This window comes from Lentibacter sp., from assembly GCF_965658795.1.
Classification (GTDB): domain Bacteria; phylum Pseudomonadota; class Alphaproteobacteria; order Rhodobacterales; family Rhodobacteraceae; genus Lentibacter.
Genome location: NZ_CBFHTG010000002.1, coordinates 1 through 110,712, shown reverse-complemented (window position 1 = coordinate 110,712; position 110,712 = coordinate 1). Strand labels below are relative to the sequence as shown.

The 110,712-nt window shown below is 57.1% G+C and carries 103 protein-coding genes, 1 tRNA gene and 2 riboswitches; of the genes, 57 read left to right on the top strand and 47 right to left on the bottom strand.

The features are described 5' to 3' along the window. Positions 1-73: 73 nt before the first annotated feature. Positions 74-1,105, bottom strand: coding sequence for a tryptophan--tRNA ligase (gene trpS, locus ACTG3X_RS01955; RefSeq protein WP_439109545.1), 1,032 nt, complete (start codon positions 1,103-1,105; stop codon positions 74-76). A 75-nt stretch (positions 1,106-1,180) separates the two neighbouring features. Here trpS and ACTG3X_RS01950 point away from each other — a divergent pair, with 75 nt between their 5' ends. Beyond that, positions 1,181-1,867, top strand: coding sequence for a rhomboid family intramembrane serine protease (locus ACTG3X_RS01950; protein ID WP_439109544.1), 687 nt, complete (start codon positions 1,181-1,183; stop codon positions 1,865-1,867). Here ACTG3X_RS01950 and murJ read toward each other — a convergent pair. From murJ to ACTG3X_RS01935, 3 genes are all read right to left on the bottom strand, one after another. Beyond that, on the bottom strand, positions 1,842-3,383 hold the full coding sequence (gene murJ, locus ACTG3X_RS01945) for a murein biosynthesis integral membrane protein MurJ (RefSeq protein WP_439109543.1): 1,542 nt from the start codon (positions 3,381-3,383) through the stop codon (positions 1,842-1,844). The genes ACTG3X_RS01950 and murJ overlap by 26 nt on opposite strands. Positions 3,384-3,498: 115 nt before the next feature. Further along, a complete protein-coding gene (locus ACTG3X_RS01940) occupies positions 3,499-6,309 on the bottom strand; it encodes a [protein-PII] uridylyltransferase (RefSeq protein ID WP_439109542.1) in 2,811 nt (936 codons plus the stop codon). After that, on the bottom strand, positions 6,272-7,450 hold the full coding sequence (locus ACTG3X_RS01935; RefSeq protein WP_439109541.1) for a penicillin-binding protein activator: 1,179 nt from the start codon (positions 7,448-7,450) through the stop codon (positions 6,272-6,274). Before ACTG3X_RS01935 ends, ACTG3X_RS01940 begins: the two co-directional genes overlap by 38 nt. A gap of 111 nt (positions 7,451-7,561) precedes the next feature. Here ACTG3X_RS01935 and rsmI point away from each other — a divergent pair, with 111 nt between their 5' ends. The 4 genes from rsmI (at position 7,562) to ACTG3X_RS01915 (ending at position 10,754) form a co-directional block, all read left to right on the top strand. Next, a complete protein-coding gene (gene rsmI, locus ACTG3X_RS01930; protein ID WP_439109540.1) occupies positions 7,562-8,419 on the top strand; it encodes a 16S rRNA (cytidine(1402)-2'-O)-methyltransferase in 858 nt (285 codons plus the stop codon). A gap of 21 nt (positions 8,420-8,440) precedes the next feature. Further along, a complete protein-coding gene (locus ACTG3X_RS01925) occupies positions 8,441-8,848 on the top strand; it encodes a YraN family protein (RefSeq protein WP_439109539.1) in 408 nt (135 codons plus the stop codon). Positions 8,849-8,910: 62 nt separating this feature from the next. After that, the gene (gshB, locus tag ACTG3X_RS01920; RefSeq protein WP_439109538.1) at positions 8,911-9,846 is read left to right on the top strand and encodes a glutathione synthase; all 936 of its coding nucleotides are present in this window, start codon (positions 8,911-8,913) and stop codon (positions 9,844-9,846) included. Further along, on the top strand, positions 9,843-10,754 hold the full coding sequence (locus ACTG3X_RS01915) for an alpha/beta hydrolase fold domain-containing protein (protein WP_439109537.1): 912 nt from the start codon (positions 9,843-9,845) through the stop codon (positions 10,752-10,754). The genes gshB and ACTG3X_RS01915 overlap by 4 nt, the downstream gene beginning before the upstream one ends. On the opposite strand, the gene ACTG3X_RS01910 is transcribed toward ACTG3X_RS01915, so the two are convergent. Together ACTG3X_RS01910 and ACTG3X_RS01905 are read right to left on the bottom strand one after the other, a co-directional pair. Then, on the bottom strand, positions 10,720-12,234 hold the full coding sequence (locus ACTG3X_RS01910) for a YifB family Mg chelatase-like AAA ATPase (protein ID WP_439109536.1): 1,515 nt from the start codon (positions 12,232-12,234) through the stop codon (positions 10,720-10,722). The genes ACTG3X_RS01915 and ACTG3X_RS01910 overlap by 35 nt on opposite strands. Before the next feature lie 63 nt (positions 12,235-12,297). Further along, a complete protein-coding gene (locus ACTG3X_RS01905; RefSeq protein WP_439109535.1) occupies positions 12,298-12,999 on the bottom strand; it encodes a glutathione S-transferase family protein in 702 nt (233 codons plus the stop codon). 151 nt (positions 13,000-13,150) lie between these two features. On the opposite strand from ACTG3X_RS01905, the gene coaBC reads away from it, so the two are divergent. From coaBC to ACTG3X_RS01885, 4 genes are all read left to right on the top strand, one after another. After that, positions 13,151-14,344: a bifunctional phosphopantothenoylcysteine decarboxylase/phosphopantothenate--cysteine ligase CoaBC gene (coaBC, locus tag ACTG3X_RS01900; RefSeq protein WP_439109534.1), complete on the top strand. Its 1,194-nt coding sequence runs from the start codon at positions 13,151-13,153 to the stop codon at positions 14,342-14,344. A gap of 55 nt (positions 14,345-14,399) precedes the next feature. After that, positions 14,400-14,837, top strand: a complete 438-nt coding sequence (gene dut / locus ACTG3X_RS01895; protein ID WP_439109677.1) for a dUTP diphosphatase — start codon at positions 14,400-14,402, stop codon at positions 14,835-14,837. Beyond that, positions 14,837-15,847 (top strand): HesA/MoeB/ThiF family protein, encoded by a 1,011-nt coding sequence (locus tag ACTG3X_RS01890; protein WP_439109533.1) that lies wholly within the window; start codon positions 14,837-14,839, stop codon positions 15,845-15,847. The genes dut and ACTG3X_RS01890 overlap by 1 nt, the downstream gene beginning before the upstream one ends. An 80-nt stretch (positions 15,848-15,927) precedes the next feature. Beyond that, positions 15,928-17,943, top strand: coding sequence for a M3 family metallopeptidase (locus ACTG3X_RS01885; protein WP_439109532.1), 2,016 nt, complete (start codon positions 15,928-15,930; stop codon positions 17,941-17,943). Between the two features lie 53 nt (positions 17,944-17,996). On the opposite strand, the gene ACTG3X_RS01880 is transcribed toward ACTG3X_RS01885, so the two are convergent. From ACTG3X_RS01880 to ACTG3X_RS01870, 3 genes are all read right to left on the bottom strand, one after another. Then, entirely contained in the window at positions 17,997-19,490 is a 1,494-nt protein-coding gene (locus tag ACTG3X_RS01880) for a phosphomannomutase/phosphoglucomutase (RefSeq protein ID WP_439109531.1), read from the bottom strand. A 66-nt stretch (positions 19,491-19,556) separates the two neighbouring features. Next, the gene (locus ACTG3X_RS01875) at positions 19,557-21,194 is read right to left on the bottom strand and encodes a capsule biosynthesis protein (RefSeq protein WP_439109530.1); all 1,638 of its coding nucleotides are present in this window, start codon (positions 21,192-21,194) and stop codon (positions 19,557-19,559) included. Further along, positions 21,172-21,831 (bottom strand): ABC transporter ATP-binding protein, encoded by a 660-nt coding sequence (locus ACTG3X_RS01870; protein ID WP_439109529.1) that lies wholly within the window; start codon positions 21,829-21,831, stop codon positions 21,172-21,174. The genes ACTG3X_RS01875 and ACTG3X_RS01870 overlap by 23 nt, the downstream gene beginning before the upstream one ends. Before the next feature lie 233 nt (positions 21,832-22,064). Here ACTG3X_RS01870 and ACTG3X_RS01865 point away from each other — a divergent pair, with 233 nt between their 5' ends. Together ACTG3X_RS01865 and ACTG3X_RS01860 are read left to right on the top strand one after the other, a co-directional pair. Continuing rightward, on the top strand, positions 22,065-22,646 hold the full coding sequence (locus ACTG3X_RS01865) for a uracil-DNA glycosylase family protein (protein WP_439109528.1): 582 nt from the start codon (positions 22,065-22,067) through the stop codon (positions 22,644-22,646). Next, on the top strand, positions 22,643-23,437 hold the full coding sequence (locus tag ACTG3X_RS01860; RefSeq protein WP_439109527.1) for an SseB family protein: 795 nt from the start codon (positions 22,643-22,645) through the stop codon (positions 23,435-23,437). The genes ACTG3X_RS01865 and ACTG3X_RS01860 overlap by 4 nt, the downstream gene beginning before the upstream one ends. Here the strand turns inward: ACTG3X_RS01860 and ACTG3X_RS01855 are convergent. After that, on the bottom strand, positions 23,434-23,832 hold the full coding sequence (locus ACTG3X_RS01855; protein WP_439109526.1) for a hypothetical protein: 399 nt from the start codon (positions 23,830-23,832) through the stop codon (positions 23,434-23,436). The two genes, ACTG3X_RS01860 and ACTG3X_RS01855, sit on opposite strands and share 4 nt — an antisense overlap. 9 nt (positions 23,833-23,841) lie before the next feature. Next, positions 23,842-24,873, bottom strand: a complete 1,032-nt coding sequence (locus tag ACTG3X_RS01850; RefSeq protein WP_439109525.1) for an alkane 1-monooxygenase — start codon at positions 24,871-24,873, stop codon at positions 23,842-23,844. 171 nt (positions 24,874-25,044) lie between these two features. Between ACTG3X_RS01850 and ACTG3X_RS01845 the strand changes: the two genes are divergently transcribed. Both ACTG3X_RS01845 and ACTG3X_RS01840 read left to right on the top strand, forming a co-directional pair. Beyond that, the gene (locus ACTG3X_RS01845; RefSeq protein WP_439109524.1) at positions 25,045-26,730 is read left to right on the top strand and encodes an NAD(P)H-dependent oxidoreductase subunit E; all 1,686 of its coding nucleotides are present in this window, start codon (positions 25,045-25,047) and stop codon (positions 26,728-26,730) included. Then, on the top strand, positions 26,730-27,413 hold the full coding sequence (locus ACTG3X_RS01840; RefSeq protein ID WP_439109523.1) for a lysoplasmalogenase family protein: 684 nt from the start codon (positions 26,730-26,732) through the stop codon (positions 27,411-27,413). Before ACTG3X_RS01845 ends, ACTG3X_RS01840 begins: the two co-directional genes overlap by 1 nt. Here the strand turns inward: ACTG3X_RS01840 and ACTG3X_RS01835 are convergent. Then, a complete protein-coding gene (locus tag ACTG3X_RS01835; RefSeq protein WP_439109522.1) occupies positions 27,410-28,300 on the bottom strand; it encodes a lytic transglycosylase domain-containing protein in 891 nt (296 codons plus the stop codon). The genes ACTG3X_RS01840 and ACTG3X_RS01835 overlap by 4 nt on opposite strands. A gap of 131 nt (positions 28,301-28,431) precedes the next feature. Here ACTG3X_RS01835 and ftsY point away from each other — a divergent pair, with 131 nt between their 5' ends. The 7 genes from ftsY (at position 28,432) to ACTG3X_RS01800 (ending at position 35,800) form a co-directional block, all read left to right on the top strand. Continuing rightward, a complete protein-coding gene (ftsY, locus tag ACTG3X_RS01830) occupies positions 28,432-29,673 on the top strand; it encodes a signal recognition particle-docking protein FtsY (RefSeq protein WP_439109521.1) in 1,242 nt (413 codons plus the stop codon). Between the two features lie 66 nt (positions 29,674-29,739). After that, complete coding sequence (locus ACTG3X_RS01825) at positions 29,740-30,642, top strand: EamA family transporter (protein WP_439109520.1); 903 nt, start codon at positions 29,740-29,742, stop codon at positions 30,640-30,642. A gap of 8 nt (positions 30,643-30,650) precedes the next feature. After that, positions 30,651-31,259, top strand: a complete 609-nt coding sequence (locus tag ACTG3X_RS01820) for an inner membrane-spanning protein YciB (RefSeq protein ID WP_439109519.1) — start codon at positions 30,651-30,653, stop codon at positions 31,257-31,259. Between the two features lie 24 nt (positions 31,260-31,283). Beyond that, a riboswitch (SAM riboswitch) is annotated at positions 31,284-31,360 on the top strand. 43 nt (positions 31,361-31,403) lie between these two features. Beyond that, complete coding sequence (locus tag ACTG3X_RS01815; protein ID WP_439109518.1) at positions 31,404-32,585, top strand: aminotransferase class V-fold PLP-dependent enzyme; 1,182 nt, start codon at positions 31,404-31,406, stop codon at positions 32,583-32,585. A gap of 183 nt (positions 32,586-32,768) precedes the next feature. Continuing rightward, positions 32,769-33,869 carry a GTP cyclohydrolase FolE2 gene (gene folE2 / locus ACTG3X_RS01810; RefSeq protein WP_439109517.1) on the top strand — a complete coding sequence of 367 codons (1,101 nt, stop codon included), beginning with the start codon at positions 32,769-32,771 and terminating at the stop codon, positions 33,867-33,869. Positions 33,870-33,981: 112 nt separating this feature from the next. Next, positions 33,982-34,212: a DUF1127 domain-containing protein gene (locus ACTG3X_RS01805; RefSeq protein ID WP_439109516.1), complete on the top strand. Its 231-nt coding sequence runs from the start codon at positions 33,982-33,984 to the stop codon at positions 34,210-34,212. Positions 34,213-34,351: 139 nt separating this feature from the next. Then, positions 34,352-35,800, top strand: a complete 1,449-nt coding sequence (locus ACTG3X_RS01800) for a TrkH family potassium uptake protein (protein WP_439109515.1) — start codon at positions 34,352-34,354, stop codon at positions 35,798-35,800. Between the two features lie 51 nt (positions 35,801-35,851). Here ACTG3X_RS01800 and ACTG3X_RS01795 read toward each other — a convergent pair whose 3' ends face one another. Continuing rightward, positions 35,852-37,627, bottom strand: a complete 1,776-nt coding sequence (locus ACTG3X_RS01795; protein ID WP_439109514.1) for a serine protease — start codon at positions 37,625-37,627, stop codon at positions 35,852-35,854. A gap of 215 nt (positions 37,628-37,842) precedes the next feature. Between ACTG3X_RS01795 and ACTG3X_RS01790 the strand changes: the two genes are divergently transcribed. The 8 genes from ACTG3X_RS01790 (at position 37,843) to glmM (ending at position 48,196) form a co-directional block, all read left to right on the top strand. Then, complete coding sequence (locus tag ACTG3X_RS01790) at positions 37,843-38,772, top strand: glycine--tRNA ligase subunit alpha (protein ID WP_439109513.1); 930 nt, start codon at positions 37,843-37,845, stop codon at positions 38,770-38,772. Next, a complete protein-coding gene (locus ACTG3X_RS01785) occupies positions 38,769-39,287 on the top strand; it encodes a DUF6446 family protein (protein ID WP_439109512.1) in 519 nt (172 codons plus the stop codon). Before ACTG3X_RS01790 ends, ACTG3X_RS01785 begins: the two co-directional genes overlap by 4 nt. An 18-nt stretch (positions 39,288-39,305) precedes the next feature. Further along, complete coding sequence (gene glyS, locus ACTG3X_RS01780) at positions 39,306-41,399, top strand: glycine--tRNA ligase subunit beta (protein ID WP_439109511.1); 2,094 nt, start codon at positions 39,306-39,308, stop codon at positions 41,397-41,399. A 170-nt stretch (positions 41,400-41,569) separates the two neighbouring features. Continuing rightward, positions 41,570-43,978: a pyruvate, phosphate dikinase gene (gene ppdK, locus ACTG3X_RS01775; RefSeq protein ID WP_439109510.1), complete on the top strand. Its 2,409-nt coding sequence runs from the start codon at positions 41,570-41,572 to the stop codon at positions 43,976-43,978. A gap of 169 nt (positions 43,979-44,147) precedes the next feature. After that, the gene (locus tag ACTG3X_RS01770; protein WP_439109509.1) at positions 44,148-44,780 is read left to right on the top strand and encodes a cell wall hydrolase; all 633 of its coding nucleotides are present in this window, start codon (positions 44,148-44,150) and stop codon (positions 44,778-44,780) included. Between the two features lie 99 nt (positions 44,781-44,879). Further along, on the top strand, positions 44,880-45,803 hold the full coding sequence (locus ACTG3X_RS01765) for a dihydroneopterin aldolase (RefSeq protein WP_439109508.1): 924 nt from the start codon (positions 44,880-44,882) through the stop codon (positions 45,801-45,803). 36 nt (positions 45,804-45,839) lie between these two features. Beyond that, positions 45,840-46,853 carry a dihydropteroate synthase gene (folP, locus tag ACTG3X_RS01760; protein WP_439109507.1) on the top strand — a complete coding sequence of 338 codons (1,014 nt, stop codon included), beginning with the start codon at positions 45,840-45,842 and terminating at the stop codon, positions 46,851-46,853. After that, a complete protein-coding gene (glmM, locus tag ACTG3X_RS01755; RefSeq protein ID WP_439109506.1) occupies positions 46,853-48,196 on the top strand; it encodes a phosphoglucosamine mutase in 1,344 nt (447 codons plus the stop codon). Before folP ends, glmM begins: the two co-directional genes overlap by 1 nt. On the opposite strand, the gene ACTG3X_RS01750 is transcribed toward glmM, so the two are convergent. Beyond that, positions 48,193-49,107 carry a DMT family transporter gene (locus ACTG3X_RS01750; protein ID WP_439109505.1) on the bottom strand — a complete coding sequence of 305 codons (915 nt, stop codon included), beginning with the start codon at positions 49,105-49,107 and terminating at the stop codon, positions 48,193-48,195. The genes glmM and ACTG3X_RS01750 overlap by 4 nt on opposite strands. Before the next feature lie 125 nt (positions 49,108-49,232). Continuing rightward, on the bottom strand, positions 49,233-50,255 hold the full coding sequence (ilvC, locus tag ACTG3X_RS01745) for a ketol-acid reductoisomerase (protein ID WP_439109504.1): 1,023 nt from the start codon (positions 50,253-50,255) through the stop codon (positions 49,233-49,235). Positions 50,256-50,386: 131 nt separating this feature from the next. Between ilvC and ACTG3X_RS01740 the strand changes: the two genes are divergently transcribed. The 3 genes from ACTG3X_RS01740 to ACTG3X_RS01730 all read left to right on the top strand — a co-directional run bounded on the left by ACTG3X_RS01740 (position 50,387) and on the right by ACTG3X_RS01730 (position 52,492). Then, the gene (locus ACTG3X_RS01740; RefSeq protein ID WP_439109503.1) at positions 50,387-50,842 is read left to right on the top strand and encodes an Lrp/AsnC family transcriptional regulator; all 456 of its coding nucleotides are present in this window, start codon (positions 50,387-50,389) and stop codon (positions 50,840-50,842) included. Beyond that, a complete protein-coding gene (locus ACTG3X_RS01735) occupies positions 50,839-51,294 on the top strand; it encodes an Lrp/AsnC family transcriptional regulator (protein WP_439109502.1) in 456 nt (151 codons plus the stop codon). Before ACTG3X_RS01740 ends, ACTG3X_RS01735 begins: the two co-directional genes overlap by 4 nt. Before the next feature lie 73 nt (positions 51,295-51,367). After that, positions 51,368-52,492 carry an aminotransferase class V-fold PLP-dependent enzyme gene (locus ACTG3X_RS01730; RefSeq protein ID WP_439109501.1) on the top strand — a complete coding sequence of 375 codons (1,125 nt, stop codon included), beginning with the start codon at positions 51,368-51,370 and terminating at the stop codon, positions 52,490-52,492. Here the strand turns inward: ACTG3X_RS01730 and ACTG3X_RS01725 are convergent. Both ACTG3X_RS01725 and ACTG3X_RS01720 read right to left on the bottom strand, forming a co-directional pair. Next, a complete protein-coding gene (locus ACTG3X_RS01725; RefSeq protein WP_439109500.1) occupies positions 52,489-53,691 on the bottom strand; it encodes a UbiH/UbiF family hydroxylase in 1,203 nt (400 codons plus the stop codon). The two genes, ACTG3X_RS01730 and ACTG3X_RS01725, sit on opposite strands and share 4 nt — an antisense overlap. Before the next feature lie 343 nt (positions 53,692-54,034). Next, the gene (locus tag ACTG3X_RS01720; protein WP_439109499.1) at positions 54,035-54,679 is read right to left on the bottom strand and encodes a pyrimidine 5'-nucleotidase; all 645 of its coding nucleotides are present in this window, start codon (positions 54,677-54,679) and stop codon (positions 54,035-54,037) included. A gap of 97 nt (positions 54,680-54,776) precedes the next feature. Between ACTG3X_RS01720 and ACTG3X_RS01715 the strand changes: the two genes are divergently transcribed. After that, entirely contained in the window at positions 54,777-55,424 is a 648-nt protein-coding gene (locus ACTG3X_RS01715; RefSeq protein ID WP_439109498.1) for a GntR family transcriptional regulator, read from the top strand. On the opposite strand, the gene ACTG3X_RS01710 is transcribed toward ACTG3X_RS01715, so the two are convergent. Both ACTG3X_RS01710 and carA read right to left on the bottom strand, forming a co-directional pair. Then, positions 55,371-57,284: a glycosyltransferase family 2 protein gene (locus ACTG3X_RS01710; RefSeq protein WP_439109497.1), complete on the bottom strand. Its 1,914-nt coding sequence runs from the start codon at positions 57,282-57,284 to the stop codon at positions 55,371-55,373. The genes ACTG3X_RS01715 and ACTG3X_RS01710 overlap by 54 nt on opposite strands. Before the next feature lie 107 nt (positions 57,285-57,391). Then, positions 57,392-58,546: a glutamine-hydrolyzing carbamoyl-phosphate synthase small subunit gene (gene carA / locus ACTG3X_RS01705; RefSeq protein WP_439109496.1), complete on the bottom strand. Its 1,155-nt coding sequence runs from the start codon at positions 58,544-58,546 to the stop codon at positions 57,392-57,394. Positions 58,547-58,690: 144 nt separating this feature from the next. Between carA and ACTG3X_RS01700 the strand changes: the two genes are divergently transcribed. Continuing rightward, complete coding sequence (locus tag ACTG3X_RS01700) at positions 58,691-59,149, top strand: GatB/YqeY domain-containing protein (RefSeq protein WP_439109495.1); 459 nt, start codon at positions 58,691-58,693, stop codon at positions 59,147-59,149. 163 nt (positions 59,150-59,312) lie between these two features. Then, positions 59,313-61,601 (top strand): glycosyl hydrolase family 28-related protein, encoded by a 2,289-nt coding sequence (locus tag ACTG3X_RS01695; RefSeq protein WP_439109494.1) that lies wholly within the window; start codon positions 59,313-59,315, stop codon positions 61,599-61,601. 41 nt (positions 61,602-61,642) lie between these two features. On the opposite strand, the gene ACTG3X_RS01690 is transcribed toward ACTG3X_RS01695, so the two are convergent. Next, the gene (locus tag ACTG3X_RS01690) at positions 61,643-62,296 is read right to left on the bottom strand and encodes a hypothetical protein (protein WP_439109493.1); all 654 of its coding nucleotides are present in this window, start codon (positions 62,294-62,296) and stop codon (positions 61,643-61,645) included. A 111-nt stretch (positions 62,297-62,407) separates the two neighbouring features. On the opposite strand from ACTG3X_RS01690, the gene ACTG3X_RS01685 reads away from it, so the two are divergent. Continuing rightward, entirely contained in the window at positions 62,408-62,704 is a 297-nt protein-coding gene (locus tag ACTG3X_RS01685) for a zf-TFIIB domain-containing protein (RefSeq protein WP_439109492.1), read from the top strand. A 190-nt stretch (positions 62,705-62,894) separates the two neighbouring features. Further along, positions 62,895-63,479 carry a rhodanese-like domain-containing protein gene (locus tag ACTG3X_RS01680; RefSeq protein ID WP_439109491.1) on the top strand — a complete coding sequence of 195 codons (585 nt, stop codon included), beginning with the start codon at positions 62,895-62,897 and terminating at the stop codon, positions 63,477-63,479. 115 nt (positions 63,480-63,594) lie between these two features. On the opposite strand, the gene uvrB is transcribed toward ACTG3X_RS01680, so the two are convergent. Continuing rightward, positions 63,595-65,787, bottom strand: coding sequence for an excinuclease ABC subunit UvrB (gene uvrB, locus ACTG3X_RS01675; RefSeq protein ID WP_439109490.1), 2,193 nt, complete (start codon positions 65,785-65,787; stop codon positions 63,595-63,597). Between the two features lie 179 nt (positions 65,788-65,966). Between uvrB and ACTG3X_RS01670 the strand changes: the two genes are divergently transcribed. Both ACTG3X_RS01670 and ACTG3X_RS01665 read left to right on the top strand, forming a co-directional pair. Continuing rightward, positions 65,967-66,278 carry an ETC complex I subunit gene (locus tag ACTG3X_RS01670; RefSeq protein ID WP_439109489.1) on the top strand — a complete coding sequence of 104 codons (312 nt, stop codon included), beginning with the start codon at positions 65,967-65,969 and terminating at the stop codon, positions 66,276-66,278. 123 nt (positions 66,279-66,401) lie between these two features. Next, positions 66,402-66,478 (top strand) — tRNA-Arg (locus ACTG3X_RS01665). A gap of 19 nt (positions 66,479-66,497) precedes the next feature. Here ACTG3X_RS01665 and ACTG3X_RS01660 read toward each other — a convergent pair. From ACTG3X_RS01660 to irr, 8 genes are all read right to left on the bottom strand, one after another. Further along, positions 66,498-66,830, bottom strand: a complete 333-nt coding sequence (locus ACTG3X_RS01660) for a metalloregulator ArsR/SmtB family transcription factor (RefSeq protein ID WP_439109488.1) — start codon at positions 66,828-66,830, stop codon at positions 66,498-66,500. 54 nt (positions 66,831-66,884) lie between these two features. Then, on the bottom strand, positions 66,885-68,117 hold the full coding sequence (locus tag ACTG3X_RS01655) for a mandelate racemase/muconate lactonizing enzyme family protein (RefSeq protein ID WP_439109487.1): 1,233 nt from the start codon (positions 68,115-68,117) through the stop codon (positions 66,885-66,887). A gap of 58 nt (positions 68,118-68,175) precedes the next feature. Beyond that, entirely contained in the window at positions 68,176-69,177 is a 1,002-nt protein-coding gene (locus ACTG3X_RS01650) for a TauD/TfdA family dioxygenase (RefSeq protein WP_439109486.1), read from the bottom strand. Between the two features lie 19 nt (positions 69,178-69,196). After that, complete coding sequence (locus ACTG3X_RS01645; protein ID WP_439109485.1) at positions 69,197-70,279, bottom strand: Zn-dependent alcohol dehydrogenase; 1,083 nt, start codon at positions 70,277-70,279, stop codon at positions 69,197-69,199. Between the two features lie 68 nt (positions 70,280-70,347). Then, positions 70,348-71,568: a TCR/Tet family MFS transporter gene (locus ACTG3X_RS01640; protein ID WP_439109484.1), complete on the bottom strand. Its 1,221-nt coding sequence runs from the start codon at positions 71,566-71,568 to the stop codon at positions 70,348-70,350. A 131-nt stretch (positions 71,569-71,699) separates the two neighbouring features. Next, positions 71,700-72,302, bottom strand: a complete 603-nt coding sequence (locus ACTG3X_RS01635) for a superoxide dismutase (RefSeq protein ID WP_439109483.1) — start codon at positions 72,300-72,302, stop codon at positions 71,700-71,702. 240 nt (positions 72,303-72,542) lie between these two features. After that, positions 72,543-73,532: an NADPH:quinone reductase gene (locus ACTG3X_RS01630; RefSeq protein ID WP_439109482.1), complete on the bottom strand. Its 990-nt coding sequence runs from the start codon at positions 73,530-73,532 to the stop codon at positions 72,543-72,545. Between the two features lie 63 nt (positions 73,533-73,595). After that, a complete protein-coding gene (irr, locus tag ACTG3X_RS01625) occupies positions 73,596-74,024 on the bottom strand; it encodes a Fur family transcriptional regulator Irr (protein WP_439109481.1) in 429 nt (142 codons plus the stop codon). A 210-nt stretch (positions 74,025-74,234) separates the two neighbouring features. Here irr and fabA point away from each other — a divergent pair, with 210 nt between their 5' ends. The 3 genes from fabA (at position 74,235) to ACTG3X_RS01610 (ending at position 76,918) form a co-directional block, all read left to right on the top strand. Then, entirely contained in the window at positions 74,235-74,744 is a 510-nt protein-coding gene (fabA, locus tag ACTG3X_RS01620) for a bifunctional 3-hydroxydecanoyl-ACP dehydratase/trans-2-decenoyl-ACP isomerase (protein WP_439109480.1), read from the top strand. Between the two features lie 151 nt (positions 74,745-74,895). Further along, the gene (gene fabB / locus ACTG3X_RS01615) at positions 74,896-76,125 is read left to right on the top strand and encodes a beta-ketoacyl-ACP synthase I (RefSeq protein WP_439109479.1); all 1,230 of its coding nucleotides are present in this window, start codon (positions 74,896-74,898) and stop codon (positions 76,123-76,125) included. A 4-nt stretch (positions 76,126-76,129) separates the two neighbouring features. Continuing rightward, on the top strand, positions 76,130-76,918 hold the full coding sequence (locus ACTG3X_RS01610; RefSeq protein ID WP_439109478.1) for an enoyl-ACP reductase FabI: 789 nt from the start codon (positions 76,130-76,132) through the stop codon (positions 76,916-76,918). A 380-nt stretch (positions 76,919-77,298) separates the two neighbouring features. Here the strand turns inward: ACTG3X_RS01610 and trmB are convergent, their stop codons facing one another. The 5 genes from trmB to ybeY form a co-directional block, all read right to left on the bottom strand. Continuing rightward, positions 77,299-78,021 (bottom strand): tRNA (guanine(46)-N(7))-methyltransferase TrmB, encoded by a 723-nt coding sequence (gene trmB, locus ACTG3X_RS01605; RefSeq protein ID WP_439109477.1) that lies wholly within the window; start codon positions 78,019-78,021, stop codon positions 77,299-77,301. Between the two features lie 120 nt (positions 78,022-78,141). Further along, positions 78,142-79,323 carry a methionine adenosyltransferase gene (gene metK, locus ACTG3X_RS01600; RefSeq protein ID WP_439109476.1) on the bottom strand — a complete coding sequence of 394 codons (1,182 nt, stop codon included), beginning with the start codon at positions 79,321-79,323 and terminating at the stop codon, positions 78,142-78,144. A 5-nt stretch (positions 79,324-79,328) separates the two neighbouring features. Continuing rightward, positions 79,329-79,377: riboswitch (SAM-SAH riboswitch) on the bottom strand. A gap of 46 nt (positions 79,378-79,423) precedes the next feature. After that, on the bottom strand, positions 79,424-80,953 hold the full coding sequence (gene lnt, locus ACTG3X_RS01595) for an apolipoprotein N-acyltransferase (RefSeq protein WP_439109475.1): 1,530 nt from the start codon (positions 80,951-80,953) through the stop codon (positions 79,424-79,426). Further along, on the bottom strand, positions 80,937-81,920 hold the full coding sequence (locus ACTG3X_RS01590) for a hemolysin family protein (RefSeq protein WP_439109474.1): 984 nt from the start codon (positions 81,918-81,920) through the stop codon (positions 80,937-80,939). The genes lnt and ACTG3X_RS01590 overlap by 17 nt, the downstream gene beginning before the upstream one ends. 36 nt (positions 81,921-81,956) lie before the next feature. Next, positions 81,957-82,460, bottom strand: coding sequence for an rRNA maturation RNase YbeY (ybeY, locus tag ACTG3X_RS01585; RefSeq protein ID WP_439109473.1), 504 nt, complete (start codon positions 82,458-82,460; stop codon positions 81,957-81,959). Positions 82,461-82,576: 116 nt separating this feature from the next. On the opposite strand from ybeY, the gene ACTG3X_RS01580 reads away from it, so the two are divergent. Then, positions 82,577-83,395 carry a hypothetical protein gene (locus tag ACTG3X_RS01580; RefSeq protein WP_439109472.1) on the top strand — a complete coding sequence of 273 codons (819 nt, stop codon included), beginning with the start codon at positions 82,577-82,579 and terminating at the stop codon, positions 83,393-83,395. Next, positions 83,395-84,048: a Fe2+-dependent dioxygenase gene (locus ACTG3X_RS01575; protein WP_439109471.1), complete on the top strand. Its 654-nt coding sequence runs from the start codon at positions 83,395-83,397 to the stop codon at positions 84,046-84,048. The genes ACTG3X_RS01580 and ACTG3X_RS01575 overlap by 1 nt, the downstream gene beginning before the upstream one ends. Before the next feature lie 73 nt (positions 84,049-84,121). Here the strand turns inward: ACTG3X_RS01575 and ACTG3X_RS01570 are convergent, their stop codons facing one another. From ACTG3X_RS01570 to miaB, 4 genes are all read right to left on the bottom strand, one after another. After that, positions 84,122-85,153 (bottom strand): PhoH family protein, encoded by a 1,032-nt coding sequence (locus ACTG3X_RS01570; protein WP_439109676.1) that lies wholly within the window; start codon positions 85,151-85,153, stop codon positions 84,122-84,124. Between the two features lie 138 nt (positions 85,154-85,291). Beyond that, positions 85,292-85,639: a hypothetical protein gene (locus ACTG3X_RS01565; protein ID WP_439109470.1), complete on the bottom strand. Its 348-nt coding sequence runs from the start codon at positions 85,637-85,639 to the stop codon at positions 85,292-85,294. Positions 85,640-85,653: 14 nt separating this feature from the next. Next, a complete protein-coding gene (locus ACTG3X_RS01560) occupies positions 85,654-86,160 on the bottom strand; it encodes an OmpA family protein (protein ID WP_439109675.1) in 507 nt (168 codons plus the stop codon). Between the two features lie 293 nt (positions 86,161-86,453). Then, positions 86,454-87,776 carry a tRNA (N6-isopentenyl adenosine(37)-C2)-methylthiotransferase MiaB gene (miaB, locus tag ACTG3X_RS01555; protein WP_439109468.1) on the bottom strand — a complete coding sequence of 441 codons (1,323 nt, stop codon included), beginning with the start codon at positions 87,774-87,776 and terminating at the stop codon, positions 86,454-86,456. Between the two features lie 102 nt (positions 87,777-87,878). Between miaB and ACTG3X_RS01550 the strand changes: the two genes are divergently transcribed. From ACTG3X_RS01550 to ACTG3X_RS01535, 4 genes are all read left to right on the top strand, one after another. Then, positions 87,879-88,760, top strand: a complete 882-nt coding sequence (locus ACTG3X_RS01550; protein WP_439109467.1) for a hypothetical protein — start codon at positions 87,879-87,881, stop codon at positions 88,758-88,760. A 70-nt stretch (positions 88,761-88,830) separates the two neighbouring features. After that, positions 88,831-90,177 carry a 3-phosphoshikimate 1-carboxyvinyltransferase gene (aroA, locus tag ACTG3X_RS01545; protein WP_439109466.1) on the top strand — a complete coding sequence of 449 codons (1,347 nt, stop codon included), beginning with the start codon at positions 88,831-88,833 and terminating at the stop codon, positions 90,175-90,177. A 2-nt stretch (positions 90,178-90,179) separates the two neighbouring features. Next, positions 90,180-90,788 (top strand): (d)CMP kinase, encoded by a 609-nt coding sequence (locus ACTG3X_RS01540; RefSeq protein WP_439109465.1) that lies wholly within the window; start codon positions 90,180-90,182, stop codon positions 90,786-90,788. Continuing rightward, positions 90,785-91,783, top strand: coding sequence for an aldo/keto reductase (locus tag ACTG3X_RS01535; protein ID WP_439109464.1), 999 nt, complete (start codon positions 90,785-90,787; stop codon positions 91,781-91,783). The genes ACTG3X_RS01540 and ACTG3X_RS01535 overlap by 4 nt, the downstream gene beginning before the upstream one ends. A gap of 20 nt (positions 91,784-91,803) precedes the next feature. Here the strand turns inward: ACTG3X_RS01535 and ACTG3X_RS01530 are convergent, their stop codons facing one another. Both ACTG3X_RS01530 and ACTG3X_RS01525 read right to left on the bottom strand, forming a co-directional pair. Then, positions 91,804-92,664 carry a polysaccharide deacetylase family protein gene (locus ACTG3X_RS01530; protein ID WP_439109463.1) on the bottom strand — a complete coding sequence of 287 codons (861 nt, stop codon included), beginning with the start codon at positions 92,662-92,664 and terminating at the stop codon, positions 91,804-91,806. After that, a complete protein-coding gene (locus ACTG3X_RS01525; protein WP_439109462.1) occupies positions 92,661-94,454 on the bottom strand; it encodes a carbamoyltransferase family protein in 1,794 nt (597 codons plus the stop codon). The genes ACTG3X_RS01530 and ACTG3X_RS01525 overlap by 4 nt, the downstream gene beginning before the upstream one ends. Before the next feature lie 266 nt (positions 94,455-94,720). Here ACTG3X_RS01525 and rpsA point away from each other — a divergent pair, with 266 nt between their 5' ends. From rpsA to trpB, 6 genes are all read left to right on the top strand, one after another. Continuing rightward, entirely contained in the window at positions 94,721-96,412 is a 1,692-nt protein-coding gene (gene rpsA, locus ACTG3X_RS01520) for a 30S ribosomal protein S1 (RefSeq protein ID WP_439109461.1), read from the top strand. 285 nt (positions 96,413-96,697) lie between these two features. Next, complete coding sequence (gene ihfB, locus ACTG3X_RS01515; RefSeq protein ID WP_439109460.1) at positions 96,698-96,979, top strand: integration host factor subunit beta; 282 nt, start codon at positions 96,698-96,700, stop codon at positions 96,977-96,979. A 3-nt stretch (positions 96,980-96,982) separates the two neighbouring features. Further along, complete coding sequence (locus tag ACTG3X_RS01510; RefSeq protein ID WP_439109459.1) at positions 96,983-97,339, top strand: LapA family protein; 357 nt, start codon at positions 96,983-96,985, stop codon at positions 97,337-97,339. Positions 97,340-97,408: 69 nt separating this feature from the next. Next, positions 97,409-98,050, top strand: a complete 642-nt coding sequence (locus ACTG3X_RS01505; protein WP_439109458.1) for a phosphoribosylanthranilate isomerase — start codon at positions 97,409-97,411, stop codon at positions 98,048-98,050. After that, positions 98,047-98,919: an alpha/beta hydrolase family esterase gene (locus ACTG3X_RS01500; protein WP_439109457.1), complete on the top strand. Its 873-nt coding sequence runs from the start codon at positions 98,047-98,049 to the stop codon at positions 98,917-98,919. Before ACTG3X_RS01505 ends, ACTG3X_RS01500 begins: the two co-directional genes overlap by 4 nt. Positions 98,920-99,000: 81 nt before the next feature. Beyond that, a complete protein-coding gene (gene trpB / locus ACTG3X_RS01495; RefSeq protein ID WP_439109456.1) occupies positions 99,001-100,251 on the top strand; it encodes a tryptophan synthase subunit beta in 1,251 nt (416 codons plus the stop codon). Between the two features lie 106 nt (positions 100,252-100,357). On the opposite strand, the gene ACTG3X_RS01490 is transcribed toward trpB, so the two are convergent. Genes ACTG3X_RS01490 through pth form a run of 3 tightly spaced genes read right to left on the bottom strand, consistent with a single transcriptional unit; the run spans position 100,358 to position 102,633 of the window. After that, complete coding sequence (locus ACTG3X_RS01490; protein WP_439109455.1) at positions 100,358-100,729, bottom strand: DUF2237 family protein; 372 nt, start codon at positions 100,727-100,729, stop codon at positions 100,358-100,360. Next, complete coding sequence (locus ACTG3X_RS01485; RefSeq protein WP_439109454.1) at positions 100,726-101,892, bottom strand: serine hydrolase domain-containing protein; 1,167 nt, start codon at positions 101,890-101,892, stop codon at positions 100,726-100,728. Before ACTG3X_RS01485 ends, ACTG3X_RS01490 begins: the two co-directional genes overlap by 4 nt. A gap of 60 nt (positions 101,893-101,952) precedes the next feature. After that, on the bottom strand, positions 101,953-102,633 hold the full coding sequence (gene pth, locus ACTG3X_RS01480; protein ID WP_439109453.1) for an aminoacyl-tRNA hydrolase: 681 nt from the start codon (positions 102,631-102,633) through the stop codon (positions 101,953-101,955). A gap of 77 nt (positions 102,634-102,710) precedes the next feature. Here pth and ACTG3X_RS01475 point away from each other — a divergent pair, with 77 nt between their 5' ends. After that, a complete protein-coding gene (locus ACTG3X_RS01475; RefSeq protein WP_439109452.1) occupies positions 102,711-103,385 on the top strand; it encodes an FkbM family methyltransferase in 675 nt (224 codons plus the stop codon). Positions 103,386-103,447: 62 nt separating this feature from the next. Here ACTG3X_RS01475 and ACTG3X_RS01470 read toward each other — a convergent pair whose 3' ends face one another. From ACTG3X_RS01470 to ACTG3X_RS01460, 3 genes are all read right to left on the bottom strand, one after another. Further along, complete coding sequence (locus ACTG3X_RS01470) at positions 103,448-104,086, bottom strand: 50S ribosomal protein L25/general stress protein Ctc (RefSeq protein WP_439109451.1); 639 nt, start codon at positions 104,084-104,086, stop codon at positions 103,448-103,450. A gap of 108 nt (positions 104,087-104,194) precedes the next feature. Further along, positions 104,195-104,815, bottom strand: a complete 621-nt coding sequence (locus ACTG3X_RS01465; RefSeq protein ID WP_439109450.1) for a hypothetical protein — start codon at positions 104,813-104,815, stop codon at positions 104,195-104,197. A 115-nt stretch (positions 104,816-104,930) separates the two neighbouring features. Further along, positions 104,931-106,097, bottom strand: coding sequence for an alpha-hydroxy acid oxidase (locus ACTG3X_RS01460; protein WP_439109449.1), 1,167 nt, complete (start codon positions 106,095-106,097; stop codon positions 104,931-104,933). A gap of 133 nt (positions 106,098-106,230) precedes the next feature. Here ACTG3X_RS01460 and ACTG3X_RS01455 point away from each other — a divergent pair, with 133 nt between their 5' ends. Together ACTG3X_RS01455 and ACTG3X_RS01450 are read left to right on the top strand one after the other, a co-directional pair. Continuing rightward, complete coding sequence (locus ACTG3X_RS01455; protein ID WP_439109448.1) at positions 106,231-106,779, top strand: heme NO-binding domain-containing protein; 549 nt, start codon at positions 106,231-106,233, stop codon at positions 106,777-106,779. A gap of 17 nt (positions 106,780-106,796) precedes the next feature. After that, complete coding sequence (locus ACTG3X_RS01450) at positions 106,797-108,158, top strand: response regulator (protein ID WP_439109447.1); 1,362 nt, start codon at positions 106,797-106,799, stop codon at positions 108,156-108,158. A 9-nt stretch (positions 108,159-108,167) separates the two neighbouring features. Here ACTG3X_RS01450 and trpA read toward each other — a convergent pair whose 3' ends face one another. Then, positions 108,168-108,959 (bottom strand): tryptophan synthase subunit alpha, encoded by a 792-nt coding sequence (gene trpA, locus ACTG3X_RS01445; protein ID WP_439109446.1) that lies wholly within the window; start codon positions 108,957-108,959, stop codon positions 108,168-108,170. A 114-nt stretch (positions 108,960-109,073) separates the two neighbouring features. On the opposite strand from trpA, the gene ACTG3X_RS01440 reads away from it, so the two are divergent. Continuing rightward, positions 109,074-110,642, top strand: a complete 1,569-nt coding sequence (locus ACTG3X_RS01440) for a sulfatase-like hydrolase/transferase (protein ID WP_439109445.1) — start codon at positions 109,074-109,076, stop codon at positions 110,640-110,642. The last annotated feature ends 70 nt before the right edge of the window (positions 110,643-110,712 follow it).

Sequence of the window (110,712 nt, the reverse complement as noted above, 5' to 3'; positions counted from 1 at the left end):
TCCTTGGGCGAAACCTATGTCGAGCTTTCAGGAGGGTAAAGGGCTAACAGCTCTGCCCGCTGCGCAAGAGCTGTTAGCGCACCATGCCGACAATATCATAGGTCTTTTCAAGGATGGGCGCGGCTATCTCGCGTGCGGCCCCTGCACCTTGGCGCAAGAGGGCGTCGATCTCGTCCTGGTTTTGCATCAGTCGCGCCATCTCGCCTGAAATGGGCGCAAGCTTTGCAACCGCCAGCTCCGCGAGCATCGGTTTGAACTCCGAAAAGGCCCGCCCGCCGGCCTCGGCGAGGACCTGCTCCACGGTCATATCGGCCAGACCTGCGTAGATGTTGACAAGGTTGCGTGCCTCGGCACGGCCCTCAAGCCCTTCAACCTCTGAAGGCAGCGCGTCAGGGTCGGTCTTGGCTTTGCGAATTTTCTTGGCGATTGTGTCTGCATCATCGGTCATGTTGATGCGGCTTGCATCAGAAGGGTCAGACTTTGACATCTTCTTTGAGCCGTCGCGCAAGCTCATCACGCGTGTGCCAGCGCCCTCAATGACAGGCTCTGTGACCGGGAAGAAATCAACACCGAAGTCGTTGTTGAATTTGATCGCGATATCGCGCGTCAGTTCCAGATGCTGCTTCTGGTCTTCGCCCACGGGCACATGGGTTGCGTGATAAACAAGGATATCGGCCGCCATAAGGGACGGGTAGGCAAAGAGGCCAAGCGAGGCGTTCTGAGAGTTCTTGCCTGCTTTGTCTTTCCATTGGGTCATGCGCTGCATCCAGCCCATGCGGGCGGTGCAGTTGAAGATCCAGCCAAGCTGCGCATGCTCTGCCACCTGGGACTGGTTGAAGAGGATTGATTTGGCAGGGTCAATTCCAGAGGCGATGAAGCCAGCCGCCAGCTCGCGGGTTTGGCGGCGCAGCGCTTCAGGGTCTTGCCAGACGGTGATGGCGTGGAGATCGACCATGCAATAGATCGTCTCGTAGTCTTCTTCCTGCATCTGCACAAAGCGTTTGATTGCGCCGAGGTAGTTGCCAAGCGTCAGCCCGCCTGAGGGCTGGATGCCTGAGAAAACACGTTTTTTGAACGCGGCGTTCGGGGCAATCGTGTCACTCATGATCGTTCTCCGTCTGGAAGTCTGTGTTGGGCTGGCTTACTCATGGGGCCAAGCAACGTCAAGCAGAGGCCCACCATGCGCGCGCAAAGCCCCGTAAATGATATCTCACCCGTGGTTGTGGGGCTTTTTGGCCTCATGCTGGCTTTGGAGGGCGTGTTTGCCGCTGCCGAGGCCGGGCTTGTCGGCGGGCGCTTAGGGATTGGCTGGCGGGTGGCTGCGATCGAGGATTATGGCGTTTTTGGCAGCTTGGTACAGCTGATGTGGGAGCGGGGGGCTTGGCCGCCCGAGCATCTTCTGCGGTTTGTAACCTACCCGTTCTTGCACGCGAGCTTCACCCATATGATTTTTGCCGCCGCGATCATGTTGGCTTTGGGAAAGTATGTCGGCGACAGGTTCCGCTGGTGGGCGGTTCTGGTCGTCTTCTTTTCAGCCTCTATCCTCGGGGCTTTGGCTTGGGGCTTGTTGAAGGCAGATGCTGGGGTGCTGATCGGGGGCTATCCTGCGGCTTATGGCCTGATTGGGGCGTTCACCTATATTCTTTGGGTGCAGCTGCGCGTGCTGGGCGAGCCACAGCTGCGTGCGTTCCAGCTGATCGGCTTTCTGATGTTGATCAGGCTTGTTCTGGGCCTGCTGTTTGGCTCAGACGGTGTCTGGATTGCGGAAATCGTGGGTTTTGCCACGGGTTTTCTGGTGTCGTTTCTTGTGAGCCCCGGCGGGTTTCATCGTTTGCGCATGGCTATCCGCGGCGCAGGGCAGTCTTGAACTCAGCAAGGCGAAACGCGCCAAAGAGTTGCCCGAGGCCGAAGTAGGCAAAGATGCTGATACTGACGAGCAACCCAAGAGCAAGGTAGCGCCAGCCCCCAGCTACAAACAGGGGCGATAGCGCCAGATTGGTGCCCCATAGCACCACGCCCATCGCGACAGAGGCAAAGATGATCCGCCAGATGCGCTTTCTGAAGCGCTGGTCAAGCCGCGTGACCTCGCCAAACTGACGCGCGCCAAAGCCAAGCTGCGCCACCATGATCCATGCGGCAAGGGTGGCTGCAACGGCGGGGGCAAGCCAGCCGATATAGGGCTTGAGGCCAAAGGCCAGAGCCGCGTTCACGGCCATGGCCAGAAGGGCGTAGCGAAAGGGGCTTTTGGTATCTTCGCGCGCAAAGAAAAGTGGCTGAAGCGTCTTTTGCAAAACGAAGGCAGGCAGGCCGAGGCCGTAAATGCTGACGGCAAGCGCGGTTGCAGCCGCGTCATCGCCGCTAAAGTTACCGCGCTCAAACAACACCGACACAAGCGGCAGCGGGATCACCAGCAGCGCAACGGCTGAGGGCAGGGTAAGCGCAAGCGACAGTTCCGATGCGCGGGAATATGCATTTTGCGCGCCTGTGTCATCGCCCGCTTTGAGGCGGCGGGAGAGGTCTGGCAACAGCACGATGCCAACAGCAATACCAACCACGCCAAGCGGCAACTGATACAGCCGATCAGCGGCATAGAGCCAGCTCACAGCCTTTTCGTAATCGGATGCGACAAGCTGGCCCACCACAAGGTTGATCTGGACAACACCCATCGCCAGCGAGGCGGGCACGGCGATGCGCAAGAGCTTGCCCATCTCGGGGCTGGGGCGCGGCAACTGGGGCACAATGCGCAGCCCCGCACGGCGCGTTGCGATGTAGACCAGAGCAAGCTGCGCGACGCCTGCAAACGGGATCATCCAGACAAGCGCACGCGCTACATTGCCACCTGTTTGGGCCGCAAAAAGCATAGCAAGGGTGAGCAAAATATTGAGCAGAACAGGCGCAGCAGCAGCGGCGGCAAAGCGGCCTGTGGCGTTGAGCACGCCAGAAAAGAGCGCCGCCAGCGAGATGAAGAAAATATAAGGAAAGACGACACGGCCAAACTCTGTGGCCATGTCAAAGCGCTCATCGCCAGCAAAGCCTTCGGCGGTGGCCCAGACAAGTGCAGGCATAAAGACAAGCGCCAGCCCCGTAAGAGCCAGCACAGCCATGCTCAGCCAGCTTAGTGCGGCCGAGGCAAAGCCTTCGGCATCTTCACCGGCCTCAAGCTTCTTTGAAAACATCGGGACGAAAGCCGCATTGAACGCGCCTTCGGCAAAAAAGCGTCGGAACATGTTGGGCAAGCGGAAGGCCACAACAAAAGCATCCATGACAGCGCCCGGCCCGATGTAGGAGGAGATCAGGATATCGCGCACAAAACCCATAATGCGGCTCATGAGCGTCCAGAAGCCGACTGTGAAGATACCTGTAACGAGGCGAATTTGTTTCATGGGCTGTCTTTTGCTGTTTGACGCTGGTGTAGACGATTAGAGCCGATCAAGAAAGATCAGGTTTTCGACTGGGTGTCCAAGCCTATGTGCCGGGTGGTTTGCCTTGCCGCAGCCCTCAGGAGCGCGCGCGTTCAGCCCCTTCGGATATGGCTGCGCGCAGTTTGTTTTCCAGCGTTTTCTGTTTGCTCTCGGTGTAAAACTTGAGGCCAAACATGTCTTTCACATAGAAGGTATCGACAACCTGCTCACCATATGTCGCGATGACAGCTGAGGCGATGTAGACATTGGTGTTGGCCAGCGTATGCGTCAGGTCATAGAGCAGGCCGGGTCTGTCGCGGGTGTCCACCTCGATGATGGTGTAAATCTCGGAGCCTTCGTTATCAAAGGTGATGGACGTGGGCACACGAAACGCGCGCTCGCGTTTCTTGAGTTTGTCACGCGGCTGTATCGCGTCACCTGTGATCACCTCGCCTGCCAAAGTCCGCTCGATCATCTTGCGTAAGCGGGGTAGGCGGCTGGCCTCAAAGGGGCTGCCCTCGGAGTCCTGAACCCAGAACGCGGCGGTGGCGTAGCCGTCTTTTGAGGTGAAGGTGCGCGCATCGACGATATTGGCACCAACCAAAGCCAGTGCGCCGCACATACGGCTGAAAATACCGGGGTGGTCGGCCATGACAAAGCAAACGCGCGTCGCGTCGCGGTCTTCATCCGGGTGCAGATCAATCCGGATTTCAGCGTCGCCAATCCCGCGCAGCAGATGCGCAAACACAACATGAGCCGTAATGTGCAGCCCTTGCCAGTAGGGCGGGTAGTGGCGCGCTGTTTCGGCCTTGATGTCCTTTTTGCTCCAGTCGGCCAGCTCGCCGCGCAGTGCCTTTTTGGACTCTGCTCCGCGATTTTCGCGGTTGAGCGCCTCCATGCCTTCTTCCAGCGCGTGGCGTGTCTGGCGGTAAAGCGCGCGGATGAGAGCCGCTTTCCAGTTGTTCCATGTGTCAGGGCCAACACCGCGAATATCACAGACGGTCAGCACCGTAAGCAGGTCGAGCCGCTTGACGGTTTGCACGGCTTTGGCAAAGTCGCGCACTGTGCGGGGGTCTGCAATATCGCGCTTTTGGGCCATGTCTGACATGAGCAAATGATAGCGCACCAGCCATTCGACTGTGTCACAATCATTGCGGCTGAGGCCGAGGCGCGGTGCGATCTTGCGGCTGATCTGTGCGCCAAGAACGGAGTGGTCCTGATCGCGGCCTTTGCCGATATCGTGCAGAAGCATGGCAACCATAAGTATCTTGCGGTCAACACCTTCGCGCAGAATTTCGGTTGAGATCGGCAGCTCTTCTTCAAGCTCCAGCCGCTCGATACGCGAGAAATGCGAGATCACCTGAATGGTGTGCTCATCCACTGTGTAAGAGTGGTACATGTTAAACTGCATCATCGCGACGATGGGTTCAAATTCGGGGATAAAGGCCGCGAGGACACCCAACTCGTTCATACGCCGCAGGGCGCGCTCGGGGTTGCCATGCTTGAGGAGCAAATCCAGAAAAATGCGCTGTGCTTCGCGGTTCTCGCGAAAAGGCTCATCGATCAGGTTGAGATTGGCGGTCACCAGTCGCATCGCGTCGGGGTGGATCAGCATGCCCGTGCGCAAACCTTCTTCAAACACACGCAAAAGATTGAGCGGGTCGGACAGAAACGTATCTTCATCCGAAATCGCGAGCCGACCGTGGATCACCTCGTAGCCAGCTTTTACCTTGGGCTTGCGCGAGAAAATCCGCTGCAAAAGTGGTTCTGACTTGGCGTGTATTGCTTCCAGTTTGGATAGAAAGATGCGTGTGAGGTCGCCCACCCGCGTCGCATTGCGGAAGTAGTCTTGCATGAAGTGCTCAACGGCGCGGCGGCCAGAGCGGTCTTGGTATCCCATGCGCTCTGCCACTTCGACCTGCAAATCAAACGTCAGCTGCTCGTTGGGGCGGCCTGTAACAAGGTGCAGATGGCAGCGCACGGCCCACAAGAAATTTTCGGCTTCCTGAAAACGCTCGTATTCTTCGGGGCGAAAAACGTTGAGGCGCACAAGTTCTTCAATGCTCTCTACATGGTGCACATATTTTGCGATCCAGTAGAGCGATTGAAGGTCGCGAAGGCCGCCTTTGCCTTCTTTGACATTTGGTTCGACCATGTAGCGCTCGCCCTGGCGCTCGTGGCGTTCGTCACGCTCGGTGAGCTTGGCTGTGACAAACTCTGTTTCTGTTCCCTTGAACAGATCTTGTTCAAGCCGCGTTGCCAGCTCTGTGGCAACAGGTTTTGCCCCGATGAGAAAGCGCTGCTCCAGAAGGGCGGTCCGAATGGTGAAGTCTTCCCCGCCAAGACTGAGGCACTCGGGGATGCTGCGGCTGGCGTGGCCAACTTTCAGCCGCAAATCCCACAAAAGGTAGAGCATGGACTCGATCACGCGCTCAGCGCGCGGTGTGATGGCTTTGGACGTCAGAAAGAGAAGGTCTACATCCGATTGCGGCGCCATTTCGCCACGCCCGTAGCCTCCCACCGCCAATAGCGCGATGTCTTCGCCGCGGGCACCGGTTTTGACAGGGTGCAAAACATTTGCAGCCAAATGGTATGCGGCAATCACAAGGCAATCAGCGAGCCAGCAATAGGCGCGCCTTGTGGGCCGTGCGCTCAAAGGTTCTGCGCGAAAGGCTGTTTCAATCTCTGTCATGCCTTGCTTGCGCAGGCCAAGCAAAAGTACGGTTGCCTCTTTGCGCAGCTCGGGCTCTTCAAAGCCTTTAGACACCAATGTCCTTAGGTCTGACTGAAGCGCGGACACATCCAGAATCTGCCCCGCAGGGCAGATCAGGTCGGCGGGTGGGTGTGGAAGCGCAAAATCCAATTTGGTCTCAGAACCCTGCGCCGCCAAACGCCCGTGGCGCGGCATCGATGATCACGACTTTTTTGTCCTGAATTTGAGCAATGGCGAGGCCGCGCTCGTTTGTGCCGTCCGCCCGGAAACGGAAAATGCCGTTGGAGCCCTGAAAGCCTGCGCTTTGGGTGATGGAAGCCCTTGAAAGTGCGTCACGTTTGCCTGTGCTGGCCAGAGCGCCCACGGCTGCGATCCCATCGTAAGCCAAGGCGGCGAGGGGGTGAGGCTGTGCGCCATTGGCCGCAGCATAGCGCGCCGCAAACTCTGCTGATTTGGCAGGATTAGGAATCGCAAACCAGCCGCCCTCAAGGCCGGGCAGTTGCAATGTTTGCGCCGGAATGTCCCAACGCGACAGGCCGATAAACTGCGTGGTGGCGTTGCTGATGCCGACATCAGGCAGCATCTGTGCATAAAACGGCAGGGCAGCATCTGAGGTTGATGTCAGAAAGACTGCATTCGCTTGGCCTGCAGCCTGAGCCGCTTTTATGCGCTGCACAGCGCTGATCACGCCCTGCTGTGACCGCTCGTATACAACTGTCCCTGCCAGAGTGGCTCCATTGCGCGCAATCGCCTGGCTGATGGCCGCTTTGCCAAGCTGGCCGCCGATTTCTTCGTCATGGACGATCAGGATACGGTCTTTGCCTGTCTTTTTGGCATAAGCCGTGAGGCGATCTGCTGTGTTGTTGAAGGTTGACCCCAGCAAAAACAGGTTGCCGCCTGCCACTGTCGCATTGTTTGAAAACGCCAGAACATTGACGCCATCTGGCGCCACGGCCACGGCGGCTGCGTTTGCAGATTCAGCGCGCAGAGGGCCAAGGATTATTTGGGCGCCGTCTGCCACAGCTTGCTTTGCGGCTATGGCTGCGCGTGCAGAGTCACCTGCCGTGGAGTAGACACGCAGGTCGATCTCTACACCCTGCAAGTCGCCAACGGCCAAGCGTGCTGCGTTCTCAAGCGAATCGGATACAATGCTGTCGCCCTCAATTTCGCTTCCACGTGGCAACAAAAGGGCGACGCGTACGGTCTCGCCGGCGTTGATGTTGCCCGAATTGACATCTGCGAGCGAAATGGGTTGGCAGGCTGCCAGCCACAATAGGCTCAAAACAGCGACAAATTTTGTGAATGGCTTTTGGAGGGTGCTCAAAACAGCAAACATATATTACTTCTTTCTCAATGAGGCCGCGGGCTCTACAACGGCAATTCGTCTGCCCGCCCATGCCATTGGGTTCGAGGTCAATCATAAACGTCAAGGCGCGAGGGTCTAGAGGTGAATCATCAAGAAGGCACACTTGCGCCCATGCTCTACCTGCTGGCGACGCCCTTGGGCACAGCCCGCGACATTACACTGCGCACACTTGATGTCTTGGCAAGTGCGGATGTCTTGGCAGCCGAGGACACCCGTACGCTCAAAAAGCTGATGGAAATCCACGGCATACCGCTCAAAGACCGCCCCGTGATCGCCTATCACGATCACAATGGAGACCGTGCCCGCCCAAAGCTGCTCAAGGCTTTGGCCGCTGGGCAATCGGTCGCCTATGCGTCTGAGGCGGGAACTCCGATGATCGCTGATCCCGGGTATCATCTGGTGCGTGAAGTTCAGGCGGCAGGCTTCGGTGTTACGTCACTGCCGGGGCCATCTGCCGTAATCACCGCGCTGACGCTGGGGGGCTTGCCCACCGATATCTTCACCTTCGCAGGCTTTTTGCCCAATGCAAAATCGGCTCGCCGCAAGGCCTTGAAGACCTTTGAGGCGACGCAAGGCACGCTTGTGTTTTACGAATCTCCCAAGCGCATTGCCGCCATGATCGCCGATGCCGCCGAAGTCTTGGGGGGTGAGCGCGAAGGGCGGATTTGCCGAGAGCTGACCAAAAAGTTTGAAGAGGTGCTGCACGGCACGTTGGATGAGCTGACAGCACAGCTGGCAGAGCGGAGCCTGAAGGGCGAGATTGTTGTGTTGATCGGCAAAGGCGCAGAAAAAGAGGTGAGCCGGGATGTGCTGGTGTCAGGGCTTGAAGCGCTGCTGCCCGAGATGAGCTTGCGCGATGCTGCTGACAAGTTGGCTCAAGAAACCGGTGTTAAGCGCCGCGAAATTTATCAAATCGGGCTGGAACTGCAAAAGTCTTAAGCTTTTGTTAGGCTTGATGTGGTGAACAAAGCTATGTTTGCCAAAACGACTACTTCACCCTCCGAGCGCGCGCGCAAGCGCGGCGCGACAGCCTACCACGCGGGATTGGCCGCCGAACATATCGCACAGCGGCGCTATGAGCAGGCGGGCTACACCCTTTTACAGCAGCGCTGGCGGGGCAAGGCAGGCGAGATTGATCTGATCTTTTCCAAAAACAACGAGACAGTCTTTGTGGAAGTGAAGCGCGCACGCGACTTTGCACAAGCTGTCGAGCGCATTGGGCCAGCACAGATGATGCGCATTGCCTCTGCGGCAGAAGAGTATGCAGCCGTCCTACCCGACGGGCGGCTGAGCCTTATGCGGATCGATGTGGCCGTGGTGAATGGCACGGGGGCTTGTCATATTGTGAAAAACGCTTTTGGCGCTTGAGCCATTGAACCCTGCTGCGTTCTCGGCCATTTATGAAGCAACTTCTGCAATAAGGCCGCATTATGAAAATTGCTTTCCAAATGGACCCGATCGGGCCAATCAACATCAACGCTGATAGCAGCTTTCGGATCGCTGAAGAGGCGCAAGCGCGCGGGCATGAGCTGTTTTATTACACACCCGAGCGCCTGAGCTATCGCGAGGGGCGCGTTCTTGCCCGTGGGTGGCCCCTGACCGTGCGCCGCGAAGAGGGCAACCACTACACGCTTGGAGACGAAACCGAGGTTGATCTGTCGACATTCGATGTGGTCTGGCTGCGCCAGGATCCGCCGTTTGATATGTTTTATATCACAACAACGCATCTTCTCGACCGCATTCACCCCGACACGCTGGTCGTGAATGACCCGTTCTGGGTTCGCAACTATCCTGAGAAACTGCTTGTTCTCGATTTCCCTGATCTCACACCGCCGACCATGGTGACACGTGATCTGGAAGATCTGAAGGCCTTTAAGGCCGCGCATAAAGACGTGATCTTGAAGCCGCTCTACGGCAACGGCGGCGCAGGTGTCTTCCGCCTCACAGCGGAAGACCGCAACCTTGCATCGTTGCATGAGCTGTTCTCGGCCAACAGCCGCGAGCCACTGATTATGCAGAAATTCCTGCCTGATGTGTCCAATGGCGACAAGCGGGTCATTTTGGTTGATGGCGCGCCTGTGGGCGCGATCAACCGTGTGCCAGCGGCGGGCGAAACACGCTCCAATATGCATGTGGGCGGGCGGCCGGAAAAAGTTGGCCTGACCGAGCGCGACCTTGAAATCTGTGCGCGCATCGGCCCGCTCCTGAAGGAAAAAGGGCAGGTTTTTGTCGGGATTGATGTGATCGGTGACTATCTCACCGAGATCAACGTGACCTCACCAACCGGTATTCAGGAGCTTGAGCGCTTTGATGGTGTGAACATCGCGGCCAAAATCTGGGAAGCGATCGAAGCCAAACGCGCATGAGCTGGCAGCTGCGCGTGATGGGGGCCGTTGTGCGCCCCCTCCTGCGCAGGCTGACAGGCCGTGTGACCGCGCCAGAGGTGGTGCGCAGGCATTTGGATCGCGCTGCGAGATTGATTTTCCGCACCCCAGAGGGGGCCGTTTTTTCCAAGACATCCTATTGTGGCTTGCCTGCGCTTTGGGTGTCGAGTGGCCCTGTCACAAGCGCAGGTGTTTTGCTTTATATTCATGGTGGTGGCTATATTGCGGGGACGCCGCACACCCACAAGCGCATGGTCGCGCGGCTGTGCCGGATGAGTGGGGCGAGAGCCTTTCTTCCCGCGTATCGCCTCGCACCGGAGCATCCCATTCCTGCGGCGCTGGAAGATGTGAGGCGCGCTTGGCAGCATCTGCTTGGATTGGGCTATGCGCCTGAACAGATCGTTCTGGGTGGCGACAGTGCGGGGGGCGGGCTGGCGCTGGCTTTGCTGGCAGACCTTTGTGACGCGCAGACGCCACCAGCAGGGCTTTTCGCGTGGTCGCCTTTTACCGACCAGACATTCTCTGGCGCGTCCATGCAGGAAAATAGCACGCAAGATCACTTCTTTGCCGCCGATCGTGCGCCCGAGCTGGCGGCTATGATCCTCGGTGAAACCGCGCCAGATGATCCGCGCGCTTCGCCGCTGTTTGCGCGGTTTCCCAAGTGTCCGCCTGTTTTGTTGCAGGCCTCTCACTCCGAAATTTTGCGCGATGATTCCACGCGCATGGAGACCCGTTTGCGTGCCTTTGGTGCCGATGTGCGCTTGGAGATGTGGGCGGATGCTCCGCATGTGTGGCAAATGCTGGACGGCTGGCTGCCCGAAGCGCGAGACGCGATTGGCACGACTGCGCGCTGGATCAGCTCCCTGCCACACCACCCACGCGAAAGCTGACCGCCTCGGCAATGTGGGCTTTGCGCACGTCTGCTGCGCCGTCAAGGTCGGCAATCGTCCGCGCGACCCGCAAGATCCGGTGATAGCCGCGTGCCGTCAGGCCAAATTTGTCGGCGGCTTTGAGCAAAAAGGCGCGCCCCTCTGCGTCTGGTGCGGCGATTTCCTCCAAAAGAGCTCCTTCTGCATCGGCGTTCAGGTGCATTTCGGAAACCTCAGAAAAGCGCGTCGCCTGTGCGGCGCGAGCCCGCGCAACATTGGCGGCAATTTCCGCCGATGTGGCGCCGCTTGCGGGCAAATCGAGATCGCCCAGCGAGACAGCGGGAACATCAAGACGCAGATCAAAGCGGTCCATCAGCGGGCCAGAAATGCGCCCAAGGTAATCTTCTCCGCACATGGGCACACGGGCACAGGCGCGGGCGGGGTCAAACAGATAGCCACATTTGCAAGGGTTTGCGGCCGCAATAAGCAAAAAGCGGCAGGGGTAGCGCACATGGGCATTGGCGCGGCTCACCACCACTTCGCCTGTCTCTATGGGCTGACGCAGCGTTTCCAAAACGGCGCGAGGAAACTCCGGGAACTCGTCCATGAACAGAACACCGTTGTGCGCAAGGCTGATCTCGCCAGGCTTGGCGCTGCGCCCTCCGCCCACGATTGCGGCCATTGACGCGGTATGGTGTGGCTCTCGAAAGGGGCGCAGGCGCGAGATCCCGCCTTCCTCGATCAGCCCCGAGAGCGAGTGGATCATGGATGTTTCCAGCGCCTCGCTGGCGCTGAGCGGCGGCAGGATAGAGGGCATGCGCGCGGCGAGCATCGATTTTCCCGACCCCGGCGTGCCGATCATAATCATGTGGTGGCGCCCTGCTGCGGCGATCTCCAGCGCGCGTTTGGCGCGCTCTTGTCCCTTCACATCGCGCAGGTCACGCCCGCCGCTTTCTGCGCGGACTTCGCCCGCTTGGGCGGGGGGCAGGGGCATCTGGCCTGTGAGATGCTGGATCGCATGGAGCAATGACGACGGTGCGATCACTTGCGCGGCGTCAACCCATGCAGCCTCTGCACCGGAAGCTTCAGGGCAGACCAAGCTGCGGCCTTCTTCAGCTGCGGCCAGTGCCGCAGGCAACGCCCCGATGACAGGCACAAGCGCGCCATCAAGGGAAAGCTCGCCCAAAGAGGTAACACCCTCAACAGCATCGTCAGGCAATATTCCCAAAGCGGCGAGCAAGGCCAAAGCGATGGGCAGGTCAAAGTGGCTGCCTTCTTTGGGCATGTCGGCCGGCGAGAGGTTGATGGTCAGCCGCTTGGAGGGCAGGGCGATAGAAAGCGCTGAGAGCGCCGCGCGAACACGGTCACGCGCTTCTGAAACGGCTTTGTCAGGTAAGCCGACAATGGAAAAAGACGGCAAGCCGGGTGTGACAGCGCATTGCACCTCGACAGTGCGCGCCTCTACGCCCTCAAATGCCACTGTATATGTCCGTGATACCATTTACCAAAACCCGTGTTGGTTAACGGGTATGCAATTCTGGTTTAGATTTGGTTAACAAGATCGTTAAATCTGGCCACATCCGTTTGAAAAGCTTGGCCAGTCGGCTTTGGGCAGATCTTGTGGGTATGGGAACGGATCATAGGAAAGGGTTATGCCTTCTTTGCGCCATGCCACAAAAGCGGGGTCAGCCAAAGTGGTTGCCATATAGGCCGCGATATCTGGGCCAACAGGCAGGCCGTAGCCTGCAATTCGTGCCATGAGCGGCGCATAGAAGACATCCGCCAGTGAGTAAGCGCCAAAGAGCCATGGCCCGTCAGAGGCCTGCGCTTTCGCATGTATAAACAGAAGCTCCAGGCGCTCAAGCTCGGCCAGCGCGGCTGCCGAAGCTTCAAACCCGACCCATTGGTGGAAAAGTTGCATAGGGCACGTGCCGCGCAGCGCTGGAAAGCCAGCGTGCATTTCGGATGTCATCGAGCGAGCCAGTGCGCGTGCTTTCGGCTCGCTTGGCCACATATCAGCCTCAGGATGGCGGGTCGCCAGCTCTTCAGCCATGGCGAGGCTATCATACAAGATAGACCCGTCTTCACAGCGCAAAACAGGCACCGTGCGCGCAGGCGCGAGTGGCGCAAGATCTTTGGCCATTGTGCCCGCATAGAGCCCCACAAGATGAGCCTTGTAAGGCAAGCCAAACTTTTCAAGCATCAACCAGCCGCGCAATGACCAGCTCGAAAAGGCCCTGTCACCAATATACAAATCATATGTCATGACGCCTGTTTAGGTTGTTTTGCAACTTGTGGGAAGTGAAGTTACGCCGCCCCGCAGAGTGGCCTGTGGCAGCCTCAGCAAGACTGAGGCCATTGAGTTTGCCCGCGGCTCGGCTTAACTCTTGTGCCAAGAGAAAAAAGCGGGGGCCGCAATGCTGGCTGACAAGAGAGTACTTCTAATCATCGGGGGCGGGATTGCGGCATATAAATGCCTTGAGCTGATCCGCCGCCTGAAAGAGCGCGGCGCGCATGTGACCCCTGTTCTCACGCGGGCGGCGCAGCAGTTTGTAACGCCTCTCTCGGTGTCGGCCCTTGCAGGGGAGAAGGCTTACACGGATCTTTTTGATCTGACAGATGAGGCCGAGATGGGCCATATCCAACTGAGCCGTGTGGCGGATCTTGTGGTTGTTGCGCCTGCCACCGCTGACCTGATGGCCAAGATGGCCGGGGGCCACGCCAATGACCTTGCCACAACCCTGCTGATGGCGACAGATACCCCTGTTCTGATGGCACCTGCGATGAATGTGCGTATGTGGGAGCACCCTGCAACACAGCGCAATCTGTCCACGCTTCTGGCGGATGGCTTACGGCTTGTCGGGCCAAACTCGGGGGATATGGCTTGTGGCGAACATGGCGCCGGGCGTATGGCCGAGCCGATGGAGATTCTTGCAGCAATCGAGAGTGCCCTGTCTGACGGCCCTCTCAAGGGCAGACGTGTGTTGGTCACATCCGGCCCCACCCACGAGCCGATTGACCCTGTGCGCTATATCGCCAACCGCTCCTCTGGTGCGCAAGGCACGGCCATTGCTTCGGCTCTTGCCGCGCTCGGGGCCGAGGTTGTCTTTGTCACAGGGCCTGCCGATGTCGCCCCTCCGCAAGGTGTGGAGGTCGTCTCGGTGGTGAGCGCACAAGAGATGCTTGCGGCCGTTGAAGGGGCGCTGCCCGTTGATGCGGCTGTCTTTGCCGCTGCGGTGGCAGACTGGCGCGTAAAGGGCGAAAGCAGCTCCAAAATCAAGAAAGACAAAGGCCAGTTGCCTGTGCTCGAGTTTGTCGAGAACCCCGATATTCTGGCCCATGTCAGCCAGCTGCCAAAAGGCCGCCCCAAGCTTGTTGTCGGCTTTGCAGCCGAGACAGATGATGTGCTGGCCAACGCGACGGCAAAGCGCATCCGCAAGGGGTGTGACTGGATCGTTGCCAACGATGTCAGCCCGGAGACAGGGATTATGGGCGGAAGCGAAAACGCTGTGCAGCTGATCACGGCTGAGGGCAGCGAGAGCTGGCCGCGCATGAGCAAATCAGACGTGGCGCGCCAGCTTGCCGCGCAGATTGCGGCGGCGCTTGGCTGATGGGTTTGAGCGTGAACTTTCAAACAAGGGGCGAGATGTGGTCACTGTAAATGTCATGTGGGATGCAGGCGCAGATCAGAGCCTTGAGCTTCCTGCCTACGAAACCGCAGGCGCGGCCGGGGCTGATATTCGCGCAAATCTGGCTGATCGCGGGCAGATCACGCTGGCCGCTGGTGCGCGTGCGCTGGTGCCAACCGGGCTGCGCCTCGAAATTCCGCAGGGCTATGAGGTGCAGCTGCGCCCGCGCTCGGGCCTCGCGCTCAAGCACGGGATCACGCTGCCAAACAGCCCGGGCACAATTGATGCCGATTATCGCGGCTCCCTTGGGGTGATTGTGATGAACGCCGGGTCTGACGCCTTTACGATCAAGCATGGCGACCGCATCGCGCAGATGGTTGTTGCGCCGGTTCTTCAGGCGCGCTTTGACCTTGTCGAGACGCTCTCAGACACAGCGCGCGGCGCAGGTGGCTTTGGCTCAACGGGGCAAAGCTGATGGTGCTTGCGACTCTGGGTGTCATGGCGATGGTCTGGGCGCTGGGGGGGCGCTTGCGCTGGCCGCGCGCGTTGGTCTGGTCTGGTATGGCTTTGGTCTATGTGGCGGCTGCAGTTTTTGATGTGACACTGGCCGAGGGAAACCTTGCGGCTTGGGCCCTTATCGGTGGCTTTGCCGCATGTGTCGGGCTTTACAGCGCTGCGCTTTCCCGCCTCAAGGCGCGGGCCGAGCCAGAGGTGGCCGCAAAACCCCAAGGCACCTTTCGCGAAGCAGAGCTTGAGCGCTATGCGCGCCATATCGTGCTGCGCGAGCTTGGCGGGGCAGGGCAAAAGAAGCTCAAGGGGGCCAAAGTTCTGGTCATCGGGGCAGGCGGGCTTGGCTCCCCTGTCTTGATGTATCTGGCCGCGGCAGGTGTGGGCACCATCGGTGTGATTGATGACGACACAGTCGACAACAGCAATTTGCAGCGGCAGGTCATTCATCGGGATGACATGATCGGGTTGCCCAAGGTGCAATCCGCCTGTGAGGCCATGCTGGCGCTGAACCCGTATGTCGAGGTGCGCCCCTATCAGCGCCGCCTGACGGCGGAACTGGCAGAGAGCCTCTTCGCCGAGTATGATGTCATCCTGGATGGCACCGACAATTTCGAGACCCGCTATTTGAGCAATGCGGCGGCAGTCGCGCAGGGGAAACCGCTGATTTCTGGGGCGCTTGCGCAATGGGAGGGGCAGCTGTCTGTCTTTCATCCGGCCGTGTCAGGCCCTTGCTACCAATGTGTTTTTCCTGAAGCGCCCGAAGCGGGGCTAGCGCCCTCTTGCGCGGCAGCTGGCGTGGTGGCCCCGCTGCCCGGAGTGATTGGCACGATGATGGCGCTTGAGGCGGTGAAGCTGCTCACTGGCGCAGGCCATGTCACGCGCGGAGAGCTGCTCATATACGATGGGCTCTATGGGGAAAGCCGCAAAATCAAGCTCGCACCGCGCAAAGACTGCCCGATCTGTCAAAAGGGCTGAGGGCAGGCGAATCTTTTGGCTGGGTGATTGAAGCTTGCTGCTCTGCAGCTTAGCTTGAGGCCAAGCATGAGGAGACACGCATGACAAATCCGCTACTCGCCGATTGGACAACACCTTTCAAAATTGCCCCGTTTGACAAAATTTCCGACGCTGATTTTGCACCAGCCTTGGAAAAAGCACTGGCCGCACATGATGCAGAAATCAGCGCGATTGCCGAAGATGCGACGCCTGCAAGCTTTGACAATGTGATTGGCGCGCTCGAACAGGCGGGGGGCGATCTTGAGAAAGTGCTCTCTGTTTTCTTCACGGTTGCCGGGGCGGATAGCACGCCAGAGCGTGAGGCTTTGCAGCGCGATTTTTCCCCAAAACTTGCAGCGCATTTCTCGCGTATCACCGCAAATAAAAAGCTGTTTTCCCGGGTGGAAGCCGTCTGGCGCGCGCGGGACACGCTTGGGTTGAGTGACGAGCAGGCGCGCGTGCTGATGCTGACACGTCGGGGCTTTGTGCGCGCAGGTGCCGCTCTCACGGGAGCGGAAGATGCGCGCATGGCTGCGATCAAATCACGGCTTGCCGAGCTTGGGACGCAGTTCACCCAGAACCTGCTGGCCGATGAGCGCGACTGGTTCATGGAGCTTTCAGAGGGAGATCTTGAGGGGCTGCCCCAATTTGTGATCGACACAGCCCGCGCAGCTGGTGAAGAAAAGGGCGCAACTGGCCCTGTTGTGACACTCTCACGCTCGTTGATCGTGCCTTTCTTGCAGTTCTCACCGCGCCGCGATTTGCGCCAGATCGCCTTTGAGGCCTGGACAGCCCGTGGCGCCAACGGCGGGGCGACAGACAACACCGAGATTTGCGCCGAAATTCTTGCGCTCCGTGCGGAGCGCGCAGCGCTTCTGGGGTATGAGAGCTTTGCTGATTACAAGCTCGAAACCGAGATGGCGGGCACGCCTGCTGCCGTGCGCCAGCTGCTCACAGATGTTTGGAGCCCGGCCAAGGCCCAGGCCGAAGCAGACGCCGAGGTGCTGACCGCCATGATGCGCGAAGAGGGGGTGAACGGCGATTTGGCCCCGTGGGACTGGCGCTACTATGCCGCCAAGCGCCGTGTTGCAGAGCATGATCTGGATGAAGCGGAGGTGAAGCCGTATTTTCAGCTCGACCGTATGATCGAGGCGAGCTTTGCCTGTGCCACCCGTTTGTTCGGGCTGGAGTTCAAGCCCCTTGATGTGCCGCTCTACCATGCAGATTGCCGCGCTTGGGATGTGAGCCGGGACGGCCAGCATGTTGCCGTTTTCATTGGAGATTATTTTGCACGTGGCTCCAAGCGCTCGGGTGCTTGGTGTTCGGCGATGCGGGCGCAGGCCAAGTTCCCCGAGGTGCAAACGCCTGTTGTGATCAACGTGTGCAACTTTGCCAAAGGCACACCTGCGCTCCTGAGCTATGATGACGCGCGCACGCTGTTTCACGAGTTTGGCCATGCGTTGCACCAGATGTTGTCCAATGTCACCTACGAGAGCATTTCAGGCACATCCGTGGCGCGTGACTTTGTGGAACTTCCCAGCCAGCTCTATGAGCACTGGCTCGAGGTGCCCGAGGTTTTGGCCGAGTTTGCCACCCACTACGAAACGGGTGAAGCGATGCCAAAAACCTTGTTGGACAAAGTGCTTGGCGCAGCCACCTTCGATATGGGCTTTCAGACTGTCGAATATGTGGCCTCGGCGATGGTGGATCTGGCCTTTCACGAAGGCGCAGCCCCGGCCGACCCAATGGCACGGCAAGCCGAGATCCTTGCTGAAATGGGCATGCCTGCAGCGATCACAATGCGCCACGCAACGCCGCAGTTTGCCCATGTGTTCTCGGGCGACGGCTACTCGGCTGGATATTACTCCTACATGTGGTCAGAGGTTATGGACGCAGATGCGTTTGAGGCTTTTGAGGAAAAAGGCGACGCCTTTGATGCCGAGCTGGCCGCGTCTCTGGAGGCTAACATTCTGGGGGCAGGTGGCTCGCGCGATGCAGCCGAGCTTTACACGGCCTTTCGTGGGCGCATGCCAGGTGTTGAGGCCTTGCTCAAAGGGCGGGGGCTGGCAGCGGCATAACCCATGCGCGTATCACGGTGCGTTGCCGTGATACGCGCATGGCTTTGCACCTGTCAGATGGTTTGGTCGTAGTCACCGACGGCTGGCTCTGTGCGAATGACAGCGTCGATCTCGGCAAAGATTTGGCGCATTTCAGCTTCGCTTTCCGAGCTTTCGCACACCACAACAAGGTTGGGCGTGTTCGAGCTCGCACGCACAAGGCCCCATGAGCCGTTGTCCAGAATAACGCGGGCACCATTCACGGTGACAACCTCTTTGATAGGGCGTCCTGCCATCTGCTCGCCTGCGTCGGCCTTGGCCACCAGCTTGGCGACAAGGCGCTCAAGGATGTCGTATTTCTCGGTGTCTGCCGCATAGGGTGACATTGTGGGGGTCGCCCATGTCTGGGGCAGGGCCTTGCGCAGATCAGACATCTTCATAGCGGGGTTGCGGTCCATCAGCTTGCAGATTTCCACAGCCACACGCAGCCCGCAGTCATAGCCGCGCCCGACGGGCTCTGCGAGAAAGTAGTGCCCCGACTTTTCAAAGCCCGCCAAAGCGCCCAGCTCTTTCACACGGCGTTTCATGTGGCTGTGGCCAGTCTTCCAATAGTCGGCGGTGACGCCGTTTGCCAAAAGCTCGGGATCAGAGGCAAAGAGACCTGTCGACTTCACATCTGCCACAAATGTGCTGTTGGGATAGATTTTGCTGAGGTCACGGGCCATGATAACACCGACTTTGTCGGCAAAAATCTCTTCACCCTCATCATCCACCACTCCGCAACGGTCGCCATCGCCATCAAAGCCAAGGGCAAAATCGGCACCGCTGTTTTTGACTGAGGCGCTCATGTCATGGAGCATTTCCATGGCTTCCGGGTTCGGGTTGTAGTGGGGGAAAGTGTAGTCCAGTTCGTTGTGCGAGGGGACAACCTCTACACCGATGCGCTCAAACACCTCTGGCGCAAAGGCCGCGGCCGTGCCGTTGCCTGTGGCGCAGACAACCCGCAGCTTGCGGCTCATTTTGAAGTCGCCCACAAGATCGTCGATATAGGCTTCCCGCACACCTTCAACAAACTCGTATGAGCCACCTGCGCGGGCCACGCCACGGCCTTCGAGCACAATGGCGCGCAGCTCGTTCATCTCGTCTGGGCCATGGGTGAGAGGGCGCTCAAAGCCCATTTTTACGCCTGTCCAGCCGTTCGGGTTGTGGCTGGCCGTAACCATGGCCACAGCAGGTGCATCAAGGTGGAACTGTGCAAAATAAGCCATAGGCGACACGGCCGGGCCGATATCCTTCACATGAATGCCGGCTTGCATCAGGCCAAGCATCAGCGCGTTTTTGATCGAGAGGGAGTAGTCACGATAATCATTGCCCACGGCAATCACGGGCTCAATGCCGCGTTCATGCATCTGGGTGCCAAGCCCAAGTCCAAGCGCTGTGATCCCGGGCAGATTGATCTCTTCGGGGTACTTCCAGCGCGCATCATACTCGCGAAAGCCTGTTGGCGTGATCATCGGGTCGCGCAGAAAAGACCATGTGTTGGGGGTAGAAGCGTTCTTGGGCTGCATATGTATACTCTTTGACGTTCAATATGAGAGAAGGCGCAGCCACTGTGGGCTGCGCCGTTACCGGGATCAGTTCGAGACTTGCTCGCGCAGGATGGAACTTGTCAATGACACCATCAGATAAATCCCTGAAAAGATCAGGAAAGCCAGAATGGTGTTTTCAAACTTGCGCGGATAACTCGGGGCATCAGACGCAATGGGGCGCACAGGCACGGTCAGATAGCGCACCTGTCGCCCGGCTTCGAGCGCCGACTGCTTTTCGCCCTGAAGCGCCGATTGCAAAAATGCGTCTGCCGTTGCCAAGTCGGCGCGGGCAAGTTCTATTTCTGTTGACTGCTGTACAAGGGAAAGCCCCGTCTTGTCTGGCTGGGTCATGCGCGCATCAAGCCCGTCGAGCAGGTTTTCAAGCCGCCGCACATCGCCGCGCGCGCCGTCAACTTTGGCTTGGTTGGGGCGCGGGTTGTCCAGCAGAGCCTGCAGGCCAAGGTTTTTTTCAAGCAGCTGTTGCTCGTAAGTTGTGATCTGGCCGCGCAGGGCTGCCAGCTGCTCTGTGGGGTCGGCAGAGTAGACCTCTTGCAAGCGGATCAGGTTTTCCTGCGCTTGGCGGCGTTCCACTTTGGCTGTTTCAAGGTTGCGGCGGGCATCATCCATGGCATCGTCACGGATATTTTGTGACAAGGCGTCTACCCGCTCTTCCGCATATGAGATCAGCGCTTTTGAAAACGCAGTTGCGATCTGCGGGTCGGCAGCAATCACTTCCATTTTGACCACACCTTCGGTAGGATCATACCCGATCTTGATGTTCTTTTTGTAGGTTTTATGCGCTGCTTCGTTGGTGGCATCTGCATCAAGGCGCTGGATTGCATCAATCGAGGGTTGAGAGAAATGGGCTTTATAGCCCTCTTCTTCATCCAGTCGGATCATCGCGTCTTTTGACGTCAGATACGACTGGACGGCGATGCTTTCCTGGCTGTTTGCCAGCTGTGACGGGATAAGCCCGCTCAAAGGGCCACCGCCCGCGCCACCATCGGCAGATTGGATGAGAAACTCCGACTTGGTCGAGTACATCGGGGTCGCGATGGCGTAGTAATACCAGCCTGCCAGAAGAGTTGGCAGAAAGACAAAGGCTGAGAGGCGAGACAGGAGCAAAACAAGCCGCTTGCGTCGGCGGCGCGCAATATCGCGCTGGATCTCGGTGATTTCGAGTGACCGCCGCTCCGCTGTATAAACCTCGGTTTGTGGCAGCTGGTCTCCTGCGGGTTTGATCGTTTGGGGAAGCTGGACTTTTCCCATGCCGGGCAAAACCGTCCCTGTTTCCTCGTCTTGGGCGGCCTGTCCGGGCACCACAAGTTCGAGCATGTTTGACGCTTGAAACGGGTCGATGCCTTTGACGCGCAGCTGGCGGACCGCGTCAAAATCAGAGATCGGCGCCAGCCCGTGCTTTTGAGCCATGCGCCGCGCCATGCGCAGCTGACGCCCTGTCAGCCCTTCGCGGCGAATCGCGTCGATATCGGTCTCTGCCTTGACCTCGCGCGCAGTTTCAACAGCGCCTTGGCGCGCTTGAGTCTGAGACGCATCCTGGGGTGGCCTGCGGCCCGTGTCGGCGGCTGTTGCCGCGGCTGCTTGTGGGGCGGTCTCGCTTGCTCCTGCGCCAAGAGGCGTGGTCCGTTTTATGCGAAACTTTCTAGCTTTGGGTTTGGTAGTCATAGAGCTGTTTCGCTTCTTCTAGGGTGTCAAACATATGCAACTTGCCATCTAACAATACTGCGGCGGAGCGCGCAAATTTCTCAAGCACTTGGGGTTGGTGGGAGACGATGATCACGGTTGTGGTCCGCAATCTGTCACGCAGAATTTCGCCTGCCTTGCGGTTAAATTCAACATCTGTCGAGTTGGGCATACCCTCATCAATCAGGTAAATGTCAAAGTCGAGCGCGAGCAGCAGCGCAAAAGAGAACCGCGCCCGCATCCCTTGGCTATAGGTGCCCAGAGGTTGTTCAAAATATTCTCCGAGGTTGCAGAGCCAGCGGCAAAACGCTTCTACATAGTCAGGGTCAAGCCCGTAAAGGCGGGCGATGTAGCGGCTGTTTTCTACAGCCGAGTGGCGCGCCACAACCCCGCCCATGAAACCCAAAGGAAAGCTGATCTTGCACTCGCGCAAGATCGAGCCTTCATCAGGCTTCTCAAGTCCGGACATCATATTGATGAGCGTGGTTTTGCCCGTTCCGTTGGGCGCAAGAATACCGAGCGATGTGCCAAGCTCCACACGGAAAGAGACCTGTTCAAGGATCACCTTTCTCTGTGTGCCTGTCCAAAAGGACTTGCTGACATTGTTGAACTCGAGCATGTGCGCTCCGTTTCTGCTCTGACCTGCCGACCTTACGCTGCTTTTGCTAAGAGTTTATGTATTTGAAATACATTGTAGCGCGCAGGCCGACTTATTGTTTCGTAAGACTATACAGTTGTTTGGGGCAAAAATAAGACATCTTGTTGAAAAACAGGGGAAAGCCGCGCATTTGCGCAGGCGTGTCGCAGATTTTAGTCTTGTTTGCAGCCTGTTATCTGAGCTTAACTTGCCGCATGAGCCTTCAGAGTGACATTGCGAAGTGCCGGATGTGTGCGCCGCGGTTTGCGGGCACAGACACACAGCACAGCCCAAGGCCTGTTGTTTGGTTTCGCCCGAGCGCGCGGGTGCTCATTGCGGGGCAGGCACCGGGGCTGCGGGTTCACAAAAGCGGTGTGCCGTTTGATGACCGTTCAGGAGAGCGCTTGCGCAGCTGGCTTGGCCTCACGTCTGATGCCTTTTATGACCAGTCCCATGTGGCGATCGTGCCGATGGCGTTCTGCTTTCCGGGGTATGATGCACGCGGCAGCGATCTGCCCCCGCCCAAACTGTGCGGGGCCACGTGGCACGATGACGTTATGCAGCATCTCCCCAATATCAAGCTGCGCGTGGTGATCGGGGCGGCTGCGCAACGTTATCATCTGGGCGCGCGTCTCTCGGTTACCGAGACGGTGCAGCGCTGGCGAGACCATGCGCCACAGGTTTTTCCCTTGCCGCATCCGTCGTGGCGCAATACGGGGTGGCTAAAGGCGAACCCGTGGTTTGAGGCTGATCTGCTGCCCGAACTGCGCAAAGCGGTAAAAGAGGCATTGGCATGAGCACGAAAACAGTTCTGGATACGGCCCACGCGGCTATGATGAGCAACCCTGATGATGTGTCCCTGCGTATGAGCTTTTATGCGGTGTTGGCTGATATCGAAGTGTTTCTGCTGCTGGAGGCCGAGCCCAAGGCGAGCAGCATCGAGCCGCAGATGATCGATGTGGAAGGCGCGCGCTACGTTCTCGGGTTTGATTCCGCTGAGCGCCTTGCAGCCTTTTCTGGCGGTGCCGCGCCCTATGCCGCGCTGTCAGGGCGTATTATGGCGCAAATGCTGGCCTCCGAGGAGGCCGGGCTGGCGCTCAATCTTGAAGTAGCACCATCCTCTATCATGCTGCCCGCCGAGGCGCTGGTCTGGATGCGCGACACGCTGCAAGCCGCTCCGGAAGAGGCCGAGCCTGCGCCCAAGCGCAAAGGCGGGCTTGCTGCGCTGCGAAGCCCCGATATCCCGGAGGTTCTGCTTCATGCGCTGGATGCCAAACTGAGCCGCGCGGCCGGGTTGGCCAAAGTTGCCTACCTTGTGTCCAAAGACGAGGGCGGGCTGATGCTGGCCATTCTGGGCGCAAAAGAGCCCGCCCAAGCGCCCTTGGCCAAAGCGGCAAGCGAGGCGCTGGTGTTTTCGGGTCTGGAAGACATGACGCTGGATGTGGCCTTCTTCAACGATAGCGAGGGGTTGCGCGCACAATTCGGGCGCGCGGGCCTGCGCTTTGACGTGCCCCAGCCTGCGCCTGTCCAGTCCGAGCAGATCGCCGCTCCGGGTAGCAACCCCGAAAAGCCGCCAAAGCTGCGCTAAACGCCGATTTGGGGCCCAAGGCAGAGCATGGGCTCTTCTGTGCGTTCAATCTGGTAAAGTGGCGCTGCTTGTGCGCCGTTTTCAAAGGTGGCGCGCAGCTTTCCGCTTTCGTTGAAAAAGGCCCAGCACTGGGGGCTGTCAGGGCGGTCTTCATAGACAAAGCATATCAAGCGCTCTGGCGTGTCATACCAGTAGCCCTCTTTGCATTGCCCATCCAGAAACGACCATCTCACGCGGCGGTCTTCTAGGTATTCCTCTGCGCCATATGGCTCTGCGTCATAGCCGTAGTAAAACGTCTGTCCACGTGTGAACGCATCAAAGGCGTCTCCAGTCAGTCGCTCTTGCGCGGCCGCTGGCAGCGCCATGGCAAGGATCAGGCAGATATATCGTAACATGCCTTGAGCTTAGGCGCTCTCCTGCACCTCTTTCAAGCGGGCAAGCGCGCGCGCCATCACTTTGCGGTAGAGTGGCGGATAGAGCGCAATCACCGCCATGACGGGAAGCGCGTGGGGCAATGTCGGCATCACGTCCTGTTTGAGGCGCAACGCAGGGTAGGGCCGCTGCGGGTTCATGTGGTGGTCCGAATGGCGCGGGGCATTCAGTGTCAGGGAAGACGAAAACCAATGTGGCGCGTTCCAAGAGTGCGCTTCGCTTACGGGGGCAAGTTTGCCGCTCTCAAGCTGCGCGCGGCGCAAGCCGTAGTGCTGCACATAATCCGCAAGCAAAATCTGCACCTGGGCATAGAGCGCCAGCCCCAGATAAACGGCAAGGCCGAGCCACTGGCCCATGAGAAAGCTCAAGGCCAGAAATCCCGCACCAACGATCGCATCCCGTCTGTAAGGGTGTGCGCCCGAAGGCTTGCCAGCCTGTATGAGACGGCGGGCCTCAATCTTCAAGCCATCTGTGAAAGACCGCCTCCAAGCATTTATAAAAAAACGATAAAAACCCATCCCGCGCGGCGCTGAATTTGGGTCTGCATCGCTGCCGACATGGGTGTGATGAATGAGAACATGCGCCGAAGCGTGGTGCCCCATGAGCAGCGAAGCATAGACCCAGCGGCCCAGCTGGCGCGCGTAGCGTTCTTTGCGGTGAATAAGCTCATGTGCATTGGGGTGGGATACCTGACCGAAGAAGAGCGCGAAGGCGATAAAAATTCCGACTTTTTCAAGGGGGCTATGGCTCATAAAGGCGCAGGCAAACACCGCCAGAAGCAGCAGCGGAAAATGCAGCGCACCAAGCAAGACAGACAGCCGCGCCCCTGTCGGGAACTCGGCCCCTTCGGGCATTTGTGGCAAAACAAACGGAACAAAGCGGTCAAGTGCAGCGGTGAAAACAGTGATGTAGGCCAGAGCCGCCCAGACAAACCCGCCGCCCGAGACGGCAGCCAAGCCCAGCAGCAGCACATGCGTGAGCGTTGCGACAGAAAAATAAACCATGAAACACCTCGTTACCAGCCCAGTCTAACGCGGATGCGTGGCAACAGTAGGGCAGAAATGGGCAAAGTTTCATCGGGCTGAACGCGAATGATCCGCCTAAGGTCGTTTTTAGCCTCGCGCCCGCGGTGCACGGCATTTAGGCTTGTCTCAAACGTAAGACAGGGGGCTCTCATGGGGCTGGACGAACGCAAAGGTGTCTGGAAATCGGGCAAGGGCAAAGGGCGCCACACGCCCAAGGGCCGCCAGCTTCAGGATCAGGCTTGGGAGGACGTCAAGGCGCTGCTCGGGGATGCACCGCGCCGCCGCGACCTTCTGATCGAGTATTTGCACAGAATTCAGGACACATACGGCCACCTCTCAGCCGCCCATTTGCGCGCATTGGCCGAAGAGATGCGCATCTCCATGGCCGAGGTCTATGAGGTTGCCACCTTCTATGCCCATTTTGATGTGGTCAAAGAAGGCGAGACACCGCCGCCCGCTCTAACAATCCGTGTGTGTGATTCCCTGTCCTGTGAACTTGCGGGTGCCCAGGCGCTGAAGGCCGCGCTTGAGGCAGGTCATGACCCTGCGCAAGTGCGCGTTCTGCGCGCGCCGTGTATGGGCCGCTGCGATACGGCCCCGGTGCTTGAGATCGGTCACAACCATATCGACCATGCCACGCCAGAAAAGGTGCTTGCCGCCATCGCAGCGGATGACACCCATGCGCATCTGCCACCCTATGAGACCTTTGAGGCCTACCGCGCCGCAGGGGGCTATGAAGTGCTCTCAAACCTGCGCGAAAAGGGCGATTGGGAGGCTGTTCAGGAGCAGGTTCTTTCCTCGGGCCTGCGCGGTCTTGGCGGCGCGGGCTTCCCCTCGGGTAAGAAGTGGGGCTTTGTGCGGATGAACGAGGGTCCGCGCTATCTGGCTGTGAACGGCGATGAGGGCGAACCGGGCACGTTCAAAGACCGCTTCCACCTGGAGCGCGTGCCGCATCTTTTTCTGGAAGGTATGCTGATAGCCGCTTGGGCGGTTGAGGCAGACACCTGCTTTATCTACATGCGCGATGAATACCCCGCCGTGCTCGAAATTTTGCGCCGCGAAATCAAAGCGCTGGAAGATGCAGGGCTGGTTGCTGAGGGCTATATCGATTTGCGCCGCGGCGCGGGCGCCTACATCTGCGGTGAAGAAAGCGCGATGATCGAGAGCATCGAGGGCAAGCGCGGTATGCCGCGTCACCGTCCGCCGTTTGTCGCACAGGTTGGCATCTTCGGGCGTCCAACGCTTGTACACAATGTCGAGACGCTGCACTGGGTCGCAAAGATCATGCGCGAAGGCCCCGAGATCCTGAACGCGGTTGAGAGAAACGGCCGCAAAGGCCTGCGCTCCTACTCTGTCTCTGGTCGGGTGCAAAACCCGGGTGTGCATCTGTTGCCCGCCGGCTCCACCATCATGGACATTATCGAGGCTGCCGGCGGTATGCTTGAGGGCCATAGGCTCAAAGCCTACCAGCCGGGCGGCCCGTCGTCGGGCATCCTGCCGGCCCATATGAACGACATCCCGCTTGATTTTGACACGCTCCAGCCGCACGGCTCGTTCATCGGCTCGGCGGCTGTTGTTGTGCTGTCTGACAAAGACAGCGCCCGCGATGCCGCGCTCAATATGCTGCGCTTCTTTGAGGATGAAAGCTGCGGCCAGTGTACGCCATGTCGGGTTGGTTGTGAAAAAGCCGTCAAGCTGATGCAAGCCGACAAATGGGACACAGCACTGCTGGAAGAGCTTTCGACCGCCATGGTTGATGCCTCGATCTGCGGGCTTGGACAAGCCGCACCAAACCCGATAAGGATGGCGATAAAGCACTTCCCTGAGGAGATCTGATGTTCGGCTGGCCCAATGATGCGACGCTTCTGTTTCTGGCCGCGGCCTTTTGTGCGGCGAGCTATCTGGCCATCTGCGCGCGTCCCGGGGCGTCTTGGCTCAAGTCTGTCGTGAAGACACTTTCGGTCGCCTTCTTGGCGGCTGTTGCTTTCAAACTCTCGGATATGCTGCTTCTGGCTGTTGGCCTGACGGCTTGCGCTGTGGGCGATTTCTTTTTGTCGCGCAGCGCCGCAAAACAAGACAGCACAGAAGAGCTTTTTTCAGGCATCGGGGCGTTTGCCTTTGGTCACCTGTCCTTTGCGGCTCTCTTCTTTCTTCAGCCCAGTGCTGACTTTGTGCGCATCTCTGATGGCTGGCCGCTTGTTGTGGCGCTGGTGCTGCTTGGGTTGATTATGCTGTATCTGCTCTTCAAGACCGCAGGCGCGGTGCGTTGGGCTGCTCTCGTCTATGTGCCTGTGATTGTCTTGATGGGGGTCATGGCAATGGTGTTGCCGCCAGTTGCGGGCCTCGCGCTTGTTTTGCCTGCCGCGCTTTTGTTTATTCTGTCTGATTTCGCGCTGGCCCAAGATATGTTTGTGCTGCCCAAGGGCCACAAACTGCGGCGTGGTTTGCCCTATGTTGTCTGGGGCACATATTGGTCGGCGCTTGCGCTTTTGCTCATCGGCTTTACGGGCGCGTTCTAGCCTCTGTTTCGGTAGACCGCACAGAGACAGCCCAACGCTTTCAGCGTGTTGCAAAAGGCCCATGCGCTCTGGTTCGTGTCACGGCCGATACGGGCAAAATAATAGCCGTTTTTGCGGCTCGCGCGGCTTTTTTCAAAAATGTAATCCGCTGTTTCGCCTTTTAACTGCGCGCGGCACTGCGCTGTGCGCGCTTCATATTTTGCCTTTGCCGCAGATTTGCTTGTCCCAAAGGCCAGCTGGACACCCCAAGGCTTCAGACTTGGCTCCGTCTTTGGCGGTGGCGAGAGGCGGCGCTCTTTGGCCAAGGCGTGGCAGGCGGCGGTGAAGCTCTCTGTTTTGGAGAGCCTCAGGTCAAGCTCTTGGGGGGGCTCTTGTACCCATGTTTCATGCCCTGCACCTGTGATGATGCGCACATAATCGACCGTTTCCTGCGCCAGGCCGCCTGTGCCCGCAATCAGCCCTTCTGCGCGCCGCTCGCCCCCGTTATAGCCCACAGCTGCCAGCCCGACATTGCCGTAGCGTTGGGCCATGTCTGCCAGATACTGGGCCGAATGCTCCAAGGCATCGGCCGGGTTGTAGGGGTCGGCAAGCCCGCGCAGATCAGCGGTGGAGCGGATAAACTGCGCAATACCCATGGCGTTGGCATGACTCTTTGCAAAAGGATCAAAACGGCTTTCCTGCCAAATCAGACGTGTGAAAAAGCCAGGGTCCAAACCGTGCCGCGCTGTGATGGTGCCAATCAGCTGGCAAGTGTCATGCACAAAGTGCTCCCAACGGATACATTCTTGCTGGCCCCATTTTGTCGTTGTGCAGGCGCGGTCAGGCGGCTCGGCCCAAGCGGGCAGGGCCAGACAAAACAGGGCAAATACACTTAGCCAAACTCTCATCACACTCATCTATACCCATCGGCTTTGCCGCGATCCAGGCGAAGACGGCAAAACGCAACTGTTGCACAGCCTCTTTTCACTTCTGGGGTAGCGGGTTACATGTGAGCTTACAACAAACCTCTGGGGCGAGCATGGCGTTTTTCAAAAAACTCAAAGACAAGCTTTTCAAGTCTTCCTCCAAGCTCGAAGAGGGGTTGGACGCCATCGTCAGTGACGGCGGTGAGGTCGAGGCCGTTGAGGCTCTGACGCCTCCGGCAGAGCGCGTGGCTGACAGAGAGCCCAAGCCGGTATCGGAGCCAGACACAGCTGCCGAAGTGGGGCTTGCAGAAGAGCCAGAATCGGCCGTCCTTCCTGAGCCTGAGCCTGAGCCTGAGCCTGAGCCTGAGCCTGAGCCTGAGCCTGAGCCTGAGCCTGAGCCTGAGCCTGAGCCAAGTGTCGCGCCCGTGGAACCTGCAGCCAAACCAGCAGCCAAGCAGCCCAAGAAGGCCGGCCTTTTTGACCGCCTGCTGGGGCGCGCCGAAAGCGAGACAGTCGTGCGGCGGGTGCTGGATGACGACATGCTGGAGCAACTCGAAGAGCTGCTCATCGCATCTGACATGGGGGTTGATACCGCCCTGCGCGTCACCGCGAATATGGCTGAAGGCCGCTTTGGCACCAAGCTTTCAACCCGCGAGATCAAGCAAATACTGGCGCGAGAAATCGCACGGATCATGGGCGAGGTTGCCAAGCCCATGCCGCTCTACGCCAAGACGCCACAGGTTGTGCTTGTTGTCGGTGTAAACGGCTCGGGCAAGACAACCACCATTGGCAAGCTTGCAAGCCAGTTCAAGGCCGCAGGCAAAAACGTGGTGATCGCCGCAGGCGATACGTTTCGCGCCGCGGCTGTCGAGCAACTTCAAGTCTGGGGCGAGCGGGCTGGCGTGCCTGTTCTCACGGCTCCGGAAGGCTCCGACCCTGCCAGTCTCGCCTTTGATGCAATGACCAAGGCCGAAGCCGATGGCGCCGATCTTCTGATGATCGACACAGCAGGCCGCTTGCAAAACCGCGCCGACCTGATGGAAGAGCTGGCCAAGATCGTGCGTGTGATCCGCAAGAAAGACCCAAGCGCGCCGCACAACACCCTTCTGGTGCTGGATGCCACAACAGGCCAGAATGCGGTGTCTCAGGTCAAAACATTCCAGGAGCTGGCCGATGTCACAGGCCTTGTCATGACCAAACTCGACGGCACAGCCAAAGGCGGTGTGCTTGTCGCGCTGGCCGACAAGTTCGGGCTGCCGATCCATGCCATCGGTGTTGGCGAACAGCTCGACGATCTCGCTCCGTTTGATCCGGAAGAGTTCGCGGCCGCCCTCACAGGGCTTGAGGCGGACTGAACACCATGCTCTTTCTTTTTGCCCTAAATATCCCGGGGGTCTGGGGGCTGGCCCCCATTGTGACGCTTGAGTGATTGGCTGATCTCGCTTGAGGGCACTGAGGCGGGCCATCGGCTCGCGCTCCTTCTTGCGCTCTCGGCCGCTTTTCTACACGCGGTCTTTGGCGCGCTGCAAAAAGGGCGGCACGACCCCTGGCTCACACGTGGCGCGATAGATTTTTGCTATGCCGTCATGGCCGCACCCTTTGCGCTCTTTGTTGTGCCGTGGCCCGAGGCGCATATGTGGCCGATCTTTTTGGCCGTTTTCGTCATTCATGTGGGCTATAAGCTCATGCAAAGCTGGGCCTACTCCAAGGGGGCGTTCACCGTGGTCTACCCTGTGGTGCGCGGGACAGGGCCGCTTTTTACGGTCATTGGTGCGTATTTTCTCTTTGGTGAGCGTTTCACGCTCATTCAGTGGGCAGGGGTGGGGACACTTCTTTTGGGAATATACGGCCTTGCCGTCTACAACCTGCGCCATGTGACCGCCGAGCGCGATACGCTCAACGCGGCCCTTGGTCTGGCGGTTATCACGGGGCTGTTCGTCGCGCTCTACACCACATGGGATGCCTACGGCATCCGCGCCACCGCCAACCCGTTCACCTTTCTGGCGTGGTTTTTCTTTATCGACGGGGTGTTCTTTCCCTGCCTGGCCTATGCGCGCTATCGCTCCATGACCAACCCGCCCGACATTGGCCCGCTGATGCAGCGGGGCCTCATCGGGGCGTTTGTGGCCATCGCGAGCTTTGGCTCGGTCATGATGGCGACACGGCTTGGCAATGTGGGCGAAGCGGCCGTTCTGCGTGAGACCTCGACCGTCTTTGCGGCGCTTATCGGGTGGCTGGCGCTCAAAGAAACAGTCGGCCCGCGCCGCATTGCGCTTATGGCATTGATTGCACTGGGGGCTGTGATAGTGGAAATGGGAGGTTAGGAGAGACCATGGCCGAGACAAAAGAAATAAACCCGCTTGTGAAAGTCGCGCTTGAGATGGGGCCGGTGATCCTGTTTTTCGCGGCCTATATGATGTTCAAAGACGATGTCTTCACCGTCGCAGGCCGTGACTATTCGGGCTTTATCTTTGTGACAGCTGGCTTTGTGCCGCTCCTCGTGCTCACAACAGGCATTCTCTGGAAGCTGACAGGCCACATCTCCAGAATGCAGATTATGACACTGGTCCTTGTGGTCGTCTTCGGGGGGCTCACGATCTGGCTCAATGACCCCAGATTTCTCTATATCAAGCCGACAATCTTTTTCACCCTGATGGGGGCGATCCTTGGCGTTGGCCTTTTGCGTGGCCAGTCCTACCTGCGCTATGTGATGGAGGGGATGATGCCTCTGCAAGACAAGGGCTGGATGATCCTGACGCACAGGCTGATGTGGTTTCTCTTTGCAACGGCTTTGGCCAATGAGCTGATCTGGCGCTTCATGTCAGAAACAACATGGGTCTATTTCAAGACATTCGGCGACACGGCGGCCATGTTTGTATTCTTCATGAGTCAGGCAAAGCTCTTCACCACCTACGCGCTTGAGGATGAAAGCGAAACTTGACCGCTCAGGCCTTTGAACCTAAACGTGCGATCCAGTGGCGATTTGTTACCAGATTGCGGGCCACTTAAAACAATCTGCTAAAAGGTCAGGTGAAGGGGCTCCTTCGGCTTGGCCGATGGGGCTTTTTTCTTGGCGGAGGATATCATGCCAAAAACACGTAAGAACCGCACCGCACTTGTTCATGGCGGCACCCGCCGCTCGCAATATGGCGAGGTGAGTGAAGCGCTCTTTCTCACGCAAGGCTTTGTCTACGAAACAGCCGAAGCCGCCGAGGCCCGCTTTGTCAAAGCGGGTGAAGACGAGTTCATCTATGCACGCTACGGCAACCCGACGGTGCGGATGTTTGAAGACCGCATGTCCGGCTATCTGGGCTTTGAAGATGGTTTTGCTTGCGCCTCCGGCATGGCGGCTGTCAACGGCGCGCTGATGTCCTTGCTCAAAGCGGGCGATCATGTCGTTGCGTCCCGTGCGCTCTTTGGCTCCTGCCTTTATGTGCTTGAAGATATCCTCGCGCGCTTCGGTGTCGAAATCACTCTGGTTGATGGTCGTGATAACGCGGCATGGGATGCGGCCATCCGCGAGGACACCCGCCTTGTCTTCCTCGAGAGTATTTCCAACCCGACCCTTGAGGTGATTGATCTGCGCTATGTCTGCGATGTGGCCCACGCCAAGGGCGCGCTCGTATTGGTTGACGATGCCATGGCCACACCTGTGTTTTCTTATGCCCGCGACTGTGGTGCAGATATCGCTATTATCTCCACGACCAAACATGTCGACGGGCAGGGGCGTATGCTTGGCGGAATCATCTGCGGCAGCAAAGCGCTTATCCGTGGTCCGGTCGAATCCTACCTGAAGCATACTGGTGGCGCGATGAACCCGTTTACGGCGTGGTCACACCTCAAGTCGCTTGAGACGCTCGAACTGCGCGTGCGCGCCCAAGCCGCTGCTGCGCTCAAAGTGGCCGAGGCGCTGGATGGTCACGCCAAGCTTGTTGCGGTGCGCTACCCGACCCATTCGGCCCACCCGCAGGCTGAGCTTGCGCTTGCGCAGGGCGAAGCTGGCGGCACTGTGCTGACCTTTGAAGTGAAGGGCGGACGCGATGCTTGCTTCCGTATGCTCAATGCTTTGGAGCTGGCCACAATCTCCAACAATTTTGCCGACTCAAAGTCGATTGCCACACACCCTGCCACCACCACGCACCAGCGCCTGCCCCAAGAGCAGAAAGACCTCCTCGGAATATCGGATGGTCTTGTGCGCTTTTCTGTCGGGCTGGAGGATGTGGACGACATCATCGACGACGTGTTGCACGCCTTGGAGGAGGCTTAAACAGCGCAATCGCCCCACAGCTTGTCCATACAGGCTGCCATACAGCTTGCCCCATAGGCTGCCCCACGCCGCATTTTGCAGAAATCTGCGATATGACGCTTGTGTGAAGTTTTTGGTCTGAGATGGCATTCGCTGCGTATTGACCTTAAGTTACACTCAATGTGACCCAAGGGGGACAGCACTATGAACAAGCAGGTTGGACCAATGATTGCCGCACCAGATCGCGTCGAAGCCAAGGCCGCGCTAGAGCGATTGCGCGCTTGGGCTTTGAGTGCCTCTCCTGAGGAAGTTGCCGATCTTGATCCTGTGATTGCGCGGCTGTTACCACAGGGTGAAGTGTCAAATTACCCAGCTCTAGCAAGGGCTTACCCTGAAGAATTTGAAGTTGATGACGCCTATAAAGCGACATTGCCTGACTTGCAGAACGGCCCCTCAAGCCTGATCAAAGGCGCGCCACGGGTGATTCAGCATGTGGGGATTTCAAACTTTCGCCTGCCGCTCAAGTTTCACACGCGAGACAACGGCGACCTGACTCTGGAGACCTCTGTCACAGGGACGGTGAGTCTGGAGGCGGGTAAAAAGGGTATTAACATGTCGCGCATCATGCGCAGCTTTTATAAGCATTCGGCCTCTACCTTCTCCTTTGACATCATCGAAGCCGCGCTGGACGATTACAAAACCGATCTGGAAAGCTTTGACGCCCGCATCCAGATGCGGTTTTCGTTTCCCATGAAGGTGGGCAGCTTGCGGTCTGGCTTGGAGGGCTATCAGTATTACGATTTTGCACTCGAGTTGATCGAGGTGGATGGCGTGCGCCGCAAGATTATGCATTTGGACTATGTCTATTCGTCCACATGCCCTTGCTCTCTTGAGCTGTCAGAGCACGCGCGCCAAACGCGGGGGCAACTGGCTACGCCCCATTCCCAGCGCTCTGTTGCGCGTATCTCGGTCGAAAATACGGGTGGAGACAGGCTGTGGTTTGAAGACTTGATCGAGATGTGCCGCGCCGCTGTTCCGACTGAGACACAAGTGATGGTCAAGCGCGAGGACGAGCAGGCCTTTGCCGAGCTCAACGCAGCCAACCCCATTTTTGTGGAAGATGCTGCACGTCTGTTTGCGCAAAAGTTTGAGCAAGACGAGCGCGTTGGTGACTTCCGGGTGATCGCGAGCCATCAGGAAAGTCTGCACAGCCATGACGCGGTAAGTGTTTTGACAGAAGGGGCGCTGTTTGAGAGCGAAAGCCTTGATCCGAAGCTGTTCTCGACATTGTTCCATGTTGGCTAAGCTATGCGCCTCGCGCGGATAAGGTATTCCGTATTGGCATTGGTAAGGTTAGCAATGCTGACCTATATTCGAAGTGAGGGAGGAAACCACACCATTAAATGAGGTTTCCAAAATGGCTTATACGACACTTTCCACAACAGCTGGCTTTGGCTTTGCTGAGATTTTTTCCAAAGTTCAAAGCGGCTTCGTAGGCTGGCTTGAGAACGTAGACAAACAGCGCGTCGAACCGTTTCGCCGCCAGATCGCTGCCCTTCACGCTTTGAGCGATGAAGAGCTGGCCAAAAAAGGCATCAACCGCGATGATATCGAAATGCGCGTTCTAAGTGGTTTGTTTTACTGCTGAACAGCCGCTTCGCTGCAAAGAAGAAACAAATGCCAGCTACGTGCCCAAGTGGACGTTGCTGGCATTTGGCGTTTGTGAGGGGGGCTGATTTTGCCAGTCATGCTTGACAGGGTCACGGCTTCAAGCCAAGCCTGCGCTCATGTTTGATCTTCGCCCCGTTGGATACGTTATTGGCCTTCTTGTTGCCGCGCTCGGGCTCACGATGCTCGCGCCTATGGTGATCGATATGGTCGATGGACGGGGGCACTGGCCGGCCTTTGCCGAAAGTGCTGTGATAACCATGCTGGTGGGGGGGCTCGTTGCGCTGTCGTGCCAAAACGGTGTCAAAGAAGGGCTCAATATCCAGCAAACCTTCTTGCTCACCACAGGTGTCTGGGTGGCTTTGCCCATATTCGGGGCTTTGCCGTTGATCATTGGCGCATCTGAATTGTCTTTCATCGATGCGATTTTTGAAGCGATGTCGGGCCTGACAACAACAGGCGCAACCGTTATTACGGGCCTAGATGATATGCCGCGCGGTATTTTGCTCTGGCGTGGGATCCTGCAATGGCTTGGCGGCATTGGTATCATTGTTGTCGCGATGGTTTTTTTGCCAGAGCTACGTGTTGGCGGGATGCAGATTTTCCGCGCTGAGTCTTTTGATACATTCGGAAAAATCCTCCCCCGCGCCACGCAGATCGCCTCGCAGATCTCGGCCATTTATGTTTCCGTGACAGCGGCTTGTATCGTGACCTATATCTTGCTTGGCATGAGTGTTTTTGATGCGTTCACGCACGCTTTCACGACCGTTTCGACAGGCGGGATGGCAAACTATGATGCCAGTTTCAGCGTCTTCACAGGGCCGCTAGAGTATGCGGCTTCTGTTTTTATGTTGCTCTCAGCGCTGCCTTTTGTGCGCTATGTTCAAATGCTCAATGGCAAGTGGGATGCGCCTCTGCTGGATGTGCAGGTCCGTGGGTTCCTCTACACGGTGATTGTGCTGGTTATTGTCACAACGATCTTGCTGACAAAGATATTTCCGCACCACTGGGAGCAAGCTTTTCGCGAGGCTCTTTTCAACATTGCCTCGATCATTTCAGGCACAGGCTATTCCAGTGTAAACTACATGCTCTGGGGGCCGTTTCTCGTCACGATCTTCTTTCTGATCGGTCTGATTGGGGGCTGCGCGGGCTCAACGGCCTGTTCGATCAAGGTCTTTCGCTACCAGATCCTGTTTGCCTCCATCGCCTCTCAAATCAAGAAAATCAGAGCGCCCCATGGTGTCTTCACACCAAAGTACAGCGGGCGCCCGATTAGTCAGGATGTGTTGAGCTCGGTGATGAGCTTCTTCGTATTCTTCATTTTGACGCTTGGCTTTGTGGCGGTTGCCCTCTCCTTCACGGGGCTCGATTTTGTCACCTCTGTTTCTGGCGCGGCGGCCACGGTTGCCAACATCGGCCCGGGGCTTGGCGATATCATCGGTCCCGCCGGCAACTACTCTAGTCTGAATGATGTCGCCAAAGGTATTCTGACCTTCGCAATGCTCATTGGCCGCTTGGAGCTTTTGGTTGTCTATGCGCTGGTCATACCGGCGTTCTGGCGCGGATAAAGAAAAGGCGAGCCATTGGCCCGCCTCATCCTGTAGGCCAATCGCGTGAGATCACTCCCAGCAGCTCACCAAGACGGTCATGCCCTGCGCTTCCAGCGTAAGATCTTCTGGTGCAATGAGGCCGGCACGCCCCGAAGCATCGGGCGAGAGCCCGGCCGCCTGCGCGACTTTCCGGATCGTTGCCGCGTCGATAGCGAAGCTCACATTGTCAGGGAGTTGCTTGTCGCCCTGTGGAGAGGGAAGCAACATCCCCATAACTGCGCCAGCATCGTCAAACACAGGGCCACCTGCGTCTCCGGGCAGGACATTCAGCGCAAGCCGCTTCAGTTCGGGTTCCCCACCGAGGCCCTTCACATCACTCAGGGTTCCAAACGTCAGGGTCGGTGCGCCCAGAATACCTTCGTAACTAAACCCTGAGACCGCGATCTCGGTTTGCAGGCGCGGGTCGCGAGAGGTGAGAGTGGTCGTCTGTGCGGGGCTGAGAGTTTCTTTGCTGCGCAATATCGCGATGCCAGCTACTGGATCGTTAAAAAGGATATCGGCTTCGAACTCGTCTTCGATTGTTATTCTTGAGCAGGCACTGATAGCCTCAGACGTGGTGACAATGTGACCAGCGCTGTCGAGAAAGAAGCCTGAGCGCGCCAGTTTCGGGCGGCGGATTTCAAGGCCTGCGACAAGGTCTACGCTTTGCTCATCGATGCCAGCGGCTGGGTCCAAGACACCTGTCAGCCGCGAAAATGAAGCACGCATTTCACCAAGCAGGCGGCTGCGGCGCTCTTCATCGCCCGCAGGCCAAATCAGCGTGAACCCTTTGATTTCATCGTTTTCCAGCCAGGCCTCTGTGTGGGAGACCGTCGTGGCGCTCTCGCCCACAAGGGTGAAGGCGTTTCCGCGGCGTTCGCGCGGGCCGTCAGCAGGGACGATTTCAAGAGTTTGCATAATGTCATAGAGCCCGTAGAGCGTATTTTGGTCACCGGCCTGGCTGATGAGCAAGACACGTGCGTTTATATCGCCTGATGCATCATAATGCGCAAACGGGGGGCTATATTTGGCAAACGCCACCACATTTGTGGGGAGGCTGATTTCGATACCGGCCTTGGTATCTTGGACGCGCTTGAGCCCGAGCCCATCAAGGATGGCGTTGTATTGTGCAAAGAGTTCGCGGCGTTGTGCGGTGGTCAGGATGCCTGTGGTGGTGTGGTTGTTGGCCTCTTGCCAGGCCGCCATGGAGCGACGCGTGCCGCGACCAAACGCACCATCAATCGCCGCGTCGTAAAACCCAGCCCATTGCAAGGCCACTTGCAGGCGCTCACGGTCTTCGCGGCTGAGGGCCGCCTCCGAAGCGCGGGCTTCAGTTGGTGTTTCATCTGGCGCGGTGAGTGTCGGTGCCGCTTCGGTTATAATACTGTCGCCGGTCGCGGGCGTTTCTGTTGCGGGGGGTGCCACGTCCAAAGCTGCGGGGGCTTGAGCTGCGGGGAGGTTGAGTAGATTTGCGCCAAGTGGCCAGAACTGTTGTTGAAAGCCTGCCGAGTAGGCGATGTAGCTGTCGCGCGGGATCTGCCCTTCGCTGCGGTAGGTGCGCAGAACTTCGCGCGCATCATCGGGCAGGTAGGGGCCAAGCGCAATTGCGTACCAGCCGCCACCAAGGGCGAAGCCGTTTACATCGGGCAGGGCGGCAGAATAGGCGCGGACACGCTCTTGCGCCTGCGTGAGGCTAGGTTGCGCTTCAATCTGGATCCAAACCGGGTCTTGATTTTGATCTTGGGCTGTAACGGCACCCATCCAAAGGGTGAGTACGATAGAAAAAGAAACCAAGAGCCGTGACATTAACAGAAATCCTCGTCATTAAATGTGCCGTGTGAGAAGCTTAAGCCGTTTTATCAAATTCTTTTGAGTGTGCATCCAAATAACGCAAACAACTCTTTATTTGATTATCGCCAGCCTCGGACCATGCGACAAAAACGGGCGTCTGATTGACCTGATCGCGCTGGCGTCATAGGTAGTGCGCAAACGGCTGACCAACGCTGAGAAAAGGCATAGATATGGCGGAACGCACAGACAAACCGCGTAGTTTTCAAGAGATCATCTTGCGGCTGCAGTCCTATTGGGCAGCCAAGGGCTGTGCCATGTTGCAGCCTTATGACATGGAGGTTGGCGCGGGAACGTTTCATCCGGCGACAACGCTCAGGTCTTTAGGGTCCAAGCCATGGGCGGCCGCCTATGTGCAGCCATCGCGGCGGCCAACCGATGGGCGCTATGGCGAAAACCCGAATCGTTTGCAGCACTATTACCAGTATCAGGTGCTGATAAAGCCAAGCCCACCCGACTTGCAGGCGCTTTATCTCGGGTCGCTCGCCGCGATCGGAATTGACATGGAGCGCCATGATATTCGTTTCGTGGAGGATGACTGGGAGAGCCCGACATTGGGCGCTTGGGGCCTCGGCTGGGAAGTCTGGTGTGATGGTATGGAAGTGTCACAGTTCACTTATTTCCAGCAAGTTGGCGGGCACGATTGCCACCCTGTGTCTGGTGAGCTGACATATGGTCTTGAGCGTCTTGCTATGTATGTGCTTGGTGTGGAGCATGTCATGGACATGCCCTATAACGATCCAGATGCGCCAATTGCGCTGAGCTATGGCGATGTGTTCCGCCAAACGGAGCAGGAGTACAGCCGTTGGAACTTTGACGTGGCTGATACAGAGATGCTCCTGAAACATTTTGAGGATGCCGAGGCTGAATGTCAGCGTATTTTGCAGACCGAGGCAGATGATCCAAAGACAGGTAAGCGGATCGTCATGGCGCACCCTGCCTATGATCAATGCATCAAGGCATCCCATTTGTTTAACCTGCTTGATGCGCGTGGCGTAATTTCCGTTACTGAGCGTCAGGCCTACATTGGCCGTGTGCGTGCTTTGGCCAAACTCTGTGCTGATGCGTTTGTTCAGACCGAAGCTGGAGGATACGCCGCATGAGCGGGAAAATTATCGCGGGAGTCATCGTCGTGCTGTCATTGATCGCTGGCGCAGCCATCTATTATCTGCAGGTTTATGCTTACTACGATGCTGTTATGGCTGATGGCGAAACTGACGTTCAGCTGACTTCTCTTGTTAGTGGGGCACCCGAGCCAATTTTGTATGATGGCTTTGAGGCCATTACAGCCACAAGTTCGCCCATCCGCTATCGGGCCTGCTTTACGACATCTCAGAGCATCGCCTTGTTGAGCGAAACATACGAGCCCTACGAGGCTGCCGAGCCTCTGCTCGCGCCAAGCTGGTTTGAGTGCTTTGATGCCGTTGAAGTGGGTGAAGCGCTTGCCCGGGGAGAGGCTGTGCCTTTCCTTGGCGAGGAAAACATCATCTACGGGATTGACCGTGTTGTTGCCGTTTTGCCCGATGGTCGCGGCTTTGCCTGGCATCAGATCAACGAATGCGGTGTAGAAGTCTTTGATGGCAAGCCAGTCCCCGAAGGCTGCCCAGAAAAACCGTGAATATAGAAAGCGCAGCCAATGCCTAACCTGCTGATTGAACTGTTCTCCGAAGAAATTCCTGCGCGTATGCAGGCTCAAGCAGCCAAAAACCTGCAAAAGCTGATAACAGACGGCCTCGTTGAGGCCGGGCTGACCTATTCTGGTGCAAAAGCCTTTAGCACACCTCGGCGTTTGGCCCTTGCCGTGGACGGTCTGACGGCCGAAAGCCCCACTGTTAAAGAAGAGCGCAAAGGGCCGAAGGTCGGCGCACCTGAGCAAGCGATTGAGGGCTTTCTGCGCGGCGCAGGTCTGACGCGCGACCAACTGGAAGAACGCGATACGCCAAAAGGCGCGGTATACTTTGCGTCCATCGAAAAAACAGGGCGCGTTGCCGATGAGATCGTCAGCGAAGTTCTGGAGCGCACAGTGCGCAATTTTCCATGGCCAAAATCGATGCGCTGGGGCACAGGTAGCTTGCGCTGGGTTCGGCCTTTGCATTCGATACTTTGTATCTTGGAGGACGAAGCGGGCAGCCGGATTGTTGACGTCGATATTGATGGCCTGAAGGCTTCAGACACAACAGAGGGCCACCGCTTCATGAGTGCAGGGCGCTTTTCGGTATCAAACTTTGAGCAATATGACAGCCAGCTCAAACGCGCCCACGTGGTGTTGGACTCTCAAGAGCGCGCTGACCACATTTGGCAGGACGCAACAAATCAGGCGTTTGCGAGCGGCCTTGAAGTGGTTGAAGATGCTGGCCTTTTGGCGGAAGTATCTGGCTTGGTTGAATGGCCTGTTGTGTTGATGGGTCAGATTGACGAGGCGTTCCTCGCCTTGCCTGCTGAAGTGCTGCAAACCTCGATGAAAGAACACCAGAAGTTCTTCTCGGTTAGAAATGCCAAGAGCCAGCGTATCGAGCGTTTCGTGACTGTGGCCAACAGAGAAACAAGCGACAACGGCGCAACGATCCTTGCAGGAAATCAAAAGGTGCTTGCGGCGCGGTTGAGCGACGCCAAGTTCTTCTGGGAGAATGATTTGCGCGTTGCCAAGACTGGCATGTCGGCTTGGACCGAGCAGCTTGAGAACGTGACATTCCATAACAAGCTTGGAAGTCAGGCCGCCCGAATAGAACGTATTGCGGCGCTGGTGCGAGATATTGCCGTTCACGTTGGGGCAGATGCTGATATCGCAGAGCAGGCCGCACGGATCGCCAAAGCAGACCTGAGCTCTGAGATGGTCTATGAATTTCCGGAGCTTCAAGGGCTTATGGGGCGTTACTATGCCGAGGCTGCGGGCCTTGCAGATGACGTGGCAGCTGTTTGTGAAGAGCATTACGCGCCGCTCGGGCCATCAGATACTGTGCCAACAGCACCGCTGTCTGTGGCGGTCTCATTGGCTGACAAGCTAGACACGCTGACTGGTTTTTGGGCGATAGATGAGAAGCCAACGGGCTCAAAAGACCCGTTTGCACTGCGTCGTGCTGCGCTTGGTGTGATCCGCCTGATCCGTGAAAACAACCTGTCTCTGTCTCTTTCGCATTTCTTGGATGCTCAGCTCGTGCGCCACAAGGCCGCTGTAGGACTGAAGGGGGATGAGCAAAGCATCTCCATCGACCTTTTGGGCTTTTTCCATGATCGTCTTAAAGTCCACCTTAAAGACGAGGGCATTCGCCACGACGTGATTGATGCTTGCCTGTCTGGAAGCCTGAGCGACGACATCCAGCTCGTTGCGGAGCGCGCTGCCGCTTTGGGCCGCGTGTTGCAAACAGATGAGGGTGCGAACCTTGTTCAAGGATTTAAACGCGCCAATAATATTCTGACACAAGCCGAGTCAAAAGACGGGGTTGAGTATAGTTTTGGAGCTGATCTCAAATACGCCGAAACCGACGACGAGAAAGCACTTTTCGTGGCGCTTGATCGTGCGGAAGCTGAGATCAAGACAGGCTTGGCAAACGGCGCCTACGAAAGTGCGATGACATCGATGGCGCAGTTGCGCGGCCCGGTTGATGCGTTCTTTGAGGCAGTCCAAATCAATACCGACAACCAGATTGTACGCCGCAACCGCCTTAACCTGCTCAACCGCATTCGGACGGTCTGTAACAGCGTTGCTGATTTGACCTGTCTTGAAGGCTAGGCTTGCGCCGCTTTCAGAACTGGGTTTAATGTGCCGCAGTGCAGAAACATGATCCGAATATAACGCTGATCACGAGCAACGCGCCTATCAAGCCTTATACGCATGGCGGGCGAGCAAAGTGTTTACAGCGCCTTGTCAGGCTTGATTTGCCTGTCCCGATGACTGTTGCCTTGTCGTTTTCGGCAGTGCACGGCATCGCTTCGGGTCAGTTGCCTGATATGAACCTGCTGTTGGAGCCATTTGGCGAGGGCCAGCTTTTGTGCGTGCGCCCGTCGTCTCAAGACCCTGATTGGGGCGGGCCTGGGGCTGTTCTCAATATTGGCATGAATGACGCTGTCTACGTCGATTTTTGCGATGCTCTCGGGCAAGATGCGGCTGCGCAACTTTACTTGCGCTTCGTGCAATCCTACGCCATTCACGTGGCCCGCTTGGACCCTGACCTCTTTGAAGACATCGGGGCTGACGGGCAAGAAGGCCTCTCGGCTGCGTTGAAGGCCTATGAAGACGAGGCTGAAGAGAGCTTTCCGCAGGAGCCAGCGGTGCAGCTTGCTGCGGTTTTGCGCTCAATGGCGCGCGCTTGGGAGGGCACCACAGCACGGCTGTTGCGCCAAGCCAAAGGCGCTCCGGCTGACGCAGGTCTCGGGTTGGTTGTGCAGCAGATGGTTTTTGGCATCGGATCAGGGGAAAGCGGGTCCGGTGTCATTCAATTGGTGAATTCTAGCTCTGGCGAGCCGCAGATCACAGGGCGCTACCTGTCTCAAAGCCAAGGGCGCGATGCGCTGGCAAAAGATGCTGAAGCCCTTTTTCTTGAGGCTGATGCGCGGGGCCCGTCTTTGGAAGAGCTTGCGCCCACAGCATTTTCCGAGCTTCAGGACTATACGGCATTGATGCGTGTGAAGCTGCGCGAAGAAATGCAGGCCGAATTTGCCATCGAGAATGGCAAAGTGCATTTGCTTGATGGCGTGCGGATAGCGCGCTCTGCAAGAGCGGCCGTGCGTATCGCGGTCGATCTTGCCAAAGATCAGATCATCTCTCGCGAAGAGGCCCTGATGCGGGTCGAACCCCGTGCGCTCAACGAATTGTTGCACCGTCAGGTTGACCCGACGGCGCAGCGCGACAGAATTGCCACGGGTGTCGCCGCCAGCCCGGGTGCTGCGACAGGACGTATCGTGTTTTCATCTTCAGAGGCTCAGGCAAGTGCCGCTCGGGGCGAGGCCTGTGTTCTTGTTCGGCGTGAAACGGCACCTGAGGACATCAGAGGTATGCACGCCGCAGTTGCTGTTTTGACTGAACGAGGTGGTATGACCAGTCATGCGGCGGTCATTGGGCGCGGCATGGGGCTGCCCTGTGTTGTGGGGGCCTTAAGCCTCACGTTCAACCTTCCAAAGCGCACAGTGACATCTGAAGATGGCCGTGTTTTCAGGGAGGGAGACATCATTACCATTGATGGCACCTCAGGTGACGTACTCGCCGGTGAGCCCGCTATGCTGGAAGCCGCTCAAGACGATGCCTTTCAGGAGTTGATGGACTGGTCTGATGCTGTGAGGGACATCGGAGTGCGAGCCAACGCCGACACCCCAACTGATGCGGCGACCGCGCGCAATTTCGGGGCGGAAGGTATAGGCCTGTGCCGCACCGAGCATATGTTCTTTGAAGCGGACAGGCTGACCCCGATGCGGGAGATGATCTTTGCAGATAAGCCAAAAGACCGCCGCGCAGCACTGGATCGACTTTTGCCGATGCAAAGAGATGATTTCACTGAGCTGTTTCGGATTATGCAGGGGAAGCCTGTGTGTATTCGCCTGCTTGATCCGCCCCTGCATGAATTTTTGCCACACGACAAGGCAGGGTGCAGGGAGCTGGCGGAAGCCCTTGATTTACCGTTGTCCGATGTGACGCGTCGCGTGGAAGCGCTGAGCGAGTATAACCCTATGCTGGGCATGCGCGGTGTACGTCTTGGTGTGACCGTTCCTGAGATTTACGACATGCAGGCGCGTGCTATTTTTGAAGCCACCATTGCGGCAAGCCGAGATGGGGAAGCGGTTGTTCCAGAGATCATGATTCCTCTCGTATCTGCCAAGCGGGAAGTTGAACTGGTCAAAAGCCGTGTTGATGCGGTGGCAACCGCTGTGCGCGCAGAAACAGGCCAGGACTTTGAATACAGGCTCGGTGTGATGGTTGAGACGCCTCGCGCTGCGCTACGCGCTGAAGAGATCGCGCCGCATGTTTCATTCTTGAGCTTTGGCACCAATGATTTGACTCAGATGACATACGGTTTGTCTCGTGATGATGCCGGGCGTTTCATGTCGGCTTACGTGCAGCTTGGTGTCTATCCAGAAGATCCGTTTCATACGCTTGATACAGATGGTGTTGGCGAGCTGCTCCAAATGGGAGCAGAGCGCGGCCGTAAAGCGTCATCTGAGCTTGTCTTGTCTATTTGCGGTGAACACGGTGGCAACCCTGAGTCGATCGCATTTTGTCGAAATGCGGGTTTCAACTACGTATCCTGCTCCTCTTTCCGGGTTCCTGTCGCCCGTCTGGCTGCGGCCCAGCTCGCAATCAAGGACAAGATAGGGTAGGGGCGCTTGCCGCTAGCCACTAGATTTACAGCGCGTCACGGCTCGTCGGCGTAAATCCGCAACAGATGCAAAGGTGTGCTCGGCGCGGAAACTTGCATGACGACTTAAAAAACCATAAAAACTGCCGATGCGTGTGAAGACCACGTCAGATTGATAGGAGGCCATGCATATGCTTAGGCTTGTTTTGGCTGTTTTGTTTAGCGGGGCGTTATCTTTGCCCGCCTCTGCAGATGTTTCGATTAAGCGGCTTTTTGGAAAAGAGCAGCGCGCGCTAAACGCGATTCCCCAAACGCATCTTGTGTCGCTCCTTGAACGGTCAAAAGCTGCCAAAGTGTCATCGGGCGGCATAACATACTCTCGTGATTGGTTAGCAGGGCAACCCAAGCAATCTGGGGGGCGTGAATGGCGTTGCCTCGCTGAAGCGCTTTACTTCGAGGCGCGAGGAGAGAGCGTTAAGGGGCAGTTTGCGGTTGCCGAAGTGATCCTTAATCGCGTTAGTAGTGCGAGCTACCCCGATACAATTTGCGGTGTTGTGCACCAAGGCACAGGTCGAAAGTACGCGTGCCAGTTTACCTATACGTGTGACGGGCATGCTGAAGTTATCGCAGAACCACGCGCATTTGAGCGGGTGGGTAAGATCGCCAAGTTGACGATGAAGAGCGCTAAGCGGCCTTTGACGAAAGGCGCGACGCATTATCACACAAAAGCGGTTTCGCCATATTGGGCAGATAAGTTCCCTAGAACGGCGACGATCGGGTTTCACCATTTCTACAAGCAACCATCCCGCCTCTCACGTAACTGATAGTCGCTAAATGACGCCTTATGGTGTGCCTGGGCTTTACCTGAGGTTTATGGCGTGTATAGGCGGTGAGACTATAAAAAAGCTGGAGTGCCTGTCGTCGTGAGCTGCGAAATTAAACAAGCCTTTGATCATCCTGATGTCCGTTCTCGTGCAACCTCCGCAACTGGTGCGCTGGATCGTATTTCGCTTCGTGATCATATTGTCGAAGTCGAGATAGGCGCGTTTCAGGCTGAGCGAGGCTTGATGCAGCGGATATGCTTCAATGTTGTGGTCGAAGTCCGGCCTTTGTCTGGCGACATAGGCGATGACGTCGACAAAATCCTATCGTATGACAAAGTGACCGAAGCCATTGCAACGGCCTTGGGTGAAGAGCGTCTCAACTTGCTCGAGACCCTTGCGGAGCGGGTCGCAGAGCTTATTCTGTGGGAGCCTCAAGCCATGCGGGTTTTTGTCCGTATAGAAAAGCTTGATCGTGGGCCCGGCGCGCTTGGTGTCGAGATCGTACGCTCACACGTAGAAGAAGCGAGTGCCGCTGAGGTAGAGGACGGCCCTCATCCGCAGGTTCTGTTTTTGTCAAATGCGGCTCTACAGTCTGAAAATTTGAGCGGTTGGATTGATCAACTTGTTGGTGCTGATATGCCTGCGCTGATTTGCGTTGATATGCCTGATATGGCTGCGCCTCAATCGCTCGCTCCGATGGCACAGCGCCGCATAGATCTGTTGGCGCTCGAGCAGAATGCCTGGGTGCTCGCGGGATTCGATGCACGCTGTGTTGTGGTCGAGACACGTACAGAACTGGATTGGGCCATGAAGAACGGCCAGATTAGTGTCTGGGCGCCTTCAAAAATCATTCTGGATGCTATTGACGGGCCTACAGTGAATGAAAGAAGTGCTCTAAATCTCGCAACTTGGTTTGCGCAAGCTATGGGTGCGATACGCTTTGTAACGGTTGGGGCGCCCAAGCTGGCCCACAGCTCCGGGCTCGATGTGATCGAAGTTGATGTTTTGGATACACATATCTGAGAATGCTGTGGTTTCTGGCTTTGTAAGGTCTTTAAGATGACACGTCACTATTATCGCCCTCTTGTTCAATATGGGCCGATACGCCCTTCCGATGCCGCTACTTTGGCAGGAGGTTGGTGTTGGTTTACTCAGGTTGAGATTATTCAGCGTGGGCAGCCTTCAAGGTTCGTTCCTGCAGCCAGAATCCCTTCAGATGTTTTACACAAACTGACGGCACCACGAGCCCCTTTTGGGCCTGTTAGTTTTGAGCAGCCACGTTTGATGGGTATCTTGAATGTGACCCCCGACAGCTTCAGTGATGGTGGGCGCTTTAACGGTGCAGCCGTTGCACTCAAACATGCAAAAGATATGGCTGCGAGCGGCGCTGATATCCTCGATGTTGGAGGCGAGAGCACAAGGCCAGGGGCTGTTGAGGTGCCCCGAGAGGCTGAAGTTGCGCGTACAGCCCCGGTCATTGCCGCCGTCCGGGATGCGCTCTCGACGCCGATCTCAATTGATACACGAAAAGCAGAAGTCGCGATTGCAGCACTGGATGCTGGTGCTGATTTTGTAAATGACGTTTCGGGTTTCTCCTTTGACGCCCATCTGGCGCCATTGTGTGCCGAGCGAGAAGTGCCCGTTTTTGTGATGCACTCAAAGGGCTTGCCGGAGACCATGCAAAACGCGCCCCAATATGACGATGTCGCTTTAGATGTGTATGATTATCTTGAAGAAAGAGTGTCGGCACTGGTGAATGCGGGTGTTCCGATGGAGCGTATTATTGTTGATCCGGGGATTGGTTTTGGCAAGACAATCGAGCATAATCTGAAGCTTATGACGCATTTAAGCCTGTTTCACAGTCTCGGTTGTGCAATATTGTTGGGAGTGTCTCGAAAAGGGTTTGTCCGCAAAATTGGAGCCGTCGAAACGCCTCACGAGAGCGCTCACGGGTCGGTCGCAACCGCGCTGGCAGGTGTTGCGCAAGGCGTGCAGGTACTGCGTGTTCATGATGTAGCGGAAACAAAGCAAGCTTTACGCTTATGGCGGGCTGCTACCGAGGGAGAGTATTGATGACGAGAGAACTTTTTGGGACAGACGGTGTCCGCGGAACCGCAAACACTTATCCGATGACCGCAGAAATGGCGCTCAAAATTGGCGCAGCCGTCGGGCGCTTTTTTCGTAAGGATCAGTCCGTTGCGCATCGTGTTGTTATTGGAAAAGACACACGGTTATCTGGCTACATGTTTGAAAACGCTCTAACCGCCGGCTTAACAAGTACAGGTATGAACGTCCTGTTGCTTGGGCCAATTCCTACGCCAGCTGTTGGCCTTCTCACCACATCTATGCGTGCTGATCTAGGTGTTATGATTTCTGCTAGCCACAATCCTGCTGTAGATAATGGAATTAAATTCTTCGGCCCTGATGGCTTCAAGCTGTCAGATGAGGCTGAAATGGAGATAGAAGCTCTCGTCAAAGAGGGGGTAGAACCTGCTCAGTCGCGCAACATTGGTCGCGCAAAGCGGATCGACGATGGCCGCTTTCGCTATATCGAGCGTGTCAAGTCTACCTTCCCATTTGGTGTCCGTTTGGATGGTATCAAAGTTGTTGTCGATTGCGCCAATGGTGCCGCGTACAAAGCCGCGCCAGAAGTGCTTTGGGAGCTTGGGGCCGAGGTTATTCCAATTGGTGTCTCGCCTAACGGTTTTAATATCAATCAGAATTGCGGTTCGACAAAACCAAATATTGCCGCAGAGGCCGTAGTTGCCAATGGGGCGGATATTGGCATTTGTCTTGATGGCGATGCGGATCGTGTCATTTTAATTGATGAGACTGGTGCCGTTGCAGACGGTGATCAGATTATGGGTCTGTTTGCTTCTCGATGGGCCGCTGAAGGCCGCTTGAAGGGCAATGCTTTGGTTGCAACAGTCATGTCAAACCTAGGCCTTGAGCGCTACTTGCAGGGTCATGGTATTGGACTTGAACGCACAGGGGTTGGTGACAGATACGTTGTCGAGAAAATGCGTGACGGTGGCTTCAACCTTGGAGGCGAGCAATCTGGCCATATCGTGATGACCGACTACGCAACCACTGGCGATGGCCTCATGGCTGGACTTCAGTTTTTAGCGGAAATGGTGCGTTCGGGTAAACGTGCTTCCGAGCTTGCAAATGCGTTTGAGCCAGTCCCACAGCTTTTGAAGAATGTCCGTTTCCAGCAAGGGCAGGCTCCCTTGGACGATACTTCGGTGCAAGCTGAAATCGCGCGCGTGGAGGCTGAGCTCGAAGGCCGTGGTCGTTTGCTTATTCGCAAGTCGGGCACAGAGCCATTGGTGCGTGTCATGGCCGAATGCGAAGATGAGGCGCTTTTGGAGCAATCGGTGGATGCTATCGTCTCAGCTGTCGAGGGGGCTCTTTAGCTTTTCCTAAAGAGTCTGGAGAGTGCGCTATACTGGCTCAAGCCGACCCCGGCTAGGATGAGGGCGAGGGCGAACACAAGACTGCTTGGCAGCGGCTCTGAAAGGATCAGGGCGCCAAGAACAACTGACCAGATAGGCACTTGATAGTTTGTCAGGCTCATGAAAACCGGGCCTGCAGTTCTGATCACCCAAACGCGTAGGAAATTTGCCCCGGCTGTTGGTACCAATCCCAGAAATGCAAGGATCATGAGGGTTTGTGGGTCTGGCATGGGTGGAAGCCCCTCGCTTAGATATGCGGTGGGAATAACCAGAGCCGAGCCGAAAATGAGCGGCACTGCTGCGAGCCCAATAGGGTCGATCGGTGGTAGTCGTCGCATCACAACAGAGCTGATGGCATAGCATGTGGCCGCACCAAGGCAGGCGATCCGGCCCGGTGTTTCAAGAGCGGCTCCAGTCGACGTGAAGGCTTGACTGCCAATGAGGATGACGACGCCCACAAAGCCGATAACAAAGCCGACGATCCGCCTCGGTGTCATTCGATCACCAGGTACAAAGAAGTGAGAAAGCGGCAAGACGAGCAAGGCAACCGCTGCCATAGAAACACCTGCAAACCCTGATGTGACATACTGTTGCCCCCAGCTGAGCAACATAAATGGAATCGCTGATGAGAGTGCACCGACAATAATGAGAGAGAGCCATGCCTGTTCCTGGGTGCGCCAGAGCTTTCCTCCCGTAGCGCGCCAGATCCCAAGTGTGAGCAGCGTTGCAAAGCCGATACGAGCTGCCGCAATCCAGAAGGGCGTCATCGTTTCTAGCGCCAGCTCAATGACAAGAAATGTGCCGCCCCAGATCATTCCCAGCACCATGATCATCATCCAGCTGCTCGGTGTTATTTGGGGGGTGGCTGACATTAAGTTTCCTAGTTTTGTTCCCCTCGCTTGACGTAATGTCGGGAGGCTCGGTTGGCGGTAGTGCCGATTAAAAGTGAAAGAGGGCGCCAAAGTTGACGCCCTCTTTTGCCACTCGAGGTGGTTGCTTAGTTCTTCTCTTTGTCAACCATTTTGCCAGCTGAGATCCACGGCATCATGCCGCGTAGCTTTGCGCCTGTTTCTTCGATCATATGCTCGTCGTTGATCCGACGTGTGGCTTTGAACGAAGGCTGGCCAACAGCGTTTTCGAGCATGAAGTCGCGTACAAATTTGCCGGTTTGAATGTCTGTCAAAACATCCTTCATGCGCTTTTTGGTTTCTTCGTATGGCAAGATGCGTGGGCCGGAAACATACTCACCATATTCGGCGGTGTTTGAGATCGAGTAGTTCATGTTGGCAATGCCGCCTTCATAGATCAAATCGACGATCAACTTTACCTCATGGAGGCACTCGAAATAGGCCATTTCAGGTTCGTAACCAGCTTCTACGAGGGTCTCAAAGCCCATACGGATCAGCTCAACAAGGCCGCCACATAGAACGGCTTGTTCACCGAAGAGGTCTGTTTCACATTCTTCGCGGAAGTTTGTTTCGATGATACCTGAGCGGCCGCCACCGATGGCGGAGCAGTAGCTCAGGCCGATTTCAAGAGCTTTGCCTGTGGCGTCGTTGTGTACAGCTACAAGGCAAGGCACACCGCCGCCTTTTGTGTACTCACCGCGCACTGTATGGCCTGGGCCTTTGGGGGCCATCATGATCACATCAACGCCTGGCTTAGGCTCAATCAATCCAAAGTGAACATTGAGGCCGTGTGCGAATGCAATTGCTGAGCCTTCCTTAAGGTTGTCGTGTACATATTTCTTGTACGTCTCTGCCTGCAATTCATCGGGCATTGTAAACATGATGACATCACACCAAGCGGCTGCTTCTGCGATACCCATAACTTTCAGGCCTTCGCCTTCAGCTTTCTTTGTTGATGGCGAGCCTTCGCGCAGAGCAACAACAACATTCTTGGCCCCTGAGTCACGGAGGTTCAGCGCGTGCGCGTGTCCTTGTGACCCGTACCCAAGGATGGCTACTTTTTTGTCTTTGATAAGGTTAATGTCGCAATCACGGTCATAGTAAACGCGCATGGGGCTCTCCTTTGAAGTTTGTTTTCTAACAGTAATTTAGCGATCAGGCAGCGATGTTCCGATCAAAATTGCTTTATTTCCCTATTAAGTTGAGATATATATTCTTGGTATACATAATATAGAGAATATTTATGCTGGATGATGTTGATCGGCGCATATTACGCCAGTATCAAGCCGCTCCTGACGCATCGGTTGCCGAAATAGCCGAGCGGTGCGCTCTTACGGCGGCGAGCTGCTGGCGGCGCTTGGAGAAGCTTGAGAGCAATGGGGTTATTCTGGGCCATGAGGCGGTTGTTGACTGGCAGGCTCTCGGGTTTGCTGTTGAGGTGAGCTTGCGGATCACGCTTGATAAAACGCAGACCACGGCATTTGACGAGTTTATTGCCAAAGCCCGCAATGTTGCGGAAGTTCTAGAGATACAAACATTTTTGGGGAAGGTTGATGTCAGGCTATCTGTCATTGCGCGAGACATGGCCCACTATCAGGAGGTGTACCGCGCTCATATTTTGACGCTACCACATATCGCTGACATTGAAGCTTTGATGCACATAGCGCGTATCAAAACAGATGAGGCTTTACCAATATGATTGAGCTAGACAAAACAGACCATGTCATAGTGCGTGCCTTGATGCGCGATGCGCGCGTGACCAGTAAGGCGCTTGGCGAAAAGCTGGGCTTGTCTCAACCGGCAACCTGGCGCCGTATTAAGCGCTTAAAAGACTCCGGTGTCATAAGCGGCCGGCGCCTACGGCTGGATAGAGAGAAGCTGGGCCTGGGTGTGACAGTTTTTTTGGGGGTCAAGCTCGCAACAAAGCGGCGGGTGAGCCTTGAGGACTTTGAGCGGGCTGTATCGGCTATTCCAGAGGTCTTGAGTGTGGAGCACGTCCTTGGCCTCTATGATTACCGCCTCAAAGTGGTTGCAACAGACATCCCCGACTTTGAGCGCGTCTTGAGGCGGCGCATTATGACACTTCCTGGTGCGGGTGAGGTTGAAGCAAATGTTTTATTGAGTGAAGAGAGGCGTCCTGGCCCGATCTGAGACGCAGTTTAATCTGGGCGCACGGAGTTGTGAGTGCTAACGAGTGCATAATAACTTGGCATAGGAGGCTCAGATGGCCCTTTTGAACACAATAGACCCTCAGGGTCTTGATGAATTTTCAGTCGTCTTCACGGATCGCTCGCTCAACCATATGAGCACCCGGTTTCAAGCTGTGATGACCGATATCTCGTCCATGCTGAAAGATGTGTATCAGGCAGATGCCGTTGCGCTGGTTCCAGGCGGCGGTACTTATGCCATGGAGGCAGTGGCCAGACAGTTTGCAAAGGGTGCGAATGCTTTGGTTGTGCGGAATGGCTGGTTTTCATTTCGCTGGAGCCAGATTTTTGATGCGGGAGACTTTGCGGAAACCGTGTCTGTCCACAAGGCGAGGCAAGCTGGAAACGGTGTGCAGGCACCCTTCGCGCCAGCACCCATCGAAGATGTCGTGGCTGCGATCCGTGAGCAGAAGCCTGATGTCGTCTTTGCACCTCATGTGGAGACGTCTGCGGGTTTAATCCTTTCTGATGATTATGTGACGGCCCTTTCAGAGGCAGCCCACAGCGTGGGGGCTTTGATGGTGCTTGACTGTATTGCTTCAGGCTGTGCTTGGGTTGATATGAGAAAAACAGGCGTTGATGTTTTGATTTCTGCGCCACAAAAAGGGTGGTCTGCGTCTCCATCTGCCGGGTTGGTCATGATGTCTGCACGCGCAGTAGAGCGGTTGGCAGGAACGACGTCTGACAGCTTCGCCGTTGACCTCAAAAAGTGGTACGACATTATGCAGACATACGAGAACGGTGGGCATGCGTATCACGCGACAATGCCAACGGATGCTCTGCTGGATTTCCGAGAGACTATGCTCGAGACGAGAGACTATGGGTTTGATAAGTTAAGAGAAGCGCAATGGGCTTTGGGGGACGCGGTGCGCTTGCTTCTGGCAGAGAAGGGCGTTCAGTCAGTTGCTGCTGATGGGTTCGGCGCGCCGGGGGTTGTTGTGAGCTATACGAGTGACCCAGATATTCAAAACGGCAGGAAGTTTGCAGCAGAGGGTATGCAAATTGCAGCAGGTGTTCCGCTTGCTTGTGATGAGCCTGAAGGTTTTATGACCTTTCGTCTTGGTCTTTTTGGGCTAGACAAGCTTTATGATGTTGATGCGACGGTCGCCAGGCTGAAGTCTGTTATCGACAAAGTGCTTTAGGCTTTTACGCCTAAGCCAGCTTTCATCAGGGATTTGCGTACAGGGGCCAATCCGTAAATAGCCTTCAATCCCAGTGCGCGTAGGTCGCGCATTGGGCGAGATGATAGCATTGAGGCGCGGTTAAGAGCGTCAATACCTAGAATACGAAATTTTACCTCTTGGTGGCGCAGCTGGTGGTATTTATCCAGCATTGCTTTGGATCCAATCTCGTCTGAATTTGCCTTTGCCAGATCATATAGTGCTCTGATGTCCCCGAGAGACATGTTGAGCCCTTGTGCTCCGATTGGCGGAAGCACATGGGCCGCTTCTGCAATAAGCGCCGTGCGTTGTGCGCTCATCTGTTTGGTGTATTGCGAAATGATTGGCCAACTTGTTCTTGCGCTGGTTAATGTGAGGGGGCCCAAAATACCGCATGAGCGCTTGTTTAGCGCGGCCTCAAACGCGTCTGGCGCAAGCTCTTGCAAGCGTATCGCCTCGGCTGATCGTTCCATCCAAACAATGGCTGAAGCTGGCATACCATCATGATCGGGGAGAGGAACAAGGGTAAAGGGGCCGCCTGACCTGTGGATCTCGGTTGAGACATTTTTATGTGCAATCGGGTGACTAACTGTAAAGGCTAGTGCTTTTTGTCCATAGCGCATGGTCTGAACATCGATGCCGAGTTCGTTCCGAACTTTCGAGCTACGCCCATCAGCTGCAACCAAAAGTCTGGCAGTCACCTTCTCTCCACTGCTCAAGGTGATGTGTGCTGCGTCAATTCGAGTTTCGGCCTTTGACACTGACACGTTCGCTTGAAACGTGATGTTTTCGTGTTCTTGTATCAGTACAACGCATTCACGGCGCAAGAGCCAGTTTGGGAAATTCCAACCAAAGGGCTGATCTGAAATTTCGTCAGCGTTAAATTCTGATTCTATCCGGGGTTCAGATTTCAGGCCGCCAGCATCGACGATTCTCATAATCTGAAGTGGTGCTGCGTAAGGCTCTAGGCGTTGCCAAAGGCCAATTTCTGCCAATAGGTCTTTTGACGGTTGCAGGAAGGCTGTGGAGCGCATGTCTGCATGTGCAGCTGTTTTGTCAGTAACGGGTGCGGCGGGATCAACGCACATGACTGTGTATCCTAGAGAGGCAAAGCTCAAAGAGGCTACCAGACCTGCAATTCCGCCCCCGGCGACAAAAACATCTGTGTTCTTACCATGCATGTGCCTTCTCCTTCATAGTTACGACAATAGTTTGCCGGGGAGTCTTTTCCAAGCTACCTAGCCTCGGGAGATAACAACAAGAAGCCCCAAGAGAACAGGCACAGCTGCGACAGCTGGTAGGAAGAGAGCGGGTAAGCCCCACTTTAGAACGGCAGCTGCCCAGAGTAACAGGCAGGTGAGCGTAGCGATTAGGAGTCTTGCTGCCAAAGCTTTTTCATTGGATGAGTGGGTCTGAGAGGTGTGGTGTTGATTTGTCATGTAGTCCTCCGAAGTTTTGTTTCAGGGTACATGTATATTTGTGTGCGGTGGTTGCGAGGCGCACAATGACGCAGCTAGCGTTTGCTTATAGGAGATTAGATAGAAACGCAGACAAATTTTCTGTGTGGTGATGAACGTGCTCTGCCACCTTCGCCTCTGGTGCTACATGTACTGTGCGCATACCAAGGGCGTGTGGTACGACCAGATTGCGGATCTCGTCTTCAAACATAGCAGCTTCTCGTGGTAAAATATGAGCCTTTTTGAACACCAGATCAAAGGCGGCTTTTCTTGGCTTAGGCTCAAAGTTGGCGTGTTCCACGCCGTAGATGCCTTCAAATATATTTTCTAGGCCTCGTGCGCTGAGTACACGCTCTGCATAGGGTCGACTTCCGTTGGTATAGACTATTTTGCGGCCTGGTAGATTTTCGATTGCAGCTCTGAGAATTGGGTCGGCTTCCAGCGGGTGAAATGAAATGTCATGAACGTCGGCAAGATAGGCGTCTGCATCTGTATCGTGGTGTTCCATGAGGCCAGCTAGAGTTGTGCCGTATTCCTTCCAATATTTATTCCGAAGCAGATCAGCCTCGGATTGAGAAATCTTAAGTTCACGCATCAGCCAGTTCACCATTTTGGCTTCTATTTGATCAAATAGCGCCGTGTGTGGTGGGTATAGTGTATTGTCTAGATCGAAAACCCATGTGTTCACGTGCCGGAAGTTTTCGCCTGTCATAACAGTCGCCTTCTAAATGTTCTTGGGAGGGCAGAAAAAGTGGGCTTGCACCTTTAGTTTGGGAGCCTAATCTACTTGGTCTCTGAAAGGGGTGCAAATGAAAGAAACAAAGACGGTTCAGAAAGACGCTTATGTGCTTATTCTTGACGCGATCGATCACGGAACCTATCGGCCCGGCGATCGTTTGGTTGAGAACGAGCTCGCGGAGCGTTTTGGTGTTTCCCGGACTCCTATTCGAGAGGCGTTGCAACGGCTAGAAACTCAGTCGCTATTAACCCGAGATGGCCGTAGTTTGATTGTCGCCTCTCTTGATCACAACCAGATGGCTGAGCTTTACGCTGTTCGCACAGAACTTGAGGGGCTGGCGGCGCAGCTTGCCGCACGACATGCAACAGATGAAGAGATGCGTGTCTTGCGTGATATGGTGGACGAGGACCGTGCTCTGGTCGACAGCCCGAATGCTCTAGCGCAAGCAAACCGACGGTTTCATCATCAAATTCACCTTGCATCGCACAATCGGTTTTTGGTGCAGCAGCTTAACCTAGTGCACCAGTCTATGGCTCTAATGGCGACCACTTCGCTTGCGGCAAAAGGGCGAAGCAGCAAAGCTCTGGACGAACATGATATGATTGTTAGAGCTATAGAGGCCCGTGATGAGCTCAAAGCCCGCGAGGCACTCAAAGCTCATATTTCAAAGGCGTTTGTTACCCGCCTCAAGCTGGATGCTGCCAAAGTTGGGGGATAGCCCCTCAGCGGGCTGAGGCTTGTTTGACGAAAGGGAAAGGCCATGTTGGGTCTTGTCCCAATAAAATGGTTTGATGACCAATTCGTATAGCGCTTTATAAGCTGCAATTGCGCCAAGTGGATAGTACAGGTGCATAGTTGGGACCCACGCGAGGAGGTGTCGCAGGCTTGGCTTTGATACGGCCGTTGCATTGATTGCAGCGTTTGTAAGTTCAATAGTTAAGAACGAAAGGCCCAGAGCAAAAAGTATTTCGCGTGAGACAAAGCTTTCTAAAGGATGAGGCAACCCTATCAGTACGAGCCAGAAACTCCAAAGGACTGGAGCGAGTATGAACTGAGATAGTGCCGTTACGAAATGTGCTTGAAAGCCAATAAAACGCCAAAGGCCGAGCTCATTGAGTAACTGACGCGGGCTGCGCATATGTACTATGTATGTGACCATATAGCCTTTGAGCCAACGAGACCGTTGTCGCACCCAAGGCCACAGTTTGCAGTTGGCTTCTTCACCTGTGCGCGTTGCGATAACGTCGGTACGATATCCGTGTCGAGCAAGCCTGAAGCCTAGGTCTGCGTCTTCGGTGACGTTGTGCGCATCCCAAGCTCCGATCTCTTCAAGCGCTGCGCGTTTGAAGAAAAGAGTTGTTCCTCCCAAAGGAATGGCGAAGCCAAGCTGGGCCATACCAGGTAAGATGAGCCTGAACCATGCCGCGTATTCAATGGTGAAACACCGAGCTAACCAGTTTTGTTGGCTGTTGTAGTAGTCCAGAACGCCCTGAAGACACACAAGGTCTTCTGGGGCTGAATGGAAGTGATCCGCGACCAGCTCGAGCTGGTCAGATGCCGGCGCATCTTCAGCATCCCAAATTCCGATGATGTCCCCACCACAAAAGTCGAGAGCATAATTCATAGCGCGGGGTTTTGTTTTGGGTTGCCCCTCTGGAACCGTGACCATTTTGATCCAATGAGGTAGAGTACAGTCACGCAGTGCGGATTTCGTCAGATCATCGTTTTCCTCAACAGCAAGAACAACATCTACAAGCGACTTAGGGTAGGTAAGTGTTTGAATACGTTGTAGGAGCTCGCCTGCAATCTCACGTTCTTTGAAGAGGGGTACAAGGACAGATATTCGCGGGAGTCTATCCTCGGGACATTTCGGTGGTGCTTCACAGGGATCTTTTGACACTTCGGATATATAGGCAACGATACGCATCAACGCCGAGATTAGCAGCGTGAATGTCGCCCACGCAGCAAATAGAGCAAAGGCAACTCTGGGATACAGGGCCACAGCTATGATAAAAGCTAGAAGGCCGGCCAAGGTAACCAATAGCCTTTTTTTACTTGTGTGGCGCTCCCATGTTCGACAGCTTTGATCTTCTTGTACGCGCGTTGATGCACGGCGTGTGAGATCTTCTTGGTGATGCTTTACAATCCAAGTCAAGATGGTGTTTTGCTTGGCGATGGCAATTTCAAATTGTGATAGGTCGGCGCCTATATGATCAAGAAATTCACGATAGCCTTCAATGCTGTGACAGAGAACTACAACTCTCTCTGACTGTTTCTGCCATGGTAAGATCTGATACCGGAGCATCAAGGCTGGATCAAACATGGCTACCAAGTCGGGATCTGGTGGTGCTTTTGCCAGATCGACTATGGGCAGCCTCAGGAATTTGGCCTGAGCTTCAGTAAGCTCATCTGCATCAAGAATACCTTGTGCTTCAAGACTTTTGGACAATGACGTTTGAAAACGCTGTGAGTCCGATATTGCATGCATCAAGCTGCTTGGCTTCACTTTTCCAGTGCTTACCAAATACTTGCCAAAGCTGTCCGTTTTATCTCTGGGTTTGCTTTTAAGCGCATACATTCTGACCAACCCTACAACCAAATAAATACCCTAAAGGATAGTAATTGGCATTGGTTAAGCGTCAGTTAATTAAATCTTAATGCTAGGTTAACAACCAAGCTGCATGGTCAACGCGCAGCCATCGAGAGTGCAAACTTTTCAAACAGATAAAAACTATCTTGAGGTCCAGGGCTGGCTTCTGGGTGGTGCTGTACTGAGTATACTGGTCTGCCCTCCATCGCGATGCCACAATTGGACCCATCAAAAAGGGAGATATGCGTTTGGCGGACACCAGCAGGCAGTGTCTGAGCGTCGACAGCGAAACCATGGTTCATAGAGGTTATCTCTACCTTACCCGTGTCTATATCTTTGACTGGATGGTTCGCGCCGTGGTGTCCGTGGTTCATCTTGATCGTTTTGCCACCCAATGCGAGAGCCAGCATTTGGTGCCCAAGACAAATTCCAAAGATTGGAAGGTTGGTCTGAGTAAGGATTTCTTGGATCATGGGCACTGCGTAGGTGCCTGTTGCAGCAGGATCCCCAGGTCCGTTAGACAGGAATACACCATCTGGCTTGTGAGCTAAGATATCTTCGGCTGTTGCGGTCGCAGGCACCACGGTTATGTCGCATCCAACCGAGGCGAGGCATCGCAAGATGTTGCGTTTCGCGCCATAGTCAACAGCGACAACTTTGTATTTTGCTTCTGTTTGCTTTTCGTAGCCCTCTGGCCAGGCCCAACGCATTTCATCCCAGCTGTAGGACTGTGCACATGTGACGCTCTTGGCGAGGTCCATGCCTTCCAGCCCGGGAAAGTCACGTGCAGCTGCAACGAGCGCATCTGTATCGAAAACACCATCAGGGTTGTGTGCAATTGCGGCATGCGGCGCACCTTGCTGGCGTATTGCACGTGTCAAGCGGCGTGTATCTACCCCGCCGATAGCGATGCGGCCGCGAGCAGCCAACCAGTTTGAAAGTGCCTCTGTCGCGCGCCAGTTGCTAGGTGTTGTTGGGTCCCATTTGACCACCATGCCTTCTGAAACAGGGGCGGCTGTCTCGTCATCTTCTGCATTGACGCCAGTGTTTCCGATGTGGGGGAATGTAAAAGTAACAATTTGCCCAGCATAAGACGGGTCGGTCATGATTTCTTGGTAGCCTGTCATGGCGGTATTGAAGCAGAGCTCGGCAACGGTCTGCCCCGTGGCTCCAAAACCGTGCCCAAAGAAGACAGTTCCGTCTGCAAGCGCTAGGCACGCTGTGGGATGCGAGTGAGACACCTGCGCCATGTGAGTTACTCCATCTGGTAAATTGGCGCATTCCTACGTCTGGGGCACGCGAGGGTCAAGGGCTCATGCACTGGTTGTTTCCTTCTTAACACTTGTTTAAAGTGCGCGGTCTGACATGCATTCTGATTTAGAGGCTCTACCCCCATGCGCGACGAGATTACGGTAGCACTTAAGCAGGCTATGAGAGACAAAAACGCTGATCGTCTTTCAACACTGAGATTGATCAGTGCTGCGATAAAGGATCGAGATATTGCAGCTCGTGGGGAAGGAAACGATAGCGGTGTTGGCGATGACGAAGTCTTGGCTATTTTGGTTAAGATGGTGAAGCAGCGTCAAGAGAGTGCCCGTGTTTATGAAGAAGGCAACAGGCTTGATCTGTCAGAGCGAGAGCTGTCAGAAATAACAATTATTGAAGAATTTTTGCCACAGCGCCTTAGTGAAGAGAAGACAGAGGAGGCAATTGCCGCTGTCATCGCTGCGACGGGTGCGCAGAGTATCCGTGACATGGGTAAAGTCATGGGTGCTTTGAAGTCTCAATATACTGGTCAGATTGATTTTGGAACTGCTGGGCCAAAAGTTAAGGCCGCACTGACAAATAATTAAAATACAGTTTTGAAGTTAGAAATCGCCAGCCAGCATTGTCGGGTCGGCTGCGTACGCAGTCATGAAGAGCTATTAACCCTTTGTAGATAATCCCTGGACCGTGCGGGTGACCGCAGGAGCTCAATCTATGTTTCCGTTCCATGTGAGCGGTGAAAGGGAATTCATGAACAAAGTGATCACGGATGGTGTGCTGCTCATGCCACCTCAGTTTTCTGGTGGCCTTGATGTTTGGTCTCGACAGGATGGGACACCCGGCTCAGACACTTATGACGTCAGTCCAAATGCGGCATTCGTACCTGCTGATCCTGATTTCGGCGGCTGCCTCGAGTTGGTCAAAACTGACGCAATCCAAAAGCTGCGCTGGATGGGGGAAACACCTATACTACCTGGGTGCTACTTGCAGGTGCGTGCGAAGATTAAGGCAATGAGCGGCCCATTGCCGACGGTACATATTGCCGCGTGGGCTGGGGGAGCAGGGGGCGTCCGTCTGACAGGAGTTGTCGAACAGGGGCCACCAATTGCCTTGGAGAGCTATGGAGAGGTTGTGGAAGTCTCTGCAATTATTGGGGTCGGCAACCGAAATGGTGTTGATATGGTTTGGGGGCGTGAGGCTCGCTATGCTCACATTGGTCTTGATCTGACAGGGACGACGGGCAGCGTTGTTCGAGTTGATGATATCATCGTTGAGGATATCACAAACGTGTTTCTGCGCGATATGCTGGCAATGGTTGATGTGCGCGACTTCGGGGCCGTTGGTGACGGCACAACAGATGACTTGGCTGCATTTGAAGCGGCAGATTCTGCCGCAGATGGGCGAACAGTGCTCGTATCTAAGGGAACCTATTTTCTCGGTGACAACATGACTTTTGAAAGCCGTGTGCGCTTTGAAGGTAAGGTGCGTATAAGTGACAATCATGTTTTTGCGCTTACCAAAGACTTTGATCTACCTTCTTATGTAGATGCATTCGAAAGCGAGGAGCTGGCGTTTAAAAAGGCCCTTCAGGCGCTTTTTGATAACTCAGACCACGAATCTTTAGACATGGGTGGCCGCCGCATCACAATAACAGAGCCGATTGATGTTCGTAATGTCGTTGGTCGTGATAGATACTCCACGCGACGACATATCCATAGCGGGCAGCTTGAGGTTCAAGCTGGTGTAGCATGGGATACTGAAGTCTTTGCTGCGCAAGGGACTTATTCAGTTGCCAGTGGCGCAAAGCTGACGGGTGTCACCAATATTGCGAGTATCCCAGTCGGTGCACTGGTGGAAGGCAATGGCGTTGGCCGCGAAGTCTACGTGCGTGCCAAGAATATTGCCGCTCAAGAGATCACACTTTCTCAACGGCTCTATGATGCTGAGGGAACGCAGAATTTTACATTCCGCCGTTTCAAATATGTACTTGATTTCAGCGGTATGGAAGATCTCGACCGGTTCTCGCTCGAAGATATCGAATTCCGGCTTCAAGAAGAAGCAAGTGGAATACTCCTCGCACCAACGGGGCTTATATTTTCAGTTGAAAACTGCTTTTTTACGGGTCCAAAGGATCGCGGTATAACCAGCCCGGGTGAGGGATGCCAAGGCTTACATGTCGATCGTTGCCAATTCCTTTCAAGCGAAAACCCGATCCGCTCCCAGGATCGAACGTCGATTGCGCTGAATACAAATGGTAACGATGTAAAGCTGCGCAACAATCGAGTCGTGAAATTCCGCCACTTCGCCGTTATTGCAGGCTCGGGATCGATCATCACGGGGAACCACTTTTTTCAGGGAGATGGTGAGACTAACGGTTTGCGTCTGGCTGGTATCGTCCTGACAGGCACCAACTGCCGTGCAACCCTTGATGGCAACTACATCGACAATTGCTTTATTGAGTGGTCAAATGAGCATGATGATGAGCCTGACTTTAACTCCGAATATTCGTTCAGCCAGCTCAATGTGTCGAACAACATATTTCTTGCGAGCCATGTCGCTCCTTGGTTCAGCTACATCGTCGTGAAGCCACACGGAGCCGGTCACTTTCTCAATGGTCTGAACGTACAAGGCAATTTCTTCCGCATCATCGGCGGGCAGATCGACCGTGTCGAGCGTATCGACAACAGCTTTGCCGATTTTAACTACTCTCGCATGAAGAATATCACTTGGCGGGACAATATGTATGCGGCTGTTGATGTGCCAACAATCAACCCGTTTGTGTATACGCACACCCAGCAAACCGAGAGTGACCGATGGGTTGTGAGTGGCAGCCCCCAGCTGCCTTTTGGTGGTTGGGTACGTAAAGTTGAATCTGTGGTCGCTGAGGGCGCGATCAGGAACATTGCCAACGTAAGGCGGTTTGACATGCCCTATGTTGACGTAGCCCAAGGCGTGAACAATGACGAGATCCACCTCAATTGGAGCCAACCTGTCCGAGGGGACGTTGTTCTGACCATGCGTATGGATACACCTCTCTGAAAAGCCTTCACAGGGCGCAAGAGTTTGCTGCGCCCTGTGAGCTAAAAAGCTCTCCAAAAACCAACTTTTAAACCATATTCAGACGCTCCTCTCAGCCCGACTGATCCACCTATTTCGACGTGTGTGGATTTGCCCGCGGGCAGCGCAAAAGACGGTGCAAGGCGTAGAAAACTTGAGTCTCCCTGCTGCTTTCCAGCTTGGATTTGTACCATCGCTTTGAAATCGTTACTGTAAGTTTGCCCGTATGTAATATCGAATTTGAAATCAGATATTTGTTGTCCCAAGTGGTGTTCAAGCAAGCCGTCAACCGTTAACCAGCCTGAGCTTTCTTTATACTCAAAGCTACGACCGTAAGACATTCCAGGCCTGATGACACTGTTGCCGGCAATTGTTCCAAGGCCCAATTCGGCTGCAAAATGATGAGTTTGGTTTCTCAGCCAAATTGGATAACGCAGAAACATGATCCCTTTGGTCTCGCCCGAGACAGAATGTCCTATATCCGCACCCAGCGTCAGTTGATTTGTAAGGCCATACTCAAGATATGTACTAAAATAATAGTTTTCAGGGCCACTTAAGCTTGCGGCCGTGACTTGAAGCGAGCTCATGGCAAAGCCTTGGCCCCTCTGCCTAGGCCAGGGGCCAGCTGCTGCAGCTTCGATCAGCATCAGAGTAAAAAGAAAACTAAGTTTTAACATCATATTTAACCCAAAGTTTAAAATCGTCAAAATTGGTAAAGGTTTGGTTAATGAGGTTGAAGCGGGCGCAGGTAGACTTACTTTGGTAGAAACAAAAAGGATTATGCGCTTATGAAATGCCCCGTTGACGGAGAATTGCTGGTGATCACTGAGCGGAGCGGTGTCGAACTCGACTATTGCCCAAGATGTCGCGGTGTTTGGCTTGATCGAGGCGAACTTGACAAAATTATCGAGGTTGCGGCTGTTACGGCACCAGAGCCTGTCGCGGCACCTCTGCATATGCGGGATGTTCGAGATTCTTATCGCGAACCTCGCAGAGATGAGCGTCGCGATGACGAAAGCCGCCGCCGCAAGAAAAAACGGGGTGGGTTTGCAGATATTTTGGAAGATCTGTTTGATTTTGACTGAAACGCGTCCCTTGTGAGCTTGCGCAGGGGCAAGGGGGCTTGGCTTTTGGCTTTGACCTGCTGCGCCTTGGCCTGATACCTTCACTCAAAATAGGGGTTAGGTATGAAAATATTTTGTTTTTTGACACTTTTGACCGTTGTTTCAGGGTGTGGGGTGCCGTTTGTGCCTTTTGTTTAAGGGGAGGGTAAAAATGCGACTTTGGATATGTGCGTTGGTTTTGAGTGCGGGGGCCGCCGCCGCTCAGGATGTATCAATTGCAAAAGGTATGGGGTCTGTGACGGTAGAAACTGCACAAGGCGCCGTCGAAATTTCAAGAATTCAGGATCAAGACAACCAGATTTCGGGTGACTGGGCTCTCACTTCGCGGGCCTGCCCGAGTTTTTGTGTGCAACCGATTCTCCCGGCACCGGGTGTAACGCCGATTGGCGAGCTGGAGTTGCTCGACTTTCTCAATGACCCTGAAGTTGTCGTTATAGACGGTCGTGTGCCGCGCGACTTTGCGGGTGGAGCCATCCCCGGCGCGGTGAATGTACCCTATACAGAAGCAGCCGATAGGCTCGGCGAGCTTGGCTGTGAGCCCGACTTTGAAGGGTTTATCTGCGAGGGAGAGGGCGTGAAACGCGCGGCTCTTTATTGCAACGGGCCCTGGTGCGGACAGTCGCCCACCGCTGCGCGGCGGATGATTGAAGCGGGCTTTCCTGCGGAAAAGCTCTACTATTACCGCCCCGGAATGCAGGGCTGGCGAATGCTTGGACTGACTGTGACTGGGGAATGAGTTACCGATTGCTGGATCTGTTACTCATGCTGACGATCAGGTTTTGGGCTTGGGGGGGGCGTGGGTTAACACCCACCCGTCTTAAACTTTGTGATAGGCTTAATTGACTATTTTCTCACCGCCCCCGCCGCTTCACATTTCCGCCGCGTTGCCCGCCACGGCCTGCTGTTGAGCGGCCGCGTGCTTTTGTGGCTTCCGCGCCAGCGGCTTCTACGGCGGACTGGCGTGCCAGTGGGTCATCGGCGATGGCCAGATCAACGGCTTCGAGCCGTTTGACCTCATCCCTGAGCCGTGCGGCCTCTTCGAACTCCAGATTTTCTGCAGCTTTGCGCATATCAAGGCGTAGGCCTTCGAGCACAGATTTCAGGTTTCCGCCTTGCAGAGCGGGGTCAATCGTCGCTGTGACGCGGTTCATGTCGACATCGCCTTGATAGAGGCCAGAGAGGATGTCATCGACGTTTTTCTTGACAGTTTCAGGTGTGATACCGTGCTCAATATTATAAGCGATCTGCTTTTCGCGGCGACGGTCTGTCTCGCCCATCGCGCGTTCCATGGAGCCTGTGATTTTGTCGGCATACATAATCACGCGGCCCTCGGCGTTGCGCGCAGCGCGGCCGATTGTCTGGATGAGCGAGGTTTCAGAGCGCAAAAAGCCCTCTTTGTCCGCATCCAGAATGGCCACAAGGCCACATTCAGGGATATCGAGGCCCTCGCGCAGAAGGTTGATCCCGATGAGCACATCAAAGGTGCCCAGGCGCAGGTCGCGCAAGATTTCGATCCGTTCCAGCGTGTCGATTTCGGAGTGCATGTAGCGCACGCGCACGCCTTGTTCGTGCAAATATTCGGTGAGGTCTTCGGCCATGCGCTTGGTGAGCGTGGTACAAAGCACGCGCTGGCCCTTTGCGGCGACGCGTTTGACTTCATCAAGCAGATCATCGACCTGAGTTTCCACAGGGCGGATCTCGATCATCGGGTCTAAAAGGCCGGTGGGGCGGATCACTTGCTCGGCAAAGACGCCGCCTGACTGCTCCAGCTCCCATTTGGAGGGGGTGGCGGAGACAAAGACCGACTGAGAGCGCATCGCGTCCCATTCCTCGAACTTGAGGGGGCGGTTGTCCATGCAGGAGGGCAGGCGGAATCCGTGCTCGGCCAGTGTAAATTTGCGGCGGTAGTCGCCCTTATACATCCCGCCGATTTGGGGCACAGACACGTGGCTTTCGTCGGCAAAGACAATCGCGTTGTCGGGGATGAATTCAAACAGCGTGGGGGGCGGCTCGCCTGTTTTGCGGCCCGTGAGGTAGCGGGAGTAGTTCTCGATTCCGTTACAGAAGCCTTGGGCTTCCATCATCTCAAGGTCAAAATTTGTGCGCTGTTCAAGGCGTTGGGCTTCAAGCAGTTTGCCCTCGCTGACAAGCTGGTCAAGCCGCATGCGCAGCTCTGCCTTGATGTGCTGGATCGCTTGCAACAGCGTTGGTTTGGGTGTCACGTAGTGTGAGTTGGCGTAGACGCGCACTTTCTCCAAAGTACCTGCTTTTTCGCCTGTGAGCGGGTCAATTTCTTGAATGCTCTCAAGCTCTTCGCCAAAGAAGCTCAGTTTCCAGGCGCGGTCATCAAGGTGGGCTGGCCATATTTCGAGACTGTCACCGCGCACACGGAAAGAGCCACGCTGAAAGCCTGCATCGTTGCGTTTGTATTGCTGCGCGACAAGATCGGCCATGATGCTGCGCTGGTCGTATTCTTTACCAACTTCGAGGTCTTGTGTCATTGCGCCATAGGTTTCGACAGAGCCGATGCCATAGATGCAACTGACCGAGGCGATTATGATGACATCATCGCGCTCCAGCAGGGCGCGCGTGGCAGAGTGGCGCATGCGGTCGATCTGTTCGTTGATCTGGCTTTCCTTCTCGATGAAGGTGTCAGAGCGCGCCACATAGGCTTCGGGCTGGTAATAGTCGTAAAAGCTGACGAAATATTCCACCGCGTTTTCAGGGAAAAAGCCTTTGAACTCGCCGTAAAGCTGGGCTGCGAGCGTTTTGTTGGGCGCAAGAATGATGGCAGGGCGCTGTGTTTGCTCGATGATTTTGGCCATTGTGAAGGTTTTGCCGGTGCCTGTGGCACCGAGTAGCACCTGATTGTGCTCACCGTCGAGGATCCCTTGGCTCAGCTCGGCGATGGCTGTGGGCTGATCGCCCGCCGCTGTGAAAGGCGTATGCATCACAAAGCGTTTGCCACCTTCGAGCTTTTCACGCCCGCGCACGTCACTTGAAGGGGCATTTGTCAGGGCTGGGGCGTGTTCGGTCTGGGACATTTGGGCGCTCGCGGTTGGTGCAGTCTTCTAACTTGAGCTATTGGAGGCAAATTGCAAGGCCATGGGTGCGGATCATCTGGCTGGGTTTGGTGAACAAAGCTTCATGATGGACTGAATTGCGCCTTGCGGGGCGGGCGCAAATCCTTGATAAATGGGCCCGAGTTAGAGGAGCACGTCTGATGCGCGCAAGAATTTACAAGCCAGCCCGCAACGCCATGCAATCGGGCACAGCCAAAAGCAAACGCTGGGTGCTGGAATTTGCGCCGGCTTCGCGCCGCGAAGTTGACCCTTTGATGGGGTGGACCTCGTCTGAAGATACGCAAGCGCAAGTAAAGCTGCGTTTTGACAGTAAAGAGGCCGCGCTCGAATATGCCAAGGCACATGAGATCGAAGCTGTTGTGCGCGAGCCCAAGCCGCGCAAAGCCAACATCCGCGCAGGTGGCTATGGCGAAAACTTTGCCACCAACCGCCGTGGTGCATGGACACATTGAGCTTTCGGGCTTGTTTTCGGCGCTCGTTTTAGAGCTGATTTTAGACTTTCTGAAAAAGACATGTGCAGGAAGCCGCCTGAGGCCTTGCCTTTGTCCGGGAGTTTGCGCAAAACGGGCGCATGCGGTCCTGTAGCTCAACTGGATAGAGCAGCTGACTTCTAATCAGCAGGTTGAGGGTTCGAGTCCTTCCGGGATCGCCATTTCTAAAGCAGAATGACCCTAACGGCAGGTTGCGCCTGCGGGGGCGCAGAAAAGTCGGTAGAGCATACCGATGACTTCGGCTGTTTTATCATCCCCGAGAGCGTAAAAGATGGTTTTGCCCTCGCGGCGGGTTGTGACGAGGCCGTCGTCACGCAGTCGCGCAAGCATCTGGCTGACGGCGGCTTGGCGCAAATCAAGGAGTTGCTCCAGCTCCCCCACAGATTTTTCGCCAGATCCCAAGTGACACAAGATCATCAACCGACCCTCATGAGCCAGTGTTTTAAGATATGACGCTGCATCCGTGGCGTTTTGCGCCATTTCGGAGGGCGGGGGCGGGCTTTCTTTCAGCATGTGTCTCTCACATAGGTTTTTCTCTATGTATCACGCCCTTTCAGGTTTGGCGAGTTAGTGTGAACTTGCGGGCGCGCCACCCTGAAAGTTGTTGCCGTTTTGATAGTCGCAGGGGTCTTCCTGCATCTGCAAATGCAGCGCTTCGCCGCGGTAAGGGTGGGCGCGGGCGAGGTCTTCATCGACCTCAATTCCAAGCCCGGGCGCATCCGAGAGGCGTACAAAGCCGTTCTCAACCCGAATCGAGCTGCGAATAAGGGCATCGTGGAACTCTGTTTCGATGGTCTCTGCGAGCAGCAAGTTGGGAATAGACGTCGCCAGATGCAGGTTGGCGGCCCATTCGATGGGCCCTGCGTAGAGATGAGGGGCCATTTGCACGTTGTAACATTCGGCCATGGCGGCGACTTTTTTCATCTCCCAGATGCCACCTGCGCGGCCCAAAGCGGGCTGAAGGATTTCGGCAGCGCCTGCGCGCAGCACGGCGCCGAATTCGGCTTTGGTTGTCATTCTTTCGCCTGTGGCGACAGGAATGCGCACATTGCGGGCCACGCGGGCCATGTCTTCGATGTTGTCTGGCGGTGTCGGCTCTTCATACCACAGCGGCGAGTAGGGTTCGATCGCTTGGCCAAGACGAATTGCGCCGCCTGTGTTGAACTGGCCATGCGTGCCAAACAAGAGGTCGGCCTTGTCGCCCACCGCTTCGCGAATGGCTTTGCAGAAGGCCACAGACATGGAGATATCACTCATTGCAGGCATATGGCCGCCGCGCAGCGTATAGGGGCCAGCAGGGTCAAATTTGACCGCGGTGTACCCACGCTCGACGCAGTCGATCGCGCTTTCAGCCGCTGCGTCAGGATCGATAAAGAAGCTGTCCATATCATGGTGCTCAAGCGGGTAGAGATAGGTGTATGTGCGGATTTTCTCGTTCATACGCCCGCCAAGGAGCGCGTAGACAGGCCGCTCGCGTGCTTTGCCCAAGATATCCCAGCACGCGATCTCGAGGCCCGAAAAGGCCCCCATGACCGTAAGGTCCGGGCGCTGGGTGAAGCCGGACGAGTAAACACGGCGGAACATCAGCTCGATGTTTTCCGGGTTCTCGCCTTCCATGTGGCGGGCAAACACATCCTCAATCACCGCGCGCATGGCATCTGGGCCAACTGTGCTGGCGTAGCACTCGCCCCAGCCCACAATGCCTGTGTCGGTCGTGACTTTGACCAGGATCCAGTAGCGCCCGCCCCAGCCGGGCGCGGGGGGGGCTGTTACGATGATATCGAGGTCTTTGAGGTGCATGTGTTCGGCTCCTAAAAGCTATCTGGCGCAGGCGCGCTTGGGTGGGGTTGCTGAGGGGTCATATCATGGTTTCAAGGCGCGCCAGCGCAGCGCGCAATGCGTCTTTGTTGGCATATCGGGCTTTGAGCGTGGTTTGAGGGGGCAGGGCGTGAAGCACGCGGGTGTTATCAAAGAGAAGGGCCTCTTGGCTTGCAAGGGGGACATGGAGGGCCATTTCGGGGCTGGATGTCAGCTCTGTGAAGCGTTGATAGGCGCGGTAGAAGGTTTCCATTGCGTCAAAAGGCACCTCTGTCAGGGGCGCAAGCGCCTCCGGGCTGTGGCGGATGGCGCGCAATGTGCCTTCGGGGCTCATATCTATGATCGGGCGCAGAGCTGCGCCCTCTTCAGGGCTTTCAAAGCGCGCAGAATGTGCGGTGAGGGCTGCGAAGCCCTCGGGGTCTTCCCGGGCCAGCCTGATGGCGCAGGCAAAGCCATCTACCAAGGTGATCTGGCATGGCTCAAGGCTGGCAACCGCTTTGAGGCCGGGGGGCTGCTCATGATAGGGCGCGTCTGTGCTTGGTGAGGTGTTGGGGGCAAGGCCTATGCTCTGGCTGTCGGGTGCGCTGTCAAAGAGCGCGATGAGCTTTGCTATGGCGTCATCTGGCGCGCCTGCTTCTGTCACTTTGGCAAAGCCATAGGTGCGCATGGCATCAAGCCAGCTCAGTTGTGAGGCCTCATAGGCCACGACAGCGCCGATAGGGGCTGTGGGCAAGGCTGATTGCAGCCCTTTGCCCCATGGGGTGCTGCCAGCCGGCATATGGCCTTTTGAGCGCTCTTTGGGCGTGTCGTAGGCATGGTCTTTGAGCCAGGCCAGCGCAAATTGCGCCGTGTTGCCTGTGGGGGCGAAGGTGACAGTGACACTGTCGCCCTCTACCTGCGCGGCGCTGAGCGTGACCGTGCCTGCGGGGCTGGCCAGTGGGGCATGAGGCTGGCCAGCGTTATGATGCAGCCAGACCGCATGAAAACGCTGGCCGTTTGCGCGCAAAACGCGGCCTTCGTCTTCTATCAACGTCTCTGGCATAGGATCTTCCCTTCAGCGCTTAAAAGACGATGACGTTGCGCTTGGCCGTGCCTGTCTTAGTGTCGGCAATCGCTTCGTTGATGTCTTCGAGCGTATAGCGGTTCGAGATCAGCTCATCGAGTTTGAGGCGGCCCTGACCGTAGAGATCGACCATCCATGGAATGTCGCGCTGGATGACGGCATCGCCCATTTTGGAGCCGACCATAGACTGGCCAACAGCCGCGAAATTGCCTGCTTCATAGGTTGAGGCTGCGCCTGTGGCTGGCATTCCTACCATGACGACTTTTCCGCCATAGGCAAGGTAACGGGGGGCCTCGTCGTAGGCGCGGGCAGAGCCGACTGTGACAAGCACCGCGTCAGCGCCGCGGCCCATGGCGTCTTTGGCGGCGCGCCAAGGTTTTTCTTGCGTTGCAAGCACCCCATCGGTTGCACCGAACTCTTTGGCAACGGCGAGCTTTTCCTCGCTCATGTCGACGGCCACGATGCGCCGTGCGCCTGCGATGCGTGCGCCCTGGATCGCGTTGAGGCCAACGCCGCCTGCGCCGATGACCACGACATCCTGACCTGCGCGCAGCTGGGCTGCGTTGACCACGGCACCCACGCCTGTGATGACGCCACAAGAGATGAGCGCGGCGGCGTCTTTGGGCATATCTTCAGGAATCACAACGATCTGGCTCTGATCAACCACAACTTTTTCGGCAAAGGCACCGCAGGCCATGGCCTGATGCAGCTTGCCACCATCGGCTGTTTTGAGGGGGCCGTGGTCACCATCATAGGGGGTTTGGCAGATCACGGGTTTGCCGCCAGCACAGGAGGGGCAGGTGCCGCAAGCGCGGATGAGCGTGACAATGACACTGTCGCCAGTCTTGAAGCCTTTGACGCCAGCGCCCACTGCGGTGATGCGCCCTGCGGCCTCGTGGCCATAGACGGCAGGCAGAGAGCCGCCCCATGCGCCCTCGGCATAGGAGATGTCGGAGTGGCAGATTGCAACTGCGTCGAGTTTGACTTCGACTTCGCCACTTTGGGGCGCGCGCAGCTCGACGGCTTCGACTGTGAGGGGTTTGCCAAATTCGTGGCAAACAGCGGCTTTGATTGTTGTCATATGACTCTCCCTTTTCAAGGGAGCCTGACAAGCCTTGGCTGCGGCTGCAAGCCTGAAAGGCGACGTCGTTACGTCGCGTTCTGGATTTTGCGGGCTGTTCTGTCGGTGATGTAGAGGATGAGGGCGAACCCCATGATGAGCGCGGCCAAAAGAAAGGGCGCGCTGGGCAAATAGAGCGTGCCTTCGGGGCGGGAGAAATAGGCAAAGGCCTGTGTCATCATCAGGGGGGAAACGATCATGGAGAGCGACGACAGAGAGCCAAGCACACCTTGCAGCTCGCCTTGGGCGTTGTTTGGCGCGGCTTGCGACATGGCACCTTGCAGGGCGGGCATGGCGATGGCGCCGATGGAGAAGAGCGGGATGAGCCACAACAGCAAGGTGCCGTTTGTGACGAGGGTGAGCAAAAGGAACGAGGCGATGTTAAAGCACATGCCTGTCACAACTGCGCGGCGCTCCCCCAGAATACGGATGGCGGGGCGCACAAGAAGCCCTTGGGCCAGTGCAAAGCCGATGCCGTACAGGCCAAGGCTGAGGCCGATGGTGCTGGGGGCCCATGCGAAACGCTCGGTGACAAAATAGGCCCAGACGGCGGGGTAGACGTGGGTGGAGATGTTGAAAAAGAAAAACACCACCAGCAGTATTTTGAGCCCGTCAAAGCGCGCGACCGAACGCAGCGCCCCAAAGGGGTTGGCACGTGACCCCTCAAAGCGGCGCTGCTTCTCGGCGGTCACCGTTTCGCGCAGCACGATAAAGCCGAGTATGGCGTTCAGAAGCGCCAGAGCGGCGGCGGCCCAAAAAGGCGCGCGCGTGCCGAAATCAGCCAGCAAACCGCCCAGCACAGGCCCGATAATGAACCCGATGCCAAACCCCGCGCCGATCAGCCCGAAACGGGCGGCTTTTTCATGGGGTTCGGAGACATCGGCCATATAGGCCATGGCGGTGCTATGTGTCGCCGCTGTGATGCCGCCAACAAGGCGCCCTGCGAGCAAAAGCCAGATAGAGCCAGCAAGTGCCATAACAACGTAATCCGCAGACATGACCAAAAGGCTAACAAGCAGGACGGGCCGGCGGCCAAACCTGTCAGAGAGCGCGCCAAGCAAGGGCGAGAAGAGAAACTGCATGACGGCGAAAGACGTGGCCAGAATGCCGCCCCAAAGGGCTGCGTTGGCGAGTGTGCCACCGCGCACCTCCTGAATAAGCTCTGGCATCACAGGCACGATTAGGCCAATGCCCATAGCGTCAATGACCACGGTCATGACGATGAAAAAGACAGGCAGACGCGCGCGCATTTGAGCATAACTTTCACAGGAACGGTTTGGGCGCAGATAGGCTTGGCGGGGCCGTAAGGCAAGCGCCAAACGAAAAAGCGCCCCGCAAGGCTGGCTTGCGAGGCGCTTCAAATGTCTTTTTTTACAGAGGCTTAGCCGAGGCGGCTGGCCACGTTTTCCCAGTTCACCAGATTGTCGAGGAAGTTGGTGAGGTAGACAGGGCGTTTGTTGCGGAAATCGATGTAGTAGCTGTGCTCCCACACGTCGCAGCCCAGAAGCGCTGTCTGGCCAAAGCAGAGCGGGTTTACGCCGTTTTCTGTCTTGGTGACGGCGAGTGAGCCGTCGGCGTTTTTCACGAGCCAGCACCAGCCCGAGCCGAACTGACCCGCGCCAGCTGCGGCGAAGTCTTCTTTGAATTTGTCAACGGAGCCAAAGCTCTCGGTGATGGCTTTTTCCAGCTCGCCGGGCATGGCTGTTTTGGTCGGGCTCATCATGTGCCAGAATTCGTTGTGGTTCCACAACTGACTGATATTGTTGAAAATACCGTTCTGGGCGACAGATGATTTATCATATGTGCCGACGATGATTTCTTCCAGCGTTTTGCCGTCCCATTCGGTGCCGGCGATCAGCTTGTTGCCGTTGTCGACATAGGCTTTGTGGTGCAAATCGTGGTGGAACTCGAGCGTTTCGGCGGACATGCCGTGGGCTGCAAGAGCGTCGTGTGCATATGGAAGATCTGGAAGTTCAAAAGCCATGAGAGGTCCCCTTTGGTGTTCGCGTTTATCTGGTGTTCAGATGGGGCCTTCAGGCAGGGAAGGTCAAGGGGCAGGGGCCAAAAAAGCCCCGAAATCGCGCGGCGCACGGTCGGGTTAACGGCGCAAATGCCTCCCGCAAGAGGGGGGGTGATGTGCGTGCACCGCGCGTGCACCGGGCGTGCACCGCCTGATCTGCCCTTGATTTAAGGCTTTGTTAAGTCAACACACCGCGCGGGGGTGTCAGCTTGTCTTAACAAGGATTGCGCCGTAGCGGTTGGCGGCTTCAACGGCTTCATGCGCTTTGGCTGCATCGGCAAGATCAAACAGTTTGTGCACCCGCGCGGTGAGCGCGCCTTCACTCAGAGCGCGGTGAATGTGCTCAATCGCCGCTTTGCGCTCGGCGTCGGGCAGAATGTAGATCAGCGCGATGTCGATCTTGATGGCTTTGAAGAGAAGTGGGCCAAAGGGCAGGGTCGGTGCCATGTTCACAGCAGAGCCATAGGCCGCGATGGTGCCATTGGGGGCCATGACCGCTGCCAAAGTGTCGATGTTGGCCCCGAATTCACACTCCACGGCGCGGTAGATCAGGTTGCCTGAGGTGGCTTGCAAGATGTCGTCGGCAAGCGTGGGGGAGCGGTGGTCAAGCACCAGATCAGCACCAGCGGCTTGGGCTTGATCTGCCGAAGGGCCAGTGGAGGCTGTCGCGATCACGCGTGCGCCAGCCCATTTGGCGAGCTGGACGGCCATAAAGCCGACAGAGCCACCGCCGCCCGAGACAAGCACGGTTTTGTTTTCGACCGGGCCGCCGCCCAGCACGCAATGTGCGGCTGTCAGCGCAGGGATGCCGAGGGATGCGCCTGTTTCAAAGCTGTGCGCGCCCAGCGGCACGGCTTGGGCTGCGGGCAGGGCGATGTATTCGGCGCAGGTGCCTTGGGCGCGCTGCCACTGGCCGTTCCAGACCCAGACGCGCTCGCCCACGCGGTGCGCGTCTACACCTGCGCCGACCGCTTCGATGATGCCTGCACCGTCGGAATGGGGGATGATCTGGGGGAAGGGCGGTTTGGTCACGCCGGGGCGGCCACCTGCGCGGGCCTTTACATCCGACGGGTTCACCCCCGAGAGCGCCAGACGCACAAGGACTTCGCCTGCTTGGGGCGTTGGTGTTTCGATATCTGTGAGGCTGAGCACATCGGCGGCAGGGCCGAAAGCGGAATAGGTGATGGCGCGCATTGGTTATCTCTCCCTGAAGTTGGGAGAGTTGTGCGGCAGTGTCAGGGGGGCGTCAAGCCGTGCTTAGGTGCGGCGCAGGCGGATGACCACGTCGACCGAGGCTATCTCGGCATCGGCGGGGGCGCTGGGCAGGTTGGTGATGTCCATGCGCTCGGTAGAGGCATCGGTGAGCTCGCCTGTGTCTTCCCAGAAGAAGTGGGGGTGCTCTGATGTGTTGGTGTCAAAGTAGCTTTTGTTGCCGTCTACCGTGATCTCGTGCATGAGGCCCGCGTCGCAGAATGCGCGCAATGTGTTGTAGACCGTGGCCAGCGACACAGTGTCGCCCGCGCCTTTGGAGGCATCAAACAGGCTTTCGGCTGTGACGTGGCGGTGTTTGCCATCGCCCACAAGACGCTCGGCCAAAGCAAGGCGCTGGCGCGTGGGGCGCAGGCCCTTTGTGGCAAGCCATTTGGTGCTGCGCTCTGCGGGCGTGGGGGCGGTTGGTAAAGTCATGCGCGCGTCTTGCTTCCTTTTGTGCTGCGCCACGATAGGCGCTGCCTTGCTCTTAATATAGGGTGAAAACTGTGGTGCTTTCAAGCCATAGTGAGAATGCTTCGCAACTTGGACAGGGGGCGGGGGCGCGGCGCGCTCTTGCATGGCCCTTGGGCGGGGTGTTAAAGAAAACAGAACGCTATGATATCAAGACAGAAAGGAGCCCCTCAGATGGCTCAATACCCCAGCAGTTTTGACCGTGACGATTTGCTCAAATGCGCGCGCGGCGAGCTTTTTGGTGAGGGCAACGCCCAGCTTCCCGAGCCGCCCATGCTTATGATGGACCGTATCACCGAGATTTCGGATGATGGTGGTGCGCATGGCAAGGGCCATGTGCTGGCGGAGTTTGATATCAAACCTGACCTTTGGTTCTTTGACTGCCACTTCCCCGGCAACCCCATTATGCCGGGCTGTCTTGGCCTTGACGGCTTGTGGCAGCTGACAGGCTTTAACCTTGGCTGGCGCGGCTGGCTGGGGCGCGGCTATGCGCTGGGCGTGGGCGAAGTGAAGCTCAAGGGCATGGTGCGCCCTGACCGTAAGATGCTGACCTACAAGATCGACTTCACCAAAGCGATCCAGACCCGCCGCCTGACCATGGGGGTGGCTGACGGGATCGTGGAGGCCGATGGCGAAGTGATCTATGAGGTGAAAGATATGAAAGTGGCGCTGAGCGAGAGCTGAGGCGTTTGCTGATATGAAGACGGAAAGGGGCCTGCGGGCCTCTTTTTGCTTTTGGGCAGGGTCTGCGCCGATTGTGCGGGGTGCAACGCGTCTTGCACTTTCCCCTGCCAATGCCCTAGAAAAGCGTAAGCAAATTTAACAGGAGGTGCTCATGCGCCGAGTGGTCGTTACAGGGGTGGGCGTTGTCTCATCCATCGGGAACAATGCAGATGAAGTGCTGGCTTCGCTGAAGGCAGGCAAGTCGGGCATTACATTTAACGAGGATATGGCCGAGCACGGCTTTCGCAGCCGTATTGCGGGCAATGTGAAGCTGAATGTGGCCGACCATGTCGACAAGCGCACGCTGCGCTTTATGGGGCCGGGTGCGGCCTATGCGCATATTGCGATGGGGCAGGCGATTGCCGATGCGGGGCTTGAGCCCGGTGATGTGATCAACGAGCGCACAGGGCTTGTGGCAGGCTCTGGCGGGCCTTCGACATCGGCCATGCTTGCAGCGCATCAGGCGGTGCTGAGCTCGGGCGCGACCAAGCGCATCGGGCCATTTGCTGTGCCCAAGACGATGTGTTCGACCGTGTCGGCGAACCTGTCGACGGCCTATCAGATCAAGGGGATCAACTATTCGATCACGAGCGCCTGCTCGACCAGCCTGCATTGCATTGGCAACGCGGCCGAGCAGATCATGATGGGCAAGCAGGACATCATGTTTGCGGGCGGTGGCGAAGAGCTGGACTGGACGTTGAGCTGCCTCTTTGACGCTATGGGCGCGATGAGCAGCAAATATAACGACACGCCCGAGAAAGCCTCGCGCGCGTTTGATGCGAACCGTGACGGCTTTGTCATTGGCGGCGGCGGCGGCATCCTTGTGCTCGAAGAGCTGGGCCATGCGCAGGCGCGCGGCGCGAAGATCTACGCCGAAGTGACGGGCTATGGCGCGACATCGGATGGGGCTGACATGGTTGCGCCGTCGGGTGAGGGCGGCATGCGCGCGATGAAGCTGGCGCTGGCCACGCTGCCCGAGGGGCGGCAGGTTGATTACATCAACGCACACGGCACCTCCACGCCTGTGGGCGATGTCGGCGAAGTGGAAGCGGTGCGCAGCGTCTTTGACGGGATCAAACAGCCGGTGATTTCATCGACCAAGTCGATGACGGGCCACAGCCAAGGCGCGACAGGCGCGCAGGAGGCGATCTACTGCCTTCTGGCTCTGGAACATGATTTCATCATCCCCAGCATCAACGTGGAAACCCTCGACCCAGCCATTCGCGAGGGCGAGATTGCGACGGCCCTCGTCGAAAATGCAGGTCTTGATAGCGTGATGACCAACTCGTTCGGCTTTGGCGGAACCAACGGCTCGATGATTTTGTCGAAGTTTAAAGGATAAGTATATGGGCGCTATGGATGGAAAACGCGGGCTGATTATGGGCGTCGCGAACGAGCGCTCTATCGCTTGGGGAATTGCAAAAGCGATGGCAGAGGCGGGCGCCGAGCTTGCGTTTACCTACCAGGGTGAGGCGTTTGGCAAGCGGCTTGAGCCACTGGCCGCCAGCGTGGGCAGCGACTTTATGGTTGATGTCGATGTGACGGATGATGCCTCGCTGGATACGGCATTTGCCCAGCTTGAAGACCGCTGGGGCACGCTCGACTTTGTTGTCCATGCGATTGCCTATAGCGACAAGAACGAGCTGACGGGGCGTATTTTGAACACCTCGCGGGACAACTTCAAAAACTCCATGGATATCTCGGCATACTCCTTTATCGAGGTGGCGCGGCGCGCGCACCCTATGATGGAAGAGAATGGCGGCACGCTTCTGACGCTGACCTATATGGGCTCAACGCGGGTCACTCCCAACTACAACGTGATGGGCGTGGCGAAGGCTGCTTTGGAAGCCACGGTGCGCTATCTGGCGAACGATCTCGGCCCTGAAGGCATCCGCGTGAACGCGATCAGCCCCGGCCCGATGAAGACTTTGGCGGGGGCGGCTATCGGCGGCGCGCGTGCCACCTTCAAGCACACCGACAAGAACGCGCCACTGCGCTCCAATGCAACGCTGGAGGCGGTGGGCGGAACGGCTGTTTACCTTGCTTCAGATGCGGGGGCGTTCACCACCGGTGAGATTATCCGTGTGGACGGGGGCTTCCATGTGCTGGGGATGCCGCAGCAGGACAACCTCTGAAACCTTTCGAATTTGCTGACGCAAATCCGACCAACGCGCGGGGCAAAGCCCCGCGCGTTTGCGTTCGGGCCTGGCCTTTTAAAAGCCTGTTTGCTTGGCTCTGGTTGAGCGGGGGGCCAGCCCCCCCAGCGTCAAAAGCTGCGCTTTTGCCCCTTCCCCCGGGATATTTGGGGCAAAAAGAAAGAAAAAACGCGTGTGTTTACCAGCCGTTAAGCTCTTGGGGGTAAAACGGTCTTGCGTCACAGACTGAAGAGCCGAAAAGACGCGCAAGGTAAGTCGCCCCGTCGATGGTTACAGCTTCGGTTCGTGTTGGTTACAAGTTTAGACGGGGCGCAGCTTGCGCCCCTTTTTCTTTGTGGCAGACACGTCTGCGTCCCAGTTCAGATTTTGCGGAAGGTCAGGTAGTGGGGCGTGCGCCCCTCGCGGTGGGCTTTTTGCTCATAGCGCGTTGAAATCCAGTCTGCCCAAGGTTTGCGCCAGTCTTCGGGCGCTTCTGCGAGCCATTCGAAGCCTGCTTTTGGCACTTCTTCGAGGGTTTGGCGCACATAGTCGGGGATGTCGGTGGCGACGCGAAAGATGGCTCCGCTTTTGAGCTTGGCGGCCAGTGGCACGAGATGTTCCTGCGTGACAAAGCGGCGGCGGTGGTGGCGCTTTTTGGGCCACGGGTCAGGGTAGAGCAGGAAGGCGCGGGACAGGCATCCGTCGGGCAAGACATCAAACATGTCGCGCGCATCGCCCGGGTGGATGCGGATATTGTCGCATTTGGCGTTGCGGATTTTGCCCAGGAGCATGGCCACCCCGTTGATATAGGGTTCACAGCCGATAAAGCCGACATCGGGGTTTTGAGTGGCTTGGTGCACCATATGCTCACCGCCGCCAAAGCCGACTTCAAGCCAGATATCACGCGCGCCAAAGAGCGCCTCAAGATCAAGGGGGGTGCGCTCGGGGTTCTCTTCCCAGCCGACTGCGCCGGGGGAGAGATCTTGCAGGTCTTCCTCAAGGTAGCCTTCCTGGGAGGGGCGCAGGCCCTTGCCTTTGAAACGGCCATAGAAGTTGCGCCACGGGGCGCCTGAGGGGTGGTTTTCGGGTGTGTTTTTGCTCATGGGCGGGCTTTAGCGCGAAAGCGGGCGCGGTGCAATCAGCCTGTGCGAGGCGCTGCGGGGGCATGCAAAAAGGCGCAGGGGGATCCCTGCGCCTTTGGTCTGTCTTGGTTTGCTCGATGATTAGACGGCTTTTTTGAGCGCCTCGACAAGGTCTGTACGCTCCCATGAGAAGCCGCCGTCGGCCTCGGGGGCGCGGCCGAAGTGGCCATAGGCGGCGGTGCGCGCATAGATCGGCTTGTTGAGCTCAAGGTGCTCGCGGATGCCGCGGGGCGTGAGATCCATGCACTGGGCAACGGCGCGTTCGATGGCGGCGTCATCGACTTCGCCTGTGCCGTGGGTGTCAACGTAGATTGACAAAGGCTTGCTCACGCCGATGGCGTAGCTGAGCTGCAGGGTGCAGCGCTCGGCCATGCCTGAGGCGACCACGTTTTTCGCGAGATAGCGCGCGGCGTAGGCCGCCGAGCGGTCAACCTTTGTCGGGTCTTTGCCTGAAAACGCGCCGCCGCCGTGGGGCGCTGCGCCGCCGTAGGTGTCGACGATGATCTTGCGGCCTGTCAGGCCTGCGTCCCCATCGGGGCCGCCGATGACAAACTTGCCTGTCGGGTTCACGTGCCATTCTGTCTCGGGCATGATCCAGCCTTCGGGGAGCACTTCGAGAATGTAGGGCTCGACAACGGCGCGCACGTCTTGGGATGTCATGTTTTCGTCGAGGTGCTGGGTCGAGAGCACAATCGAGCTGATGCCCACGGGCTTGCGGTCTTTGTAGACAACCGAGATCTGGCTCTTCGCGTCGGGGCCGAGCGTTGGCTCGGTGCCGTCTTTGCGCACTTCGGCCAGGCGGCGCAGGATCGCATGGGCAAACTGGATCGGCGCGGGCATGAGCGCGTCTGTCTCGGTGCAGGCGTAGCCGAACATGATGCCTTGGTCGCCTGCGCCTTCTTCCTTGTCGCTTGAGGCGTCTACGCCTTGGGCGATATGGGCTGACTGCTCATGCAGGAGGTTGGTGATTTCGCAGGTTTTCCAGCTGAATTTCTCTTGGTCATAGCCGATGTCTTTGATGCAGTCGCGCGCGATGCCATCAATCTTGCCGATGTATTCGGCGAGTTTGGCTTGATCGGAGAGGCCGACTTCGCCGCCGATGACCACACGGTTGGTTGTGGCGAAGGTTTCGGCGGCCACACGCGCTTCGGGCTCTTGGGCGAGAAAGGCGTCAAGGACGGCGTCTGAAATGCGGTCGCAGACTTTATCCGGGTGGCCTTCGGAAACGGATTCCGAGGTGAAAATATAGTTGTTACGTGCCATGAAAGTGCTCCGGTGTTGTTATACCGTCCCGTCAGGAAGCCGTTGGGAGGGCGATTTGCTCGTTATGTGAGATCGTCAGTCGCTTGCCTGCGTGCAGTTGTCAACGTGATTTAGGGTCGCGCGTACGGGTTGTGCGGGGGCGTTGCCAAGAGGCCGCCATGAGGAGCAGAGCCAGAGCGAGGACGGGCCAGTCGCCTGTGTGGCTGTAGAACGTGGGCGGCAGCGGGGCGGGGAGGCGGGCGTCGACAAAGCCAGCCTCGCCGAGCGCCAGAGAGGCCGTGACACGCCCTTGTGCGTCGATCACGGCGGAGATGCCTGTGTTGGCGGCGCGCACAAGTGGCAGGCCTTGCTCGATGGCGCGCATACGCGCTTGGGAGAGGTGCTGCTGGGGGCCGGAGAAACGGCCAAACCAAGCATCATTGGTGATCTGCAACAGCAGCTGCGGCCGCGCGGGGGCGGCGCGCACATCTTGCGGGAAAACGGCTTCATAGCAGATCAGCGGCAGTGCGGCACCGATGCGCGGCAGCTCGATCAGCCGCGGGCCCGGGCCTGCGGAGTAGCCGTTGCCCTCTTGCGCGGCGAAGCCCCGCAGCCCAAAGCGCGCCAGAGAGTCGCCAAAGGGGATATATTCGCCAAAGGGCACGAGGTGGTGTTTGTCATAGAGGGCGGCTTGCGCGCCTGTGCCGTCGAGCAAGAGAAGCGAGTTGTAAAGGCGTCGTGCATCAAAGCGCTGGATGCCAAGGACCACGGGCGTGCCAGCTGCGGCTTGGGTGACCATGTCGAGCGCTGTGTCGGCGCGCTCCAATGTCCAGGGCACGGCGGTTTCGGGCCAGATGATAAGATCTGGGCGCTGGCCTGTGGCGCTTGGAGCTTCTGTGAAGCCAAGCTGGCGCTCAAAGAAGACGGGAACAAGTGCCGGGTCCCATTTCTCGTGCTGGGCCGCGTTGGGCTGTATGAGGCGCAGCAGAGGCGCGGTGGCGCTGGCGCGTGTGTCTTGGTGGAGCTGGGGAGCAAGCGCGAGAGCGGCCAGCACAGCGGCGAAGGGGGCATAGCCCAAGAAAGCTGCGCGCAGGGGGCGCGTGGCGAGGGAGACAGCTGTGAGCAGCGCGACGAGAGTGAGCCCGTGGGGACCGATGTAGGCGGCGTAGATGGCCAGCGGGCTTTCAGACCAGAGATACCCGAGGAGCGCCCAGGGAAAGCCTGTGAAGAGATAGCTGCGCGCCACTTCTGCCAATGTGAGCGCACCGATGAAGGCCAAGCGGCCGCGCGCGTGGGCAAAGCCTGTGGCCAGCCCCCAAAAGAGCGCAAGGCCTGCCGACATGAAGAACAGCGCAAAAGGCGCCATCCATGCGTGGCGCCACGGATCGACCATGAAAGGCTCGATGAGCCAGATGAGTGCGAAGGCAAAATAGCCCGTGCCTGCGGCCCAGCCTGTGAAGGCGGCGGCGCGGCGGCTGGGGGCTGCTGACACCACAAGGAAGACGCAGGCCAGTGCCACAAGCGCCAGCGGCCAGAGGGCAAAGGGCGCAAGGCCAAGCGAGGTGACAAAACCAGCAAGCGCCGCGAGGCCCATTTGAGCGCGCAGAGACAGGCCCGAAAGCCAAGGCATCACGTTAAGTGGCTGCCGCATTGCTGCTTTTATCTGCCAGTGCGGCAGCGGTTTTGGCCGCGCGCTCGGCATGACCGGGCAAGCGCACGCGCAAGCGCTTGATGCGGCGCGGGTCGGCATCGACGACTTCAAACTCGAAGCCTTCGGGGTGTTTGACCACCTCGCCGCGCACAGGCACGCGGCCTGTCAGCATGAAAACAAGGCCGCCGAGAGTGTCGACCTCTTCGCTGTCGACTTCATCTACATCTGTCAGGGTGAGGCCGATCTCTTGCTCGAATTCATCCAGCGGTGTTTTGGCCAGCGCCAGATAGCCGCCTTTTTTGTCTTGGGTGAAATAGACGTCTTCTTCGGCGTCGTGTTCATCTTCGATCTCGCCAACGACCTGCTCGATGAGGTCTTCGATGGTGACGAGGCCGTCAACGCCGCCGTATTCATCAATCACGAGGGCCATATGCTTGCGCTCGGCCTGCATTTTGGCCAGCAGCACGCCGATGGGCATGGAGGGTGGAACAAACATGAGCGGACGTAGCATATCCTTGAGCACGAAGGGGCTTTTGGAGGTTCCGTTGAAACCATGCTGGAGCGCGAAATCTTTCAGGTGGGCCATGCCGATGGGGCTGTCGAGCGTGTCTTCATAGACGGGCAGGCGGGTGAGGCCGCTCTCGCGGAACACTGTGACCAGCTCGTCTTTGCTGATGGTTGAAGGCACGGCGATGATATCAGCCGATGGCACCATCACATCCTCAACCGCCATGCGGCGCAGGTTAAGCACGCCGTGGGCGATGTTGGTGCTGGGGCTGCTTTGGGATGTCGCAGGTTTGCCGCCCGCGTCAGACGGGGACAAGGCGCTGATGATGCGCCGCAGAAAGCCTGATTTGGCCTTTGATGTCGGGGTGGGTGGCTCGGTCGGCTCTGGTGTTGAACTGATTGTTGCCTGAGGCTGCGCGCGAAGCGCTGCGCTAGAAGATCCGTCTTTGCTGTCGCCCATTATACCTTACCTTGCGGGAATTTCCGCGTAACCCGTCTAATATGGGTTAGCAATGCCCATTTTGCCAAGTATTTCTGCCTCAATCGTTTCCATAAGCGTGGCATCTTGGTCACGCAGGTGGTCATAGCCCAGTAAATGAAGGGTCGCATGCACGATCAAATGAGTGACATGGGCGTCAAAGCTCTTGCCCTGATCGGCCGCTTCGCGCGCGCAGGTCTCATAGGCGATGGCGATATCGCCTAAAAATCCAGCATCTTCAAAGCCATCAACCTCGACTTCGGGCAGCGCGGGGCGTGCGCCCGGTGTTTCCGGGGCAAGGTCTGTCTCGGGCCAGCTGAGCACATTGGTGGCGGTCGGCTTGTCGCGGAACTCGGTGTTGAGCGTGGCGATGCGCGCGTCGTCGCAGGCGAGACAGGCTATTTCAAACGCGCTCGGGCTGAGGCCAAGGTGGAGCAGGGCTGCAGTTGCCGCAGCTTCGGCGAGTGGCGCGAGGCCAGCGTCTTGCCAGCGGGTGTCTTCAAGGATGAGATCAATCAACATGGCTGCGCCTTAACGTGTTGTGAGGTCTGAATAAAGAAAATTGCTTGACGTCGGTGCGGGAATTTTAATAACTGATAAAAATAGTCAGGTATTGAGTCGCACGAAAGGATAGCCCCATGACGAAAGCCCCCATAGCAGCCCCAAGGCTGATTACCCCTAAGCGCATTGCACTTGCCACACTCGCCGGTATGGCTGTGGCCCAGCCTTTTGACAGTGCTGATATCTTTGTGGGCAAAGCTTTGGCCGAGGCCGCAAACACAGCTTCGGCGGGGGAGGCCGGAGAAGCGGGCGAAGCGGGTGTTGTGCTCAGTGAAGGGCCCTCGGCGTTTCTGACCAAGCTGGGCTATTTTGAAGGCACCTACCGTATTGCGGCGGCGCTTTATCTTGGGGGAGATGCGGCGGCGGCGCAGGCGCATCTGGAGGAGTCACACCACGCGTTTTACGAGGATATCGCGCCAGCCTTGGCCGAGTATCAGGCCGCAGGCTTTGCAGAAGAGGCGGAAGCCTTTTTGGCAGCGATCAATGGAGATTTGGGCGCTGACGCTGTGCGCGAAGCTTACGCAAGCTTGATGACGGCGATTGAGGGCAATGTGATGAGCGCGCAGCCTTCGGCCTATGACAGGCTGTTGTCGGTCCATGAGCTGATCAAGCTGGCGGCGGCGGAATATGATGGTGGTGTGAGCGACGGGGTCGTGGAGATACCGATCGAATTTCGCGACAGCTGGGGCTTTTATGAGACGGCGCGCACGCGGGCCGCAGCTCTTGCCGCCGGGGGCGATGTGAGCCTTGCCAAAGCGGGGGTTGATGTTCTGGCGCAGCTGGATGGGGTGGAGGCGCTCTATCCTGCGCTGACGTCGGAGACGGGCGCATCTGACCCCTCGCAGCTGAGCGTTGCTGCAGGCTGGGCCGAGATTATTGCGCTGAGGCTGAAATAATGGCGCATGTGCTCTCTGATGTGTTGAGCGCAGCGGAGGCGCGCGCGCTCTTTGAGGCCGCGGCGGCGCTGCCGTTTGAGGACGGAGCCAAGACGGCGGGGCGGCTGGCCAAGCGGGTTAAGGACAACCAGCAAGCCGCTGACGGCACAGACACACAGGCGGTGTTGGCGCGGCTGGAGCGCGCGCTCTTGGCGCACCCTGTGTTCGGGGCGCTGGCCTACCCCAAAAGCTTTGCCAAGTTGCTTGTCAGCCGCACCGAAGGTGGGGGGCAGTACGGCGCGCATGTGGACAATGCGCTGATGAATGGGGCGCGCACGGACCTGAGCTTCACCCTGTTTCTGACGCCGCCCGAAGACTATGTGGGCGGTGAGCTGGTGATTATGGATGGGCTTGAAGACCGGGCTGTGAAGTTGGGTCAGGGGGAGCTGATCCTGTATCCCTCTGACAGCTTGCACAGGGTCGAGCCTGTGACGGAGGGCGCGCGGCTTGTGATTGTGGGCTGGGTGCAGAGCTTTGTCAGCGATCCGCGTGCGCGCGAGATTTTGTTTGATCTCTGGACTGCAGCATCTGTTGCGGAGGCGGCTGAAGATTTTGCGCAGGTGCAACGGATCAGCAAGGCCCGCAGCAATTTGCTGAGGATGTGGGCTGTTTAGCAGGGCCATGAGATCTGCTCCAAAGCCCGGCTTCAGGGGCGCTCCCCCCAAGCCGGGCCTGAAGGCTTAGAGCTTAACCAAGAGGTGCATCAGCGTCATAGGCTTTGATGATGGCTGCGACGAGGGGGTGGCGCACGACGTCATCGGCTGTGAAATAGTTGAAGCTGATCTTGGGGATATGCTTGAGCAGGCGCTCGGCCTCTGTGAGGCCCGAGGTGATGTGGGCGGGCAGATCGACTTGGGAGCGGTCGCCTGTGATGACCATGCGGGAGCCTTCGCCAAGGCGGGTCAGGAACATTTTCATCTGCATGGCCGTGGCGTTCTGGGCCTCGTCCAGCACCACGAAGGCGTTGGAGAGCGTGCGCCCGCGCATGAAGGCAAGGGGTGCAATTTCGATACGCTTTTCTTCGATCAGCTTGGCGAGCTGCTTGGCTGGCATGAAGTCGTTCAGCGCGTCATAGAGCGGCTGCATGTAAGGGTCGACCTTGTCTTTCATGTCACCGGGCAGGTAGCCGAGCTTTTCGCCGGCCTCAACTGCGGGGCGCGACAGGATGATGCGGTCAACGTGGCCCTCGATGAACATGTTCACACCCACAGCAACGGCGAGATAGGTCTTGCCTGTGCCTGCAGGGCCGATGCCAAAGCCGAGCTCGTTTTTGAACAGGTTCTCGACATAGGTCTTTTGCGCCTCTGTGCGGGGCTCGACTGTTTTTTTGCGGGTGCGGATCTCGACGCGGCCTGACTTGAACATCTCCATCTGGCCTGCGGGGGCAGGCTTGGCGGCTGCGGCGTTGGCGGCACTTGTGTCCATGCGGATCTCGCGGTCGATATCGGCCGGCTCGACGGGGCGGCCCTCTTCGAGGCGGGCATAGAGCGCGTGCAGGATTTTGGCGGCCCCTTCTGTCTGGAAGGGCTCGCCGATGACAGCGAGGTGGTTGCCGCGGCGCAGGATCTGGACATCAAGCTTTTGTTCGATGTCAGCCAGGTTGCGGTCATATTCGCCGCAGAGCTCGATGAGCAGGCGGTTGTCAGGGAAATCAATGAGGACTTCGCCAAGCTTTGTGTTTGTGTCGGCCGAGCTGTCGTTGGGGCCAGAGGGCGGCAATGTTGAAGTGGTCAATCTGAGCTCCTGAGCAAATCTGTGTGTGGCGGACAAACGGCCCGTATGAAAACCCCTTAACGCATCAGGCCACGGTGCGGCTGCACCATGGCCTGACTGATTTTTGAGACAATTGCCACCCGTTTAGAGCGGATCAGTGATTGTTTGGTCGCCTTTATACGGGCCAATGGCCGTGTTGGGCGGCGCGATGCCTGAGCAGACGGGCTTGCCGTATGGGTCAAGACGCTGGCTGAGGTACCCTTCGATGCCATCATCGATGATCCAGTGGTCACAGCCGTTCGGATCAACCCAGATGCCTGCAACGAGGTTGGACAGGTGCTCTTCTTCGGCGCCTTGGCCGTAGTCGAATGTTTTGTCTGTGTTCACGCGGCCTTGGCCACCTTCGCCTGACAGGGCCGCGACCGCGGCTTCGCCACAGCCTGAAACGAGAAGTGCGCTGGCCAGGAGCGCTGCGATTTTTACTTTAAGCATGATCCGGCTCCCTATCAGCGAACGCAAATGATTTCGACGCGGCGGTTTTGCTTCATACCACCTGCCGTTTTGTTTGAGGCAACGGGCATACGCTCCCCGTAGCCGCGCACATCTGCGATGCGGGCGCCTGTTGATTTGGCCACAGCAGCAACGGCATTGGCGCGGTTGTAGCTGAGCTTCATGTTGTATTCATCAGAGGCGCGGCTGTCGGTGTGACCTGCGATGATGAAGGATGTGGCTCTGGCGCTGCGGAAGAACTCTGCAAGGCTCTCGCGGCCCGAGGCGCTGATGTTGTGGCTGTTGGTCGAGAAGAACTGATCGGAGTTCATCACGCCGCAAACATTGCCACGGTGGCAGACCGGAATACCCTGACGGGTTGTGTGGGGGGACATGTAGCCTTCAAAGCCGTCGTCCATCACCCAGTGTTCGCATCCATCGGGGTCAACCCAGATTGTCGGTGCGTATCGCTCACCTGTTACGGTGCGTGTTCCTTGCTGTGCTTCTGCGGCGCTCACGGTCATGACCGCGCCCAATGCAAAGGCGGCAAGGCTTGTTACTGATTTGGAAATCAAATTCGCCACAGCCAAAGTCCCTTAATTGTTACTTACCCCCGGTCAGACCCGAAAAAATGGTTTGGCAGCCATGGGTCTGACACTTATTACAGTTGTAGTTTATCAAGATTGTGAGGCTTGTGAAGCGCAGAAATAACAATATCTTGTGGCAAATTGTACGAAAAGCGCAATTCTAGCAATAGATACCCTGTTTTGCGGCTCTCAGCCTGGTCTGTTGGCCCAGCTTAAGCGCAAAGTGAGAATCATGTGTTAACAAGTTCGCCTGCCAGCGAGTTGCGCACGCTTTCGACAATGCGCACGCGGGCCATGGCGCCACGGGGCAGGTCGCAGTTTTTCACGTGCACGGCGTGCAGGTAGCCTGTCTTGCCCATCATCTGGCCCTCAAATTTTCCGGGCTTTTCAAATAGCACGTCAAGTTCGCGGCCCACCATCGTGTCCTGGATCACCTTTTGCTGATGCGCGATGAGTGCTTGCAGCTCTTGCAGGCGGGCATCGGCCACGGCGGCGTCAACCTCGGGGCGCTCGGCGGCGGGTGTGCCGGGGCGCGGGGAGTATTTGAACGAGAAGCCTTGGCCAAAGTTGACCGCGCGGATGATATCGAGCGTATCGGCGTGGTCTTGGTCGGTTTCTTCGGGGAAGCCGACAATGAAGTCGCCCGAGATGAGGATGTCGGGGCGGGCTGCGCGGATGCGCTCGATCAGCTTCATGTAGCTGTCGCGGGTGTGGCTGCGGTTCATGCGCTTGAGGATCTTGTCGGAGCCTGACTGCACGGGCAGGTGCAGATATGGCATGAGCTTGTCGCAGGTGCCGTGGGCTTCGATCAGCTCGTCGGTCATGTCGTTGGGGTGGCTTGTTGTGAAGCGGATGCGCTCCAGCCCGTCGATTTTATCAAGCTGCCAGATGAGCTTGGCGAGGGTGGACTCTTCGCCGTCAGCGCCGAAGCCGTGGTAGGCGTTGACGTTCTGCCCCAAGAGGGTGATCTCGCGCACGCCGCGCTCTACAAGGTCGCGGGCCTCTGTCAAAATACGATCTACAGGGCGGGAGACTTCTGCGCCGCGTGTGTAGGGCACAACACAAAACGCGCAGAACTTGTCGCAGCCTTCTTGCACGGTGAGAAAGGCGGTGGGGCCGCGCGCAGCCTTGGGACGGGCGGCGAGGTGCTCGAATTTGTCATCGATGGGAAAGTCGGTGTCGAGCGCCTTTTCGCCCGTGCGCGTCTTGGCTTCCAGCTCGGGCAGGCGGTGGTAGCTTTGCGGGCCAACGACAAGGTCAACCATGGGCTGGCGGCGCATGATCTCGGCGCCTTCGGCTTGGGCCACGCAGCCTGCCACGCCGATCTTCAGGTCAGGGTTGGCTGTCTTGAGGTCTTTGTAGCGGCCCAGCTCGGAGTAGACTTTCTCGGCGGCCTTCTCGCGGATGTGGCACGTGTTGAGCAGGATCATATCCGCGTTGTCGGGCGTATCTGTTTGCTCATAGCCCTTCAGGGACTCGGCCATACGCTCGGAATCATAGACATTCATCTGGCAACCATAGGTCTTGATGAAGAGCTTTTTGGGGCTGGTCATGAGCATGTTTCCTGAGTGCGCGGGTTTTGCCGCTGACTAGCGAAAATGCTGCCCACTTGCAATGCACGATGAATTAACCGATTCTGCGACAAAAACGGGTTTATGAGTATGCAGATTACCTTTTCCGATCTTGAGGTCTTCATAAAGGGGGGCGCGGGTTTCTTGGCCAAGGGGCCGCTTGCGCTTGTTTTTGCCGAAGACGAGACCGAGCTGGACACCACGTTGCGCCACCACCAGCAACTGGGCTTTCACCGCGTGATCGGCTTTATGCCCAAAGAGTTTTCGCTCGCGCCTGATTTGGCCGACACGATTGTGCGGGTGGGCTATGATGTGCGCCGTGATGGCGGGCTGGAACGGGCGGTGAACGCGGTGATTGATGTGGCCGAGGGCCAGTGGGTATTTTACTGCTACAACGCCGAATATCTCTTTTATCCGTTTTGCGAGACCCGCGTTGTGGGCGAGATGCTGGCCTTTCACACGGAAGAGCGGCGCGATGCGATGCTGTCTTATGTGGTAGATCTTTATGCGGGCGATCTGGACAGCTATCCGAATGCTGTGTCGCTCGACAGCGCCTTCATTGACCGCACGGGCTATTATGCATTGGCGCGGCCTGATGCGGCGAACCACAACCACCCCAAAGAGCGCCAGCTCGACTTTTTTGGCGGGTTGCGCTGGCGCTATGAAGAGCATGTGCCGCTGCCGCGCCGCAAGATTGACCGTGTTTCGCTGTTTCGCGCCAAAGCGGGCCTGCGCCTGAGAGAGGATCACACGTTCAATGACGAGGAATACAACACATATGCCTGCCCGTGGCACAACAACCTGACCGCCTCTGTCTGCTCGTTTCGCACGGCCAAAGCGCTGAAGCGCAACCCCGGCTCGACCTATGACATCGAGACATTCCGCTGGCACAACTCGGTTCCGTTTGAGTGGCATTCGCGCCAGCTGCTTGACCTTGGTCTGATGGAGCCCGGGCAGTGGTTCTGAGGGAGCCTTTGGCGTAGACCTTGGGCGCGGCCTCGTTTAAAACCCCCTGAGAAATTTTGCGGGGACCGATATGTCATCACATGGCGCACCAATTCCAATGCTGGCTCGCAAGAGCGCCGGCCTTTCTGGCGAGGCCCATGTGCCTGGCGACAAGTCGATCTCGCATCGCGCGCTCATTCTGGGGGCTATGTCTGTGGGGGAGACCCGTATCACGGGGCTTCTGGAAGGTCAGGATGTGCTTGATACGGGGCGCGCCATGCAAGCCTTTGGCGCCGAGGTGGAAGACCTTGGCCAAGGCAACTGGCGGGTACAGGGCGTGGGCGTGGGCGGATTTGCCGAGCCCGAAAACGTGATTGATTGCGGTAACTCCGGCACAGGGGTGCGCCTCATTATGGGGGCGATGGCCACAACGGATATGAGCGCGACCTTTACGGGAGATGCCTCGCTCAACGGGCGGCCTATGGCGCGGGTGACTGACCCGTTGGCGCTGTTTGGCGCGCGGGCCTACGGGCGGCGCGGCGGGCGTTTGCCGATGACCATTGTGGGCGCGGCGGATGCGGCCCCTGTGCGCTATGTTGTGCCTGTGCCCAGTGCGCAGGTGAAGTCAGCGGTGCTGCTGGCGGCGCTCAATGCGCGGGGCGAAAGCCAGGTGATCGAGCGCGAGGCAACCCGTGACCACACCGAGCGGATGCTTGCAGGCTTTGGCGCGACGATTGAAACAGAAGAGACAGCCGAGGGCCGTGTGATCTGCTTGCAAGGCCAGCCCGAGCTGAAGGCGCAGGACATCACTGTGCCGCGCGATCCGAGCTCTGCGGCCTTTCCTGTCTGCGCCGCGATAATCACCGAGGGCTCTGATGTGTTGGTGCCCAACATCGGCCTGAACCCGACGCGCGCGGGGCTGTTTACCACGCTGATCGAGATGGGCGCGGAGCTGACGTATGAAAACCTGCGCGAAGAGGGCGGCGAGCCTGTGGCTGATTTGCGCGCAAAATTCTCGCCCAACCTCAAGGGGATCGAGGTTCCGCCAGCGCGGGCCGCGAGCATGATTGATGAATACCCTGTGCTCTCGGTCGTTGCGGCCTTTGCAGAGGGGCGCACCGAGATGCGCGGCGTGAAAGAGCTGCGTGTGAAGGAGAGCGACCGTATTGACGCGATGGCCAAGGGGCTGCGCGCGGCGGGTGTGACTGTCGATGAGGGCGAGGACTGGTGGGCCGTTGAGGGCCGTGGCCATGGCAATGTGCCGGGCGGTGTGACCGTTGAGAGCCGTTTGGACCACCGCATCGCGATGTCCTTCCTTATTCTGGGGATGGCGAGCGAGACGCCCATGCAGGTGGATGACGGGGGGCCGATTGCGACGTCGTTCCCTATTTTCGAGAGCTTGATGGGCGGGCTTGGTGCAACAATAGAACGGGTGTAGCTGTGAGTTTTGCGATTGCGATTGACGGGCCTGCGGCCGCGGGAAAAGGCACAATTTCAAAGGCGGTTGCCGCTCACTTTGGCTTTGCGCATTTGGACACCGGGCTGCTTTACCGCGCGGTCGGTGCCAAGGTTCTGGCCGGGGTAGACCCGCTTGAAGCCGCCGAGACGCTCACTGCCGAAGATTTGGAGGAGCCGGGCTTGCGCACCGCCGATGTGGCGCAGGCGGCCAGCCGGGTGGCTGTCATTGGTGAGGTGCGTGCAGCTTTGGTCGACTTTCAACGCGCCTTTGCGCGGCGGGCCGGCGGCGCTGTTCTGGACGGGCGCGATATTGGCACGGTGATTTGCCCTGATGCGGAGGCCAAGCTCTTTGTGACGGCCAGTGCAGAGGTGCGCGCACAACGGCGCTTTGCAGAGCTTGAGGCCCGTGGTGACGACACCAGCTTTGAAACGGTTTTGGCCGATGTGAAAGAGCGCGATGCACGTGATGCAGGCCGCGCGGAAGCGCCCATGGTGGCGGCAGAGGATGCTGTCAGGATTGACACGTCAGAGCTGAGCATTGAGGCGGCTGTTGCGGCCGCGATTGCGGCCGTCGAGGAGGCGCGCGCATGAAGCTGCGCAAGCTGGGACAGCACGGCCCCGAGATTGGTGCAATCGGCTATGGCGCGATGTCTTTCTCCGACTTTTACGGGCCGACCAGCGAGGCCGCGAGCCACGCGGTCTTGAACCATTGCCGTGAGGTTGGGCTGACGCATCTGGATACCTCCAACATCTACGGGATGGGCCGCTCGGAAGAGGCGATTGGCAGCTACTTTGCACAGCACCCCGAGGCCAAGCGCGACTTTGTGATTGCGACCAAGGCGTCTATCACGCGTGATTCAAGTGGTGCGCGCATTTTTAGAAATGATCGCAAACATCTGGAGAGTGAACTTGATGCATCACTTCAACGTATGGGCGTGGATCATGTGGGGCTGTTCTATGTGCACCGCCGTGATCCGGCTGTGCCGATTGAAGAGGTGACAGAGAGCCTTGCAGCGATTGTGAAAACAGGCAAGGCACTGGGCTTTGGCTTTTCTGAAATTGCGCCAAGCAGCCTGCGCCGCGCGGCCAAAGTGGCGCATGTCACGGCGGTGCAGTCGGAGTATTCTCTGAGCACCCGTGCGCCTGAGCTGGGGCTGGTGCAAGCCTGTGGCGAGCTTGGCACGGCGCTTGTGGCGTTTAGCCCTGTGGGGCGCTCTTTGCTGACAGACAGGCCGCTGAGCTTTGAAGCGGTGCAGACGCTTGATTTCTTGCGCGGCAACCCGCGGTTCATGAGCCCGAATTATGAGGCCAATGTGCGCGCGGCCAAAGCCTTTCGGGTGCTGGCGGCCGAGATGGGGCTGTCAGCTGCGGGCTTGGCAAATGCCTGGCTTCTGGCGCAGGGCGAGCATGTGATCCCTATCCCCGGAACACGCTCGGTGGCGCATCTGGAGGATTGTTTGCAAGGGGCTGCGGTTGACCTTTCCAGTGAAGATCTGGCGCGCATTGAGGCTGTTTTGCCTGTCGGCTGGGCCCATGGCGATCGGTATTCTGACGCGCAGTGGATTGGCCCCGAGCGGTATTCCTGACGGCAAACGGCACAGGCCGTTCAAAGCGCGAGGGTGGTGAGGTTCTGATCGAGCCTGCCGCCCAGCTCGTGCTGCTGTGCAAGCGCTGAGAGCTTGGCGTGCAAGGAGCGGTTGCCGACCTTGTGCCATTGGGTCTGGCGCGCGTACCAATAGGCGGCTTTGGCGCGCCCGAGCGGCGCAAGCTCTTTGAGCGAAAAGGCAAAGCTGCCATCAGCGACAAATTCATGCGGGTGCAGATAGATGTGAGGCGGCAAGCCAGCCTCGGTGCTTTTGCGGATGAGGCTTGCACTGACCGCGCGGGGGAAGAGCTTGAGATAGGTGCCACCAAGGCGCATTCTGGGCGCAACAGGTGCCGGGCGGGCCGAGAAGATGGGCAAAAGCTTGAGCGGTTCGGCCAGTGTGGCTGCAAAGCTGCGGGCCGCCTCTGGGGTCTCGCAGAGATATGAGCTGTCGTATGTGACGTGACGCGCCAGCACGTTGTAATATGCGGGGCTGTTTTGTGGAATCCTGAACTGTGGCGCGCGAAAGCCGATCACGGGCTGGCCTGAGGCGCGGCGCAGGGCTGTGAGCCCGCGTGTCAGGTTGGCTTCAAAGGCCTCGGGTGTCTCTTCATCGATACGGTCGTGAAAGTGGTAGTGGCAGGCGATTTCGTGGCCATCGGCCGCGATGCGCGCGATGAGCTCTGGCGCCTGATCGGCGATGATGCCTGTGCAGAAGAAGGTGGCGCGCGCGCCGCCATGGGCCTCTAGAAACTGCTCGATTGTGTGGTAGGCGCGATTGAGAGCTTTCAGGCGCAGCGGGCGGGTTTGCCAGAGACCAAAGGCGCGGCCCAGATCGTGGGAGAGGTCTTCAAAGTCAACACTCAGGAAAAGCCGGCTCATGTGAGCTGCTCACGCGCAATGATATAGGGGCCGATCACCAGCGCATCGACGCCACTGGCGCGGAAGGTGGCAACGGCATCGGCGGGTGAGTAGACGATGGGCTCCTGTATGTTGAAGCTCGTGTTGAGCAGGACGGGCACGCCTGTTGCACGGCCAAAGGCGCTGAGGAGCGCATGATAAAGCGGGTTTGCGCCTTGGCTGACCGTGTGGACACGTGCGGAGCCGTCGGTGTGGGTGACGGCGGGGATATCGGCGCGGTGGCACTCGGTTACGGGGGCGACAATGTTCATGTAGGGGCTGGGCTGGGCCAGCGTGAAATAGTCTTGCGCCGCCTCTTCTGTAACGGAGGGCGCAAAGGGGCGGAAGAGCTCGCGCTTTTTGATTTTGTCGTTGAGGGCGTCGCGGATGCTGTCCTGACGTGGGTCGGCGAGAAAGCTGCGCGCGCCCAGAGCGCGGGGACCGAACTCGGCTCCGCCTTGGAACCATGCGATGATCTGACCGCTGGCGAGACGTTTTGCGGTTTGCTCGGCGAGCTGGGCATCAGGCAGGGGGGTGGGTAGCTCTTTGATGTGGCCTTCAAGGGCGGCGCAGATATCGGCATCCTCAAACGCGGCGCCAAGGTAGGGGCTGCGCAGTGCGGCTTTATCAGCGGTTACGGCTGTGCCGTGGTGTGCCGCAATACACGCGCCGATGGCACAGCCCGCATCATGGGGGGCCGGGGGGATCGACACTTCAGACACAAGGCCCCGCGACAGAAGCGCGCCGTTGGCTGTGACGTTGAGCGCGCAGCCGCCAGAGAGTGCAACGCGGCTGAGGGCGGGGTAGGCTGCGCGCGCCGGGGCGAGCACATGGGCCAGCGCCTCTTCATAGGCGGCTTGGACAGAGGCGGCGAGATTGATGTGGTCTTGGGTGGGCTCTTCATCCGCTGCGCGGGGCGGGCCAAAGAGCACTTTGAGGCGCGCATGATAACGCCCGCTGCGCGCGCCGTGGTAGTCGGCCAGACGCGTGTTGAGCTGGTAGCGGCCATGGCTGCGCAAGCGCAGGATGTGGCGCAGGATATCCTCTTTCCAGACGGGCGTGCCGTAGGGGGCAAGGCCCATCATCTTGTACTCGCCCTCAAGCATCTGAAAGCCGAGATAGCCTGTAAAAACAGAGTAGAAATGCCCCAGAGAGTTGGGCCAGCGATGGCGCGACAGCTCGGTGCGGGTGCCGTTTTGCACGGCTGTGAGCACGGTCGAGGCATCTTCTCCACCGCCATCAAGGCTGAGCGAGAGGCAATTGTCCCAGCCTTGCATCGCTTCGGCATAGAGCTGGTGGGTGAGGTGGTGGTCATAGTAGCGGATGGCGGCAGGAATATTGCCGTAGCGGCTTATGAGCTTGCGGCGCAGGCGGAAGAGGTCGGCCCACGAGCCTGAGGGCGCGGCACCTTCTGCGCCTGAGCGCCGAAAGAGCTGGAGCGCGCGCGCGGCTGGTGCGGCGGCCTGGGAGGGGGCGCGCAGCATTTTGGCCAATGTTCCAAAAGAGCGCCCGCGCAGGCGCCACGGCTGCCAGTAGACGGCGACAAGCCCGATATCCTGTGCTGTGATACCTGCGATGCGCAGCACCTCGTCGATGGCCTCAAAGGGAAAGCTGCCATCGTTTTTGGCGCGCGTGAGGCGTTCGTTTTCGACCGCGGCCAGCAGCACGCCATTGTGCATGAGGGCGGCGGCGGAATTGTCCATTGTGGCGAGGCCGAGAGTATACAAAGCAACACAGTCTTCATTAAGGGGTGCAAGATAAAACCGTAGCATTCGCAACGGGGTGCTTCAACGGGCAAAGGCGGCATCCTGCACGTGCTGCGCTGGGGTCTTGCGCTTGGGGCGGGTGCGTTATATACGCGCGCTTGTCGAACAAGGCGGATCAACCGCAGGACACTATGAGCAGGGTCGGAAACATCCGGCCCTATTTGTTTTGTCTTTGCCGAGTCGTCTGACCAACTAGAGAGTGTCTGCCTCAGGCAGGCCGAAACCCAAGAGACCGGCGGAGACAACCGCACGGCCAGAAACACTTAAAAGGAATGAAACGCCACATGGCCAGCACTGTATCTATGGAAGACTTTGAAGCCCTTCTGAACGAAAGCTTCGAAATGGACACGCCCGAAGAGGGCTCTGTTGTCAAAGGCAAGGTAATCGCGATTGAAGCGGGCCAAGCCATCATCGACGTCGGCTACAAAATGGAAGGCCGCGTTGATCTTAAAGAATTCGCAAATCCAGGTGAAGACGCTGAACTCGCTGTTGGCGACGAAGTCGAAGTCTTCCTGCGCTCGGCTGAAAACGCCCGTGGCGAAGCTGTTATCTCACGCGAGATGGCGCGCCGCGAAGAAGCTTGGGACCGTCTGGAAAAAGCATATGCAGACGAAGAGCGTGTCGATGGCGCGATCTTTGGCCGTGTCAAAGGCGGCTTCACAGTTGACCTCGGCGGCGCCGTGGCCTTCTTGCCCGGCTCACAAGTTGACGTGCGCCCCGTGCGCGACGCTGGCCCCCTTATGGGCCTCAAGCAGCCGTTCCAGATCCTCAAGATGGACCGTCGCCGTGGCAACATCGTTGTATCACGCCGTGCTATCCTTGAAGAATCACGTGCCGAACAGCGCGCAGAAGTTATCGGCAACCTTGCTGAAGGCGATTCTGTTGACGGTGTGGTCAAGAACATCACCGAATACGGTGCGTTTGTTGACCTTGGCGGCGTAGACGGTCTTCTGCACGTCACAGACATGGCATGGCGCCGTGTGAACCACCCATCAGAGATCCTTGCCATCGGCGAGACTGTGAAGGTTCAGGTTATCAAGATCAACAAAGAGACACACCGCATCAGCCTCGGCATGAAGCAGCTGCAAGACGATCCATGGGATCTGGTTGCTGCCAAGTACCCACTTGAGAGCGTTCACATGGGCCGCGTGACAAACATCACGGATTACGGCGCATTTGTTGAGCTGGAAGCTGGCGTTGAAGGTCTTGTGCACGTTTCTGAAATGTCCTGGACGAAGAAGAACGTACACCCAGGCAAGATCGTTTCTACTTCGCAAGAAGTTGAAGTTATGGTTCTGGAAATCGATGGTGCCAAGCGCCGCGTATCGCTTGGCCTCAAGCAGACACAGCGCAACCCATGGGAAGTCTTTGCGGAAACGCACCCAGAGGGCAAAGAAGTTGAAGGTGAAGTTAAGAACATCACCGAATTCGGCCTCTTCATCGGTCTCGAAGGCGATATCGACGGCATGGTGCACCTCTCAGACATCTCTTGGGACGAGCGCGGCGAAGACGCGATCCAGAACTACCGCAAAGGCGATATGGTTCAGGCCGTTGTTTCGGAAGTTGACGTTGAGAAAGAGCGTATCTCGCTCTCAATCAAAGGCCTTGGCGGCGACAAGTTTGCCGAAGCTGTTGGCGGCACGAAGCGTGGTTCGATCATCACGGTTGAGGTCACATCCATCGAAGATGGTGGCATCGAAGTCGAGTATGAAGGCATGAAAAACTTCATCCGTCGCTCCGATCTGTCACGTGACCGTGCAGAGCAGCGCCCAGAGCGCTTCTCGGTTGGCGACAAAGTGGACGTTCGCGTCACCAATGTTGACAGCAAGACACGCCGTCTTGGCCTCTCGATCAAGGCACGTGAAATTGCTGAAGAGAAAGAAGCTGTGGAGCAGTATGGCTCATCAGACAGCGGCGCATCACTCGGGGATATCCTCGGCGCGGCGCTCAAGACTGACGACTGAGACCGGCTTTAAGACTTTTGGAGGGCCTCGCAGCGCAAGTTGCGGGGCCCTTTTCTTTTGCCAACAGGTGGGCGAATCGGGGCAGGGGCGCGCGACATCGGGCCACCGGTTTGGGCCTTGGCGGCCGCCCGGTTGGCTGCTTCTTGCCGTGATGGGCCACAAAACCCCTGATTTTGCTTTGGTTTTTCCGTGATCAGAGCAAGCTTTGAGGTTCCTCATGCGAATTTTTCTTCTATAGTCGAGAGAACATAAAAACAAAATTTCTGCCTGGGGAGACAGACTCGCATGATCCGCTCGGAGCTTGTTCAGAAGATCGCGGAAGACAATCCGCACCTTTTTCAGCGTGACGTAGAACGCATTGTGAATACTATTTTTGAAGAAATCATCGACGCCATGTCACGCGGTGACCGTGTCGAGCTGCGCGGCTTCGGGGCTTTTTCTGTCAAGAAGCGCGATGCCCGCACAGGGCGCAACCCGCGCACAGGCGAGGCTGTCGAGGTTGAAGAAAAGCACGTGCCTTTCTTCAAAACGGGCAAACTCTTGAGAGACAGACTGAACGGAAACTAAACAATGCGCTTTATCAGGTATCTTGTTTTGGCTGCTTTGGCCGTGTGCCTTGTGACGCTGGCCTTGGCCAACGCCAAGCTTGTGACACTCAATTTGTTGCCCGAGCCTTTGGCCCAAGCCACAGGTTTGAGCTTTGCCGTAGAGCTGCCGCTTTTCGCGGTGATCTTTCTCGGCATATTGGCCGGCCTCTTGATGGGCTTTGTGTGGGAGTGGCTGCGCGAGCACAAGCACCGCGCCGAAGCGAGCCGCCGCCGCAGCGAAGTCAAGAAGCTTGAAAGCGAGCTGAAGCGCGTAAAGGGTGTGAGCGAGAGCGCCGACAAAGGCGACGAGGTCTTGGCGCTGCTGGAAAAAGCCGGCTGAGCCAAGCAAGCCACGGATTGATCAGGGCGCGGGCTTCAGGCTCCGCGCTTTTTACTTTGAGGGGCAGATATGGATAGTCGAGTGAAAATCTGCGGGCTGACACGCCCAGAAGATGTGGCCGCTGTTGCCGCTGCGGGGGCTCAGTATGCGGGCTTTGTGTTTTTCCCCAAATCTCCGCGTAATGTGAGCATCGAGACTGCGCGCGCGCTGGCTTTGGACGCGCCTGTCGGCTTGGCCAAGGTTGCGCTTGTGGTGGATGCATCAGATGCCGCGCTTGACGCGATTGTTGAGCAGGTGCCGCTCGATATTCTCCAGCTGCATGGCCACGAGAGCCCAGAGCGTGTGGCCGAGGTCAAGGCGCGCTATGGCTTGCCTGTGATGAAGGCTGTGGGCGTGGCAGATGCCTCTGACATGGCGCAGATCGCGCTTTATGAGGAGGTTGCCGACCAGCTTTTGATTGATGCCAAGCCACCCAAGGGCGCAGATTTGCCGGGTGGTAACGGACTCGCCTTTGACTGGCGCTTGCTGTCGGGCCGCAAGTACTGGCGTAAGCCTTGGATGCTTGCAGGTGGCCTCACGCCCGACAATGTTGCTCAAGCCGTGCGGATGACGGGGGCGCGTCAGGTGGATGTCTCTTCTGGTGTGGAAAGTGCTGCCGGTGTGAAGGATGCGGCAAAGATCGCGGCGTTTGTGAAAGCGCTACGGGGATGACCGCGGGCAAGCCGACACGCTGGCTTGCAGGCGCAGGGCTGATCGTGGCGGTGCTGCTGGGCGTGTTTTATACTTTGAACCGTGAGACCCATCATTTTCGCTTTGGTGGTGAGCGGTTTGACTACCAGCTGTTTCAACCGCCTGTGCTGGAAGGGGCAGAGCTGCAGCCCTTGCTGGTCATGTTGCATGGCTATGATGGCAGTGGGCAAGAGCTGCGCGACACGTCCAACATGGATGCGATTGCGGCGGCCAACGGCTTTGCTGTGGTTTACCCCCAAGCACGGCGTGACAAGACAGGCCGCGCCCATTGGAATGCCAATATGCATCTCTCCCGACGGGATGATGTGGGCTATCTGAGCGGGCTGGTCGCCGATCTGCTGCAGCGCTACCCCTTTGACCCTGACCATGTCTTTGTCGCAGGAGAATCAAACGGGGGCTATATGGTCTATTCTCTTTTGTGCCGCAGCGAGGGCGTTTTTTCGGCTGGTGCAAGCGTTATGGGCACAATGAGCGGTGCCGACTGGAAAAGCTGCAAACCTGCCAGCCCTGTTCCTGTTTTGCACATCTTTGGCACGGCAGATGATGTTGTCTCACCCAAAGGTGCCATCGAGGATATGGATGGTTGGGGCGGTGCCCCTGAGGCGGGCGAAGTGCTTTGGCGTTGGGCCCAGTGGAACGGCGCAGTGCGCGGCGAGGGCGAAACTTTTTACTCTGACGCGCAGCGCCTCACCTATCTGCGCGAAGATGGTACGCTGGCGGCCGAGCTGATCACGCTTGAGGGCATGTGGCATGATTGGCCTGCTGGCTATGACACCCGCGCCGATGCGGCTGCGCTTGTGGTCGACTTTTTCAAACGCGCCGTGCCGTAAACCTGCGACAAAAGCGGGATCGGTGTTTACGCTTCGGCAGGCTTAGTCTACATCAAAAGCAACAGGGAATGGAGCACGCAGATGGATGATCTCTTTAACTCTTTCATGAACGGCCCGGACGAAAATGGCCGCTTTGGTGATTTTGGTGGGCGCTTTGTATCAGAGACGCTGATGCCGCTGATCCTCGAGCTTGAAGCCGAGTATGAAAAAGCCAAGACAGACGACAGCTTTTGGGCCGAGATGAATGATCTTTGGGCCAATTATGTCGGGCGTCCGAGCCCGCTCTATTTTGCCGAGCGGCTGACGGAGCATCTGGGTGGCGCGAAGATTTATCTCAAGCGCGACGAGCTCAACCACACCGGCGCGCATAAGATCAACAACGTGTTGGGCCAGATTTTGCTGGCGCGTCGCATGGGCAAGAAACGCATCATTGCCGAAACCGGCGCTGGCCAGCATGGCGTGGCCACGGCCACCGTTTGTGCAAAGTTCGGTCTGCAATGCGTTGTTTATATGGGGCAACACGATGTCGAGCGCCAAGCGCCCAATGTCTTCCGGATGCGCCTCTTGGGCGCGGAGGTTATCCCTGTGACCAGCGGACGCGGCACGCTCAAAGACGCGATGAACGATGCGCTGCGTGATTGGGTGACCAATGTGCGCGACACGTTCTACTGCATCGGGACTGTCGCAGGCCCACACCCGTACCCTGCAATGGTACGCGACTTTCAGAGCATTATCGGCAAAGAAGTGCGCTGGCAGCTGGCAGACCAAGAGGGCGAAGGCCGCTTGCCTGATACGCTGATCGCAGCCATCGGCGGCGGCTCCAATGCAATGGGGCTGTTCTACCCGTTCCTTGATGATCCGAGCGTGAATATCATTGGCGTGGAAGCCGGTGGCAAAGGTGTGAACGAAAAGATGGAACATTGTGCAAGCCTCACAGGCGGTCGCCCTGGCGTGCTTCACGGCAACCGCACCTATCTTTTGCAAGATGATGACGGCCAGATTCTCGAAGGCTTCTCGATTTCAGCGGGGCTTGATTACCCCGGTATCGGCCCTGAGCATTCGTGGCTTCATGATACGGGCCGCGCCCAATATGTGAGCATCACAGACAAAGAGGCGCTTGAAGCGTTCCAGCTCTCCTGCGCTTTGGAGGGGATTATTCCTGCGCTTGAGCCAAGCCATGCGCTTGCTCATGTCATGAAAATCGCACCTGAGCTGCCAAGCGACCATATCCTCGTGATGAACATGTGTGGTCGTGGTGACAAAGATATTTTCACCGTCGCCAAGCACCTCGGGTTTGACATGTCCGATACAGAGGGCCGCGTGGCAGACTAACCTCTTTGGTCGCTTTCTTTTTGCTCTAAATATCCCGGGGAGAGCGCGAGAGGGGCAGAGCCCCTCTCGCATCGGTCGGATTGCCCGAAGGGCAATTCGACATCTCTCAAGTCAAAGCATGCTCTTGCAGCACACGCAGCGGCACAATCTCGAGCGCGCGGGCGTGTGTGGCTTCCAGCGAGACCTTGGGCGCGCAGCCCTCATCATGCGCTTGCAGAAAACGCGCCGCGCACAAACACCAGCCGTCGCCTGCCTTTAGCCCTGCAAAGCCGAATTCGGGTCGTGGCGTCGAGAGGTCGTTGCCAACGTATTTGGAGAAGGCGAGGAACTCTTCTGTCATGACTGCGCAGACTGTGTGGCTGCCTGTGTCGGCGGCGCAAGTGTTGCAAGCTCCATCGCGAAAGTAGCCTGTGAGCGGGTCTGTCGAGCACTGCGCCAAGGCGCCGCCCAGAACATTGGTGGAGGGATCAGGTGTCATTGAGCGGCCTCTGCTATGGCGCGAAACATGGCGGTGTTTGTCAGAGAGACGCCTGCCTCGCGGAATTTTTTATCAGCCGAATTCAGCGCGATGACGACGCCGAGGGGCTGATTGATGTAAATATACTGCCCATAGACGCCGCGTGCAAAGAATTCGCCTTGCCCGGCGTCGGCTGGCATCCACCATTGATAGCCATATTGGGTATTTCCTTTCACGGTTTTTGCCGAGGGGCGGGTGCTTTCGGCAATCCATGCGGCGGGAACAACCTGTGTGCCGTTCCAGAGCCCGTTCTGTGCGATCATCTGGCCAAAGCGGGCGTAGTCACGGGTGCTGATGTTGAGCCCCCCCAGCACAAAGGCTGTCTCGTGGCCGTCGGTCACATAGTAGGGTGTGTGTTCAAATCCCATTGGCGCAATGATGTGCTCGGAGAGCAGGGGCGCTATGGGTCTTCCTGTGGCGCCACGAATGACCATTGAGAGCACATGGGTGTCGATGGAGACATATTGCCATGCGCTGCCCGGTTTGGCGGCTCTCTGGCTCAGGTTTGTAGCGAAGCTGTCCATGGACTGGCCAAGCGCGAGCACGCGGCCCATTTTGTTAATGTCTGACCAGAAGTCGAGGTAGTCTTCGTTGAAGGCGACGCCGCTTTCCATTTGCAACACATCTTCGATGGTGGCGCCGTCATAGGCAGAGCCGCGCAGTTCGGGTGCATATTGGGTCACGGGGTCTTCTAGCGAGGCGATCGTGCCGTTTTCAATCATGACGCCCATGAGGGCTGCGAGGAAGGATTTTGCAACCGACCAAGAGATGCGCAGATCATCCGGGCCTGTGCCGAGATAGTAAGCTTCATGGCGCAGCAAACCGTCTTTTAATACGACTATTCCTGTGACGGAGCGGGCCTTGACCCATGTCTCATAAGTGGCAGGCAGGGTGAGGGACTGGCCTATGACAAGCTCGGACACAGGGCCATCGCCTTTTTCGACAGGTGTCGACAGGAACATACTGTCCATATGGGAGAAGTTGTGAACGATCTTGTCTGCGGCAAACAAGGCGTTCACCGCCAATACGCGGGTGATCTCTTCTCGCTTCCAGACCCAAAGAGCTGCTGCCAGTATGAGCAGGGCAAGAAGGGTTCGTCCTAGCCATTTTCCGAATGTGCGCATGAGGCCTCCGTCCTGTTTGTCAGCTAGGGTGCATGAGGGCGGCGCGCAAGGCAATGGGGCTTATTTAAACTTATCCATAAGCTTCTGCATCGCTGAACGGGTGTCTTCGGCGTGTTCGGGCTGCGTGTCTTCGCGGGGTTTCTCGGGCTTTGCTTTGGCGGGCTTTTCGCGGGGGGGCTGCACACGCAATGCAACTGCGTTCATGAAGCGGGATGCGTCGCCTTTGGCCAGGTCTGGTGCGCCATCCGCGATGCCGCGGATAAGGTCATCGAGCCAGCCGGCTTCGGCCTTGGCAAAGTCGTTGAGGACGTAGCGTGCAACGGCGTCTTTGTGCCCCGGGTGGCCAATACCGAGGCGAATGCGTTGGTATTCGGGGCCGATGTGAGCATGGATCGAGCGCAGGCCGTTGTGGCCTGCGTGGCCTCCGCCTTGCTTGACGCGGCACTTGCCCGGGGCAAGGTCGAGCTCGTCGTGAAAGACGGTGATGTCATCCGGGGTGAGCTTGTAAAAGCGCATGGCCTCGCCCACCGACTGGCCCGAAAGGTTCATGAAGGTTTCAGGCTTGATCAGCACAACTTTTTCCGACCCAAAGCGCCCTTCTGCAACGCTGGCCTGAAAGCGGGATTTCCATGGGGTGAAACCGTGGGCGGCAGCGATCTCATCCAGCGCCATGAAGCCGATGTTGTGGCGGTTGCGGGCGTATTTTGCGCCCGGATTGCCGAGGCCGACGAAGAGTTGCATGGGAGATCCTCAAGCTGCTGTCCATTGTGGTTTAGGCAAGCACGCCCTAAGTTTCAACCAAAGAGGCGGAGTGTGGTATGGAGTGTTTTGATTTACAGGGTGTGACGCTTGGCTGCCCGTCAGCGCAGCTGACGGATAAGATCCGTGGCAAGCTTCTGTCTGGTGAGTATGAGGGCAGCGAGGCGCGCGCTGTTCAGCTGCGTGTCAAGGCGGGGCAGAGGGTGCTCGAGCTGGGGGCGGGGCTTGGCTATATTGGTGCGCTGGCGGCCCGGATCGCGGGCGCAGGCAATGTCACCTCTGTTGAGGCCAACCCTGATATGCTGGAGATCATCCGGGCGAACTACGCGCGCAACGGAGCTGGAGAGATTGATCTGCGCCATGGGGCGGTTGTGGGGCAGGACTATGAGGGGGCCACACTGGCCTTCACACGCGCGCGCCAGTTCTGGGCCTCGCGGATCGCGCAGGCAGAGGACGATGGTGACACTGTTGTCGAAGTCCCTGCCTTGCGCATTGATGCGCTGCTGGCCGAGCTGCGCCCGAATTTTGTAATCATGGATATTGAGGGGGCGGAGCAATATCTCTTTTCTCGGAAATGGCCCCGCTGTGTGAAGCATGTGGTGATCGAGCTGCACCCCAAGCAATATGAGAGCACTCAAGTGATCAAGGAGATTGTGGATATGCTGTCGCGCTCGGGGCTGACCTATGATCCCGTTGCGTCACGGGGCACATTGCTGGCGCTCAGGCGGGTCTAGCCGTTGCACATAAAAAAGCCCGCCGAATGAGGCGGGCTTTTTCAATTTGATGCGTGAAAGGCTTATGCCTCTGCTTCGCCGGCTTCGGCTTCGCCTTCGTCTGCTTCTTCGCCATCGTCTGCTGAACGCAGGCTTGACGGTGCAGAGATGTTGGCGATGACAAAGTCACGGTCAACTGTTGGCTTGGCACCTTCTGGAAGCGTCACATCTGAGATGTGAACGATGTCGCCAACATTCAGACCTGTCAGATCAACTGTGATGCTTTCAGGAATGTCGCCAGCTGTCACTTCGAGCTCAACTTCGGGGCGTACAACTGTCAGAACGCCACCTTTCTTGATCCCGGGAGCTTCTTCTTCGTTGATGAAGTTCACGTTGATGAAGAGAGCGATTTTCGATGTGCGGCGCAGGCGCAGCAGGTCGATGTGTGTTGGCAAGTCTTTGACAACGTCGCGCTGGACGCTGCGGCAGATCACGCGCACGTCTTCCTGACCTTCAACTTTGAGGTTGAAAAGGGTTGAGAGGAAGCGGCCTTCTTTAAGCTTCTTGAGAAGCTTGTTGAAGGGAATGTTGATGGGCAGCGGTTCTGCTTCGCCACCATAAACGATTCCGGGAACCATGCCGTCGCGGCGTGCCTGACGAGCGGCGCCCTTGCCTGTCCCCGTGCGTGCCTCGGCGTGAAGATCTGGGATCTGTCCAGCCATAATGAATACTCCATAAGTTAGGGCGGGAATCCTCCAAGGCTGTATCCCCGCGTGAAGGCTGCGCGATAGCCCAGTTATGCCATGTTGGCAAGAGCTTTGGGCCTGTTTTCAGCTGTATTCGAGCTGTAGGTGCCCGCCCGCAGCGCGCAGGCGCTCATAAAGCGCGTAATCTTCGGTGCGCAGGGTCTTGAAGCGTGCCTCGGTCTCGGGGCTGATTGTGGCTTCGATCTGTGGCGAAGCATTGGCCTTGGGTAGGGTGATTTCGCGGCCGAACCTCTCTGAGAGGAAGCCAAGCAGCAGCGGCATATCTTCGTAAGCGAAAATGTGGTGCAGGGGCAGGGTGCCGTTTTTTTGTGTGAGAAACTTGTGTTGCGTGCCAACATTGACGTGGGGCAGGCGTGGATCGCGTAGCGCGTCTTGGACAAAGGCCTCAAAGGTCATGCCTGCGCTGGATTTCTTGTTGCCCAAGAGCGCATCGCGTGTGCGGTATTTGTACCAACTGCGCAGGTGATCCAGCGGGTCGCGCATCACGGCGACGCGCTCGGGGGTGAGGCCATAGGCTTTCTTCAGGAACGGGGCGCAATAGGTATCAAAGGCCGCGGCAGACATATGTTTGCGCCGCCCTTTGAACTGGATGTCGGCCTTGCTGCGCAATGCGCTTTCAAGAGCGGTTGTCCCTGTTTTGGGCACGGCCAGCATCGCAATGTTTTGTTTGAAGAAAATCTGCACCGTTTGCCTCGTGTTTCGCTCTCGAGTTTAGAGAGGCCATGGCAAAGTGCAATTGCCTTTTTGATCTGTGGCCGTGGAGGAGGCGTGCCCCGCAAGGGCAGGGCACGCTTCTACCTTAGCTCTGCCAATTACCGGCAAAATCCTTGGGAATCATGAGGATATCGCGATCAACTTCGGTGATGTCGCGTTTGCCGCAGAGGGCCATGGAGGTGTCGAGCTCTTTGTGGATGACTTCGAGGGCTTTGGTGACGCCTGCTTCGCCCATTGCGCCAAGGCCATAGACATAGGCGCGGCCTATGTAGGTTCCTTTTGCGCCCATCGCCATCGCTTTGAGCACATCCTGACCAGAGCGGATGCCGCTGTCGATGTGAACTTCGATCTTGTCACCGACTGCATCCAGGATGGCGGGGAGCGCACGGATCGAGCTGAGCGCACCGTCGAGCTGGCGGCCACCATGGTTTGAGACCACGATGGCGTCAGCGCCCACGTTGAGGGCTTCAAGCGCGTCGCGGGCATCCATGATACCTTTGATGATCAGAGGGCCATCCCACATTTTGCGGAATGCGCGGATGCGGTCCCAATCCAGCGATTGGTCAAAGGCCTCGGCTGTCCAGGTGGTGAGGGAGCTTGCATCTTCTACGCCCTTTGCATGGCCAACGATATTGCCAAAAAAGCGGCGCTTTGTGCCCAGCATCTCAAGGCCCCAAGGCACTTTTGTCATCATATTGGCGACCGACTTGGCGGTCAGCTTGGGCGGGGCGGAGAGACCATTCTTCAGATCTTTGTGGCGCTGGCCCAGAAGCTGCAAATCAACAGTGATCACGGCAGCGGCGCATTTGGCGGCTTTGGCACGGTCAAAGAGGCGCTGCATGAAGTCGTCGTCTTTCAGCGTGTAGACCTGCATCCAGAAGGGCTTTTCGGTATTTTCGGCCACATCTTCGATTGAGCAGATCGACATGGTCGAAAGCGTGTAGGGCACACCGAACTTTTCGGCAGCCTTGGCGGCCTTGATCTCGCCATCGGCGTTTTGCATGCCTGTGAGGCCAACAGGGGCCAGTGCCACGGGCATGGAAACATCCTGGCCAATCATTTTGGTCCGGGTCGTTCGACCTGCCATATCAATGGCAACACGTTGACGCAGATATATTTTTTCGAAGTCTGACGTGTTCTCGCGGAAGGTCTGCTCGCTCCAGCTGCCGCTTTCACAATAGTCAAAAAACATACGTGGCGTGCGGCGTTCGTGGATGCGCTTGAGGTCGCCAATATTCGTGATCACGGGCATAAACGGCTCTTTTCTTCTAAAATTGGTTAGAAATGATTACCAATTTTCACTTCTTTACGCAACGCATTTTGGCGCAGGTTTAAGCTTGGTTTTACTTTCATACCGTAGGCCATAGCCAAACAAGGAGAGTGCCATGAAGGGTCTTATATTTGTCGAGCTTCTGAAAATGGCAGAAAAGGCCAGTAATGAAGACTTGGTGGACGGGGTGTTGGACGGCTTGGAGCTTGAAAGCGGCGGGGCCTACAGCGTCGTTGGCAGCTACAGCTGTTCAGAGCTCGTGGCTATTGTTGGCGGGCTGAGTGAGAAAATGAATGCCCCTGCAAGTGCATTGCAAGAGCAGTTTGGGCATTGGATGTTCGATCATTTTGTAGAAAATTTCGGACAGTTTTTCTCCGAGAAGCACAGCGCTTTTGATATGCTGGAGTCGATAGATCAGGAAGTTCACGTCGAGGTGAGAAAACTCTACCCCGATGCGGAGCTGCCAAGATTTGAAACAAAACGCTTGTCGCAGACCGAGATGACCATGACTTATATTTCAGCGCGCCCCTTGCAGTCTTTTTGCCACGGTTTGATCGAATCCTGTTTGGCCCACTATGGGGAGGCAGGGCAGATTACGATCGATGACCAGTCCCACAATGAGGCGACACAGGTTGTGTTCAACATCAGTCTGGACGCGGCTTGAGAGCGGAGCAGCACCTCATGGATGTCTCCCCAGATCGTCCTGTCGCGCGCCGCCGCTATGAGCGCGAGCGCACGGCCCGCTTGACAGCGGAGCAGCTTTTGGAGGCAAAGAGCCGTGAGCTCTACGAGGCCAATGTGCGCCTGAAAGAGCAAGCCGCTGCGCTCGAGATTGCGGTGCGCGAACGCACCGCCGAGGCGGAGGCGGCAGCCGAGGCGCGTTCACGGGCAGAGGCTGCCAGCGATGCAAAGTCCAGTTTTCTCGCCTCGATGAGCCATGAAATCAGAACGCCTTTGCATGGCGTTCTTGGGATGATGAGCGCATTGGACAGCACGCGGCTGAGCCATGAGCAGCGCGATCTTGTCGAGGCGATGAAAGAGTCGGGCTGTATCTTGCGCACGGTGGTCAACGACATTCTGGACATCAGTAAAATAGAGGCAGGGCAGCTAGAGCTGAACCAGAAGGCTTTTTATCTGCCGAGTGTTCTGAAAAGTTTGAAGCACCATCATGGATTGAGCGCCGCTGCGAAAGGTCTCACGCTTATCTTTGATGCTGAAAAGAGTTGTCAGCGCTGGATCTTGGGGGACGAGTTCAGGCTAAGGCAGGTGTTTGGCAATGTACTGTCCAATGCCATCAAGTTCACTTCAGACGGGTCTGTTTTTCTCAAGGCGCATGTTGTGGATGAGGGAGGCGGGGTGTTGCGGCTTGATGTGCAGGTCGAGGACACAGGCATTGGCATAAGTGATTACGCCAAGCAGCGCCTGTTTACCCCGTTTGCACAGGCCGATCCCAAGATTGCCCATTTGTTTGGTGGCAGTGGCCTTGGCCTGACGATCAGCCGCAGTATTTGCGAGATGATGGACGGCCGAATTTCTTTGGAAAGTGAGCCGGGCTGCGGCACTGTTGCAAACTTTCAGGTGCGGTTCGCTGTGGCGGAGCCGCCCGAAGCGCGGGCAAACTGTGCCGATCTGGAGAGCGCGGAAGCGCTTTTGCGCGCCAAGGATTGGACCATCCTTGTGGTCGATGACAGTGCCGTGAACCGTAAGGTGGTGACGCATTTTTTGAAGCGCTATGAAGTTACTGTGCTTGAGGCCGAAGACGGTGCGCAGGCGGTTGATCTTTGGCGGCGGGCCCAGCCGGACTTTATTTTGATGGATATCAATATGCCTGTGATGGGCGGGATCGCCGCTGCGCTGCGTATCCGTGAGGAGGCTGCCGAAAGTGATGAGGCGCGTATTCCGATTGTGGCTTTGACTGCCAATGCCATGTCTCACCAAGTGAACGACTATCTGGAAGCCGGACTGGACGCGCATATTGCCAAGCCGGTCGGTCGAGCCGAGCTTGTCCGCGTGATTGGCTCTTTTTTGGCTGTCGCGCGATAACCCCCGCGCTCAGGCGCGGTGGGCGCCATCGGCGAGTGTTTTGACAAAAGCCAAAACGTCTGTGGCGCTATCGCCCCGTGCGATCCGCTCAACAATGGCGGAGCCAACCACGGCCCCGTCGGCCACGCTGGCGATGGCTTCAGATTGTTCGGGTGTCTTGATGCCAAAGCCCACAATGATCGGCAGATCTGTTTGGGATTTGATGCGTGCAACTTCAGGGCCAACATTTGTGGCCTGTGCTTCAGCCGCGCCAGTGATCCCTGTGATCGAGACATAATAGACGAAGCCTGATGTGTTCTGTAGCACTTTGGGCAAGCGGGTGTCGTCGGTTGTGGGCGTGGCGAGGCGGATAAAGTTAAGGCCCGCCGCCTGCGCAGGAATGCAAAGCTCTGAATCTTCTTCAGGGGGCAGGTCGACGACGATGAGCCCGTCAATGCCTGCGTCTTTTGCATCTTTCAAGAAGGCTTCGACACCGTGTGAATAGATTGGGTTGTAGTAGCCCATCAATACAATCGGGGTTGTTGTGTCGTTTTCACGAAAGGCACGTGCCATCGCGAGGGTTTTGTTGAGCGTCATGCCAGCCTCAAGCGCACGCTGGCCTGCAAGCTGGATTGTCTCGCCATCGGCCATCGGATCGGTGAAAGGCAAGCCAAGTTCGATGATATCAACGCCAGCCTCTGGCAGACCCTTCATCACGTCAAAGCAGCGCGCTTCATCAGGATCACCCGCCATAATGTAGGCCACGAAAGCTTTCTTGCTATCTGAGTTGAGGGCTGCGAATTTGGCGTCAATGCGGCTCATGGGGCGTTGCCTTCGATGATGTTTCTTTCGATTGCCCAGTAACACATTTTGCAGCAGTATCAATTCAATATTGCCTCACACCGAGGGGCTCAACCTTTCTATGGAGGTGAAACTTTGAAGCATTTACTCACAGGCGGCCTTGCTCTTGGTTTGCTGATCGTCTCGCTGATCGTAGCTGTCTTCCCGTGGATTCCGCCGGATAAATTCGGCATTGCGGGAGCTATTTTGTTTGTGGCTTTGATCTTTTGGGGCGGTCGCCGTGTTTGGAAGAGGCCACGTAAGGCAGTGTGGGTGTTGGTTTTGGTAAGTGCGCTCAGCTTTCCATTTATCGTCATTGCACAGGGCTTTGGTGGTGTGGACATGATGGCTTTCCTGTTTCACCTTGAGTTTGGGATGGCAGGCGCCGGCTTTGAGGAACTGCACAATGAGATTTTGACTGCGGGTCTTGCCTTGGTTTGGATCATTCTTGCGACTTGGGCGCTCAGTACCGTGCTCAATAGGCATGTTGGGCCGTACATTGCCGTGATAGCTGTGCTGCTCTTGACGCATCCTCTGGCGATATTTGCCCTTACAGCAACGGTAGGACCCCAAAACGAGAGTGATTTGGCCGAGCGCTTGACGCTAGCACCCGCTTGGAACGGTAGGGTGCCGGAGGCTGATCTTTTGGTCTTGTATCTTGAAGGGCTTGATGAGGTGTACTTTGAGGAGGAGTTCTTTGGGGACGCCTTGAAACCGCTCGCGGAGATGAAAGAGGACGCTCTCAACTTTACGGCGGTTCGGCAGGCAGAGGCCACAGGGTGGAGTATGGCTGGTATTGTGGCCAGTCAGTGTGGCATTCCGTTGGTGCCTAACGGCTTCAGGGCCAGAAACAACTTTCATGGCGTTGAAGATTACCTGGGTGCACATCGCTGTTTGGGAGATGTGATGAAAGCTGCTGGTTATGAGCTCGAATTCATCATGGGCGGAGACATGAAGTTTGCGGGCTATGGCACGTTTTTGAAGCAACATGGGTTTGATCAGCAACTCGGCCTCAAGCACTTTCAGCAGACCTATTCTGAGGATCTTTTGAAGGTGGCGAATATCAATTGGGTGCTTGATGACCAATTGCTGTTTGAGGAGGCGCTAAACCGGCACGCTGGTTTGCTGGATTCAGCTGAGCCCTTTGGACTATTTGTAGAAACGATTACAACTCATGGCGACATAGCCTACGCATCGCGTGAGTGTATGAAGGACGGCATTGCGCAACAAACGCGTGATGTCGCGTCTGTTTTGGTGTGTTTCGGCGAGCAGGTCGTCGGTTTCTTGAATGATATCAAAACGCAGCAGGGCTCACGCCCGCTCAAAATTGTTATTCTATCAGACCATTTGGCGCATGATGAACGCTTCAAAAAGCTGCTTCCGATTGAGGCGCGTGCAAATACGGTTATGATGATCGACGTTGATACAAACGGACAGATCATCGACAAACAGGGCGCTATGTTTGATGTCTATCCAACATTGCTGGATTGGCTGCAGCTCTCTCCCGAAGGCACCAAGACACGGGCAGGGCTTGGTGTTTCTCTCTTCTCCGATGCGCCTACATTGGTTGAGGAAAAGGGATTGTTGCGCTTGAACCAAGAGATCTACATCAATCCGAGCCTTGGTAGGGCTATATGGCGGGATGACAGTTGGGCGATGCCCTAGACGTCATATGCTTGCAGGGCGCGCTTGATAAGCCTATCAAGCGCTCAAATTTAGGATGGAGTAGAGCCAT

What these genes read in the sequence shown, in the direction of transcription:
- trpS (WP_439109545.1), bottom strand. Translation starts at nt 1,105, where the DNA reads ATGAGTGACACGATTGCCCCGAACGCCGCGTTCAAAAAACGTGTTTTC.
- ACTG3X_RS01950 (WP_439109544.1), top strand. Translation starts at nt 1,181, where the DNA reads ATGCGCGCGCAAAGCCCCGTAAATGATATCTCACCCGTGGTTGTGGGG.
- murJ (WP_439109543.1), bottom strand. Translation starts at nt 3,383, where the DNA reads ATGAAACAAATTCGCCTCGTTACAGGTATCTTCACAGTCGGCTTCTGG.
- ACTG3X_RS01940 (WP_439109542.1), bottom strand. Translation starts at nt 6,309, where the DNA reads ATGCCGCGCCACGGGCGTTTGGCGGCGCAGGGTTCTGAGACCAAATTG.
- ACTG3X_RS01935 (WP_439109541.1), bottom strand. Translation starts at nt 7,450, where the DNA reads ATGTTTGCTGTTTTGAGCACCCTCCAAAAGCCATTCACAAAATTTGTC.
- gshB (WP_439109538.1), top strand. Translation starts at nt 8,911, where the DNA reads ATGAAAATTGCTTTCCAAATGGACCCGATCGGGCCAATCAACATCAAC.
- ACTG3X_RS01915 (WP_439109537.1), top strand. Translation starts at nt 9,843, where the DNA reads ATGAGCTGGCAGCTGCGCGTGATGGGGGCCGTTGTGCGCCCCCTCCTG.
- ACTG3X_RS01910 (WP_439109536.1), bottom strand. Translation starts at nt 12,234, where the DNA reads ATGGTATCACGGACATATACAGTGGCATTTGAGGGCGTAGAGGCGCGC.
- ACTG3X_RS01905 (WP_439109535.1), bottom strand. Translation starts at nt 12,999, where the DNA reads ATGACATATGATTTGTATATTGGTGACAGGGCCTTTTCGAGCTGGTCA.
- coaBC (WP_439109534.1), top strand. Translation starts at nt 13,151, where the DNA reads ATGCTGGCTGACAAGAGAGTACTTCTAATCATCGGGGGCGGGATTGCG.
- dut (WP_439109677.1), top strand. Translation starts at nt 14,400, where the DNA reads ATGTGGGATGCAGGCGCAGATCAGAGCCTTGAGCTTCCTGCCTACGAA.
- ACTG3X_RS01890 (WP_439109533.1), top strand. Translation starts at nt 14,837, where the DNA reads ATGGTGCTTGCGACTCTGGGTGTCATGGCGATGGTCTGGGCGCTGGGG.
- ACTG3X_RS01885 (WP_439109532.1), top strand. Translation starts at nt 15,928, where the DNA reads ATGACAAATCCGCTACTCGCCGATTGGACAACACCTTTCAAAATTGCC.
- ACTG3X_RS01880 (WP_439109531.1), bottom strand. Translation starts at nt 19,490, where the DNA reads ATGCAGCCCAAGAACGCTTCTACCCCCAACACATGGTCTTTTCTGCGC.
- ACTG3X_RS01875 (WP_439109530.1), bottom strand. Translation starts at nt 21,194, where the DNA reads ATGACTACCAAACCCAAAGCTAGAAAGTTTCGCATAAAACGGACCACG.
- ACTG3X_RS01870 (WP_439109529.1), bottom strand. Translation starts at nt 21,831, where the DNA reads ATGCTCGAGTTCAACAATGTCAGCAAGTCCTTTTGGACAGGCACACAG.
- ACTG3X_RS01865 (WP_439109528.1), top strand. Translation starts at nt 22,065, where the DNA reads ATGAGCCTTCAGAGTGACATTGCGAAGTGCCGGATGTGTGCGCCGCGG.
- ACTG3X_RS01860 (WP_439109527.1), top strand. Translation starts at nt 22,643, where the DNA reads ATGAGCACGAAAACAGTTCTGGATACGGCCCACGCGGCTATGATGAGC.
- ACTG3X_RS01855 (WP_439109526.1), bottom strand. Translation starts at nt 23,832, where the DNA reads ATGTTACGATATATCTGCCTGATCCTTGCCATGGCGCTGCCAGCGGCC.
- ACTG3X_RS01850 (WP_439109525.1), bottom strand. Translation starts at nt 24,873, where the DNA reads ATGGTTTATTTTTCTGTCGCAACGCTCACGCATGTGCTGCTGCTGGGC.
- ACTG3X_RS01845 (WP_439109524.1), top strand. Translation starts at nt 25,045, where the DNA reads ATGGGGCTGGACGAACGCAAAGGTGTCTGGAAATCGGGCAAGGGCAAA.
- ACTG3X_RS01840 (WP_439109523.1), top strand. Translation starts at nt 26,730, where the DNA reads ATGTTCGGCTGGCCCAATGATGCGACGCTTCTGTTTCTGGCCGCGGCC.
- ACTG3X_RS01835 (WP_439109522.1), bottom strand. Translation starts at nt 28,300, where the DNA reads ATGAGAGTTTGGCTAAGTGTATTTGCCCTGTTTTGTCTGGCCCTGCCC.
- ftsY (WP_439109521.1), top strand. Translation starts at nt 28,432, where the DNA reads ATGGCGTTTTTCAAAAAACTCAAAGACAAGCTTTTCAAGTCTTCCTCC.
- ACTG3X_RS01820 (WP_439109519.1), top strand. Translation starts at nt 30,651, where the DNA reads ATGGCCGAGACAAAAGAAATAAACCCGCTTGTGAAAGTCGCGCTTGAG.
- ACTG3X_RS01815 (WP_439109518.1), top strand. Translation starts at nt 31,404, where the DNA reads ATGCCAAAAACACGTAAGAACCGCACCGCACTTGTTCATGGCGGCACC.
- folE2 (WP_439109517.1), top strand. Translation starts at nt 32,769, where the DNA reads ATGAACAAGCAGGTTGGACCAATGATTGCCGCACCAGATCGCGTCGAA.
- ACTG3X_RS01805 (WP_439109516.1), top strand. Translation starts at nt 33,982, where the DNA reads ATGGCTTATACGACACTTTCCACAACAGCTGGCTTTGGCTTTGCTGAG.
- ACTG3X_RS01800 (WP_439109515.1), top strand. Translation starts at nt 34,352, where the DNA reads ATGTTTGATCTTCGCCCCGTTGGATACGTTATTGGCCTTCTTGTTGCC.
- ACTG3X_RS01795 (WP_439109514.1), bottom strand. Translation starts at nt 37,627, where the DNA reads ATGTCACGGCTCTTGGTTTCTTTTTCTATCGTACTCACCCTTTGGATG.
- ACTG3X_RS01790 (WP_439109513.1), top strand. Translation starts at nt 37,843, where the DNA reads ATGGCGGAACGCACAGACAAACCGCGTAGTTTTCAAGAGATCATCTTG.
- ACTG3X_RS01785 (WP_439109512.1), top strand. Translation starts at nt 38,769, where the DNA reads ATGAGCGGGAAAATTATCGCGGGAGTCATCGTCGTGCTGTCATTGATC.
- glyS (WP_439109511.1), top strand. Translation starts at nt 39,306, where the DNA reads ATGCCTAACCTGCTGATTGAACTGTTCTCCGAAGAAATTCCTGCGCGT.
- ACTG3X_RS01770 (WP_439109509.1), top strand. Translation starts at nt 44,148, where the DNA reads ATGCTTAGGCTTGTTTTGGCTGTTTTGTTTAGCGGGGCGTTATCTTTG.
- folP (WP_439109507.1), top strand. Translation starts at nt 45,840, where the DNA reads ATGACACGTCACTATTATCGCCCTCTTGTTCAATATGGGCCGATACGC.
- glmM (WP_439109506.1), top strand. Translation starts at nt 46,853, where the DNA reads ATGACGAGAGAACTTTTTGGGACAGACGGTGTCCGCGGAACCGCAAAC.
- ACTG3X_RS01750 (WP_439109505.1), bottom strand. Translation starts at nt 49,107, where the DNA reads ATGTCAGCCACCCCCCAAATAACACCGAGCAGCTGGATGATGATCATG.
- ilvC (WP_439109504.1), bottom strand. Translation starts at nt 50,255, where the DNA reads ATGCGCGTTTACTATGACCGTGATTGCGACATTAACCTTATCAAAGAC.
- ACTG3X_RS01740 (WP_439109503.1), top strand. Translation starts at nt 50,387, where the DNA reads ATGCTGGATGATGTTGATCGGCGCATATTACGCCAGTATCAAGCCGCT.
- ACTG3X_RS01735 (WP_439109502.1), top strand. Translation starts at nt 50,839, where the DNA reads ATGATTGAGCTAGACAAAACAGACCATGTCATAGTGCGTGCCTTGATG.
- ACTG3X_RS01730 (WP_439109501.1), top strand. Translation starts at nt 51,368, where the DNA reads ATGGCCCTTTTGAACACAATAGACCCTCAGGGTCTTGATGAATTTTCA.
- ACTG3X_RS01725 (WP_439109500.1), bottom strand. Translation starts at nt 53,691, where the DNA reads ATGCATGGTAAGAACACAGATGTTTTTGTCGCCGGGGGCGGAATTGCA.
- ACTG3X_RS01720 (WP_439109499.1), bottom strand. Translation starts at nt 54,679, where the DNA reads ATGACAGGCGAAAACTTCCGGCACGTGAACACATGGGTTTTCGATCTA.
- ACTG3X_RS01715 (WP_439109498.1), top strand. Translation starts at nt 54,777, where the DNA reads ATGAAAGAAACAAAGACGGTTCAGAAAGACGCTTATGTGCTTATTCTT.
- ACTG3X_RS01710 (WP_439109497.1), bottom strand. Translation starts at nt 57,284, where the DNA reads ATGTATGCGCTTAAAAGCAAACCCAGAGATAAAACGGACAGCTTTGGC.
- carA (WP_439109496.1), bottom strand. Translation starts at nt 58,546, where the DNA reads ATGGCGCAGGTGTCTCACTCGCATCCCACAGCGTGCCTAGCGCTTGCA.
- ACTG3X_RS01700 (WP_439109495.1), top strand. Translation starts at nt 58,691, where the DNA reads ATGCGCGACGAGATTACGGTAGCACTTAAGCAGGCTATGAGAGACAAA.
- ACTG3X_RS01695 (WP_439109494.1), top strand. Translation starts at nt 59,313, where the DNA reads ATGAACAAAGTGATCACGGATGGTGTGCTGCTCATGCCACCTCAGTTT.
- ACTG3X_RS01690 (WP_439109493.1), bottom strand. Translation starts at nt 62,296, where the DNA reads ATGTTAAAACTTAGTTTTCTTTTTACTCTGATGCTGATCGAAGCTGCA.
- ACTG3X_RS01685 (WP_439109492.1), top strand. Translation starts at nt 62,408, where the DNA reads ATGAAATGCCCCGTTGACGGAGAATTGCTGGTGATCACTGAGCGGAGC.
- ACTG3X_RS01680 (WP_439109491.1), top strand. Translation starts at nt 62,895, where the DNA reads ATGCGACTTTGGATATGTGCGTTGGTTTTGAGTGCGGGGGCCGCCGCC.
- uvrB (WP_439109490.1), bottom strand. Translation starts at nt 65,787, where the DNA reads ATGTCCCAGACCGAACACGCCCCAGCCCTGACAAATGCCCCTTCAAGT.
- ACTG3X_RS01670 (WP_439109489.1), top strand. Translation starts at nt 65,967, where the DNA reads ATGCGCGCAAGAATTTACAAGCCAGCCCGCAACGCCATGCAATCGGGC.
- ACTG3X_RS01660 (WP_439109488.1), bottom strand. Translation starts at nt 66,830, where the DNA reads ATGCTGAAAGAAAGCCCGCCCCCGCCCTCCGAAATGGCGCAAAACGCC.
- ACTG3X_RS01655 (WP_439109487.1), bottom strand. Translation starts at nt 68,117, where the DNA reads ATGCACCTCAAAGACCTCGATATCATCGTAACAGCCCCCCCCGCGCCC.
- ACTG3X_RS01650 (WP_439109486.1), bottom strand. Translation starts at nt 69,177, where the DNA reads ATGCCAGAGACGTTGATAGAAGACGAAGGCCGCGTTTTGCGCGCAAAC.
- ACTG3X_RS01645 (WP_439109485.1), bottom strand. Translation starts at nt 70,279, where the DNA reads ATGACAACAATCAAAGCCGCTGTTTGCCACGAATTTGGCAAACCCCTC.
- ACTG3X_RS01640 (WP_439109484.1), bottom strand. Translation starts at nt 71,568, where the DNA reads ATGCGCGCGCGTCTGCCTGTCTTTTTCATCGTCATGACCGTGGTCATT.
- ACTG3X_RS01635 (WP_439109483.1), bottom strand. Translation starts at nt 72,302, where the DNA reads ATGGCTTTTGAACTTCCAGATCTTCCATATGCACACGACGCTCTTGCA.
- ACTG3X_RS01630 (WP_439109482.1), bottom strand. Translation starts at nt 73,532, where the DNA reads ATGCGCGCCATCACCTATTCCGCTTTCGGCCCTGCCGCCGATGTGCTC.
- irr (WP_439109481.1), bottom strand. Translation starts at nt 74,024, where the DNA reads ATGACTTTACCAACCGCCCCCACGCCCGCAGAGCGCAGCACCAAATGG.
- fabA (WP_439109480.1), top strand. Translation starts at nt 74,235, where the DNA reads ATGGCTCAATACCCCAGCAGTTTTGACCGTGACGATTTGCTCAAATGC.
- fabB (WP_439109479.1), top strand. Translation starts at nt 74,896, where the DNA reads ATGCGCCGAGTGGTCGTTACAGGGGTGGGCGTTGTCTCATCCATCGGG.
- ACTG3X_RS01610 (WP_439109478.1), top strand. Translation starts at nt 76,130, where the DNA reads ATGGGCGCTATGGATGGAAAACGCGGGCTGATTATGGGCGTCGCGAAC.
- trmB (WP_439109477.1), bottom strand. Translation starts at nt 78,021, where the DNA reads ATGAGCAAAAACACACCCGAAAACCACCCCTCAGGCGCCCCGTGGCGC.
- metK (WP_439109476.1), bottom strand. Translation starts at nt 79,323, where the DNA reads ATGGCACGTAACAACTATATTTTCACCTCGGAATCCGTTTCCGAAGGC.
- lnt (WP_439109475.1), bottom strand. Translation starts at nt 80,953, where the DNA reads ATGCGGCAGCCACTTAACGTGATGCCTTGGCTTTCGGGCCTGTCTCTG.
- ACTG3X_RS01590 (WP_439109474.1), bottom strand. Translation starts at nt 81,920, where the DNA reads ATGGGCGACAGCAAAGACGGATCTTCTAGCGCAGCGCTTCGCGCGCAG.
- ybeY (WP_439109473.1), bottom strand. Translation starts at nt 82,460, where the DNA reads ATGTTGATTGATCTCATCCTTGAAGACACCCGCTGGCAAGACGCTGGC.
- ACTG3X_RS01580 (WP_439109472.1), top strand. Translation starts at nt 82,577, where the DNA reads ATGACGAAAGCCCCCATAGCAGCCCCAAGGCTGATTACCCCTAAGCGC.
- ACTG3X_RS01575 (WP_439109471.1), top strand. Translation starts at nt 83,395, where the DNA reads ATGGCGCATGTGCTCTCTGATGTGTTGAGCGCAGCGGAGGCGCGCGCG.
- ACTG3X_RS01565 (WP_439109470.1), bottom strand. Translation starts at nt 85,639, where the DNA reads ATGCTTAAAGTAAAAATCGCAGCGCTCCTGGCCAGCGCACTTCTCGTT.
- ACTG3X_RS01560 (WP_439109675.1), bottom strand. Translation starts at nt 86,160, where the DNA reads ATGACCGTGAGCGCCGCAGAAGCACAGCAAGGAACACGCACCGTAACA.
- miaB (WP_439109468.1), bottom strand. Translation starts at nt 87,776, where the DNA reads ATGACCAGCCCCAAAAAGCTCTTCATCAAGACCTATGGTTGCCAGATG.
- ACTG3X_RS01550 (WP_439109467.1), top strand. Translation starts at nt 87,879, where the DNA reads ATGAGTATGCAGATTACCTTTTCCGATCTTGAGGTCTTCATAAAGGGG.
- aroA (WP_439109466.1), top strand. Translation starts at nt 88,831, where the DNA reads ATGTCATCACATGGCGCACCAATTCCAATGCTGGCTCGCAAGAGCGCC.
- ACTG3X_RS01535 (WP_439109464.1), top strand. Translation starts at nt 90,785, where the DNA reads ATGAAGCTGCGCAAGCTGGGACAGCACGGCCCCGAGATTGGTGCAATC.
- ACTG3X_RS01530 (WP_439109463.1), bottom strand. Translation starts at nt 92,664, where the DNA reads ATGAGCCGGCTTTTCCTGAGTGTTGACTTTGAAGACCTCTCCCACGAT.
- ACTG3X_RS01525 (WP_439109462.1), bottom strand. Translation starts at nt 94,454, where the DNA reads ATGCTACGGTTTTATCTTGCACCCCTTAATGAAGACTGTGTTGCTTTG.
- rpsA (WP_439109461.1), top strand. Translation starts at nt 94,721, where the DNA reads ATGAAACGCCACATGGCCAGCACTGTATCTATGGAAGACTTTGAAGCC.
- ihfB (WP_439109460.1), top strand. Translation starts at nt 96,698, where the DNA reads ATGATCCGCTCGGAGCTTGTTCAGAAGATCGCGGAAGACAATCCGCAC.
- ACTG3X_RS01510 (WP_439109459.1), top strand. Translation starts at nt 96,983, where the DNA reads ATGCGCTTTATCAGGTATCTTGTTTTGGCTGCTTTGGCCGTGTGCCTT.
- ACTG3X_RS01505 (WP_439109458.1), top strand. Translation starts at nt 97,409, where the DNA reads ATGGATAGTCGAGTGAAAATCTGCGGGCTGACACGCCCAGAAGATGTG.
- ACTG3X_RS01500 (WP_439109457.1), top strand. Translation starts at nt 98,047, where the DNA reads ATGACCGCGGGCAAGCCGACACGCTGGCTTGCAGGCGCAGGGCTGATC.
- trpB (WP_439109456.1), top strand. Translation starts at nt 99,001, where the DNA reads ATGGATGATCTCTTTAACTCTTTCATGAACGGCCCGGACGAAAATGGC.
- ACTG3X_RS01490 (WP_439109455.1), bottom strand. Translation starts at nt 100,729, where the DNA reads ATGACACCTGATCCCTCCACCAATGTTCTGGGCGGCGCCTTGGCGCAG.
- ACTG3X_RS01485 (WP_439109454.1), bottom strand. Translation starts at nt 101,892, where the DNA reads ATGCGCACATTCGGAAAATGGCTAGGACGAACCCTTCTTGCCCTGCTC.
- pth (WP_439109453.1), bottom strand. Translation starts at nt 102,633, where the DNA reads ATGCAACTCTTCGTCGGCCTCGGCAATCCGGGCGCAAAATACGCCCGC.
- ACTG3X_RS01475 (WP_439109452.1), top strand. Translation starts at nt 102,711, where the DNA reads ATGGAGTGTTTTGATTTACAGGGTGTGACGCTTGGCTGCCCGTCAGCG.
- ACTG3X_RS01470 (WP_439109451.1), bottom strand. Translation starts at nt 104,086, where the DNA reads ATGGCTGGACAGATCCCAGATCTTCACGCCGAGGCACGCACGGGGACA.
- ACTG3X_RS01460 (WP_439109449.1), bottom strand. Translation starts at nt 106,097, where the DNA reads ATGCCCGTGATCACGAATATTGGCGACCTCAAGCGCATCCACGAACGC.
- ACTG3X_RS01455 (WP_439109448.1), top strand. Translation starts at nt 106,231, where the DNA reads ATGAAGGGTCTTATATTTGTCGAGCTTCTGAAAATGGCAGAAAAGGCC.
- ACTG3X_RS01450 (WP_439109447.1), top strand. Translation starts at nt 106,797, where the DNA reads ATGGATGTCTCCCCAGATCGTCCTGTCGCGCGCCGCCGCTATGAGCGC.
- trpA (WP_439109446.1), bottom strand. Translation starts at nt 108,959, where the DNA reads ATGAGCCGCATTGACGCCAAATTCGCAGCCCTCAACTCAGATAGCAAG.